Annotated in this window: 103 protein-coding genes, 2 tRNA genes, 2 rRNA genes, 1 other RNA gene, 1 riboswitch and 1 other annotated feature; of the genes, 95 read left to right on the top strand and 13 right to left on the bottom strand. The window is 37.4% G+C overall.

Features of this window, described 5'->3' with window-relative positions; translation table 11 throughout:
- Positions 1-9 precede the first annotated feature (9 nt).
- The 24 genes from rrf (at position 10) to CBF30_RS11305 (ending at position 17,981) form a co-directional block, all read left to right on the top strand.
- A 5S ribosomal RNA gene (gene rrf, locus CBF30_RS11185) occupies positions 10-125 on the top strand.
- 10 nt (positions 126-135) lie between these two features.
- Positions 136-209 (top strand) — tRNA-Asn (locus CBF30_RS11190).
- Positions 210-340: 131 nt separating this feature from the next.
- Positions 341-413: transfer RNA gene (locus tag CBF30_RS11195), tRNA-Thr, on the top strand.
- Positions 414-807: 394 nt separating this feature from the next.
- Positions 808-1,809: an acyltransferase family protein gene (locus tag CBF30_RS11200; protein ID WP_170169016.1), complete on the top strand. Its 1,002-nt coding sequence runs from the start codon at positions 808-810 to the stop codon at positions 1,807-1,809.
- Between the two features lie 104 nt (positions 1,810-1,913).
- Positions 1,914-3,245 carry a C1 family peptidase gene (locus tag CBF30_RS11205; protein WP_126826808.1) on the top strand — a complete coding sequence of 444 codons (1,332 nt, stop codon included), beginning with the start codon at positions 1,914-1,916 and terminating at the stop codon, positions 3,243-3,245.
- A gap of 73 nt (positions 3,246-3,318) precedes the next feature.
- Positions 3,319-3,570, top strand: a binding site (T-box leader).
- Between the two features lie 54 nt (positions 3,571-3,624).
- Entirely contained in the window at positions 3,625-4,806 is a 1,182-nt protein-coding gene (hisZ, locus tag CBF30_RS11210; RefSeq protein ID WP_126826811.1) for an ATP phosphoribosyltransferase regulatory subunit, read from the top strand.
- Between the two features lie 5 nt (positions 4,807-4,811).
- Positions 4,812-5,453 (top strand): ATP phosphoribosyltransferase, encoded by a 642-nt coding sequence (gene hisG, locus CBF30_RS11215; protein WP_126826814.1) that lies wholly within the window; start codon positions 4,812-4,814, stop codon positions 5,451-5,453.
- Positions 5,450-6,742, top strand: a complete 1,293-nt coding sequence (gene hisD / locus CBF30_RS11220) for a histidinol dehydrogenase (RefSeq protein WP_126826817.1) — start codon at positions 5,450-5,452, stop codon at positions 6,740-6,742. Before hisG ends, hisD begins: the two co-directional genes overlap by 4 nt.
- Positions 6,742-7,329: an imidazoleglycerol-phosphate dehydratase HisB gene (gene hisB, locus CBF30_RS11225; RefSeq protein WP_126826820.1), complete on the top strand. Its 588-nt coding sequence runs from the start codon at positions 6,742-6,744 to the stop codon at positions 7,327-7,329. The genes hisD and hisB overlap by 1 nt, the downstream gene beginning before the upstream one ends.
- Complete coding sequence (hisH, locus tag CBF30_RS11230; protein WP_126826823.1) at positions 7,326-7,952, top strand: imidazole glycerol phosphate synthase subunit HisH; 627 nt, start codon at positions 7,326-7,328, stop codon at positions 7,950-7,952. The genes hisB and hisH overlap by 4 nt, the downstream gene beginning before the upstream one ends.
- Positions 7,930-8,643 (top strand): 1-(5-phosphoribosyl)-5-[(5-phosphoribosylamino)methylideneamino]imidazole-4-carboxamide isomerase, encoded by a 714-nt coding sequence (gene hisA / locus CBF30_RS11235; protein ID WP_126826826.1) that lies wholly within the window; start codon positions 7,930-7,932, stop codon positions 8,641-8,643. The genes hisH and hisA overlap by 23 nt, the downstream gene beginning before the upstream one ends.
- Positions 8,643-9,398 (top strand): imidazole glycerol phosphate synthase subunit HisF, encoded by a 756-nt coding sequence (gene hisF / locus CBF30_RS11240; RefSeq protein WP_126826829.1) that lies wholly within the window; start codon positions 8,643-8,645, stop codon positions 9,396-9,398. The genes hisA and hisF overlap by 1 nt, the downstream gene beginning before the upstream one ends.
- Positions 9,395-9,733, top strand: coding sequence for a phosphoribosyl-AMP cyclohydrolase (gene hisI / locus CBF30_RS11245; RefSeq protein ID WP_126826832.1), 339 nt, complete (start codon positions 9,395-9,397; stop codon positions 9,731-9,733). The genes hisF and hisI overlap by 4 nt, the downstream gene beginning before the upstream one ends.
- Positions 9,730-10,041, top strand: coding sequence for a phosphoribosyl-ATP diphosphatase (gene hisE, locus CBF30_RS11250; protein ID WP_126826835.1), 312 nt, complete (start codon positions 9,730-9,732; stop codon positions 10,039-10,041). The genes hisI and hisE overlap by 4 nt, the downstream gene beginning before the upstream one ends.
- A 29-nt stretch (positions 10,042-10,070) precedes the next feature.
- On the top strand, positions 10,071-10,715 hold the full coding sequence (locus CBF30_RS11255) for an amino acid ABC transporter permease (RefSeq protein WP_126826838.1): 645 nt from the start codon (positions 10,071-10,073) through the stop codon (positions 10,713-10,715).
- 14 nt (positions 10,716-10,729) lie between these two features.
- The gene (locus CBF30_RS11260; protein WP_126826843.1) at positions 10,730-11,365 is read left to right on the top strand and encodes an amino acid ABC transporter ATP-binding protein; all 636 of its coding nucleotides are present in this window, start codon (positions 10,730-10,732) and stop codon (positions 11,363-11,365) included.
- 9 nt (positions 11,366-11,374) lie between these two features.
- Positions 11,375-12,205 (top strand): amino acid ABC transporter substrate-binding protein, encoded by an 831-nt coding sequence (locus CBF30_RS11265; RefSeq protein ID WP_126826846.1) that lies wholly within the window; start codon positions 11,375-11,377, stop codon positions 12,203-12,205.
- 391 nt (positions 12,206-12,596) lie between these two features.
- On the top strand, positions 12,597-13,712 hold the full coding sequence (gene mltG, locus CBF30_RS11275) for an endolytic transglycosylase MltG (protein WP_126826852.1): 1,116 nt from the start codon (positions 12,597-12,599) through the stop codon (positions 13,710-13,712).
- A 130-nt stretch (positions 13,713-13,842) separates the two neighbouring features.
- On the top strand, positions 13,843-14,316 hold the full coding sequence (gene greA, locus CBF30_RS11280; RefSeq protein ID WP_126826855.1) for a transcription elongation factor GreA: 474 nt from the start codon (positions 13,843-13,845) through the stop codon (positions 14,314-14,316).
- 158 nt (positions 14,317-14,474) lie between these two features.
- A complete protein-coding gene (gene liaF / locus CBF30_RS11285; RefSeq protein ID WP_126826858.1) occupies positions 14,475-15,209 on the top strand; it encodes a cell wall-active antibiotics response protein LiaF in 735 nt (244 codons plus the stop codon).
- Positions 15,206-16,279 (top strand): sensor histidine kinase, encoded by a 1,074-nt coding sequence (locus CBF30_RS11290; protein ID WP_126826861.1) that lies wholly within the window; start codon positions 15,206-15,208, stop codon positions 16,277-16,279. Before liaF ends, CBF30_RS11290 begins: the two co-directional genes overlap by 4 nt.
- A complete protein-coding gene (locus CBF30_RS11295; RefSeq protein WP_126826863.1) occupies positions 16,276-16,908 on the top strand; it encodes a response regulator transcription factor in 633 nt (210 codons plus the stop codon). The genes CBF30_RS11290 and CBF30_RS11295 overlap by 4 nt, the downstream gene beginning before the upstream one ends.
- Before the next feature lie 26 nt (positions 16,909-16,934).
- On the top strand, positions 16,935-17,603 hold the full coding sequence (locus tag CBF30_RS11300) for a potassium channel family protein (RefSeq protein WP_126826865.1): 669 nt from the start codon (positions 16,935-16,937) through the stop codon (positions 17,601-17,603).
- Positions 17,604-17,678: 75 nt separating this feature from the next.
- Positions 17,679-17,981, top strand: coding sequence for a HesB/YadR/YfhF family protein (locus tag CBF30_RS11305; RefSeq protein WP_126826867.1), 303 nt, complete (start codon positions 17,679-17,681; stop codon positions 17,979-17,981).
- A 51-nt stretch (positions 17,982-18,032) separates the two neighbouring features.
- Here the strand turns inward: CBF30_RS11305 and CBF30_RS11310 are convergent, their stop codons facing one another.
- Positions 18,033-18,992, bottom strand: coding sequence for a phosphoglycerate dehydrogenase (locus tag CBF30_RS11310; RefSeq protein WP_126826869.1), 960 nt, complete (start codon positions 18,990-18,992; stop codon positions 18,033-18,035).
- Between the two features lie 78 nt (positions 18,993-19,070).
- The gene (locus CBF30_RS11315; RefSeq protein ID WP_126826872.1) at positions 19,071-19,865 is read right to left on the bottom strand and encodes a DUF1189 family protein; all 795 of its coding nucleotides are present in this window, start codon (positions 19,863-19,865) and stop codon (positions 19,071-19,073) included.
- Positions 19,866-20,016: 151 nt separating this feature from the next.
- Here CBF30_RS11315 and CBF30_RS11320 point away from each other — a divergent pair, with 151 nt between their 5' ends.
- From CBF30_RS11320 to CBF30_RS11370, 11 genes are all read left to right on the top strand, one after another.
- Positions 20,017-20,625 carry a superoxide dismutase gene (locus tag CBF30_RS11320; RefSeq protein ID WP_126826873.1) on the top strand — a complete coding sequence of 203 codons (609 nt, stop codon included), beginning with the start codon at positions 20,017-20,019 and terminating at the stop codon, positions 20,623-20,625.
- Between the two features lie 103 nt (positions 20,626-20,728).
- Positions 20,729-21,715: a diaminopimelate epimerase gene (gene dapF / locus CBF30_RS11325; protein WP_126826875.1), complete on the top strand. Its 987-nt coding sequence runs from the start codon at positions 20,729-20,731 to the stop codon at positions 21,713-21,715.
- Between the two features lie 325 nt (positions 21,716-22,040).
- Complete coding sequence (locus CBF30_RS11330) at positions 22,041-22,325, top strand: Fpa/YlaN family protein (protein ID WP_126826877.1); 285 nt, start codon at positions 22,041-22,043, stop codon at positions 22,323-22,325.
- 39 nt (positions 22,326-22,364) lie between these two features.
- Positions 22,365-23,561 (top strand): FtsW/RodA/SpoVE family cell cycle protein, encoded by a 1,197-nt coding sequence (locus CBF30_RS11335; RefSeq protein ID WP_126826879.1) that lies wholly within the window; start codon positions 22,365-22,367, stop codon positions 23,559-23,561.
- 29 nt (positions 23,562-23,590) lie between these two features.
- A complete protein-coding gene (locus CBF30_RS11340; RefSeq protein ID WP_126826882.1) occupies positions 23,591-27,022 on the top strand; it encodes a pyruvate carboxylase in 3,432 nt (1,143 codons plus the stop codon).
- A gap of 22 nt (positions 27,023-27,044) precedes the next feature.
- A complete protein-coding gene (locus CBF30_RS11345; RefSeq protein WP_126826886.1) occupies positions 27,045-28,151 on the top strand; it encodes a CAP-associated domain-containing protein in 1,107 nt (368 codons plus the stop codon).
- Positions 28,152-28,175: 24 nt separating this feature from the next.
- On the top strand, positions 28,176-28,604 hold the full coding sequence (locus CBF30_RS11350) for a YlbF family regulator (RefSeq protein ID WP_126826889.1): 429 nt from the start codon (positions 28,176-28,178) through the stop codon (positions 28,602-28,604).
- The gene (locus CBF30_RS11355; RefSeq protein WP_126826893.1) at positions 28,594-28,938 is read left to right on the top strand and encodes a YlbG family protein; all 345 of its coding nucleotides are present in this window, start codon (positions 28,594-28,596) and stop codon (positions 28,936-28,938) included. The genes CBF30_RS11350 and CBF30_RS11355 overlap by 11 nt, the downstream gene beginning before the upstream one ends.
- Before the next feature lie 111 nt (positions 28,939-29,049).
- A complete protein-coding gene (rsmD, locus tag CBF30_RS11360; RefSeq protein WP_126826897.1) occupies positions 29,050-29,610 on the top strand; it encodes a 16S rRNA (guanine(966)-N(2))-methyltransferase RsmD in 561 nt (186 codons plus the stop codon).
- Positions 29,607-30,101, top strand: a complete 495-nt coding sequence (gene coaD / locus CBF30_RS11365; RefSeq protein WP_126826901.1) for a pantetheine-phosphate adenylyltransferase — start codon at positions 29,607-29,609, stop codon at positions 30,099-30,101. Before rsmD ends, coaD begins: the two co-directional genes overlap by 4 nt.
- Before the next feature lie 3 nt (positions 30,102-30,104).
- Positions 30,105-31,154 carry a SepM family pheromone-processing serine protease gene (locus CBF30_RS11370; RefSeq protein WP_126826905.1) on the top strand — a complete coding sequence of 350 codons (1,050 nt, stop codon included), beginning with the start codon at positions 30,105-30,107 and terminating at the stop codon, positions 31,152-31,154.
- A gap of 26 nt (positions 31,155-31,180) precedes the next feature.
- On the opposite strand, the gene rpsT is transcribed toward CBF30_RS11370, so the two are convergent.
- The 3 genes from rpsT to CBF30_RS11385 form a co-directional block, all read right to left on the bottom strand.
- On the bottom strand, positions 31,181-31,435 hold the full coding sequence (rpsT, locus tag CBF30_RS11375) for a 30S ribosomal protein S20 (RefSeq protein ID WP_126826908.1): 255 nt from the start codon (positions 31,433-31,435) through the stop codon (positions 31,181-31,183).
- Positions 31,436-31,544: 109 nt separating this feature from the next.
- Positions 31,545-33,449 carry a heavy metal translocating P-type ATPase gene (locus CBF30_RS11380; RefSeq protein ID WP_126826911.1) on the bottom strand — a complete coding sequence of 635 codons (1,905 nt, stop codon included), beginning with the start codon at positions 33,447-33,449 and terminating at the stop codon, positions 31,545-31,547.
- Positions 33,450-33,726: 277 nt separating this feature from the next.
- Positions 33,727-34,560 carry an undecaprenyl-diphosphate phosphatase gene (locus CBF30_RS11385; RefSeq protein WP_126826914.1) on the bottom strand — a complete coding sequence of 278 codons (834 nt, stop codon included), beginning with the start codon at positions 34,558-34,560 and terminating at the stop codon, positions 33,727-33,729.
- Between the two features lie 201 nt (positions 34,561-34,761).
- On the opposite strand from CBF30_RS11385, the gene CBF30_RS11390 reads away from it, so the two are divergent.
- Positions 34,762-35,256, top strand: coding sequence for a PTS sugar transporter subunit IIA (locus tag CBF30_RS11390; protein WP_126826916.1), 495 nt, complete (start codon positions 34,762-34,764; stop codon positions 35,254-35,256).
- A 59-nt stretch (positions 35,257-35,315) separates the two neighbouring features.
- Here the strand turns inward: CBF30_RS11390 and CBF30_RS11395 are convergent, their stop codons facing one another.
- Both CBF30_RS11395 and CBF30_RS11400 read right to left on the bottom strand, forming a co-directional pair.
- Positions 35,316-36,005, bottom strand: coding sequence for a histidine phosphatase family protein (locus CBF30_RS11395; RefSeq protein ID WP_126826919.1), 690 nt, complete (start codon positions 36,003-36,005; stop codon positions 35,316-35,318).
- Between the two features lie 72 nt (positions 36,006-36,077).
- Positions 36,078-36,704: an MBL fold metallo-hydrolase gene (locus CBF30_RS11400; RefSeq protein ID WP_126826922.1), complete on the bottom strand. Its 627-nt coding sequence runs from the start codon at positions 36,702-36,704 to the stop codon at positions 36,078-36,080.
- 215 nt (positions 36,705-36,919) lie between these two features.
- On the opposite strand from CBF30_RS11400, the gene CBF30_RS11405 reads away from it, so the two are divergent.
- The 4 genes from CBF30_RS11405 to nagA all read left to right on the top strand — a co-directional run bounded on the left by CBF30_RS11405 (position 36,920) and on the right by nagA (position 40,870).
- Positions 36,920-37,732: a tyrosine-protein phosphatase gene (locus tag CBF30_RS11405; protein WP_126826926.1), complete on the top strand. Its 813-nt coding sequence runs from the start codon at positions 36,920-36,922 to the stop codon at positions 37,730-37,732.
- Positions 37,733-37,838: 106 nt separating this feature from the next.
- Positions 37,839-38,206, top strand: a transfer-messenger RNA (tmRNA) gene (gene ssrA / locus CBF30_RS11410).
- Positions 38,207-38,802: 596 nt separating this feature from the next.
- The gene (locus CBF30_RS11415; RefSeq protein ID WP_126826930.1) at positions 38,803-39,627 is read left to right on the top strand and encodes a helix-turn-helix domain-containing protein; all 825 of its coding nucleotides are present in this window, start codon (positions 38,803-38,805) and stop codon (positions 39,625-39,627) included.
- Positions 39,628-39,718: 91 nt separating this feature from the next.
- A complete protein-coding gene (gene nagA / locus CBF30_RS11420) occupies positions 39,719-40,870 on the top strand; it encodes an N-acetylglucosamine-6-phosphate deacetylase (RefSeq protein ID WP_126826933.1) in 1,152 nt (383 codons plus the stop codon).
- 138 nt (positions 40,871-41,008) lie between these two features.
- On the opposite strand, the gene CBF30_RS11425 is transcribed toward nagA, so the two are convergent.
- From CBF30_RS11425 to CBF30_RS11440, 4 genes are all read right to left on the bottom strand, one after another.
- Positions 41,009-41,407 (bottom strand): hypothetical protein, encoded by a 399-nt coding sequence (locus CBF30_RS11425; protein ID WP_126826936.1) that lies wholly within the window; start codon positions 41,405-41,407, stop codon positions 41,009-41,011.
- A gap of 10 nt (positions 41,408-41,417) precedes the next feature.
- Positions 41,418-42,095, bottom strand: coding sequence for a DNA/RNA non-specific endonuclease (locus CBF30_RS11430; RefSeq protein ID WP_126826939.1), 678 nt, complete (start codon positions 42,093-42,095; stop codon positions 41,418-41,420).
- A gap of 81 nt (positions 42,096-42,176) precedes the next feature.
- On the bottom strand, positions 42,177-42,800 hold the full coding sequence (locus tag CBF30_RS11435) for an FUSC family protein (protein WP_126826942.1): 624 nt from the start codon (positions 42,798-42,800) through the stop codon (positions 42,177-42,179).
- 11 nt (positions 42,801-42,811) lie between these two features.
- Positions 42,812-43,456 carry a hypothetical protein gene (locus tag CBF30_RS11440; protein ID WP_126826945.1) on the bottom strand — a complete coding sequence of 215 codons (645 nt, stop codon included), beginning with the start codon at positions 43,454-43,456 and terminating at the stop codon, positions 42,812-42,814.
- A gap of 241 nt (positions 43,457-43,697) precedes the next feature.
- On the opposite strand from CBF30_RS11440, the gene CBF30_RS11445 reads away from it, so the two are divergent.
- The 26 genes from CBF30_RS11445 (at position 43,698) to CBF30_RS11570 (ending at position 69,276) form a co-directional block, all read left to right on the top strand.
- Positions 43,698-44,681, top strand: a complete 984-nt coding sequence (locus CBF30_RS11445; RefSeq protein ID WP_126826948.1) for an aromatic acid exporter family protein — start codon at positions 43,698-43,700, stop codon at positions 44,679-44,681.
- 32 nt (positions 44,682-44,713) lie between these two features.
- Positions 44,714-45,133 (top strand): 8-oxo-dGTP diphosphatase, encoded by a 420-nt coding sequence (locus CBF30_RS11450; RefSeq protein WP_126827129.1) that lies wholly within the window; start codon positions 44,714-44,716, stop codon positions 45,131-45,133.
- Positions 45,134-45,272: 139 nt separating this feature from the next.
- Positions 45,273-45,845: a hypothetical protein gene (locus CBF30_RS11455; RefSeq protein ID WP_126826951.1), complete on the top strand. Its 573-nt coding sequence runs from the start codon at positions 45,273-45,275 to the stop codon at positions 45,843-45,845.
- Positions 45,842-46,612: a M15 family metallopeptidase gene (locus CBF30_RS11460; RefSeq protein ID WP_126826954.1), complete on the top strand. Its 771-nt coding sequence runs from the start codon at positions 45,842-45,844 to the stop codon at positions 46,610-46,612. The genes CBF30_RS11455 and CBF30_RS11460 overlap by 4 nt, the downstream gene beginning before the upstream one ends.
- Before the next feature lie 8 nt (positions 46,613-46,620).
- Complete coding sequence (locus CBF30_RS11465) at positions 46,621-47,247, top strand: glycoside hydrolase family 73 protein (RefSeq protein WP_126826957.1); 627 nt, start codon at positions 46,621-46,623, stop codon at positions 47,245-47,247.
- 36 nt (positions 47,248-47,283) lie between these two features.
- Entirely contained in the window at positions 47,284-47,973 is a 690-nt protein-coding gene (locus CBF30_RS11470; protein ID WP_126826960.1) for a beta/alpha barrel domain-containing protein, read from the top strand.
- Between the two features lie 190 nt (positions 47,974-48,163).
- Positions 48,164-48,742, top strand: a complete 579-nt coding sequence (locus tag CBF30_RS11475) for a xanthine phosphoribosyltransferase (protein WP_126826964.1) — start codon at positions 48,164-48,166, stop codon at positions 48,740-48,742.
- A 103-nt stretch (positions 48,743-48,845) separates the two neighbouring features.
- Complete coding sequence (purE, locus tag CBF30_RS11480) at positions 48,846-49,334, top strand: 5-(carboxyamino)imidazole ribonucleotide mutase (protein ID WP_126826968.1); 489 nt, start codon at positions 48,846-48,848, stop codon at positions 49,332-49,334.
- Positions 49,327-50,451 (top strand): 5-(carboxyamino)imidazole ribonucleotide synthase, encoded by a 1,125-nt coding sequence (gene purK / locus CBF30_RS11485; RefSeq protein WP_211340509.1) that lies wholly within the window; start codon positions 49,327-49,329, stop codon positions 50,449-50,451. Before purE ends, purK begins: the two co-directional genes overlap by 8 nt.
- A gap of 16 nt (positions 50,452-50,467) precedes the next feature.
- A complete protein-coding gene (purB, locus tag CBF30_RS11490) occupies positions 50,468-51,760 on the top strand; it encodes an adenylosuccinate lyase (RefSeq protein ID WP_126826975.1) in 1,293 nt (430 codons plus the stop codon).
- Between the two features lie 188 nt (positions 51,761-51,948).
- Complete coding sequence (gene purC / locus CBF30_RS11495; protein ID WP_126826978.1) at positions 51,949-52,656, top strand: phosphoribosylaminoimidazolesuccinocarboxamide synthase; 708 nt, start codon at positions 51,949-51,951, stop codon at positions 52,654-52,656.
- A 22-nt stretch (positions 52,657-52,678) separates the two neighbouring features.
- Positions 52,679-52,927, top strand: a complete 249-nt coding sequence (gene purS, locus CBF30_RS11500) for a phosphoribosylformylglycinamidine synthase subunit PurS (protein WP_126826981.1) — start codon at positions 52,679-52,681, stop codon at positions 52,925-52,927.
- On the top strand, positions 52,928-53,608 hold the full coding sequence (gene purQ, locus CBF30_RS11505; protein WP_126826984.1) for a phosphoribosylformylglycinamidine synthase subunit PurQ: 681 nt from the start codon (positions 52,928-52,930) through the stop codon (positions 53,606-53,608).
- Complete coding sequence (gene purL / locus CBF30_RS11510) at positions 53,605-55,830, top strand: phosphoribosylformylglycinamidine synthase subunit PurL (protein WP_126826987.1); 2,226 nt, start codon at positions 53,605-53,607, stop codon at positions 55,828-55,830. Before purQ ends, purL begins: the two co-directional genes overlap by 4 nt.
- A complete protein-coding gene (gene purF / locus CBF30_RS11515; protein ID WP_126826990.1) occupies positions 55,806-57,287 on the top strand; it encodes an amidophosphoribosyltransferase in 1,482 nt (493 codons plus the stop codon). The genes purL and purF overlap by 25 nt, the downstream gene beginning before the upstream one ends.
- A complete protein-coding gene (gene purM, locus CBF30_RS11520; protein ID WP_126826993.1) occupies positions 57,287-58,336 on the top strand; it encodes a phosphoribosylformylglycinamidine cyclo-ligase in 1,050 nt (349 codons plus the stop codon). Before purF ends, purM begins: the two co-directional genes overlap by 1 nt.
- Positions 58,333-58,920, top strand: a complete 588-nt coding sequence (gene purN, locus CBF30_RS11525) for a phosphoribosylglycinamide formyltransferase (RefSeq protein WP_126827132.1) — start codon at positions 58,333-58,335, stop codon at positions 58,918-58,920. The genes purM and purN overlap by 4 nt, the downstream gene beginning before the upstream one ends.
- Positions 58,917-60,458, top strand: coding sequence for a bifunctional phosphoribosylaminoimidazolecarboxamide formyltransferase/IMP cyclohydrolase (gene purH, locus CBF30_RS11530; protein WP_126826997.1), 1,542 nt, complete (start codon positions 58,917-58,919; stop codon positions 60,456-60,458). The genes purN and purH overlap by 4 nt, the downstream gene beginning before the upstream one ends.
- 26 nt (positions 60,459-60,484) lie before the next feature.
- Positions 60,485-61,801, top strand: coding sequence for a phosphoribosylamine--glycine ligase (gene purD / locus CBF30_RS11535; RefSeq protein WP_126827000.1), 1,317 nt, complete (start codon positions 60,485-60,487; stop codon positions 61,799-61,801).
- Complete coding sequence (locus CBF30_RS11540; protein WP_126827003.1) at positions 61,773-62,420, top strand: GntR family transcriptional regulator; 648 nt, start codon at positions 61,773-61,775, stop codon at positions 62,418-62,420. The genes purD and CBF30_RS11540 overlap by 29 nt, the downstream gene beginning before the upstream one ends.
- Before the next feature lie 84 nt (positions 62,421-62,504).
- A complete protein-coding gene (locus CBF30_RS11545) occupies positions 62,505-63,380 on the top strand; it encodes an ABC transporter ATP-binding protein (RefSeq protein ID WP_126827007.1) in 876 nt (291 codons plus the stop codon).
- 13 nt (positions 63,381-63,393) lie between these two features.
- Positions 63,394-64,152: a hypothetical protein gene (locus CBF30_RS11550; RefSeq protein WP_126827011.1), complete on the top strand. Its 759-nt coding sequence runs from the start codon at positions 63,394-63,396 to the stop codon at positions 64,150-64,152.
- 216 nt (positions 64,153-64,368) lie between these two features.
- Complete coding sequence (gene guaC, locus CBF30_RS11555) at positions 64,369-65,346, top strand: GMP reductase (protein WP_126827014.1); 978 nt, start codon at positions 64,369-64,371, stop codon at positions 65,344-65,346.
- 189 nt (positions 65,347-65,535) lie between these two features.
- Positions 65,536-67,809: a 5'-nucleotidase C-terminal domain-containing protein gene (locus CBF30_RS11560; RefSeq protein WP_170169017.1), complete on the top strand. Its 2,274-nt coding sequence runs from the start codon at positions 65,536-65,538 to the stop codon at positions 67,807-67,809.
- A 191-nt stretch (positions 67,810-68,000) separates the two neighbouring features.
- A complete protein-coding gene (locus tag CBF30_RS11565) occupies positions 68,001-68,345 on the top strand; it encodes a PadR family transcriptional regulator (RefSeq protein WP_126827019.1) in 345 nt (114 codons plus the stop codon).
- A complete protein-coding gene (locus CBF30_RS11570) occupies positions 68,329-69,276 on the top strand; it encodes a permease prefix domain 1-containing protein (protein ID WP_126827024.1) in 948 nt (315 codons plus the stop codon). The genes CBF30_RS11565 and CBF30_RS11570 overlap by 17 nt, the downstream gene beginning before the upstream one ends.
- 75 nt (positions 69,277-69,351) lie before the next feature.
- Here CBF30_RS11570 and CBF30_RS11575 read toward each other — a convergent pair whose 3' ends face one another.
- Both CBF30_RS11575 and thiD read right to left on the bottom strand, forming a co-directional pair.
- Positions 69,352-69,909 carry an ECF transporter S component gene (locus CBF30_RS11575; protein ID WP_126827028.1) on the bottom strand — a complete coding sequence of 186 codons (558 nt, stop codon included), beginning with the start codon at positions 69,907-69,909 and terminating at the stop codon, positions 69,352-69,354.
- Positions 69,887-70,747, bottom strand: coding sequence for a bifunctional hydroxymethylpyrimidine kinase/phosphomethylpyrimidine kinase (thiD, locus tag CBF30_RS11580; RefSeq protein WP_126827033.1), 861 nt, complete (start codon positions 70,745-70,747; stop codon positions 69,887-69,889). The genes CBF30_RS11575 and thiD overlap by 23 nt, the downstream gene beginning before the upstream one ends.
- A gap of 119 nt (positions 70,748-70,866) precedes the next feature.
- Between thiD and CBF30_RS11585 the strand changes: the two genes are divergently transcribed.
- From CBF30_RS11585 to CBF30_RS11725, 29 genes are all read left to right on the top strand, one after another.
- On the top strand, positions 70,867-72,288 hold the full coding sequence (locus CBF30_RS11585; protein ID WP_126827036.1) for an aminotransferase-like domain-containing protein: 1,422 nt from the start codon (positions 70,867-70,869) through the stop codon (positions 72,286-72,288).
- A 69-nt stretch (positions 72,289-72,357) separates the two neighbouring features.
- Positions 72,358-72,542: riboswitch (M-box (ykoK) riboswitch) on the top strand.
- A gap of 233 nt (positions 72,543-72,775) precedes the next feature.
- Positions 72,776-75,397, top strand: a complete 2,622-nt coding sequence (mgtA, locus tag CBF30_RS11590) for a magnesium-translocating P-type ATPase (RefSeq protein WP_126827040.1) — start codon at positions 72,776-72,778, stop codon at positions 75,395-75,397.
- A gap of 456 nt (positions 75,398-75,853) precedes the next feature.
- A complete protein-coding gene (pdhA, locus tag CBF30_RS11595) occupies positions 75,854-76,966 on the top strand; it encodes a pyruvate dehydrogenase (acetyl-transferring) E1 component subunit alpha (RefSeq protein ID WP_126827045.1) in 1,113 nt (370 codons plus the stop codon).
- Positions 76,967-76,968: 2 nt separating this feature from the next.
- Positions 76,969-77,946 carry an alpha-ketoacid dehydrogenase subunit beta gene (locus tag CBF30_RS11600; protein WP_126827050.1) on the top strand — a complete coding sequence of 326 codons (978 nt, stop codon included), beginning with the start codon at positions 76,969-76,971 and terminating at the stop codon, positions 77,944-77,946.
- A gap of 41 nt (positions 77,947-77,987) precedes the next feature.
- On the top strand, positions 77,988-79,613 hold the full coding sequence (locus CBF30_RS11605) for a dihydrolipoyllysine-residue acetyltransferase (protein ID WP_126827053.1): 1,626 nt from the start codon (positions 77,988-77,990) through the stop codon (positions 79,611-79,613).
- A 7-nt stretch (positions 79,614-79,620) separates the two neighbouring features.
- Positions 79,621-81,027: a dihydrolipoyl dehydrogenase gene (lpdA, locus tag CBF30_RS11610; RefSeq protein ID WP_126827057.1), complete on the top strand. Its 1,407-nt coding sequence runs from the start codon at positions 79,621-79,623 to the stop codon at positions 81,025-81,027.
- Positions 81,028-81,299: 272 nt separating this feature from the next.
- The gene (locus tag CBF30_RS11615; protein ID WP_126827060.1) at positions 81,300-81,572 is read left to right on the top strand and encodes a UPF0223 family protein; all 273 of its coding nucleotides are present in this window, start codon (positions 81,300-81,302) and stop codon (positions 81,570-81,572) included.
- A gap of 11 nt (positions 81,573-81,583) precedes the next feature.
- Positions 81,584-82,363 (top strand): inositol monophosphatase family protein, encoded by a 780-nt coding sequence (locus CBF30_RS11620; RefSeq protein WP_126827063.1) that lies wholly within the window; start codon positions 81,584-81,586, stop codon positions 82,361-82,363.
- A gap of 124 nt (positions 82,364-82,487) precedes the next feature.
- Positions 82,488-84,326 carry a translational GTPase TypA gene (gene typA, locus CBF30_RS11625; RefSeq protein ID WP_126827067.1) on the top strand — a complete coding sequence of 613 codons (1,839 nt, stop codon included), beginning with the start codon at positions 82,488-82,490 and terminating at the stop codon, positions 84,324-84,326.
- Between the two features lie 112 nt (positions 84,327-84,438).
- Complete coding sequence (locus tag CBF30_RS11630) at positions 84,439-85,596, top strand: cation:proton antiporter (RefSeq protein ID WP_126827071.1); 1,158 nt, start codon at positions 84,439-84,441, stop codon at positions 85,594-85,596.
- A gap of 126 nt (positions 85,597-85,722) precedes the next feature.
- Positions 85,723-86,781, top strand: a complete 1,059-nt coding sequence (locus CBF30_RS11635) for a DUF871 domain-containing protein (protein WP_126827074.1) — start codon at positions 85,723-85,725, stop codon at positions 86,779-86,781.
- 4 nt (positions 86,782-86,785) lie between these two features.
- Entirely contained in the window at positions 86,786-87,670 is an 885-nt protein-coding gene (murQ, locus tag CBF30_RS11640) for an N-acetylmuramic acid 6-phosphate etherase (RefSeq protein ID WP_126827077.1), read from the top strand.
- A 14-nt stretch (positions 87,671-87,684) separates the two neighbouring features.
- Entirely contained in the window at positions 87,685-89,112 is a 1,428-nt protein-coding gene (locus CBF30_RS11645; RefSeq protein ID WP_126827081.1) for a PTS transporter subunit EIIC, read from the top strand.
- 85 nt (positions 89,113-89,197) lie between these two features.
- On the top strand, positions 89,198-90,076 hold the full coding sequence (locus CBF30_RS11650) for a MurR/RpiR family transcriptional regulator (RefSeq protein ID WP_170169018.1): 879 nt from the start codon (positions 89,198-89,200) through the stop codon (positions 90,074-90,076).
- Complete coding sequence (locus tag CBF30_RS11655; RefSeq protein ID WP_126827087.1) at positions 90,066-90,299, top strand: DUF2829 domain-containing protein; 234 nt, start codon at positions 90,066-90,068, stop codon at positions 90,297-90,299. The genes CBF30_RS11650 and CBF30_RS11655 overlap by 11 nt, the downstream gene beginning before the upstream one ends.
- A complete protein-coding gene (locus tag CBF30_RS11660; protein WP_126827090.1) occupies positions 90,299-91,054 on the top strand; it encodes a 3-oxoacyl-ACP reductase in 756 nt (251 codons plus the stop codon). The genes CBF30_RS11655 and CBF30_RS11660 overlap by 1 nt, the downstream gene beginning before the upstream one ends.
- A 166-nt stretch (positions 91,055-91,220) precedes the next feature.
- Positions 91,221-93,455: a DNA helicase PcrA gene (pcrA, locus tag CBF30_RS11665; RefSeq protein ID WP_126827093.1), complete on the top strand. Its 2,235-nt coding sequence runs from the start codon at positions 91,221-91,223 to the stop codon at positions 93,453-93,455.
- Between the two features lie 72 nt (positions 93,456-93,527).
- Positions 93,528-95,516, top strand: a complete 1,989-nt coding sequence (ligA, locus tag CBF30_RS11670; RefSeq protein ID WP_126827139.1) for an NAD-dependent DNA ligase LigA — start codon at positions 93,528-93,530, stop codon at positions 95,514-95,516.
- On the top strand, positions 95,509-96,636 hold the full coding sequence (locus tag CBF30_RS11675) for a CamS family sex pheromone protein (RefSeq protein ID WP_170169019.1): 1,128 nt from the start codon (positions 95,509-95,511) through the stop codon (positions 96,634-96,636). Before ligA ends, CBF30_RS11675 begins: the two co-directional genes overlap by 8 nt.
- An 84-nt stretch (positions 96,637-96,720) precedes the next feature.
- Complete coding sequence (gene gatC, locus CBF30_RS11680) at positions 96,721-97,026, top strand: Asp-tRNA(Asn)/Glu-tRNA(Gln) amidotransferase subunit GatC (RefSeq protein ID WP_126827099.1); 306 nt, start codon at positions 96,721-96,723, stop codon at positions 97,024-97,026.
- Complete coding sequence (gene gatA, locus CBF30_RS11685) at positions 97,026-98,492, top strand: Asp-tRNA(Asn)/Glu-tRNA(Gln) amidotransferase subunit GatA (RefSeq protein ID WP_126827102.1); 1,467 nt, start codon at positions 97,026-97,028, stop codon at positions 98,490-98,492. The genes gatC and gatA overlap by 1 nt, the downstream gene beginning before the upstream one ends.
- Positions 98,493-98,495: 3 nt before the next feature.
- Positions 98,496-99,926 (top strand): Asp-tRNA(Asn)/Glu-tRNA(Gln) amidotransferase subunit GatB, encoded by a 1,431-nt coding sequence (gene gatB, locus CBF30_RS11690; RefSeq protein ID WP_126827105.1) that lies wholly within the window; start codon positions 98,496-98,498, stop codon positions 99,924-99,926.
- A 30-nt stretch (positions 99,927-99,956) separates the two neighbouring features.
- On the top strand, positions 99,957-100,991 hold the full coding sequence (locus tag CBF30_RS11695) for a diacylglycerol kinase (RefSeq protein WP_126827109.1): 1,035 nt from the start codon (positions 99,957-99,959) through the stop codon (positions 100,989-100,991).
- Between the two features lie 92 nt (positions 100,992-101,083).
- Positions 101,084-102,463: a 23S rRNA (uracil(1939)-C(5))-methyltransferase RlmD gene (rlmD, locus tag CBF30_RS11700; RefSeq protein ID WP_126827112.1), complete on the top strand. Its 1,380-nt coding sequence runs from the start codon at positions 101,084-101,086 to the stop codon at positions 102,461-102,463.
- Positions 102,464-102,696: 233 nt separating this feature from the next.
- Positions 102,697-102,900, top strand: coding sequence for a hypothetical protein (locus CBF30_RS11705; RefSeq protein ID WP_126827115.1), 204 nt, complete (start codon positions 102,697-102,699; stop codon positions 102,898-102,900).
- A 352-nt stretch (positions 102,901-103,252) separates the two neighbouring features.
- Positions 103,253-104,113, top strand: coding sequence for a hypothetical protein (locus CBF30_RS11710; protein WP_126827118.1), 861 nt, complete (start codon positions 103,253-103,255; stop codon positions 104,111-104,113).
- The gene (locus CBF30_RS11715; RefSeq protein ID WP_126827121.1) at positions 104,106-105,602 is read left to right on the top strand and encodes a hypothetical protein; all 1,497 of its coding nucleotides are present in this window, start codon (positions 104,106-104,108) and stop codon (positions 105,600-105,602) included. Before CBF30_RS11710 ends, CBF30_RS11715 begins: the two co-directional genes overlap by 8 nt.
- 227 nt (positions 105,603-105,829) lie before the next feature.
- Entirely contained in the window at positions 105,830-106,312 is a 483-nt protein-coding gene (locus tag CBF30_RS11720) for a Fur family transcriptional regulator (protein WP_126827124.1), read from the top strand.
- Between the two features lie 586 nt (positions 106,313-106,898).
- A 16S ribosomal RNA gene (locus CBF30_RS11725) occupies positions 106,899-106,961 on the top strand; the annotation flags it as partial.

Here is a 106,961-nt window from a genome sequence, read left to right on the forward strand (position 1 = left end):
GACACGAAGTGTGGTGGCGATGGCGAGAAGGATACACCTGTTCCCATGTCGAACACAGAAGTTAAGCTTCTTAGCGCCGATGGTAGTGAAGGGTTTCCCTTTGTGAGAGTAGGACGTTGCCACGCTTTGAAACATTCCGCCATAGCTCAGTTGGTAGTAGCGCATGACTGTTAATCATGATGTCGTAGGTTCGAGTCCTACTGGCGGAGCTAGCAAAAATGGATAAATCGAAAGGTTTATTCATTTTTTGTTTTATAAATAGTTTAAAATAACAATGAGTAAAATAACATATTGACATATGTATATGCCATAGGTATAATCATAAATGTATCAATAAATTGCCGCCTTAGCTCAGCTGGTAGAGCACCACCATGGTAAGGTGGGGGTCGCCGGTTCAAACCCGGCAGGTGGCTTATTATAAAAAGTGTTAAAGTTTTGATTTATCAGAGCGATTAACGCTTTTTTTGTTTTTTGGACAAGAATTTTACGAAAGAATAAAAAAACAGATGAACATAAAATATCATAAATAAATTTTTGAGGTTTTATTATTTTTTGCGATTGTTTCATTTATGTGTATAGCGTTTGTATAATCTTTTGAGTCCTTGTGACCAAATTAGACACTGGTAGTCATTCGTGTGAGTTGAGGCCTGTTTAGCTAAAATGAGCTAGTTCAATTTAATGGGTTACGAGATATTTGTAATATTCTTATTAAACGACATCTAAATTTAATGATCTTTTCTCAATTTGAACTCATTGTTACAATAAATATCCGTTATAATGGTGGTTACAAGTAAGGGGAGGATGTCTTTGAAACAAAATATCCAACGGGATCCGTATTTTGATAATGCAAAGTTTATTTTGATTTTTTTAGTTATTTTCACACATTTTATCCAGCCTTTTGGTTCGGATAATGAAGTGGTTGAAACCCTCTATTTCTTTGTCTATACTTTCCATATGCCTGCTTTTGTTCTGATAGCTGGTTATTTTTCGAAAAAATTTTATCGAGTTGGTTATTTTAAGGATAAAGTGAATAACTTATTGAAGCTCTATCTTTTTTTCCAACTTGCTTATAGTTTGTTCTATTTTTTGATACAAGAAAAAACTAATTTTTCTTTGCAATTAATGTATCCAGAATGGTCATTATGGTTTTTACTCAGTTTATTTTTTTGGAATGTCTTACTACTCGTTTTTTCAAAGTTTCCACCATTTGCGGGGGTGCTTTTTGCTCTCGTGTTGGGGTTGATAAGTGGCTATATAGGAGGGATCGATAGTTTTATGAGTATCTCTCGCACGTTAGTTTTTTTTCCTTTTTATTTGACGGGCTACTATTTAAAACGAAATCATTTTTCGTGGATAAAGGAAAAGATCCCTAAATTCGCCAGTGTGTCTCTATTCCTATTAGTAGGATTGGGCTTTATTTGGGAGAATGATTGGTTGAATAAATATTGGTTATTTGGTTCTCAGCCGTACACACATTTTTTAGAAAATCCTGAATACGGTGCAATAGTCAGATTGCTTGTTTACGTAGTAAGTTTTGTAACCGTTACTGCTTTTTTTACTTTTGTGCCTCAGAAGCACTATTTCTTTACCAAATGGGGTAGAAATACACTATATGCGTATCTATTACATGGCTTTTTCATCAAAACATTCCGTACTTTTGACATTCAAGAATTTCCAATGACTGGGGAAATGTTTTCAGGTATTCTTTTTTTTAGCTTTCTACTCACTACTTTTCTATCCAGTGAAACTGTCTTAAAATATATGGGGGCTTTTAGGTGGTTTAGAATAAAAAGGAAAGCTTATCGATAAGTAAATAAATAAAAAAAATTTTGACAAGTTTTGTGCTGTGAGTTGCATATTTTAGTGTATCGTGTAAGATATATGGTGTAGATAGAAAGGAATGAACAATACACATGACAAAAGAGATTGGAAAAAAAATAATTCAAAAATTTGATAAAAATTTTAGTGAAGATAACAAGCACGTTGCAGTGCAACGTGCTGTAGTTAAAAATGGGATTTTAGCATCTTCTGAAAATCAACAAGCTTATGTTGACAACACTCCTGTTTTTTCTGTGGATTTAGACACTGGAAAAGTGGCGAACCAAAAACAAAGCGGACGGTGCTGGATGTTTGCTGCACTTAATACTTTCCGCCACAGAATTGCCGACAACTTCCGCCTAAAAGATTTTGAGCTATCTCAAAATTATACATTCTTTTGGGATAAGTTTGAAAAAGCTAATTATTTTTATGAAAATATTTTAAAAACGGCAAAAGATTCGTTAACAAGTCGTAAAGTAGCATTTTTACTTGCAACTCCTCAACAAGATGGGGGTCAATGGGATATGCTAGTGGCTCTTATCCAAAAATATGGAATTGTGCCAAAAGCAGTGATGCCAGAATCACAAAGTAGTTCAGCATCTAGTGAGTTAAATAATTTCCTAAATAAAAAATTGCGTAAAGATGCAGTAGTTTTGCGTAAGCTAGTTGCAGAAAATGCTTCAGAATCGGAGATTGCTACAGAAAAAGAAAAAATGTTAGAAGGAATTTATTCCATTTTGGCAACGGCATTAGGTACACCACCAGCAACTTTTGATTTTGAATATCGTGATGAAGACAAAAATTATCATTTAGAAAAAGATTTAACGCCTCAAACATTTTACGATAAGTTTGTGGGTGTGGACTTAAACGAATATGTTAGTATTATCAATGCGCCAACAGCAGACAAACCTTACAATCAATTATATACTGTAGAAATGCTCGGTAATGTTGTAGGTGGCAAAGAAGTACGTCACTTAAATGTTGAAATGTCTCTCTTTAAGAAATTGGCTATTGCTCAGATGCAAGCTGGAGAGTCTGTATGGTTTGGTTGTGATGTCGGTCAATATTCAAATCGTAAGGACGGCATTATGGCACTTGACATGTATAGTGTAGATGAAACGTTTGATGTGGACTTTAAAATGACAAAAGCGGAACGTCTAGACTATGGTGAAAGTTTAATGACACATGCGATGGTTCTGACTGGTGTAGATTTGGTTGAAGGACAATCCACAAAATGGAAAGTAGAAAATAGCTGGGGAGAAAAAGTTGGTTCAAAAGGATACTTTATCATGAGTGACGAATGGATGGATGAGTATACGTATCAAATAGTCGTTCGCAAAGAATTCTTAACGGATGAACTTAAACAAGCTTTAGCTGGAAACGTTACTGTTTTAGAACCATGGGATCCAATGGGAGCTTTGGCATAAATTATTTTTTGATGAAACTAATTATTAGTTGACGAATGTCATTTTTCGTGGTAAAGTTTATTAAAATAAAATGAGAAACACGTTGAGTAGGACAAGTAGATAAGTGATACTTTTTTAAGAGAGTCCTTGGTTGCTGAAAAAGGATAAAAGTCATGTATTGAACACACCTAGGAGTTACTTGTTTGAACAGCTACTATTACTTAGAGCTTATTAAAATATTTCGGGAAGCCCGTTATCGCTGATAGTTACGACTATCTAAGTCTTTTGTTGTGAAGCAAAAGTAAATTGGGGTGGAACCACGTTGAATAAAATTCTCGTCCTCTTGGCATTTTGCCAAGAGGATTTTTTTTATCCAAAATTATTTAAAGGATGTGACGTAATGAACTGGAAAAGAACGCTACCATCAGGTACGAAAGACAAACTATTTAACCAAGCAAGAGGCATTTTTCAAATGGAACAAGAAGTGAGTGAAGTGTTCTTTTCACGTGGGTATCAAAGAGTAGAGACTCCTAGTTTTGAATTTGAAGAGGTGTTTCAAATTCAAAACGCGAATGAACGAGCTTTGTACCGCTTTTTTGATCATAAGAACCGTTTGTTAGCACTAAGACCTGACATGACCCTTCCAATTGGCAGAGTGGTTGCGACTACGCATATAGTACCACCAGTTCATTTGTCTTATAGTGGAAAAGTTTTTCGCTCGAATGATGAGATGACTGGGGAACAAAATGAGCAAACGCAAGCCGGAATCGAAATCATCGGTTTTGATTCTTTGAAAGCAGAACTGGAATGTATCGTTTGTACAAAAGCGGTTTTAAAGAAATTGGAGATTACAGATTTTCATATTGAAATGGGCCATGCTCAAATTTATCAAGAAATTGTTCGAGAACTAAAGCTATCAGAAAAAGAGGAGGCGGAGTTCAAACAGTTTGTTCTAAATAAAAGTATTACCGATTTGAGAAACTTTGTCCGCAAACATCCAAGCTCGTTAGACGAATTTCTAATTGCATTGCCTAAACTTTTTGGTGAGGTTGAACCGATTATTGATCAGGCTAAATCAAAGGTAGACAATCCGATTATATTAGCAGCATTTGACCAATTACTAGCGTTAAACAATGATGCGAGACAATACGATGATTTGCTTTCCTTAACAGTAGATTTAGGACTTGTTCAAAGCTTTCAATATTACTCGGGCATTATTTTTAGAGGATTTGCTGATTTATTACCAGATTACTTTTTAAGTGGGGGAAGATACAACTCACTCTTAGAACAGTTCGGTAGCAATCCACTACCTGCTGTGGGTGTCGCGTTTAATTTAGATACATTAGCCGATTTGAAACAAAAATTGGGCATCTTTTATAAAGAGCAGAAGTTGAAGACGTTGATCCATTTTGACAAATCTCAAATGAAAAAAGCGGAAGAATTTCAAAAAAAGATTCCTTTCAGTAAGTTGAGTCTTTTTGACTCTCTTGAAAATAGTCGGGAGTTTGCTCAAAAATGGCAATATGATACTTTAGTAGTTGTGAAGAGCGAAACGGTCGAACAAATTATGTTAAAGGAGTAAGGAAAATGAAAACAATCACGATTGCTTTAACTAAAGGCCGTTTGGAACAATCAGCGTTGACATTGTTTTCAGCTGCTGGAATTGATTGTTCTTTTATGGCAGATAAGAAGAGAAAATTGATTTTTTTAAGTCCAGATGGGAAATATCGTTTTTTACTGGTAAAAGCTGCAGATGTGGTCACCTATGTCAAACATGGCGTAGCTGATATTGGTGTTGTGGGGAAAGATGTTTTGTTAGAGCATCCATATGGTTACTATGAAATGTTAGATTTAAAAATTGGCAAATGTCGGTTCTGCGTCGCCTCCACTATAGATTATGATCCAACTGATTACAAACGAAAAATAATTGCAACGAAATATCCGACTATTGCCTCACAACATTTTCAGGCAAAAGGAGAAGATGTTGAACTGATTAAAATTGAAGGCTCTGTTGAAATTGCTCCTGTTTTAGGGTTAGCAGATGCGATTGTTGATATTGTCGAAACCGGGACTACATTAGTCGAAAATGGGTTAAAAATCTATGAAGAAATTTGTCCAATATCGGGACGCCTAATTGTAAACAAGGCTTCGTTAAAGCGAAATAAAACATCAATTTTGGCACTAATTAAACAGTTAGAAGTAGAGATACAAAGGAGGCTGAAAAGATGAAGTGGATGATAGATGAAACTCGGATTATTCTGGAACAACTCGCAAGTGAAGCAAAAGAAAGCGGGCGAGAACAAGCGCAATATGAAACCAAAGTAAGAGAAATTTTATGGGAAATTGAAACGCGCGGTCAGGAAGCATTAAAAGAGTATTCAGAAAAGTTTGACAAATTCAAAGGAGACACATTTTTAGTCTCAAAGGAAGAGATCAAAGCTGCTACAAAAAGAGTGGAAACAGAAGTGATGGATGCGCTAAAGCAAGCCAAGCGGAATATTGTATCTTTTCATGAACAGCAAAAACAAGAAGCGTTCATCGATAGTGGTCGAGAAGGCGTACTTAGAGGTCAGTTAATATTGCCATTAGAGGCAGTTGGCGTGTACGTCCCTGGTGGAACAGCTGCTTATCCCTCCTCCGTCTTGATGAATGTCTTGCCTGCTAAAATTGCGGGTGTCAAAAAAATCGTGATGGTAACTCCTCCAAGTGAGACGGGAATTCCTGATGTAATTTTAGCAGCGGCCAATATTGCAGGAGTGGATGAAATTTACCAAGTAGGAGGCGCTCAGGCCATTGCAGCTCTAGCTTATGGTACGACTTGTGTTCCCAAGGTAGATAAAATCGTCGGACCAGGAAATATTTATGTTGCATCGGCTAAAAAATTAGTGTTTGGACACGTCGCAATTGATATGATAGCAGGTCCCTCAGAAATCGGGGTTATTGCGGATGACTCTGCCAACCCAGTCTTTATAGCGGCAGATTTATTGTCTCAGGCAGAGCATGACGAACGTGCGCGTACCTTTTTAGTGACTGATTCGATTGAACTAGCAAAAAAAGTAGAGCAAGAGGTAGAAAAACAACTCGTTACCTTACCTAGAAAAAAAATTGCTGAAAAATCTTTGGCAGATTTTGGGAAGCTAATTGTGGTTAAAAACCTTGAAGAGGCATTTAACGTGATGAATGCATTAGCACCGGAACACTTAGAGATTCAACTTCCAGAACCACTTAGTTATTTACCAAAAATAACCAATGCTGGCTCCGTCTTCCTAGGGAGTTATGCCTCAGAACCAGTGGGAGATTACATTGCTGGTGCCAATCATGTACTCCCAACGAGTGGGACTTCTCGTTTTTATTCGCCACTTGGGGTATATGATTTTATTAAACGAACACAGTTCACTTACTATTCGAAAAAAGCGCTAGAAGAAGATCGCCAAGCTATTCAGATTTTAGCAAGAAAAGAAGGATTAGAAGCACATGCACGCGCGGTAGAAGTTCGTTTTGAGGAGGATAACAAGTAATGAGAAAAGCAGAGAAGACAAGAGAAACAGCAGAAACAAACATTACCTTAAAAATTAATTTAGACCAACAAGAACCAGTGTCCGTTGAAACAGGTATTGGATTTTTTGATCATATGCTTATCTTATTAGCAAGACATGGACGCTTTTCACTTGTGGTAGCAGCAGATGGAGACATTGATGTAGACGCTCATCATACAGTAGAGGATGTGGGGATTGTGCTTGGAGAATGCTTGAGGGAAGCGTTGGGTGAGAAAGCAGGCATCAATCGATATGGGACTAGTTTTGTGCCAATGGATGAAAGCTTAGGCATGGCAGTAGTTGATTTAAGTGGACGGTCTTACTTAGTATTTGATGCGACATTTACAAATCCAAAGCTTGGTTTATTTGATACAGAACTTGCTGAAGAATTTTTCCAAGCATTAGCGTTTAATGTTAAAATGAACTTACACTTGAAAATTTTATACGGAAAAAATACTCATCACCAAATCGAAGCCCTATTTAAAGCAACCGGGAGGGCGCTTCGAGAGGCTGTATCCTATAATTCTGAAATCAAAGGCGTGAACTCTACGAAGGGGTCGTTATTATGATTGTAATTATTGACTATGATACTGGCAATACTAAGAGTGTTCAAAGAGCACTTTTAGCAGTTGGACTTTCAAGTAAAGTTTCAGCAGATCCAGATGAAATTAGAGCAGCCAAAGGACTGGTGCTACCTGGTGTGGGAGCCTATCCACAAGCTATGCAAGCACTTAAAGAGCGCAAACTAGATTTATTAATCAAAGAGGAAGTAAAAAAAGGTAAACCATTACTGGGCATTTGCTTGGGAATGCAACTCTTGCTTGAAGGAAGCATGGAATATGGCTTTTCGGAAGGATTAGGACTGATTGAAGGGATTTGTGAACCTTTGCCAAAAGAAAATAATTTTCCAGTTCCACATGTCGGTTGGAATCAGTTAACGATTACAAGTTCTAACAAGCTAGTTGTAGGCTTACAGGATCAATTTGTGTACTTTGTTCATTCCTACTATGCAGACTGTGAACCAGAGTATATCGATGCTGTGGCACAATATTCATTAAAAATACCAGCGATTATTTCTTCAGGTCATGTTTTTGGTATTCAGTTTCACCCTGAGAAGAGCGGGGAAGTTGGATTGGAGCTTTTGAAAAAGTTTAAGGAGGTCGTAGAAGATGAACATCTTACCGGCAATTGATTTACGTGATGGCAAATGTGTCCGACTTTACCAAGGGGATTTTTCAAAAGAAACAATTGTTAATGAAAACCCAGTAGTGCAAGCAAAGGAATTTGAACGAAAAGGGCTAAAGTATTTGCACGTTGTAGACTTAGATGGTGCATTAGCGGGACGAGCTGTCAATGCCCAAGTAATTAAAGACATCAAAAAGTCAACGACCCTAAAGATGGAAGTTGGTGGGGGAATTCACTCATTTGAACAGATCGAAGCATATGTTAACGCAGGGATTGACCGAGTGATTATCGGCTCTAAAGCTTTGACGGACCCGCAATTTGTCAGGCAAGCAGTTAAGCTATATGGTGATAAAATTGCGGTTGGAATTGATGCGAAAGAGGGATATGTAGCGACAAGAGGCTGGAAAGAAGTGAGCCAAGTCCACTTTTTGACATTTGCAAAAGAGGTTCAAAAAATAGGTGTCCAAACAATTATTTATACAGATATCGCCAAAGACGGGACATTATCAGGGCCTAACTTAGCAGACTACCGTACTTTGAAGCAGACTGTTAAGATGCAGATTATTGCTTCGGGTGGTGTTAGCAAATTAGCAGACTTACTAGAATTAAAAAAATTAAATCTTTATGGAGCGATTGTAGGTAAAGCTTATTATAGTGGAAATATCACGGCCAAACAGATGAAGGAGGTCGAAGTATAATGCTAGCTAAACGAGTTATTCCTTGTTTAGATGTGACGGACGGTAGAGTAGTTAAGGGGGTAAATTTTGTTGAGCTAACGGACGTGGGAGATCCTGTTGCAGTTGCTAAAGCCTATGGCGATCAAGGAGCAGATGAACTGTTTTTTTTAGATATTACGGCAACGAGTAGTAATCGAAAAACCATGATAGATGTAATAAAGCGTACGGCAAAAGAAGTGTTCATTCCTTTCACAGTTGGCGGGGGGATTCGCAGTGTTTCGGATATGAAAGACCTGCTAAGTGCAGGAGCGGATAAAATTGCGCTTAATTCTCAAGCAGTTGCAACGCCAACACTCATTTCAGAAGGTGCCAAAAAATTTGGCAATCAATGTATTGTAGTGGCCATTGATGCAAAAAAAATCGGAAGCTCTTGGCATGTTTTTGTGCATGGGGGACGAAAAGACACCGGTCTAGACGTGGTCGAATGGGCGCAAAAAGTGGTAGAGTTAGGTGCAGGAGAAATTTTACTGACGAGTATGGATGGGGACGGCACCAAAGATGGTTATGACATTGAACTGACGAAAATAGTCAGCGAAGCGGTAGGGGTTCCTGTTATTGCCTCTGGCGGTTGTGGTTCGGTTGAGGATATCGAAGAAGTATTTGTAAAAACAAGAGCAACGGCTGCCCTAGCTGCAAGTATTTTCCACTATGGAACTTTGACAATACCAGAAGTAAAAGAGCAACTGAAGCAAAAAGGAGTGTGGGTTAGAGCATGACAAATAACCAAGTAGATTTTTCAAAAGGCTTAGTTCCAGCGATACTGATTGAGGAGCAGAGTAAGGAGGTTTTGATGCTTGCTTATATGAATGAAGAGAGTTATCAGAAGACTTTGGAAACAGGTGATGCATGGTTTTATTCGCGCTCAAGAAATTCTTTATGGCATAAAGGTGCGACGAGTGGACATATTCAAAAAGTAGTAAAAATTATGACAGATTGTGATCGAGATACGCTCTTAATTACCGTACATCCATTAGGACCAGCTTGCCATACAGGAGCAAAGAGTTGTTTTTTTAATCTGATAGAAGAAAAAAATGAGGAGGAAAAAGAATGATTGAGGAACTGTATCAAGAAATAAAATCTAGAAAGCAAGTACCAAAAGAAGGATCTTATACTAATTATTTGTTTGATAAAGGACTAGACAAAATTTTAAAAAAAGTTGGGGAAGAGGCTACCGAAGTAGTAATTGCAGCAAAAAATGATAAGGCAGAGTTGATTGCTGAAATTTCAGATCTTACGTATCATATATTAGTGTTACTTGCAGAAAAAGAAATTGCTTTAGAAGAAATTCGAGAAGAATTGGGCAAAAGAGAAGGAAAAATCAGCAAAACAAAAGATCGCAAAGAAATTACCGATTTATAAAAAGAGGGTAGTATTAAGGAGAAACAAAAATGGACATAGCATGGAGAGTTCTACCAGCACTAATCGAGGCATCTGGAATCACTTTGAAATTATTTGGGATTACCTTACTTTTTTCTTTACCATTGGGACTTCTTGTTGGATTGGGTTCAACTTTGTCTTTCAAACCGTTAAAAGCAATTATTGGAGGCTATATTTGGATTATCCGTGGGACTCCCTTACTGTTACAAATGTTTTTCATATTTTATGGTTTGCCGTTATTTAGCGAGATACGCTTTGAGCGACTGGATGCTGCAATTCTGGCTTTTGTGATAAATTACACGGCCTATTATGCAGAGATATTTCGTGGCGGGATTGAAGCGATTGGAAATGGACAATATGAGGGAGCGAAAGTACTAGGCTTAACCAACTTTCAAACCATTCGAAAAATCATTATTCCTCAAGTACTTAAAATTGTGTTACCATCTGTTGGCAACGAAGTGATTACCCTCGTAAAAGATACTTCTTTAGTATATGCAGTAGGTTTGAGCGATATTATGCGAACGGGACAAATTGCGCTCCAACGGGAAGTGAGTATTATTCCACTTATAGTAGTGGCGTTGATTTACTTAGTGCTAACGGGAATTGTCACGATAATTTTGAAATTTATTGAACGGAAATATAGTTATTATAAGTAAGTGAGGACAAAGCAATGATTGAAATAAAAAATTTGAGCAAGTCGTTTGGGGACAAAAAGATTTTAAAAGATATTTCGCTTCGTTTAGAAGACAGTGAAATAGTAGCGATAGTTGGTCCTTCTGGTGGAGGAAAAACAACTTTACTTCGCTGTATTAGTGGATTAGAAACAATGGATCACGGAGAGATATTTATTGATCAAAAGCAGGTAGATCCGACCAAACACCAAAATGGTGAAAATTTAATTGGTGTAGTTTTTCAAGATTTCAATCTTTTCCCACATCTGACTGTAATTGAAAATTTATTATTAGCACCTACAATGGTATTAAAAAAGGAGAAAGAACAGCTGACAAAAGAAGCAATCGACTTGTTAACGGCTCTTTCATTAGAAGGCAAAGAAGCTCAATATCCTTTCGAACTTTCTGGTGGACAAAAGCAACGTGTAGCAATCGCTCGAGCACTACTGATGGAGCCAAAGGTACTTTGTTATGATGAACCGACAAGTGCCCTTGATCCCGATTTGCGTGATAGTGTCGCAGAAACCATTTTGAACTTAAAAAAAGAAGGCGTTACACAAATTATCGTCACTCATGATCATGAGTTTGCGAGGAAAATTGCAGATCAACTAATCGAAGTAGAACCGATTAAGTAGGAGGAAAAAATGAAAAAGAAATTATTGATTGTTTTGGTAATGATTTGTTGTATAGGAATGTTAGGAGCGTGCAGCAAGAAGAGCAGTAGTAAGAGTAGTACTCTAGGCTGGGCAGAATTGAAAAAGAAGGGGACAGTTGTGGTCGGGGTAGATGACTCCTTTGTCCCAATGGGGTTCCGTGATGATAAAAACCATTTGGTTGGGTTTGACATTGATTTGGCTAAAGCAGTTTTTAAAGAGCTAGGAGTAAAGGTAAAGTTTCAGGCAATTGAGTGGTCTATGAAGGAGACCGAGCTGAAAAATGGGTCGATCGATGTGATCTGGAATGGCTACACCATGACCAATGACCGAAAAGAAAAAGTATCTTTTACAAACCCATATTTAAAAAATGACCAAATTGTTGTGAGCCTGAAAAAAAATAACATCACAACAATTGAACAGCTAAAAAATAAAGTATTAGGGGTCCAGCAAGGCTCAAGTGGTGCGGATGCATTAAATGACTCACCAGCACAACTGTTAAATAAAATCAAAGACCAAACTCCTGTACTCTATGACACGTATGCAGAAGCATTCTTAGATTTAAAGTCGGGCAGAATTGATGGACTATTAATTGACCGCGTATTTGCAGAGTATTATATTTCTCATGAAAAATCTGAGAAAGAGTACGCAACGATGAAGACATCTTTTGCAACTGAAAATTATGCGATTGGCGTACGTAAAGGAGATTCGGCATTTGTTAAGGCGCTAAATCAAGCGCTAAAAACAAATTACGAAAACGGAAAAGCCAAAGAAATTAGTGAAAAATGGTTTGGTGAAGACAAAATTGTTCCCCAAAAGTAAAGTAGCATAAAGCATCCATTTAGAGTGAGAGGACCGCGCCACTTCTCATTTCTAAAGCGATGCTTTTTTATTTTTGATTGTTCAATTCCGTAAAAAGTAATTTTCATTTAACAATCTTTCATGTATAATGAAAAGAGTTGTAATGATTCGGTAAATGTTGTGAGGAGGTTTTGCTTTGGCTGATAATTCCAAAGATCCATTTCAAAATAGAAAAGACAATCAAGAAGACATACAAAACTTGGACAATCAAAAATCCAAAACGTTGAACGTAGATCAAGAAGAATTTCAAGAAAAAAATATAGATGAAGAACAAGTAGATAAAGACCATACTAAAGAAAAAGAAGGCGGGGAAGAGTCCATTACTCCTTCAAGAAATAAAAGAAAAGAGTCCATGGAGAAACAAGTAAAAATGAAAAATAAAGAAGACAAGATGGTCAGAAAAATAGTGACAATCGTGGTATCTGTATTGGTACTATGTATCGTAGTGGCAGGAATTTCTTTTTATTTTTATTTTAAAGCCGGTTTGGAACCGTTAAATAAAGAGAATAAATCTTTAATACAAGTCGAAATTCCCTCAGGGACTACGAGCAAAGGAATTGGCAGTATTCTTGAGGAGAAAAAAGTAATCAAGAGTGGTTTTGTATTTAGCTACTATATCAAGAAAAATAATTTGTCGGATTTTAAAGCCGGTTACTACCAGTTTTCACCGAGTATGACGCTATCTGAAATTAGTGCCTTGCTCCAAGAAGGGGGAACAGCTGATCCAGAAGCTTTGGCTGATGCAAAAATACAAATTCCAGAAGGCTATTCACTGGAACAAATTGCAACCTTGATTGGCAAGAAAACGAAATTTAGTAAAGACGATGTGCTGGCATTGTTAAAGGATGAAACGTTTTTTAATAAAATGTTGAAAAAATATCCTCAACTTTTAACAAGTACATCCGAGGTAAATAACACAAGATACAAGCTAGAAGGTTACTTATTCCCAGCAACCTATAATTATTACAAAAAAAATAGCTTAGAATCGTTGATCGAGCAGATGATTAAAGCTTCTAACAATGTAATGGAAAAATACTATGATAAAATTACTCAATCAAAAAAATCAGTCCAACAAACATTGACACTTGCCTCGTTGGTTGAAAAAGAGGGAGTTACCACAGCAGATAGACAAAAAATAGCACAAGTATTTTACAATCGGATGGACAAAGAGATGCCACTTCAATCAGATATTAGTGTTTTGTATGCATTAGGAACGCATAAAGAATTTCTCTCTAATAAGGATACACAGGTAGACTCACCTTATAATCTATATTTGAACAAAGGATATGGTCCAGGTCCTTTCAATAATCCTAGTGAAGATGCGATTATGGCTGTGTTAAACCCAGATATCAATGTATCAGATTTGTATTTCTTGGCTGACACATCGACTGGAAAAGTTTATTTTGCGAAAACTTATGAAGAGCATTTAAAATTGAAAAAACAATATATTGATGATAAAACGAAGTAGAAAACTAATAAACGTCAATTAAATATTTACTTTTTTGCTTACTCGTGGTAATCTTTTGAGTATTAAATGACGAATCTGCTTATAAGCGAATCCGTTATAGTAAAATTGTATAAATTGAGGAGCAACGAACATGGTAGAAAAAGTATATCCAATGACAATAGAAGGTAAGCAAAAGTTAGAAGAAGAATTAGAACAATTAAAAACTGAAAAAAGAAAAGAAATTGTGGAGAGAATTAAGATTGCACGCAGTTTTGGAGACCTATCTGAAAACTCAGAATATGAGTCTGCTAAAGATGAACAAGCATTTGTGGAAGGTAGAATTACAACCCTTGAAACAATGATTCGTTTTGCACAAATCATTGACAATGAAGGTGTCGATTCAGATGAAGTTTCACTTGGGAAAAAAGTTGTTTTCCAAGAGCTACCTGATGGTGATGAAGAGGAATATATCATTGTTGGGAGTGCTGAGGCAGATCCTTTTTCTGGGAAAATTTCCAATGACTCCCCAATTGCAAAAGCTTTGATTGGGAAACGTGTGGGTGACAATGTGATTATTAGTACACCTGGTGGCGACATGAATGTAAAAATCACCCAAGTATCTTAATACTAAAAAAGGAGAGTAGAGCAATCGTTCTACGCTCTTTTTTCTTTTTATCAACAAACTCAGTCTTAAGATGTAGTGGAGATTCAGACTCTGGTTCTGCACATTTTTAAGAAAAGTATTGTATAATTAGTGAAGAATTCAATATGAGGAGTATATAAATGAAAAATTCTTGGAAACTTTTTCTGATTATAGAGCTAGCCTTGCTGTTGCTTTTTCTTTGGCAGATCTTTCATGAACCGAATGTGCTATTTTGTACAGTTGTACTCGGATTTATTAGCTCAATGGAAGTAAAAAAGAAAAAACGAAGAGGGGCGTTTCATCAATTTATTTTTGTATCGAGTATTTTGTTGCTGATATTTTGCTTGTTTAGCATCCCTGCCACGTGGTTATTTTTGACTGTTACACTATTGTTTATTGTGTTAAAGGGGGCAGAGCTCTCTGGTTCTCTTTTTGGAACTCAAAATATTTGGATGAAAAAAGGTATTCATATCATACAAACAGAAGAACCTAGTGAAAAATCAGGAAAAAGAGCGAAACACAATTGGTTTGGCAATCAACACATAGGGGATCACGTATATGAATGGGATGACCTAAACTTTTTCATCTTTGCTGGAGATACGATTATTGACTTAGGAAATACGCTACTGCCTAAAACAGATAATGTCATTATGATGAGAAAAGGCTTTGGGAGAACCAGAATTCTGGTACCACAAGGGATAGCAATTTCTGTGATTGGTTCCTCTTTAAACGGGAAATTAACATTTGAAGGTCAAACATATTCTTTGTTCAATGAAACAATGAACGTATATAGTGAGGATTATGATACTAATGACCGTAGAATCAAAATTGTTTCAAGTACATTGCTAGGGGATATCGAGGTGATTCGCACATGATTGCCAAGATGTCACGGTTGACTATTTTTCTATATACTTTTTTATTGTTGTTATTGTTGCTCTTTTTTTCTGGAATTTTATTTTTTCATGGTGTTGGAGTGAAAAATTGGCTAGTAGCCTTTGTTCAAGTGAAAATTTTCTACATTCCAATCAGTGCGTATTTATTTTTCTTAGCCTTTTCGATAAGTCTTTTTATTAATATTGTATTGTATTTTATTCGTCGGACACAATATGGTAGGTTAGAAGAAAACATTCGCATCTTATCTTCTGAAAATTATGATATTCCTTTATTTGAGAAAAAGATTCCTCATGCAGAGGATGATGAATACATTCCTGAGATTGAAAAAGATTTAAAAAAAATCAAACAAAAAATGCTTTCGATGTCACAAGAATTACAGGTGCTATCTAGCAAGCCAGAACTTGTCAAAGGCGAATCTAAAGAGATGATTTTACAAGAAGAAAGGAAACGTTTAGCTAGAGAATTGCATGATTCAGTAAGCCAACAACTATTTGCTGCGACGATGATGCTTTCTGCAGTAACAGAAGAAGCGGATAAGCAAGAGATTTCTCCAAGTTTATACAAACAGTTAAAAATGGTTTCAGGGATTATTAATACCTCACAATCAGAGATGAGAGCATTGTTACTTCACCTAAGGCCAATTAATCTTGAAGGAAAAAGCTTGAAAAAAGGCATTGAACAATTATTAGTAGAGCTAAAGACAAAGATTAAAATTGATTTATTTTGGGAAATTGATGATGTAGTACTCCCTATGGGGATTGAAGACCATCTGTTTCGTATCGTTCAAGAATTGCTTTCAAATACATTGAGGCACGCTAAAGCCAGTTCACTGGATGTGTTTTTAAATCAGACGACTGAGAGTGTTTCACTGAGAGTAGTGGATGATGGGGTTGGTTTTGATGTGAATCAAAAAAAATTAGGCAGTTATGGCCTGCAAAATATTTGTGAGCGAGTGAGTGGCATGGGCGGTAGTTGTAAAATAATTAGTTTTAAAAATAAAGGAACAAGTATAGAAATTAAAATTCCGATAGCAAAGGGTGAAGTTGGATGATTCGTGTGTTATTAGTGGATGATCATGAAATGGTACGATTGGGAGTTTCTTCTTATTTGTCTATTCAAGAAGATATTCAAGTAGTAGCAGAAGCAGAAAATGGACAAATTGGGTATGAAAAGGCACTTTCACTGAAACCAGATGTTATCTTGATGGATTTAGTAATGGAAGTGATGGATGGGATAGAGTCTACTAAGAACATTTTGTCCGAATGGCCAGAAGCTAAAATTATTATTGTGACAAGTTTTATTGATGATGAGAAGGTGTATCCTGCTATTGAAGCAGGGGCAGCCGGATATTTGCTTAAAACTTCCAGTGCCAAAGAGATAGCAGATGCGATTAGGGCGACTTGTCGCGGCGAACGTGTTTTAGAACCAGAAGTAACGGGTAAAATGATGGAACGTTTAACTAAACCTAAAGTACCAATGTTGCATGAAGATTTAACCAATCGTGAACGCGAAATTTTGATGCTGATTTCAGAAGGAAAAAGCAACCAGGAAATTGCCGATGAATTATTTATTACATTAAAGACGGTTAAGACACATGTTTCTAATATTTTAGCAAAACTTGATGTAGATGATCGAACACAAGCAGCAATCTATGCGTTTAAACATAATTTGGTCGAATAACTGGCTGAGAAGTAGAGGAGTAGAACATGAAAAAAAATTTTGCGATTATCGGTTTAGGGCGTTTTGGTGGGAGTATTTGTCGCACGCTGATTGAGGCGGGACAAGAAGTTTTAGTAATGGATAAAAGCGAAGAGCGTGTCAATGAATACATGAATATTGCGACGCATGCTGTTATGGCAAATGCCCAAGATGAAGCGACTTTGAAGTCTCTGGGTATTCGCAACTTTGACCACGTCATTGTGGCGATTGGGGAAGATATTCAAGCGAGTATTTTGGTGACGTTAATGGCTAAAGAGTTGGGTGTACCCTTTATTACAGCGAAAGCACAAAATGAATATCATGCCCGTGTTCTGGAAAAAATTGGTGCAGATAAAGTAGTCCATCCAGAAAGAGATATGGGGAAAAGAATCGCACATCATTTAGTCTCAAAAAATATTTTGGATTATTTAGAACTTTCAGATGAATTTTCATTAGCAGAGATTCGAGTAACCAATAAAAAGTTCTGTCAAAAGTCGCTATTAACATTAAATTTTAGACAAAAATTCAATGTTACAGTTGTTGCGATTAGACGTGGTAAAAATGAGTTGATTGTTTCTCCCAGTGCGAGCGAAATTGTTCTAATAGAGGACTGCTTGCTAGTAGTGGGGTCAACTGACTGTGTGCGCAATCTGGATGATAAGCTTGGTTCTACCTAATGTAAGCACATTCTTTTTCCAATGATTGTGACTGTGATAAGATAAATGCAGTAGGAAATGAAGGAAGGCGATTGAATGAACTTGGTAGTATCAGAGGAAGCACATCAGTGGTTCGTAAAAGAGCTGCATCTTGAAAAACAGGATTGTGTTCGTTTTTTTGGTAAGTATGGTGGCAAGACCTCAGTCCATACTGGTTTTTCTGTAGGGTTAGAAGTTAGTGTGCCGGAACAGACTATAGCAAAGGCCGAAATAGAGGAACAAGTTTATTATATCGATGAAGCAGATGATTGGTTCTTTTCTGGGTATGATTTACTTGTATCGTATGACACAGAAAAAAAAGAACCAGCCTACCAATTTAAACAAACTACAGAGGTATAAATAAAAAATGTGAGACAACATTCTATTACGAGTTGTCCCACATTTTTTCATTTAATAGCCACGGTCTAAATCAACTTGGTTCATTGACAATTTTTGCACATTTAAGATAGACTTCAAATTGGTTTCAAATATATAGAATAGCCTTTTCTTGAAATGTTCCGCAATTCCTGAGATGTGGGGGGTAATCAGTAAATTTTCAGTTTCCCATAACTCACTAGTAGCAGGAAGTGGTTCTTGATCTAATACATCAAGTCCAGCAAAACCAATCTTACCAGACTTTAAAGCAGCAACTAAAGCAGCAGTGTGAACCGATTCACCTCTGCCAACGTTAATAAACACGACACCCTCTTTCATTTTTTCAAAGCGAGCCTCATCATAGGAATTTTCGGTTTCTTTTGTCAAAGGAAGTAAATTTACGACAATATCCATTCTATTTAAAATTTTGTCGATTTCATTTTGCGGGAATATTGCTTCAAAATCGTCTACATGGTGCCCACTACGATTGATACCAAAAACAGTAAGATTAAACGCTTTTGCTATTTTAGCCAAATGAGCGCCAATGTTTCCTGTCCCAACAATGAGCATCTTTTTATCGGAGAGTTCGCTGAGTGTTTCTGGAATTTTCCACTCTTTGTTTTCTTGAGCAGCAATTGAGGCATATAAGCCACGAGTATGACCTAGAATCATTCCCATGACAGACTCTGTAATCGGAATATTATGGATGCCACTACCATTTGAAAGTAAGACGCCTTTTTGCTGAATTTGTTTAAGATTCAAATGATTGACCCCCGCAGAGGTCGCTTGAATCCAGAATAAACGGCTTGTGGAAGAATCTAGTAGTTGAGTCCCAATTTTTTTATCCCACCCATACATGATTTCGATGTTGTCAAGCATATCATGAGTGAGTGGATCTGCAGCAAAAATGATTTTGTAATCAGGTGCTAGTTCATGGAGTTTTTCGATTTGTGCTGCTGTCAGTTCTTGGTGACAATATAAAATAGGTTGATTCATAATATAACCTCCTTGAAAAGTTGAATTTAATAGTAGTGTATCAAAGAAATAAAAAAAAGAACAAAAAAAGACTCTAGTTTAACTAGAGACTTTTTTTGTACTAAGAAAATAAAGCCATAGGGTCATCAGCATGAGCAAGATTGATCCAGGAAAATTTGGAATTAAAAAGTTGAGCAGCGTTGATAATACTGCAGGGTAAAAAGAACAGATGACTAAAAGTTTGAATGTATCACCTGTGGTAAAATTCAGTCCACGAAATTTAGAAAAAGAAGTCAAAAATAAAGTGAAAATAAAAAATTCAAAAGCCAAACTAAGAAATGTTGGAATGAGACAAACAAAAAATATAAAGCCTTTTAACATAGTAGATTTTTGTGGGAAAGTGAATAAATTTTTTAACAGTTGTCCGTTCATAGTTTGGAGTTCTGAGTGGGTATAACGAATGGAAAAGGGATTTTTAGGCAAGAGCCCACCAAGTGTTTGATCTGTTGCTGTAGCAATTACAAGGTGATCCTTCAAAAAGGCAATCCCAAGTGTGGTTCCAATCAAATCTTTTTGCACGGATTCATCTGTTCTTTTTCCTTCAGGATCAAAAGTAAAAATAATAGAGTTTGTTTGGTAGATAAAACTTTTCATATCCTCTTTTGAAGACAAAACCCCATTTTGAATGGAAAATTCGGGAACACTCTTGGCAATACTGGCACCATCTTTTGCCACTTCTTGAAGAACAGAATAAGATTGAAAAAGTAATGGAAAAGAAGCAATAAAGCTTATAAAAATCAGATACAAGAAAACTTTCCATCCAGACTTATTTTTGATCAGCAAAAGTTTACGTGGATTTTTGAAAGTGGTATGTAAAAATTGATAGAAATGCATAGGAACTCCTTTTAGAAAAATATTTTAGTACCTACATTGTAAAGCCAAATCTCTAAAAAAACAATTTTTCAAAATTCAAGCATATTTTTTGAACAAACTAACAGTTGGTGATACATTAAGAGTGTAGAAAAAATACTAGGAGGAATCATTGATGACTTATAAATTACCAGAATTACCTTACGCTTACGATGCGTTAGAACCGTATATTGATGTAGAAACGATGCACTTGCACCATGACAAACATCACAATACGTATGTGACAAATTTAAACACAGCAATTGACAAACATCCTGAGCTTTCAGAAAAAACAGTAGAAGAATTAGTAGCAGATTTGCAAAGTGTACCTGAGGACATTCGTACAGCTGTTCGAAACAATGGTGGCGGACATGCCAATCACTCATTCTTTTGGGAAAGTCTTGCACCAAATGCTGGTGGCGAACCCACTGGCTCTGTGAAAGCAGCAATTGATGCTGATTTTGGTAGCTTTGAAAAATTTAAAGAAGAATTCACAGCGGCTGCAACTGGACGTTTTGGTTCAGGTTGGGCTTGGCTAGTAGTAAATAATGGCAAACTGGAAGTGCTCTCTACTGCAAATCAAGATACACCCCTTTCAGAAGGAAAAACGCCTGTTTTAGCTTTAGATGTATGGGAACATGCTTATTATAAAAAATATAGCAATGTGCGTCCTGACTACATCAAAGCGTTTTGGAATATTGTTAACTGGGACGAAGTAAGCAAACGTTTCGACGCAGCTAAATAAAGAAAAAGAATTAGGTGAATGCCTAATTCTTTTTTTTAAAATTACAAATCTCACAGTGATTTATGGTAAGATAAAGATATCATAGTTAGGGAGTGTTTTCTTAATGGAACTCAGTTTAACAAAGGTACATGGATCTGAAAATGATTTTTTTATTTTAGATGAAACGCTTTGTCCGCGGTCACTAACCTCCGACGAAGTGCGGGCACTTAGTGAAAAAGTTTGTAGTCGGGATAATGGGTTATTATCGGGGGCAGATGGAATATTATTGATTCAAGAACCAACACATGTTGAAGCTGTGGCAAAAATGAGAGTGATTAATAACGATGGTAGCGAGGCAAGTATGTGTGGGAATGGGTTACGAACAGTCGCACGCTACTTAGCTGAAAAAAATAATCAATCTGATTTTTTTGTCGAAACAATGCATGCAGATTTAAAAGTTAGACACTCCAAAGATTTACATAAAGAGGTTGCAACATACCAAGTTGAAATTTCACCTGTTAGTTTTGACGCCGAGGCGATTCCAATGGATATTCTTGGCAAACAAACGATTATTGATAGTCAGATTCCAGAACTGTCAAAAGAACTTAACTTTTCAGTAGTAGCGGTTCCAAATCCACATTTGATTGCGTTTGTGGATCATGCAACTTTAGTCGGACCAGAGCAAGAAAGAATTGCAAAAATGGTCAATGAAGCAAATCCATGGTTTCCAGACGGAGTTAATGTTAGTTTTGTTGAAGTTCTTGCACCAGATGAGTTATTTGTAAAAACATATGAGCGTGGGGTTGGATTTACGAATGCTTGTGGAACAGCAATGTGTGCCAGTAGCCTGATGCATGTATTATTAAATGACGGTGAATTTTTTGAACCTATTACGGTTAAAAATCCAGGTGGGTTAGTAAAAACTGTAGTACACCAAGATCCAGAAGGAAATTATTGGATGGAATTGATTGGGAATGCAACAATTACTTATAAGATTCAAGGACAATTGTCTCAGCTTTTAGGACAGGAGTTTGATCAATTAGTAATTGAAGAAACCAACGAGCAACAAGCATATGATAATTTTTTAAAGGAACAAGGAATAAAGCAGTAAACAATTGGGAGCAAATAGTTTGGAACAGACGTATTTAGCTTCGAAAGACAAGTGAAAATTTACGTGTTTTTTGCTTTAGATTCTTGCATAAAGTAGGTTTTTACGAAGAATTTTATTGTTTTTTCTTCATTTATCCGGATAATATGAGCTTGGGACATAACTAAAAAGTTATGTCCCAAGCTTTTATTGTTTTTTTTAATCAGTGAGAAATGAGAGTAAAAGGCTAAAATTGAGCGTGTGATTTTACGTTTTCTTTCGTTTTTAACATAGAATAAATTCGAAGATTTGTGCTATAATAAAGAAATTAAGACAGGAGGTTCAAAACATGGCAAGTGACATTTCTAAAGAAGATGCAATCAAATTTTTATATCAAGATGCTGATAAAATAAAAAAGTTAATCAGCAATCAAAAAAATCATCTCTGTATTGCTCAATGTAAAGCATTTGAAGAAGTTGTCGATACACAAATGTATGGATTTTCAAAGCAAGTTGAGTTTGCAGTGAAACTAGACATTATGACAAATGAGGAAGGCCATCGAATCTTAGGTGAGCTAGAAAAAGAGCTTAATAATGTCTATACAGAAGTTTACGAAGAACAAAAAGAAATTTAACTCGGCAAGGAGGAATTTTGGCTTTGCCAAGAAAAGACGATGAAAAAAAGATTTTATTTAGATTATAGTATTTTGATTCCATATATTGTGATGTGTTTAATAGGAATTGTGATGGTGTATAGTGCTAGTTCCTATCAGTTATTAATCAACAAAGAAAATCCAGCAAAATACGCCATCAATCAATCCATATTTTTTGCAGCAGGGCTGTTGATAATCACTGTTATCTATAAGATGAAGACAAGGTTGTTTGCGCATAAGAATTTTGTGAATGTTGGCATGGCTTTTATTGGGACCTTACTAGTTTTGACTCGCTACACGCCACTTGGAATGACGGTTAATGGTGCACGAGGGTGGATGTCTGTACCAGGTATTGGGCAAATCCAACCAGCTGAGTTTTTAAAAGTAATGATTATATGGTACTTAGCTTCAGTATTGGCTGCAAGGCAGACTTCCATTGCCAAAGTTAGAAAGGGTCAGTGGCGCGAAATTTTTCTAAGACCTTTGCTGATCGTAGGCGTGATGATTGGGCTTGTTTTGCTCCAACCGGATACGGGGGGAGCCGCAATTTTAACATTAATTGCGGCAGTAGTAGTTTTCGCAAGTGGGATAAACTATATGTACACACTAATCATTGGTGGTGGAGTGACAGTGGTTAGTTACTTAGTTATCCATATTATTGTATGGAGTGGAGGCGCAATCTTCCCAAAAAGTTACCAATATGTATACAATCGGTTTAAAGTTTTTGCGAATCCATTTATTGATGCACAAGATTCTGGTCACCAAATGGTGAATTCTTACTACGCTTTGTATAATGGAGGATTGTTCGGACGCGGACTGGGAAACAGCATACAAAAAAAAGGATTTTTACCAGAAGCACATACTGATTTTATGTTTTCGATTGTGATGGAAGAGTTGGGCTTAATTGTTTCTCTATTCATTCTAGGGTTGCTGTTATTCTTGATTTTAAGGATTGTCTTAGTCGGGGTGCGCTCAAAAAGCCCATTCAATTCAATGATGTGTATTGGAATTGGAGGAATGTTTTTGATTCAAACCTTTATTAATATTGGTGGAATTAGCGGAATTATTCCTTTGACAGGTGTAACTTTTCCATTCATAAGCCAAGGTGGTTCAAGCTTATTGATGCTTTCAATTGCCATTGGATTGGTGTTAAATATTAGCGCAGATGAAAAAAGAAAAAAAGAGCAGTTAGGGTACAGGTATCAAAAACACGTCTAGCAAAACGTTGATAAAGGTAGGAGAAGAGAATGAAAAAAGTGTTAGTTGCAAACCGCGGAGAAATTGCCATTCGGGTATTTCGGGCCTGCACTGAATTAAATATTCAAACCGTTGCGATTTATGCAGCAGAGGATGAAAATTCTGTTCATCGTTTTAAAGCAGATGAAGCCTATTTAGTTGGTCGAGGTAAAAAACCAATTGATGCATACTTAGATATAGAAGATATTATAAGAATTGCTAAAGATTCAGGAGCAGACGCTATTCATCCAGGATATGGCTTTTTATCAGAAAATTTGACGTTTGCTACCAGATGTCATGAGGAAAATTTGATCTTTATTGGGCCTAAATTGCATCATTTAGACATTTTTGGGGATAAGATTAAAGCAAAAGAAGCAGCTTTAGAAGCTGGAATTTCTTCCATTCCGGGAACAGATGGTCCAGTTGATTCGATTGATGAGGTGTTGGAGTTTGCTAGAGATCACGCTTATCCTATTATGATAAAAGCAGCTCTTGGTGGTGGTGGACGCGGAATGCGTGTAGCACGTAACGAAGACGAGGCAAGAGATGGTTATGAGCGTGCGAAAAGCGAGGCAAAAGCAGCTTTTGGCAGTGATGAAGTCTATGTTGAAAAATATATTTCAAATCCTAAGCATATCGAGGTACAAATACTAGGAGACGAGCATGGGAATGTTTTACACCTTTTTGAGCGGGATTGCTCCGTTCAAAGACGTCACCAAAAAGTGGTAGAAGTAGCTCCGTGTGTTTCCTTAGATGATCAGTTTCGTGAAAGAATTTGCCAGGCTGCTGTTCAATTAATGCGACATGTCGGTTATGTGAATGCTGGAACTGTTGAATTCTTGGTGGAAGGAAATGAATTTTATTTCATTGAAGTTAATCCACGTGTTCAAGTTGAGCATACCATCACAGAGCTAGTGACAGATATTGATATTGTTGTTTCACAATTACTAATTGCTGATGGACAAGATTTGCACAAAGATATGCAAGTTCCTACACAAGAAAATATCCATCTAAAAGGGGCGGCGATTCAGTGTCGAATTACGACTGAGGATCCACTGAATAATTTTATGCCAGATAGCGGAAAGATTGATACTTATCGTTCAACTGGTGGCTTTGGTATTCGTTTGGACTTAGGTAATGCTTATTCAGGTGCGGTGGTGACTCCTTATTTTGATTCTCTTCTTGTAAAAATTTGTACACACGGATTTAATTTTGAAAAAGCAATTCAAAAAATGGAACGCTCTTTAAAAGAGTTCCGAATTCGTGGAGTAAAAACGAATATTCCATTCTTACAAAATGTTATTTCGCACCCCGTGTTTAAATCCGGGGAAGCACAGACAACCTTTATTGATACTACACCTGAGCTATTTGAGTTTCCACGTTTGAGGGACCGTGGCAATAAAACAATGAAATATATTGGTGAAGTTACCGTGAATGGATTTCCTAATATTGAAAAAGAAGTGAAGAAGTTTTATGCTGAGCCCCGTATGTTTAAAGGAAACCAAGTAGAAGCGCCAATAAAAGATACGGCCAAAATGATTTTAGACAAAAAGGGTGCTAATGGTGTGATTGACTGGGTCAAGGCACAAGAGGAAGTTCTTTTAACGGATACAACCTTTAGGGATGCCCATCAAAGTTTACTTGCTACCAGAATGCGTACGCAAGATATCACCAAAATTGCAGCACAAACCGGTGAAGCGTTACCGCAACTATTTTCAAGTGAAATGTGGGGCGGTGCGACATTTGATGTTGCGTATCGTTTCTTGAATGAAAATCCTTGGGAAAGACTCAGAAAATTACGTACGCTCATGCCAAATACACTTTTTCAAATGTTGTTTAGAGGGTCTAATGCGGTAGGATATCAAAATTATCCAGATAATGTTCTAGAAGAATTTATAAAAGAAGCTGCAGTACAAGGGGTTGATGTATTCCGAATCTTTGATTCTTTGAACTGGATTCCGCAAATGGAAAAAAGCATCCAAGTAGTCAGAGACGCTGGGAAAATAGCGGAGGCAACAATTTGCTATACAGGGGATATTAATGACCCAACTCGTGCAAAATATAATGTACAGTATTACAAAGAAATGGCTAAAGAGCTCCAAAACTTAGGGGCACATATTATTGCCATAAAAGATATGGCTGGTCTGCTTAAGCCGCAAGCTGCATATCGCTTGATTGCTGAACTAAAAGATACCGTAGATATTCCACTGCATTTGCATACGCACGATACTAGTGGGAATGGGATTATTACTTACTCAGCAGCAACTAAAGCAGGTGTTGATATTGTCGATGTTGCGATGAGTGCGATGAGTAGTGCAACGAGTCAGCCTAGCATGAGCAGTTTGTATTACGCACTCGTTGATGGGAAAAGAAAGCCAACTATTAATATCGACAACGTACAGCAATTAAATCATTACTGGGAAGATGTTCGTGGCTTTTATCATGCCTTCGAAAATGGGGTGAGTGCACCGCAAACCGAAGTTTACATGCACGAGATGCCAGGAGGTCAATACTCTAATTTACAACAACAGGCAAAAGCAGTTGGCTTAGGCGATAAGTGGGATCATGTAAAAGAAATGTATGCGAAAGTAAATCATTTATTTGGTGATATTGTCAAAGTGACTCCGTCTTCTAAAGTAGTGGGAGACATGGCATTATTTATGGTTCAAAATAAGCTTACGGAGGAAGATATTTATGCAAAAGGAGAAACCATTGACTTCCCTGATTCGGTAGTGAGTTTCTTCCAAGGCGATTTAGGGCAACCTACTGGTGGGTTCCCTAAAAAGTTACAACAGATTATTTTGAAAAAACGCGAAGCTATTACGGTTCGTCCAGGAAGTTTGGCAAAGCCGGTTGATTTTCAAGCGGTGAGAGGTGCACTAGCTGAAAAAATTGGCTATGAGCCAAACCAAGAAGAGGTTCTTAGTTACTTAATGTATCCTCAAGTTTTCCTAGATTATTGTAAAGTTTATAATGATTTTGGCGATGTAACGTTGCTAGATACGCCTACTTTTTTCTATGGTATGCGTCTTAACGAAAACATTGAAGTACAAATTGAAAAAGGAAAAATTTTGATTATTCGTCTGGATGAAATCGGAGAGCCTGATTTAGAAGGAAATCGCGTATTGTTCTTCACACTTAATGGACAAAGAAGAGAAGTGGTTGTTCGAGACCGTCATATTAAAACAACGGTGAAAACACGCCAAAAAGCCGAACCAACAAACAAAAAACATATTGGTGCCACCATGTCTGGTTCTGTTTTAGAAGTGTTAGTACAAAAAGGACAGACGGTTCAAAAAGGTGAGGCGATTCTGATTACAGAAGCGATGAAAATGGAAACAACCATTCAAGCACCCTTTGATGCGACCATCAAGCATATCCATGTTGCAAATGGTGAAGCCATTCAATCGGGGGATTTACTTATAGAGATTGCACCACGCTAATGATCAGCTCAAAGGAGTCAAGATGAGGCAAATAATTAAATTTTTGGTAATTTTTTTCATCGTATTAATTGGCGCGTATATGCAAGCCGTCTGGTTCCCAAAAGCCAATCCTAAAGTCGCCATTTCAAAGAGCAATAGTTATTTGGCGATGGATTCGGGAACACCGCATTCAGAGATAGATGCAAGTGGGATGGCAACTTATATTGGCAAAAGCCTAAAGGAAGTCCAAGCAAAATTTGGTGCTACGCAGTATGTTTCTGTAGCTTCAACGGGAGAAAAAGTGCTGACGTATGCAGACAAACATACAAGAAGTCATTATTTTCAAGTGTTTCTGAAAAATGACCGAGTTTCTTCTATTTTTGTACTAGGAAAAAAAGACTCAATAGCCCCATTTAAGATTGGGATGAAATTATCGGATGTTGGAGATTTTTCAACAATTAATCCAGATTTTTCCTTTCATTTAGATCAGCAGGCATATCAGTTTGAGCTTACAGAAGAAGAGATGAACTATACTCCTTTGATTGCATTTACCAACCAATCGTTTGCGCTTCTTTACTTTGGACATAGTAAAGGCGAGCTACAAGCAATTCGTTATGTAGATAAGCAATCTCTGCTAGGGATTATGCCTTACGAATTGACCAGTGGGGAAGATCAGCTGCAAATTGCTCCGCCAAAAGTGCAAACAGAAGTGATTGATAAGATTAATCTCATCCAGCTGTTTGAAACTTTGAAAGTTTTGAATCAAAGAGAAAGCCAGCGGTCTATTAAAGAAACCGCTGGATTGAGTGATCAAGCGAATCAGTTTCTTCAAGAATTTATAAAGACACCAACGGATTACTTGCATATGCCAAACGAATTAATTAGCTGGAATAAAAGGACGACAGAGACAAAATTTCTTCCTTCTTTTTGGTTAGATCTTTCAAATAGTGGTATGTTGCAAACTCAAGGACCTGTCTTTTTGAATCAAACAAAAGGGTTTATTTTTTCTGTAGTAAAAGATGTCCCGGCCACAGCCATGATGATCCATGAAATAGAGATGAGTCAGAATTTGGTCGAAAAAAATAAAGAGACAACTGTCGGAATCGCAATTGCTAATGGTACAGTCCTGATTTTATGGCAAAATAAATAAAAAGTAGGGAAAGGAGAACGAAAAATGATTTATACTTCCTCTTTTTTAGAAATTGAAGATCAAATCGACCAATTGGTTGAAACTATTCTTTACAGCAAACAGGCAGAACAATACATTAACTATGCCCAACAAATGGAGTCAAGCGCGATTGTTCAAGAAAAAGCTACTGCTTTTATAAAAGCAAAAGAAGATTTTGAAAAAATAGAATCATATGGCAAGTATGCTCCTGATTTCAATGAAAAAAGAAGAGTGTTACGTGCTGCTAAGAGAAATTTAGATGTAGATGAAATCGTGGCACAGTTTCGTTTCTTTGAAACTGCTTTTCAAGATATTCTTGATCAGACGAGCTATGCTGTTGCTCAAAATGTATCAAAAGAAATAAAAGTGGATGCAGGAAACCCCTTTTTTGAGTTTGCTAAAAAGGGATGTGGAGGGAATTGCCATGTTGGATAAAGAAATAAAATTTGAAGTAACGAGAAGAAGATCGCTTGTTATATGGGTATATAGCTTGAGACAAGTAAAAAATTTAAGACGCTTTGGCACGATACAATATGTGTCTAGAAAAATGAAATATGTAATTTTATATATGCCAGACGAAGAAATTGAGGCAACGGAGTTTAAGCTCAACAAGCTTCATTTCGTTAGACAAGTAGAACGGTCTTACCGTCCTGATGTTGAAATGAACTTTGCTGACAAAATAGGAAAAAAAGAACTATTCGAACTTGAGGAAGACGAACTTTTTGACTCTGAGCATGCAAAAAAAGAAATTGTGTTAGCCGAACAATAAGTATGAGGAGATATCTTTCTTTCAATTGAAAGAAAAATTTTCATACTTTTTTTATTTTTTATTAAGCCTCTTCTTGATATAATAGACGAGATAGAGATGGGAGTGAAAGATATGCGTGTAATCTCCGGAGAATATGGAGGTAGAAAATTAAAAGCATTAAGTGGCAATCAAACAAGGCCAACAACTGATAAAGTCAAAGAATCTATGTTTAATATGATTGGTCCATATTTTGAGGGTGGAAGAGCTCTTGATTTATTTTCTGGCAGTGGTTCCTTAGCTATTGAGGCAGTGTCCCGTGGCTTTGATCATGCGTACTGTGTAGACAAGAACTATGCTGCAGTTAAAGTGATTAAAGAAAATATTGAGATGACAAAAGAAAGTGAAAAATTCACAGTTTTGAAAATGGATGCTAACCAAGCTTTAGAAAAGTTGGCACAAGATAAGATCACATTTGATTTGATTTTTTTTGACCCACCCTATGCCAAACAGCAGATTGTCGCACAAATTGAAAAAATTATGATACTAGGACTGAGTCACAAGCATACGGTGTTGATTTGTGAAACCGATGTAAAGGTAGAGCTGCCTGAAAAAATTGCGCACTTTTCATTGCGACGTCGTCAAAAATATGGGATTACAGCTATAATGATTTATGAACAGGAGGAAGAGGAATGAGCAAGATTGCGTTGTTTCCTGGGAGCTTTGATCCTTTTACAAATGGACATTTAAATATCGTAGAACGTGCAACAAAAATTTTTGATCAAGTCATTATTGGCATTTTTACGAATACCAACAAGACAGCCCTTTTTTCATTAGAAGAAAAGCTAGAGCTGACTAAAGAGGCGACAAAACATTTAGAAAATGTGACGATTGTTGCGCAAGAAGCAGGACTGACGGTAACTATCGCGCAAAAGATGGGTGCTAATTTTCTAATTAGGGGCTTACGTAGTATTAAGGATTACGAGTATGAACGTGATATCGCCTTTATGAATCAGCACCTGAATCAAGAGGTAGAAACGGTATTTTTACTTGCGGATAACGCACATAGTAGTCTTAGTTCAAGTGTTATCAAAGAAATTGCGCAATTTAGTGGAGATGTTGCCCCTTTTTTACCACCAATTATCAACCAAGCGATGAAAGAAAAAATGAAAAGTAGAGATGAATAGAGAATGAAAAAAAGAAAAATCAATAAATCTGTGCTTGCGGTGATACTTGCTCTGATCGTTTTATTATTAGCAATCGTTCCAATCCCCTATTATATCGAAGTCCCTGGATCTGCTGAAAAATTAAACGAATTTGTCACTGTTGGCAAACAAAAAGATACACAAAGTGGTTCGTTTATGCTCACAACGGTTGGCATCAAGCGAGCAACGCCTTTGGGAGCTTTACTCGCTCATTTTTCAAGTGCTCAAACATTAGTGAGTAAAGAAGAACTTATGGGGTCAAGTAGTGACGCCACTTATCTGCAATTGCAGCAATACTATATGGAAAATTCGCAAAATACTGCAATTGAGATGGCATTGAAGTTGGCAAATAAACCTTATGATTTAGAATATAAAGGGATTTATGTCATGGATATTGTCAAAAATTCTTCGTTTGCGAATAAACTTACCATTGGAGATACTATTTATGCAATTGATGGACAAACATTTAAAAGCTCAGAAGAATTTATGAAGTATATTCAGAGTAAAAAAATTGGAGATTCCGTTTCAATTCAATTTGAACGAAACAATAAAAAGCAAACAGCCACTGGTAAACTAATTGAACTAACTGCTAATAAAGTCAAAAAACCAGGAATTGGCATTACATTAGTGGACCATACTAGCATATCATCTGATAGTGATGTGAAAATTGATGCAGGCTCAATCGGTGGTCCGTCAGCTGGATTAATGTTTACACTTGAAACGTATAGCATTTTAACGAATCAAGATTTAAGAAATGGGCAACAAATAGCGGGAACGGGAACTATTAGTAGTGATGGGACTGTTGGAAGAATTGGGGGAATTGATAAAAAAGTCATTGCCGCAGATCAGGCAGGAGCCAAAATATTCTTTGCGCCGAATGATGCAATCACTGCTGAGGAAAAAAAAGCATATCCAACGATTAAAACAAACTATGAAGAAGCTAAAGCAGCTGCAAAAAAAATCAATACCTCGATGAAAATAGTACCGGTTAAGAATGTCCGAGATGCACTCGATTATTTAAAAAAAGCAAAATAAAAAAGACTCTCATAGAGGAGTCTTTTTTATTTTACTAATTTTGCAGCTAAACGTGATTTATCACGGTTTGCTTTATTTTTATGAATTAGACCTTTACTAGCAGCCATGTCAATTGCTTTTACGGCTTCTTTATATAATTCATTTACATTATCAGCACCCTCAGCAACAGCAGTTTCAAATTTCTTAACTGTTGTACGAGCAGAACTCATTTTTGTAGAATTTAATACATTTGCTTTTTCATTAGTACGTACGCGTTTGATTGCAGATTCGATATTTGGCATTGATTTCACCTCCGATAACTGAAGTCTTATATCTAGTAAAAACTAAATATAATCAACATCCTCTATTATACAGAAACTACAAAGACTTTGCAATATTGAATGCGACTTTTTAAGGTTTGACTGTCATGTTTGAAACCAAATTAGCAGAACGGGGCTTTTGTAACATACGTAGTCCATTTAAAATAACTAAAATCGTGCTGCCTTCATGTCCAATGACACCAAAGGGTAAGTTAAGGTTTCCAAAAAAGTTTGAGGCAATTAGAAGCAAAATAACGCAAGATGAAAACAAGATATTTTGGAAAATAATTTTTTTGAGCTTTATTGCAAGTTGGTGACAGACTATCAAAGAACTTAGTTGGTTGTTGATTAATACCACATCTGCGACATCAATCGCAATATCTGTTGCATTACCCAAACTGATGCCAAGAGAAGCTTTAGCAAGGGCTGGGGCATCATTGATACCATCTCCAACCATAGCATTTGTGCCAAATTGACGTTGTTGCTCAGAGATTAGCTTGTTTTTTTCAGTGGGTAAACAATTAGCATAGATAGAATTTAAAGCGAGATGTTCTCCAACTGCATGTGCAGTCAGTGCTTGATCTCCTGTAATCATAGCGGTATGGATACCATTTTGTTGGAAATAGGCCAGACACTCAGTTGCTTCTGCTTTTGCCACGTCAAGTAGCGCAAAATAAGCGATAATTTTTTGTTGTCTTGAAAGATAAACCATTGTTTTGCCTTCTTTTTGTAAGTTCGTGGTTTGTTCAAGTAAAGTGCTGGATAAAGTCTCATTGGTTACAAAGTTTAATTTTCCAATACGCCATTCAATATCCTCTTCATATAAAGAAACTCCACTACCTGTTTCTGTTGCAATCGTAACGGTATCCTTAATAGGATAGTCCTTTTCAAAATAATGAGTAATGGCTTTAGCAAGAGGATGAGTTTGATGACTTTCAAGAGCCAGTACATAAGGAATAATGCGTTCTTGTGGATATTCTGGTAAAAAGTAGGTATTCGTCACAATAGGAGTTCCATTGGTAAGGGTACCGGTTTTATCAAATGAGATGGCTTTTAAATCAGCGAATTGCTCTAAGTATCGACCACCTTTAAAAAGAATTCCATAACGAGCTCCTGTAGAAAGTGCAGCAAGTGTAGCAGGTGTAGCAGATGCTACCAAAGCACAAGGTGATGCAACAACTAGTAGAATCATTCCACGGTAAAAACTTTCAGAAAAACTCCAGCCTAATAAAAAATGACTTCCTAAAATAAAAAGCGGAACTAAAAATAAAACGAGCTTCACATATAAGTTTTCGATTTTTTCAATAAAAGAAGCCGCTTGTGTGGGGGTATTTTGAGCTTCTTGCACTAAGTTTAAAATCTTACTAAAAACGGTTTGGTCGCTAGTAGTGGTAACGCAAAGAGTCAATTGTTCCGACAAATTGATAGTACCAGCAAATAGTGGATCCTGTTTATTTTTCGTTGCGGGCATAGATTCACCATTAATTGCAGACTCATCAATCAAACTTTCTTGACTCAGTAAATAACCATCTATAGGCATACTGTCACCTTTTGGTACAAGTACATAATCATTAACTTTAAGCTGATCCACTGGGACTTCTTTGACGGTCTGATTGTCTAAGAGTAGTTGAGCTGTTTCTGGTTGTAAGGACAAGAGCCCTTCAATTTCTTTTTTGCTTTTATTTGTTGTATATTCTTCTAAGGTGCCACTTAATGAAAAAATAAAGGTTAGCATTGTTCCTTCAAAATAGTAGTGGATCGAACAAGCACCAATTGCTGCGAGTATCATCAGTAAGTCGACATTGAATTTCTTTTCCTGGATGGTTTCCATAATTCCTTCTTTTGTTTGGAAGTAACCACCAAAAACAATTCCCATCATGAAAAAAGTAGTTGAAAAATGTGAATGAGTAGTAGAGAGAAGCCAACCGATTAATAGCGAACCTCCACAAATAATCGTAAATAATAGTTTGATATTTTTTATATATTTATGTAACATTAAAATTCCTCCTTATGTTGCTAGAATAACAAAGGAAAAATATAAATGATAATGAAATAACTTTTAATGATAATGAAAATGATTCTCTTTTGCTAAAAAAAATAAAAAAAGTTGGTAAATAAGCTTTTTTAAAAGATATAAATAACAAATGAGAGTAACTATCATTCTTATATAAATTATAATTATTATTATTTAGACAAAAAATGAGACAAAAGCAACGAACACTTTTGTCTCATATTCAATAGTTAAATAAAATCAACATCAATTTTGGTCCGAATTAGCGATTGAACGCCCAATAACCAATCAAAATGGCTCCAAGGATGATACGATACCAACCGAATGCTTTGAAATCATTTGTTTTAATATAGCCAATAAAGAATTTGATAACGACAATCGAAACAAAAAATGCGACAATACAACCAACCATTAGGATGATAAATTCTGAAAAGGTAAATGAGTTTCCGCGCATAAAAAACTTAAGCAGCTTGATGCCACTTGCACCAAACATAGCTGGAATACTTAGGAAAAAGGAGAATTCTGTGGCAACGAATCGAGAACAGCCAATTAAAATGGCACCAATGATTGTTGCTCCAGAACGAGAGGTTCCAGGCATTAGAGCAAGTACTTGGAAACAACCGATTAAAAATGCTGCTTTATAAGTAAAATGACCAAAGTCTTTACATTTAGGAACACGATTTTTATTATAATTTTCTACTATAATGAATAGTACTCCGTAAAGAATGAGCATGATGGCAATCGGTAAAAATTTATGGAAATGTTCTTCCAAGAAATCATCCAAAGGTAGCCCTAAAACCAGTGCTGGAATCGACCCGATGACAACTTTAAACCATAATGACCAGGTAGCCTCTTTTTCTTGACGATTTTTTTGAGGCGAAAACGGGTTTAATTTGTGGAAAAAAAGCACACAAACAGCTAGAATAGCACCTAGTTGAATGACGACATTAAACATTTCCTTAAAGGCTGGTGTTGCTTCTAATTTTAAAAATTCATCGACTAAGATTAAGTGTCCTGTACTACTGATAGGCAGCCATTCTGTTATTCCTTCAACAATACCTAAAATAATCGCTTTAAAGAGATTAAACCAATCCATTTCTTCAATCCTTTCTTTTTAGAACATACAGTAATAAGTATAACGATATTTGAAGAAAAAACCAATGAGTTTTTTGTTTCGAAATAAAATCTAACAATAACTTAAATTTTTTATTTAAAATCGGTACAATTGTTGAAAATTAAGGGAAGATTCATTATACTTAGGAAGTAAGTGGAAATAAAACAAAAGAGGTGCAAGCGAATGTTTGGATTTTTAAAGAAAAAAGATAAAGCAGAAAAAGACTATTTATTACACGCTGTTGCAGATGGAGAGGCTATTGAGATCACACAAGTCAATGATCCAGTATTTTCACAAAAAATGATGGGAGACGGCTATGCAGTATTGCCAACCTCTGGAGACATCTACGCACCTATTAAAGGAAAAGTCTTAAGTGTATTTCCGACAAAACATGCTGTAGGCATGAAGATGGACAATGGCTTAGAAGTCTTGTTACATATGGGGGTAGATACCGTTTCTTTAGAGGGGGCTCCTTTTGAAATTAAAGTAAAAGAAGGCCAAAGCGTTGATGAGCATACACTCATTGCCAAAGTGGACCTACAAGCGTTAAAAAAAGCAGAAAAAAACAATGATATGATTGTTATTTTGACCAACATGGACCAAGTTGCAAGCTACGAATTAAGTAAAACTGGTTCGGTTACGGCGGGCGAAGTAATTGGTGAAGTAACAGCTAAATAAAATCAAACCAAATCAAAAACGAAGCGAGTGCTTACTTTTCACTGGCTTCGTTTTTTTGATTAACTATTTTTTCCCTGTTCAATATAAGAAGTATCATTAATGCTTTTGATTGTAAATACTCCGTTTTGATACTCGACCTTAGAAACACTTGCATTACTAATCGAAGTATAAACTGGAATCGTTGGATCAATTAAATTTAAAAAGTTGGCAATCGTTAATCCATGAGATACGACCAGTAGGTTGCCTCCTTTTGCACAAGCATGCTTTTTAGCAATATCTGCAAAACCACTATGAATTCTTTGAGTAAGTGTTTCATAAGTTTCTGCCCAATTTGCTGTATCCAATTCATAAATTGCATCTGAGAAGTCTTTGAAGGTCGGATGAGTTTTAAGCAATTCTTCTGGAGTTTTACAGTCTTTGTCTCTAAGGATTAACTCGGTCAACTCAGAGTTTAAACTGCCTTCAAAGCTTCCAAAATTCCATTCGCGGATTCGCTTATCCGTATGGTGCTGGATCCGCGAGTCTTGATTTTCGTTTAAAATAATTTTGGCTGTTTCAATTGCTCGTCCACTATCGCTTGAATAAGCAGCAACGAAGGGCGTTGCCTTTAGGCCTTTACCTAAATGACTTACGACAGTTGCACCAGTAGTCGTAAGCGGGGTATCAGACCATCCTTGGACTTTATCTAAAGTGTTAAACATTGTTTTCCCATGTCTCGTTAGGTACAGGGTGATTTTTCTTTGCGTCATGGTAATGAAATTCCTCCAGTATTAATAAAAGTAAAAGAAAGAGCCATCCTGTTCGTAAGAAGGACAGCTTTTTTAGTTGAAGAACGGGTTAGTCGCTTTTTCATATCCAATCGTTGTAGGTTCTCTATGTCCAGGATAGGCAACCAGATCATCTGGTAAAATGAACAATTGTGTTTGAATACTGTGAATGAGCTGTTCATGGTTTCCTGTATATAAGTCACTACGCCCAACGCTCCCCTTAAACAAGGCATCTCCAGTTAGCACAAATGTATCAAAAATAAAACTTACACTTCCAATTGAATGCCCAGGAGTGGGGACGACACGAAAGTTCATGCCACCAAGCTGATACTCTTTCATCTCAAATTCAAATTCAGCGGGTGCAACAACAATATCTGCAATATCATCATGGCGTGACAGGCCTGACAAATTGTGAATGGGGTTCCCTAACCATTCTTGCTCTAATGGACTCACATAAACAGGGATTTGGTAAATATGACGCAATTCTTCTACTGCTCCAATATGGTCATAATGTGTATGTGTCAATAAAATAGCGACGGGGACCTTTGCTAAGTTTTTAATGGACTGAATAATGTTTAAAGAGTCTGTTCCAGGATCAATAATTAACAGGTTCTCATCATGATAGACTAAGTAACAATTTTCATCGATTGTTCCAGTAGGGATGCGTAAAATATCTGGCAAGTTGAGTCCTCCTTTTTTTATACAACCCTAGTATAGCGTAAAAAAAGCAAAATGCCAAAGAGAATGGACAGGATTGTCCGAGGTAGTTGTGTGATCGTAGGAAACTGAAATCTTGTTAAAGAATGAAGGGAAATCGCTCCTTTTAGCATAGAAAATTGAAATATGTGTTATAATAGCGTTGAGTTTTACAAACATGTAAGAGAAGGAGAGTAAGTATGACAGAAAATAATCAAACAATGAATTCCACCCAGGCTAAAGTAAATCCTCAGAATCGTTTGGTTCCAATGGAAGGTGTTGAAAATTTCCGAGATATGGGGGGGTATTTGACCAAAGATGGGAAGCAAGTAAAGTATGGTCATTTATATCGTTCCTCTGCTCTTTATTATCTAACGGAAAAAGATAAGGAATTATTTCGTGATCTGGGAATCCAAGTGATTTTTGATTATCGCGACGAGCCAGAAGTGGTTAAAGAGCCAGATCCTGTTTTGGAAAATGTCCAAAATATTCGTGTTCCAGCAAACCTTACGAATGAGGAGATTGGAAATGAGGATATCATGTCAGACGAGTATAAAAAGAATTTGAAAAAAGAAGGACTCGCTGATTTTTATAAAGAAATTGCCTTCAATAATCCTTCTTACAAGCGCCTTTTTGAAGTTGCTTTGGATGATGAGGTAGAGAGTCTTGTTCATCACTGCGCTGCTGGAAAGGACCGAACAGGAGTTGGAGCTGCCATGCTTCTTATGGCCTTAGGTGTACCAAGAGAATCAATTATGGAAGACTATTTGCTCAGTACTGAGTTTTTACCTGAATATATCGAACGTAATACAGCTCCAGCTAAGGCTCATTATTCACCAGAACAATTTGAAAATTTTCGTAACTATTTTATTGTGAAAGCTGACTACTTACAAACATTTTTTGACTCAATTGATGCGGTATATGAGGGTGATGACTGGTTATTTTTAGAAAAAGAATATCAAATTAATCAATTTTATCGTGAAAAATTACGAAAAAAATATTTGGAGTATTAAAATAGTGCAATCTAGATAAAAGTGTGACTACAACAGAGCCACACTTTTTTTTTATACAAAAATATGCTATAATATATGTGTACCATTCGTACACCCTGAATATTTTGGGGGCGTTACGGATTCGACAGGTATAGTTTGAGCTTGAATTGCGTTTCGTAGGTTACGGCTACGTAAAAACGTTACAGTTAAATATAACTGCTAAAAACGAAAACAATACTTTCGCTTTAGCTGCCTAAAAACAGCGGGTGAAGATCCTCTTGGCATCGCCCATGTGCTCAAGTAAGGGTCTCAAATTCAGTGGGATACGTTAAACTTTTCCGTCTGTAAAGTTTAAAAGAGAATACCAGACTAGCAATACAGAATGCCTGTCACTCGGCAAGCTGTAAAGCGAACCCTTAAATGAGTTGACTATAAACGTAGATATTGAAGTGGCAATATGCTTGGACGCGGGTTCGACTCCCGCCGTCTCCATAGTGAGAGAATGCTAAGAGCGTCAAAACAATGAGATAAAGCAATTTATCTGATGTTTTGAGGCTTTTTTTATATCGAAATACGATTTCGCTCTCTTTTTTCATAGTAGAATGTTCAGCAACTTTCTGAACATTTTTTCCATGTGTAATTGGATCCATTACTAAGCGCCTATAAGGCTCTAAGATAGTTTTTGGTGAAGTTGGCTATAGTCTTAGACGCTCTCTGATTTTTCTCGTGGAGCTTGTTTCTCGCTGTATGTTGGGATAAAGCAACGCTACAGAAAATTATTTTTATGATTGGAGAGAAAAAAAGCAAAAAAGTTCAATAAATGGTGAAACAGGGCAAGGTTGGTTCTGTTTTTGTGTAGATGCAAGCGCGAAACTTATAACCGTTAAATTCAATCATAATCAGCTATAATTTTAAGGAAACAAAAGTAAAAAAAGGATTCTTGCATTAAGTAGCTAATGTCTTAACATTTAAAAATTTCATAGAATGTAAAACGTTTCCTTTTTTATTTTCAAAATAGATACGTAATATTGAAAAACGGTGTCGGTTCGGTTAGAATAGAGAAAGAAAATGAATAAAAAGGGGTCTTTTAAATGTACACATTTGGAAATATCATTCGTCAACTAAGAAAAAAACAACATTTGACACAGTATGATTTAGCCAAAGGAATTTGTTCACAAAGTATGCTCAGTCGAATTGAAAATAACGAACAAATCCCTAATATTGTTATCCTTCAACAAGTTTGTGAGAAACTTGATATAGAAGTCCAACAACTGATAAACGAAGAACGCTATATAAGAGACGATTCATTTTCATTTATTTGTAAATTAAAAACTCTTTTTTTTTCGCGAAAGTATCAAGAATTACTTAATTTGATTGAAACTTGCCCTATTAATCAGAACAAACTAGAAGATCAGGAAAAGCAAATGCTTTATTACTTATATGCTCAGTCTTTGTATTATTTAGGAGAAGATAATTTTAAAATTTTAGAAATATTAAAACAGGCAGAAAGTTATCGCAAATATGGAAGGGCAGCCTCCTTACTGACGATTCAAATTTTGAGTTTTAAAGGGAAAGTAAATGTGAGTGCTGATAATAACAAAGCAGTCAAAATGATCTTAAAAGAAGTCTTAGCAATGATTCAGGAATATGCGCACCAATCGAGTAATCGAATTTGGGTTCAGCTATACTATGAAATTTCAAATATGTACTTGTATTTGAATGATACAGAAAAAGCACTTCACTATAGCAAATCCGGTATTAATCTATCGTTAGAAAATGGAACGTTTTATTATTTGAATGATTTATTACTATTACAAGGAATTATCTTAAGTGACCTGGGCAATCTAGATGTTGCGACTGATATTATAGCGATAACAGAAAGTTTAAAAAGAATCTCTTTGTATGAAGAAAAATAAATTTATTTCAAAAATGGTCTAATCCAATCTTGACTTATTCTGTGAATAGAGGTAATTTTAATTTATAGAGAACGAAGAAAGAAGGATAAAGATGAAAACATATATTTATGCAGATAAATTCTTTTTGAAAAGTGGCACATCTGGACCTGGTTTTTTGGAAATAGAAAAGGGAGTTTTTGGAAAGTATACGAAAGAAATGACAGATAATAAGGCAAAAGTTATTGACTACTCAGGGAAGTGGATTGCTCCTGGATTAGTGGACACACATATTCATGGATATAAAAATCATGATGTGATGGACAATGATTTTGAGGGAATCAAAGTGATGTCAGAGTCCTTACTTGCTTGTGGGGTTACGTCTTTTTTACCAACAACGTTAACTTCTAGTAAAGAACGATTGAAAGCAGTGGCTAAAACAATTGGAGACCATTACAAAGAAGTGGATGGAGCAAAAATTCAAGGGATTTATTTTGAAGGACCTTTCTTTACAGAGGAACATAAGGGAGCACAAAACCCAATTTATTTTTCAGATCCAAATTTAGAAGTCTTCCATGAATGGCAGGAGGCTGCTGGGGGGTTAATTAAAAAAATTGCGCTTGCGCCTGAAAGAACACATGTAACGAAATTTATCGAAACCATTACAGCAGAAGGAGTCGTTGTGTCTCTAGGCCATAGTGATGCAACTCTGGAACAGGCAAGAGAGGCTGTTGAAGCCGGGGCAAGTGTTTTTGTTCATGCTTTTAATGGCATGAGAGGATTTAATCATAGAGAGCCAGGTATGGCTGGAGCGGCTCTAACTTTAAAAGAAGTCTTTTCTGAATTGATTTGTGATGGACATCATGTTCATCCTAGCGCTTGTAAAGCCTTAATTGAAGCCACAGGTCATGATCATGTCGCGCTAATCACGGATTGTATGATGGCTGGTGGAATGCCCGATGGAGATTACGTATTGGGAGAATTTCCTGTTGTGGTGAAAGATGGCACGGCTCGTTTGAAAACAGGGAATTTAGCTGGAAGTATCTTAAAATTAAAAGAAGCCATTAAAAATGTGGTCGACTGGGGCTTAGCGACACCAGCAGAAGCTGTCATGATGGCTAGTTTAATTCCTGCAATTAGTTGCAATATTGCAGATAAGTGTGGGAGCATTGCAAAAGGCCGAGCAGCAGATTTCATTGTTTTAACGCCAAATATGGAATTAGAAGCAACTTATTTAGATGGGGAATGTCGCTATCAAAAAGTGTGATAGACGAACAGAGAGGAAAATAGGACTATTGCATCTTAAAGTGGGGCTGTAGCTCCCTTTGTTTATAAGGATTCTAAGTAAGCGGGACACGACTCAAAGAGTTATGTCCCGCTTACTTTTTTAGCCCTATGCGAAGCTTTAATAATTTTTTGGCAATATTTTGGAAGAAAGGCTGCCGTCCTCATACTTTAAAAAGAAAGGTACAATTGACAGAGCGTAACGCTCAATATCAGTTTTATTTAATGAACTTGGTACGACCAAGACTTGTTCTGATGTTGCCAGTAGATAGTCTCCATCAATCGTCTGACAAATATAGTGAAAGCTTGGTTGAGCTTTAAGGCTGCCGAGATCTTCTTGAGAGAGTGTCGCGTTCGAATGTAAAAAATCAATGGCTTCAATAAATTGTTTATAACCATCTGAACCGGAAAAAATAAAAAAATCATCAAGACTTTCTAGTGATTGAGCTGAAAGAAAATCTAGAAATTCCGCGGGAGAACTATCATCCCTTAGTGGTTGTAACTGTTTTGAAATTGACATATTTCTTCACCTATATTTCGTTTAAGATTACAATATTAAAGTTGAGGGTTCCATTCTGAGACACGCTCTTTGCTTCGATTTGAAGCTCTTGGCAAAGCAGTGCATCCTCTTGATAACGTACGGTTACTCGGTAGCGAATGGTTTCTCCGGTTTCAAGTGCCTGTCTAACCATATTTTCGTACTTTGTCATATAGGGAGTGTTGACTGGATTTTGATAGAGTGTGACTAAGTTTTCCGGTTTATCTCCACTACCTCCAAGCTGTCTCCCAATGAGATGGCCTCTAGAGTGATAGTAAGGAGAAAGGCCTGAAATGAAGCCAGTAGGACGAATATCTTTACTAGCGGTAGTTCCGCTATTTATCATTTCCTTTGTTAAAAGGGCATCTGCACTGGTTGCTCGCCCTAAAGAGTCTAAAGCATGGTAGACAATCCAACCGTGCTTTTGAATTTTTAAGTCATTTTGGGTGAAGGTCGCTTCCCCTTTTTCAATTGGTCCGGGATTTTTTCCACTTGTTGGCGAACTGGAAGAAGTTTTTTGGATAGTGGTAGGCGCCAAGCTTACACCAAATAAATCTTGCACAACACTAGGTACTTGAATCCCAAACAAAGCCAAACATAAAAGGACGAACAGAGCAATTAGCATTACAGAAGGACTAAAAATAGGTTGTTGTTTTTTTTTCTTGGCCATAGCAGACTCCTTTTCTAAACACTAGGGATACGATACGAAACAGTAGCTTAGGGGCTAAATCATATAAAAAGAATCTGAAAATCACTTTTCAGATTCTTTTTGCCGGTCACGTTCTTCATAATATTTCAGTTTTTCTTTTAGTTCAGCCAGTTCCGACTCATGTTTTTGAAGTTCTAAGACTTTTGTATCAATTTCTTCAATTTCTTCCCGTTTGTGTGGTTTGATAACACCGTTAACGATAAAGGCGACAAAAGTCCCAATAAAAGTATCTAAAACTCTTGAAACAGTATAGGCTACACTACTGCTATTGGGAATGGTTAAACTAATAATTAATAAAGCAGAGATGCCACCGATGATTCCAGCATTATTGTTGATACCATCAGAAACAACGATAAATAGTAGGACAAAAAGTGGAATACAAAAAACTTCTACAAACAAAGAGTGGGGGAATTTGTTGTGAATTAAAGTGTAGCAAAGGGCAAACAAACCACCAAGACTGTTTCCAATGATGCGCGAGCGACCAAATTTTAGAGTGGTTGAAATATCTTCACGCATTGAAAATACTGCTGAAAGAGAAGAAATCATTGCAGAAATGGTATAAGTATCGCTATCTTTCATAAACAAACGAAAAATAAGCAAACAACACATCACCGCAATTGCCGTTTTAACTGTACGCAATCCTAAACGAAAATTTCCGATTTTCAACGAATATCCCTTCATTTCTTTTGACTTGATGTGGTAGCAGTTGATTTTTGAAAAGTATCAATCAAGTTTAGCGTGTAGCTAATATTTGCTTCAGATTCCTCAGTAACCAAAGAAACAGAGCCATAAGTTCGTTTTATAATAGAACGCTGCACTTCTAAATCATCTACTGGATAATTGTCATATAGTCTGGTCTCTTGTTCATTTGCTGTTTTGATAAAAGCTTCGTAAGCAGAAAAATTACTCTCCATAATTTCTAAACTCTCCGCAATATGCTTCAAATCATTATTGGGGACATCTACACTTTTTTGTTGAACAATTTTTTCGAGTTGCTTACGTGTGTTTTGAATGTCAGTATTGACTTTTTCCATGCTTTGTAGTAATTGTTCTCGTTTTTTATAATTTTTATAAAGTGAACCTTCTTGCTCAGTAAAAGGCAATTTTCCATCAGTAGCAGCTTCTTGATCATCTTTAAAAACTGTATCAATCGTATCAACGAGTATTTGATAGTTTCGATAGTTTTTTTCTTGCTTCTGTAAGTTTTGCTTAAGATGAGCAACTGTTTCCTTGGATTGATCTAATTCCTCGGTGATACCACAAGCAGAAAAAATAAGCACGCATGTAGCCAGTAGAATACCTGTAACAATTCCTTTTTTCATCAAAAAACCCTTTCTAATTTAGTAACTCTATCATATACGAAAATAGCGTATTCGGCTACTATTTTGAAAATAAAAGCCGAACTTCTAAGAATATAAGGGTGAAAGCGTATGACTTATTACTTAAGTCTTTTCAGATGTTTGAAGTCACGCAACTAATAGTTTGTCTTCATTTATGAATGTGATAAAATAACCAGTAGAACTAATAATTGTTATATTTTTATGAAAGAAGAGGGAGGAAACAATGAAAATAGGTTTAAGAACCGTAAAAACTGCAGTATGTGCAACGCTAGCTATTTTGATCGCAAGTAGTTTAGGCCTGTTCTACCCAACATCAGCAGGAATTATTGCGATACTGAGTGTGACCAACACCAAAAGATCATCATTTCAAGTTGGATTTTATCGGATTTGTTCATTGGTTTTAGCCACTTGTATCGCATGGATTTGCTTTAAAACATTTGGCTACACACCTTTTGCCTTTGGTACTTTTTTAGTTTTATTTATTCCAATTGCAGCAGCTTGGAAAATGTCAGAAGGAATTGCGGTAAGTTCCGTTTTAGTGACGCAATTTTTAGTGGAGCAAACAATGGATTTTTGGATAATAAAGAATGCTTTCTTCCTCATGTTTATTGGACTGGGATTGTCATTACTAGCAAACTTATATATGCCAAATATTGAAAAAAAACTGAAATCCGATCAAGTGAAGATTGAAGAAAAATTGCGTATCTTATTATATGAGATGGCCCAATTATTTGATCAAAAATCTCCAGAACTAAATACTTGTGACACATTGGTCGTAGAAGTCGAAGAAGCCTTAAAGCAAGGAGAAATTTGGGCGATTCAACATGCAGAAAATCAATTGTTGACACAAAATAGCTATTACATTCATTATTTGGATATGCGTCATGTCCAAGTACAGTTATTAAAATCAATGAATGTTTTACTTCATGATATTCATTTTGATATGGTAGCAGGAAAAGATATTAAGCAATTATTTGAAAGTACTGCGGAAACTCTTTCTGAAATGAATGATGGGCAAAAGATTGCCAAAAAAGTCCAAGATGTTTACCAAATTTATCGAGAGATGCCTTTGCCACAATCACGCAAAGAATTTGAAAACCGGGCGAAATTGTATCAGTTGCTTACACAGTTTGAAACCTTTATTAAAATCAAGATTGAGTTTGTTGAGCAACAGGAATTGTGGAAACAAGGGAAAAAGGAAGTGTAAAACAAGTGATAGAAAAGGCTATTTTTACGAATATGTGCATGGTTTACAATGGCGGTAAAGTACTAGTTCAAGATCGAGTAAAACCAGACTGGTCAGGTATCACGTTTCCTGGTGGGCATGTTGAATTAGAAGAATCCTTTATTCAATCAACCATTCGTGAAGTAAAAGAAGAAACGGGACTGGAAATATGGAATTTGGAGTTGTGTGGGATAAAGCAATTTTTCTTAGAAGACGGGACTAGATATGTCGTATTTCTATATAAAACGAATTGTTACAAAGGAACGTTGCAGTCTTCGCGTGAGGGTGAAGTATTCTGGACAGATGTTGCAACCCTAGTTTCAAAGCAATTAGCGCCTAGTTTCGAACAAATGCTAGAAGTATTTTTAGACGATAAGAAAAGTGAATGTGTTCATGAATTACGCAATGGACAATGGGAAATCTGTAACTATTAATATAAAAAAAGGAAGCGGAGCAATGGAAGTTGTCCACTTCCTTTTTTATATTTTTTTAAATGCTATAGCTAAAAGGTGAAATTTCTGTTTATAAAGGTTAGAATAAAGGAAATATACAGTAAATAGGGAGAGAAAACGTATGCATAAAGCGCTGGTTTTAATTATTACTGATCAAATTTTGACACAGTATGCTTCGGAACAAAGTTTCTGTCAAAACTATTTAGACGTCACTTTGCATGAGTGGCAGCAATGGAAAAAAGGAAATAGTGGACTCAATGCTGAAAAAATGCAAAAAATTAAAAATTTATTTTCCGATTATGAATGGATGCTGGTACAAAAAACGGTTCAGCGTACGGCCTTACTCCCAGAAAAACGAAACTACGTTGTGCTAGAGTACAAGCACCTAAAAACATTAATTGCCAAAAAATGGTTGGACACAGGTGCGGCTGAAGTAGAGTTGATTACCCAAAAAAGTTCGTTTCAAAAAGCCACCAAGGAAAATCTATATAATAAAACGATTCAGTTGCGTGTTGTGATGGATTACGGGGTGTGGGGATATGAGGATATTTTAGAATTTTACCTGCCAGCCATTGTCCAAAATCAAATTGAAGAGTCCCAAGTGAATTTGCTCGAATGGGTAAATGATCAATTGACTGAGACCTATGTTAAAAAGTTGCCAAATTCAGAAATTATAGAGGATGAAAATGAGTGAAGAAAAAAATTGCGTTATTTTTAATTGGGCTTCTTTTTTTAAGCGGAATTTTTTTAGGGATAGAAAAGGCTGGCGAAAAGTCTAAACACTCTACGATAACAACCACAACAAGCACAACAAGCACAACAACGCAAACGAACAAGCAAAAAAAGAAAAATGCGGTAAAATCAGAGTTGCCCGATGTTTCAGTAAAAGACTGGAATCTTTTATTAGTAAATGCTCATAATACCGTGAAGGACCGTCAACCAAATCTCACAAGCTTAGCAAACGGGCAACAATTAGATGAAAAGGTCTATCCTTATTATGTCCAGCTTAGCGAGGCTGCAAGACAAGCTGGTTATACGTTACTTGCCATTTCTGGTTACCGGTCGGTTGCTTACCAACAGCAGCTTTTAAACAATGATATTCAATCTTATCTCAATCAAGGTTATTCTCAAGAAGCGGCTAAGAAAAAAGCGCTTGAGTACATGACGGAGCCAGGAACGAGCGAACATCATACAGGTCTGGCAATTGATGTTTTAGAACAAACTTGGTATGAAAAAGGCAATGCTTTAGAGACCAGTTTTGGAGAAACAAAAGCTGGAGAATGGTTAGCTCAAAATGCCGCAACTTATGGTTTTATCATTCGCTACCCTAAAGGAAAAGAAGACATTACTGGGATTCAGTATGAACCTTGGCATTTACGGTTCGTTGGCAAAGAAAATGCTCTATATATGGCTAAACATCAACTGGTTTTAGAAGAATATCTCGCATTATTAAAGGATTAGGAGACTAGATGAGCAAATTAAAAAGAAAACGTCAAAAAAAAATTAAGCAAGTCAGCAAGTCAGTTGCAAAAATAGTTAGTCTATTTTTGATCTTAGGAATGCTATTTATAGTTGTTTTACAGCATTTATCAACAAGTGTACAACAGACAAACGACTCTAGTGACACTCAAGAGCAAACCCAACAGACTTTTATAGCAGAGCTCCTGCCACATGCTAAAGAGTTGCAGAAACAATATGGCATACTTCCTAGTATCATACTGGGACAGGCTATTTTAGAATCTGATTGGGGAAAAAGCCAGTTAGGCAAAGACTATCACAATTTATTTGGGATTAAAGCGGGAGATGCGGAAGATAAGGTTGAATTAAAAACAAAAGAATACGAAGATGGCAAATGGAAAGAAATTACGGCTGCTTTTAAAGTTTACCCCAATTGGCAAGCTTCAATGACCGATCACACTTTGCTTTTTGTCAATGGCGTTTCATGGAATACGACAATATATCAAAATGTTTTGAAAGCAACGAATTATAAAGTGGCAGCACAAGCTTTACAAGATGCGGGATATGCAACAGATCCAGATTATGCCAGTAAAATCACCTCGGTAATTGAAACCTATCAGTTAAACCAATACGATTAAATAAACGAACGAACAAATTCAAGGAGTGAATCTAAAATGTCTGAAAAGAAAAAAGAGATACCTGAGATTATGACCGAACTAAGGAAAGATATTGTAAAAGTTCCGAAAGTCATACGTGAGTGTAGTGGAATTAGAATTTTTGGGAAACGAATTAAATCAATTATTTACACAACAGATATTGCGATTATAAGAAATACGGATGCAGATGCGGTTATTGCGGTGTATCCTTTCACTCCGCATCCAACAATTATTAAAAGTATCACAGAAGCAGCGGATATTCCAGTTTTTTCAGGTGTGGGGGGAGGCTTGACGCAAGGACAACGTTCGGTTTATATGAGTATTTTTGCCGAGGCGCAGGGTTCGATTGGGGTAGTAGTAAATGCTCCAACACCGATTGAAACCATCAAAAATGTGAAAGAGGCAGTTGATGTGCCGATTATTGGAACAATCACTTCGATTTACACGCCGATTCGGGAAAAGATTGAAGCTGGGGTTTCTATTTTAAACGTTAGTGGTGGGAGGCATACAGCAGCTATTGTTCGCAAAATTAGAAAAGAGTTTGGCGAAATTCCAATTATAGCTACTGGTGGACCAACAGATGAGTCCAACCTAGAAACCATCAAAGCTGGAGCTAACGCTTTAACGTACACACCTCCAACAAATGGAGAACTATTTAGTAAAAAAATGGAGTTATATAGAAAAACAGAAAAAACGAATTATGAATGATGATGTATGCAAAATGTTCGCTTTTTTTCAATAAAAAACTTGCGCTTTCTTTTATTTTAATAGATAATGACTATGAGTAGATCAATATTTTTATCTGAGTAGATGTAAAAGCAATCCGCTTTAAACGGGATTGTTTATAAAAAATTGAAGTGTTGAAAAAGAGTTGCTTATTATTAAGGAGGATAATGGTTTGAATTTTTTAGAAAAGCGAATTCAGCAAGAAGGTTCGGTATTAGATGGGAATGTGTTAAAAGTTGACCAGTTTTTGACACACCAAGTTGACGCGCAATTAATGCAGAAAATTGGCGAAGAGTTTGCAGCAAAGTTTCAAGCGAAAAACATTACGAAAGTCATCACTATTGAAGCGTCCGGAATTGCGCCTGCTGTTTTTACTGGTCTTTCTTTGGGTGTTCCAGTTATTTTTGCAAGAAAACAAAAAAGTGTCACAATGGAAGATGAATTGTTATGTACAGAGGTTTACTCGTACACTAAAAAGGTTACTAGTACAGTCTCTATTTCAAGTAAATTTTTAACACCGACTGACAATGTCCTGGTTATTGATGATTTTTTAGCAAATGGACAGGCAGCATTGGGGCTTTCGGAGTTGTGTCAAAAAGCTGGTGCGACGGTTACAGGGATTGGAATCGTCATTGAAAAGTCGTTTCAATCGGGCAGAGAACTGCTTGAAAAAGCTGGTTTCGATGTTTATTCGTTGGCACGTATTGCTTCGCTAGAAAATCAGCAAGTCCAATTTTTAACAGAGAAATAATCTCAAGTATGAGAACAATACTTTATAAAAAAAGTGTTGTTTTTCTTTTTCGATTGTATATATAGCATAAGATGAAAGATGAAAAAGAGAGGAGAAATTTTGTATGTGTCCAAAGGTATCTGTTATAATGGGGAGTGTGTCTGACTGGGAAACGATGAAAGAAACCGTAAATATGCTAGCTCAATTCGGCATTGATTATGAAAAAAAAGTGGTTTCAGCGCATCGTATGCCACAGGAGATGCTTGCTCATGCAAAAGAAGCTCAAAGTTCTGGCGTTCAAGTAATCATCGCAGGTGCAGGAGGAGCGGCCCATTTACCTGGGATGGTTGCTGCAAATACGGTATTACCTGTTATTGGAGTACCAATCCAAACGAGTACTTTAAATGGAGTCGATTCATTACTCTCAATTGTGCAGATGCCTGCTGGAATTCCAGTTGCAACTACTGCTATAGGGCGTGCAGGCGCAAAGAATGCTGCTTTATTAGCAGTTCAAATCTTAGCGATAAACAATGAGCAATTAAAAAAAAAATTAGAGGACTATCGAAGTGAAATGAACAAAAATGCAATAGAAAGTAGTGATAAGCTTGTCTGAAATGATACTTCCAGGTCAAACAATAGGAATTATAGGTGGGGGTCAGCTTGGGAAAATGCTTTGTCTTTCCGCAAAAAAAATGGGGTTTGAAGTAGGAGTACTGGATCCTTTGGAAAGTTGTCCAGCAGCGCAAGTCGCGGATTGGCAAATTGTCGGGGGGTACAGCGATGAGTTTGCTTTAGAAAAAATGGCACAACGTTGTGATGTGTTGACCTATGAATTCGAAAATGTAGATGCTGAGGTTCTAAAACTTGCTGAAAAAGCGGTACCCATCCCTCAAGGAAGTAAGCTTTTAGAAATTACACAAGATCGTTTGCTCGAAAAAGCTTTTTTAGATGTAAACAACATCAACATTGCTCCGTATGCAACGATTGTTAAGTTATCTGATATTGAGGAAAGTATAGATAGTATAGGATTTCCTTGTGTATTAAAAACCACCCGGGGAGGATATGACGGCAAAGGACAACATGTGATGAATAGCATGTCGGATATCCAAGGATGTATACCACTGACTAAAAGTGGGACCTGTGTGTTGGAAGCTTGGATTCCATTTGAAAAAGAGCTTTCTATTCTGATTGCAGCGAATAGTCGAGCAGAAACGATGGTTTTTCCAGTCGTGGAAAATACCCATAGAAATAATATTTTGCACCAAACGATTGCGCCTGCCAAGATTCCAGATGAAGTAATTGAAGAAGTTGAACGAATTGGCAAAGCAATTGCTGAAAGTATAGAGTTAAGAGGTGTGATGGCAGTGGAGTTATTTCTCGCAAAAAATGGCAGTATCTATGTCAATGAGTTAGCGCCACGTCCGCATAATTCAGGGCATTATTCCATTGAAGCTTGTGAAGTTTCACAATTTGATGCCCATATCCGAGGCATCTGTAACTGGCCACTGCCTCAGACCCCTAATTTACTTTCTCCGGCGATGATGGTAAATATTTTAGGCCAACATTTTGCGGAGGCTATTACTGAAATTGAAGCAAAGCCCGAATGGAATTTTCACTTTTATGGAAAAAAACAAGCGAAATATAATCGTAAAATGGGGCATATCACAATTTTGACTAAAAATATTGACGAAACCAAACAAGAAATTAAAGAGACGAATATCTGGGATTAATAAAGGAGATAAAGAGATGATTGAAAGATATAGTCGACCAGAAATGAGTCGAATATGGACCGATACAAATCGCTATCAAGCGTGGTTAGAAGTTGAAATTTTGGCAGATGAAGCTTGGGCTGAATTGGGAGAGATTCCAAGAGAAGATGTGAAGAAAATCCGAACACATGCCACGTTTGATGTTGAGAGGATTTTGGAAATTGAAGCTAGCACACGTCATGATGTCGTCGCTTTTACAAGAGCTGTATCTGAGTCTTTGGGTGAAGAAAGAAAGTGGATTCACTATGGACTGACAAGTACGGATGTAGTTGATACTGCGTACGGTTATTTATTGAAGCAAGCCAATGATATTTTGCGTAAAGATTTAGAACGCTTCCTTAAAATTATCGGTGAGAAAGCGCAACAATATAAAGAGACAGTATGTATGGGACGAACACACGGAGTACATGCAGAACCAACGACTTTTGGCTTAAAACTAGCGATGTGGTATTCGGAGATGAAGCGGAACATTGAACGTTTCGATCGTGCGGCTAAAGGAGTAGAAGCTGGTAAAATTAGTGGAGCTGTAGGGACATTTGCAAACATTCCAACTTTTGTTGAAAGTTATGTCTGTGAAAAGCTGGGCATTCGTGCACAGGAAATCTCGACGCAAGTTTTACCACGTGATTTGCATGCCGATTATGTTGCCGCAATGGCCTTAATTGCAACCAGTATCGAAAAATTTGCGACAGAGATCCGTGGACTGCAAAAATCTGAAACACGTGAGGTAGAGGAATTTTTTGCTAAAGGACAAAAAGGTTCTTCCGCAATGCCGCATAAACGTAATCCAATTGGTTCTGAAAATATGTGCGGACTAGCACGGGTAGTCCGAGGGCATATGGTCACTGCCTATGAAGACGTGACGCTGTGGCATGAGCGCGACATCTCGCATTCATCTGCAGAGCGCATTATCATACCCGATACAACTATTTTATTAAACTATATGTTGAATCGTTTTGGGAATATTGTTAAAAATTTGACTGTTTTCCCAGAAAATATGAAACGCAACATGGAGGCGACTTTTGGTTTGATTTATAGTCAACGCGTGCTACTAAAATTAATTGATAAAGGATTAAGTAGAGAAGACGCGTATGACTTGGTGCAACCTAAAACAGCCTATGCATGGGACCATCAAACAGCGTTTCGCCCACTTTTAGAGCAAGATGAAAAAATTATGTCAATTTTAACGACCAAAGATATTGCCGATGCGTTTGACTATCGCTATCATCTGAAAAATGTGGATGAAATCTTTAATCGAGTTGGCTTGTAATCGTGTAAAAAAGAGTATCGTTTTTCTTATTCAAAAACGATACTCTTTTTTTAAATAGATAAAACACGAACGATTTTAATGTTTTTTAAACAAATGTACATAAATATGTTTGTTTTTTTTGTTTTTATTGGTATTATTTAATTATAAATGAAAATAACACGAACAAATCTAAGAGGGAGTTTTGCGTTTTGAAGAAAAAGGAACTTATCTACCAAGGAAAAGCGAAAAATCTTTATGCTACGGATAGGAAAAATGTACTTCTTGCTGAATATTTAGATCAAGCTACAGCCTTAAATGGAAAAAGAAAAGATCAGATTGTCGGGAAAGGAACCCTAAATAATCAAATTACTTGTCTTATTTTCGACTATTTAGCCGAGCAAGGAATAAAAACTCATTTGATTTCTAACTATTCACAAACAGAGCAATTACTCCATAAAGTCGAGATTATTCCCTTAGAAGTAGTCCTTAGAAACGTCGCTGCAGGAAGCTTTTCTAAAAAATTTGGTTTAGCTGAGGGTGTGGTACTTCAGGCGCCTATTATTGAATTTTATTACAAAAATGATTCACTAGATGATCCGTTTATGAATGAAGCTCATATCTACGAGTTTCAGCTAGCGACAAAGAGTCAAATTGAGTATATCAAAAGTCAAACTTACGAAATTAATCAAAAGTTGCAACAGTTGTTTGAAGCTAAAGGGATACAGCTTATTGATTTTAAATTAGAATTCGGTCTGTTAGCTGATGGAAGTCTAGTGTTAGCTGATGAAATTTCTCCTGACACTTGCCGCTTATGGGACACACAAACAAAGGAAAAACTAGATAAAGATAACTATCGAAAGCAATTAGGTGATTTAGTTCCTATATACCAAGAAGTTTTGAGTCGTTTGAAGAAATAAAAATAGAAAAGGAGTCAAGGAAATGTATCTAGTAAAAGTGTATGTGATGTATAAGGATTCGATTTTGGATCCTCAAGGTGAAGCGGTTAAAGGCGCTATTCATCGTCTCGGCTATCTAGCAGTTGAAGAAGTACGGATTGGCAAGTATTTTGAAATGAAACTGTCAAAAAGTGATGCGGATATTGAGAAACAGGTCAATGAAATTTGTGATAAATTGTTAGCAAATGTCAATATGGAAAGCTATCGTTACGAAATTGTGGAGGAAAAATAAATGAAATTTGCTGTCATTGTTTTCCCAGGATCTAATTGTGATGCAGACTTGCTCTGGGCTTTAAAAAATGTTTTGGGCCAAGAGGCTGAGTACGTTCGCCACGATGCAACGAGTCTAACGGGATATGCAGGAGTCTTTTTGCCAGGTGGTTTTTCGTATGGAGATTACCTTAGGTGTGGAGCAATTGCACGCTTTTCAAAAATCATGCCGGAGGTCATTCGCTTCGCTAAAGAAGGCAAACCAGTTTTTGGAACGTGTAATGGTTTTCAAATTTTAATTGAAGCAGGATTACTTCCAGGTGCGCTGATTCGAAATGATTCGTTAAAGTTCATTTGTAAGTCAGTCAAATTGAGGGTTCAAAATAACCAGACAGTGTTTACTCGTGAATACTTGGAACAAGAAGAAATCTTACTTCCAATTGCGCATGGTGAGGGGAATTATAAGTGTGATGCACAAACTTTAGTCAAACTAAAAGAGAATCATCAGATTGTATTTACCTATTCTGATGAAAATCCTAACGGTAGTATTGAGCAAATTGCAGGCATCACGAATAAACGTGGCAATGTCTTAGGGATGATGCCTCACCCAGAAAGAGCAATGGAGCAATTGCTTGGATCAGATGATGGTTTGCGCTTGTTTCAATCCGTAATTAATCATACTAGGAAGAAGGCGAAACAATGACTCAAGTCGAACCTACACCACAAGAAATCAAGGAAAAACAATTATATAAACAATGGGGATTAAGCACATTAGAATACCAACTGATTCAAAAAATAATAGAGCGCTTGCCTAACTATACGGAAACAGGTTTGTTTTCTGTTATGTGGAGTGAGCATTGCTCCTATAAAAATTCAAAGCCAATACTGAAAAAGTTCCCAACAAATGGACCACAAGTTTTGCAAGGGCCAGGCGAAGGAGCGGGGATTGTAGACATAGGAGATGATTTGGCGGTTGTTTTTAAAGCTGAAAGTCACAATCATCCTTCTGCAGTTGAACCGTATGAAGGTGCGGCAACAGGTGTTGGTGGGATTATTCGAGACATATTTAGTATGGGTGCGCGTCCCATTGCCTTATTAGATTCTTTGCGCTTTGGCGAATTAACCACTGCTAGAACTAAGTACTTACTCGAAGAGATTGTGGCAGGGATTAGTGGTTATGGCAATTGTATTGGCATCCCAACTGTAGGAGGAGAAGTTGCTTTTGATGCTTGTTATGAAGGAAATCCACTTGTGAATGCGATGTGTGTGGGCTTAATCGAACACAAAAATATTCAAAAGGGACAAGCTAAAGGTGTGGGAAATCATATTATGTATGTTGGAGCAAAAACGGGACGTGATGGAATCCACGGGGCAACATTCGCTTCAGAGGAATTTGATACGGAGGAAGAGCAAAAGCGCTCAGCGGTGCAGGTCGGGGATCCCTTTATGGAAAAATTATTACTCGAGGCTTGTTTGGAATTGATTGAAAAATATTCAGATGTGCTAGTGGGAATACAGGATATGGGCGCAGCAGGACTGGTGTCTTCTAGCGCTGAGATGGCATCAAAAGCCGGAAGCGGGTTGATTTTAAATTTGGATCACGTTCCTCAACGAGAGACAAATATGACACCTTATGAGATGATGCTATCTGAATCGCAAGAAAGAATGTTGATTTGTGTGAAACGAGGTTGTGAAGAGCGGGTCATTTCATTGTTCAAAAAGTATGAACTCGATGCAGTAACAATCGGAGAAGTAACAGATGATGGGCTGTATAGGTTGTATCACCAACAAAAAGAAGTTGCGAAGTTACCCGTAGATGCACTTGCGGAAGAGGCTCCCGTTTATTACAAAGAAAGTAAAGAACCAAAAAGAATCAAAGAATTTGCAGCGATGCCTCCATTTTATCCACAAATAACAGAGGCTACGACTATATTTTGTCAGTTGTTAGAACAACCTACCATCGCCTCGAAACGCTCAATATTTGAAACATATGATAGTCAAGTTTTGACGAATACTGTTGTTGGACCGGGAAGTGATGCTGCTGTGATTAGAATCAAAGACACTGAAAAATCTTTAGCAATAACCACAGATTGTAACGGTCGCTACTTATATTTGAATCCTAAAATTGGTGGTGGAATAGCTGTTTGTGAAGCGGCAAGAAATATCGTGGCAAGCGGAGGACAGCCACTTGCGATTACGGATTGTTTGAATTTTGGATCGCCGGACAAACCAGAAGGATTTTGGGAATTATCTGAGGCTGCAACGGGAATTGCTCAAGCATGTGAACTGCTGGAAACCCCAGTTATTTCTGGAAACGTTTCGCTTTACAATGAAACAAATGGGCAAGCTATTTATCCAACTCCGGTAATCGGAATGGTTGGACTCATCGAAAAGACAAGCGACATTACCACACAAGAGTTTAAACATACAGGAGATTATCTCTATCTTTTAGGCGAAACGTATGCTGATTTTAGTGGTTCAGAGCTTCAAAAACTTTTACAAGGCACTATCTCTGGAACGCTAGAGCACGTAGATTTCAGCATAGAAAAGAAAAATCAAGAGTTGTGTTTACAAGCGATTCAATCAGGACTTGTTCAAAGCTGTCATGATTTATCAGAAGGAGGGTTAGCAATTGCGCTTGCTGAAGCAGCATTTCCTAATGAATATGGTGTCGAGATAACAGTTGATTTTCCTTGTAGTTACCTTTTTTCTGAAACTCAGTCACGCTTTTTATTTTCAATCGCTCCTGATAAAAAAGCAGCATTTGAAAGAGTCCTTGAAAATAAAGCGGTTTTCTTAGGAAAAGTGACCGATAATCAAATCTTGCATATGCAGGCTACAGATGGAGAAATCTGTGCCGAAACAGGAACGTGCAAGAAATTATGGGAGGAAGCTATCACATGTCTTATGAAGTCAAAAGCCTAAATGAAGAATGTGGCGTATTTGGGGTATATGGTCATAAAGAGGCGGCACAAGTAACTTATTATGGGTTACACAGCTTGCAACATAGAGGCCAAGAAGGGGCTGGAATTGTATCATGTCATCAAGGAAAACTACTAGGACATCGAGATTTGGGCTTGCTTTCAGAAGTATTTAAAGAGGAAAAAAAGCTACAAAGATTGCAAGGGAGCGCTGCTATTGGTCACGTGAGGTATGCAACTGCAGGAAATGGCAGTGTCGATAATATTCAGCCTTTTCTATTTAAATTTTATGATACAGAAGTTGCGCTAGCCCATAATGGCAATTTGACGAATGCCAAAACTTTGAGGGGGGAATTAGAAAAATCCGGGGCTATTTTCCATTCAAATTCAGACACAGAAATTTTGATGCATTTAATCCGAAAAAGTCAGAAAGAAGATGTTGTTGATAAAGTCAAAGAAAGCTTACAACAAATTGAGGGTGGCTTTGCTTATTTGCTTTTAGATAAAAATCAGATGATTGCAGCCCTTGACCCGTATGCTTTTCGGCCACTATCGATTGGACAAATGAAGAATGGTGCGACTGTGATTGCCAGCGAAACTTGTGCATTGGATGTCGTTGGGGCAACGTTTATAAGAGATGTTAAACCAGGTGAGTTAGTCATTGTAAATGATGAAGGATATCATATTGAAAAGTATACGGAACAAACTACTCCGGCTATCTGTGCAATGGAATATATTTACTTCGCCCGTCCCGATTCTAATATTGCAGGGGTCAATGTCCATCGAGCACGAAAAACAATGGGAAAAAAATTAGCATTGGAATGTCCTGTTGAGGCAGATATGGTAGTTGGAGTCCCGAACTCTTCGTTGTCAGCAGCAAGTGGTTACGCAGAGCAAAGTGGAATTCCTTACGAGATGGGGCTGGTAAAAAATCAGTATATTGCTAGAACCTTTATCCAGCCCACTCAAGAGTTAAGAGAACAGGGCGTACGCATGAAACTCTCCGCCGTACGCGGCGTTGTCGAGGGCAAAAAAGTAATTATGGTGGATGATTCTATCGTCCGTGGAACGACGAGCAAGCGGATTGTCCGCTTATTAAGAGAAGCAGGGGCAAAAGAAGTCCATGTTCGTATTTCCTCGCCTCCACTAAAATACCCTTGTTTTTACGGAATTGATATTCAAACTAGAGAAGAACTGATTGCATCTCGGCAGACAGTTTCACAGATGTGTGAGACGATTGAGGCGGACTCTTTAGGTTTTTTAAGCGAGGATGGACTAATTGAAGCGATTGGCTTGAAGTTTGATGCCCCTTATACAGGCTTATGCATGGCTTACTTTAATGGGGACTATCCGACACCATTATTTGACTACGAAAAAGAGTATGTTGCTTCTTTGAAAGCCTATCCTGATGTAATAAACACTAACGGATTAATAGCAACTTATAAAGGAGAGCGAAGCTAATGGAAAATGCGTATACCAAAGCTGGGGTTGATGTAAAGGCTGGATACGAGGTTGTATCACGGATTAAAAAGCATGTACAAAAAACTCAACGATTGGGAACGATGGGCACACTTGGTGGCTTTGGTGGATGTTTTGACTTGAGCCAGCTTCATCTAAAAGAACCGGTGTTGGTTTCGGGGACAGATGGTGTGGGAACCAAGTTATTACTTGCCATGAAAGCCAAAAAGCACGATACAATTGGGATTGATTGTGTGGCAATGTGTGTCAATGATATCGTCGCTCAAGGAGCACTTCCGTTGTATTTTTTGGATTATATTGCTACGGGGAAAAATGATCCCGTATTGCTTGAACAAGTAGTTGCTGGAGTTGCCAAGGGATGTATGGCCTCTGATGCCGCGTTAATCGGAGGAGAAACAGCAGAAATGCCTGGTCTATATCAAGGAAACGAATATGATCTGGCAGGTTTTGCAGTAGGGGCTGCTGAAAAAAAAGACTTAGTGACGGGAGAAACAATCGCAAGTGGGGATTGTTTAATTGGTTTACCGTCCAGTGGTATCCATTCAAATGGGTATTCACTAGTCCGAAAGATCTTTTTTGAGGAGCAAGGTTTTTCAGGAGCGGAAACATTCGAGAAACTTGCAAACAAACCGCTAATGGAAGAACTCTTAACTCCAACTAAAATTTATGTTTCCGCTTTGAAACCTTTACTAGAGAAACACTTAATTAAAGGAATGGCACACATAACGGGTGGTGGATTTGTTGAGAATATTCCACGGATGTTACCTGAAGGTCTGATAACAGAGCTAGTCCCTAATAGTTGGCCAATTTTACCTATTTTTGAGTTGCTTCAAACGTATGGACATCTTGAAGCAAAAGAGATGTATGAAATTTTTAATATGGGAATCGGTATGGTGTTAGCTGTAGCACCAGATCATGTACAACTTGTGCAAGAGATACTGGAATGTTGTCATGAAGAGAGCTACCTTATCGGAAAGGTACGAGCTGGCGAAGGAGATCGGGTGAATTGGAAAATGAAAGAGCATGCATAAAGGTGGCCGTCTTTGCGTCAGGCAATGGCGGAAATTTTGAACAACTAGTCCTAAAAGTACATCATAATCCCCAAGTTGCTGCGAAAATTTGTTTTGTCCTTACAGATCAAGCCGATGCTTTTGTACTTGAGAGGGCCAAAAGACAGGGGATAACGGGCATCTTTTGTGAACCAAAAGCTTTTCAAAGCAAAGCACTGTATGAAGCAGAGATTTTATCCTATTTAAAAAAATACGGAGTAGAATTAATTTTACTAGCAGGCTATATGAGAATCATTGGACCTACTCTCTTACAAGAGTATCAAGGGAAAATTTTAAACATTCATCCTTCACTACTGCCACAGTTTCCCGGTAAACAGGGGGTTAAGGATGCTTTTGAAGCTGGTGTTTGTCAAACCGGTGTTACCGTTCATTTAGTGGACGAAGGAGTGGATACAGGTCCTATTTTAGCGCAGGAATCTGTTTCGATTGTACCAGGTGAATCCATTGAGAAACTGGAACAAAAGATTCATCAAGTAGAGCATGAGCTTTACCCTAAAACTGTGCTAGAATTAATAACAAAAATGAAAGGAAACAATCCAAAATGACAAAGAGAAAAGCATTGATTAGTGTTTCAGATAAAACGGGATTAATCGAATTTGCCAAGACTTTATGCGAGTTAGATATTGAAATTGTTTCAACAGGAGGCACTAAGCAGTATTTAGAAGAATCGGGAATTAAAACGACTGCGGTTGAGTCTATTACAGGTTTTTCTGAAATGATGGACGGCAGAGTTAAAACGCTGCATCCAGCTATCCACGGTGCGTTATTAGCTAGAAGAGACAAGGCAGCGCATCTCAACGATTTGCAAGCGCATAATATTCAATTGATTGATTTTGTCTGTGTCAATCTTTACCCCTTTAAGCAGACAATTTTAAAAGAAGGAGTTGGCTTAGAAGAGGCCATTGAAAATATTGATATTGGTGGACCTAGTATGTTGCGTAGCGCAGCTAAAAATTATGCTTCTGTTACAGTAATTGTCGATCCCAATGATTATCCTATTGTAGCGAAAGAGCTTTTAGAGAATCAGCAAACCACACTCGAAACTCGAGCAAAACTTGGGGCAAAAGTTTTTCGCCATACAGCAGCATATGATGCGGTTATTGCGAATTACTTAACTCATAACGTAGCAGAAAAAAATCCAGAGCTGCTAGTACTTCCGTATGAACGTAAACAGGTGTTAAGATACGGAGAAAATAGCCATCAACAAGCAACTTTTTATAAAAATGTGTTACCAGATAGTTACTCAATTGCTTGCTGTAAACAGTTACATGGAAAGGAATTATCTTACAATAATATCCGTGACGCGGACGCAGCAATTCGCATTGTCAGAGAATTTGTAGAGCCAACAGTTGTGGCACTTAAACATATGAATCCTTGTGGAATTGGAACAGGAGCAACCATTTTCGAGGCCTATATACAGGCGTATACCGCCGATCCAGTTTCCATTTTTGGTGGAATTGTTGTGTGCAATCGGACCGTTGACTTGCCAACTGCAAAAAAAATGCACGCGTTGTTTTTGGAGATTATTATCGCACCAGATTACACAGCTGAAGCATTGGCTTGTTTAGAGCAGAAAAAAAATGTTCGGATACTCAAGTTAGATTTTTCCCAGGACAAACAAGCAATCGAAACGGAAAAAACAGGGGTTCTAGGTGGCATGTTGGTGCAAGAACAAGACAGCTTGGTGGAAGAGGTAGATCAGTGGGTCTGCGTAACCAAAAGGAAGCCGACTAAAGAAGAACAACAAGCACTTGTATTTGCCTATAAAGCAGTAAAATATGTTAAAAGCAATGCTATTGTTGTCACAAATGCTACGCAAACACTGGGGATAGGGGCAGGTCAAATGAACCGAGTTGGATCAGTCAAAATTGCACTCGAGCAAGCAAAAGATAACTTGATAGGGGCGGTCCTTGCAAGTGATGCTTTTTTTCCGATGAGTGATAGTGTGGAGTATGCAGCTTTAAAAGGAATTCGAGCGATTATTCAACCAGGTGGCAGTATTCGTGATCAAGAATCAATTGAGATGGCAGATAAATATGGTGTCACAATGCTATTTACTAATGTACGACATTTTAGACACTAAGAATTTTTAAGTGAGGAGAAAGTAAAATGAAGATACTAGTCATTGGTAGTGGTGGCAGAGAACATGTTCTTGCAAAGAAATTTTTAGAAAGTCCCCGTGTGGCAAAAGTATATTGTGCGCCGGGAAATCCTGGTATGGTAAGAGACGGAATTCAACTAGTTGATATAAATGAAAGTCAGCAAGAGTTGTTGGTTGAATTTGCGAAAAAAGAAAAACTTGATTTTACTTTTGTGGGTCCCGAGCTGCCTTTATTTGAAGGAATTGTCGATGTTTTTCAGCAAGCTGGTTTAAAAGTGTATGGGCCTAACAAGGCAGCGGCAATCATTGAAGGATCGAAAATTTTCAGTAAGTACTTGTTAAAAAAATATGCAATCCCTACAGCAGACTACTGGGCCTTCTCTGATTTTGAAGAGGCAGTTTCCTTTATTGGCCAGAAAAATCAGTTTCCTATTGTCATCAAGGCTGATGGTTTAGCAGCAGGCAAAGGGGTTGTTATTGCTGAAAGCTATGAAGAGGCGTGCTTTGCCTTAAAAGAGATGTTGATCGATGAAAAGTTTGGAAAAAGCGGGATGAAAGTGGTCATAGAGGAATTTTTAGTTGGCGAAGAATTTTCTTTACTTGCATTTGTTCGAGGCGAAGAAGTATATCCGATGGTGATTGCTCAAGACCATAAACGTGCTTATGAAGGAGACAAGGGACCCAATACAGGAGGAATGGGCGCCTACTCGCCTGTACCCCACATCAAAAAACAAGTCATAGAAGAGGCCGTGGAGCACATTGTGAAGCCTACTGCCCGTGCAATGGTTCGTGAAGGTCGCAGTTTTTCTGGAATTTTATATGCGGGATTAATCTTGACGAGTAATGGACCTAAAGTGATTGAATTTAACGCACGGTTTGGAGACCCTGAGACGCAGGTGATTTTACCACGGTTAAAAAGCGACTTTGCCACCGTGATCTATGAACTGCTCACAGATCAACAACCCATTATTGAATGGGAGCAAGAGCGATTTCACATAGGAGTAGTGGTAGCGGCTAAAGGCTATCCTCAGAGATATGAGAAAGATTTTTTAATTCCTGAGTTGGAGTGGCAGCCAGATGAGAATGTCTATTATGCAGGGGTTAGTAGTGATACGTTGGGCTTAGTAGCAAATGGCGGCAGATTATTCTTAGTGGAAGTTTCCGGAAAAACATTGAAAGAAGCACAAACTCGTGTATATAATAGTCTCACAAAGCTTGATCATAAGTTTATGTTTTACCGAACTGATATCGGGGACAGAGCATTGAGCTACTATAAACATACAGGTTGTGATAAAGATGGTAAGGAAAAATACAGCGGAAATTAAAGCTTATGACTATATTCGAGATAAGATTATTTCTGGTGAATGGCCTCCTATGAAAAAGATAGTCGAACAAGAAATTTCTGATACGCTTAAGATTAGTCGCTCTCCTATACGCAGTGCAATCCATCAGCTAGTGGACGAAAAGTATTTGAAAAATGTTCCCTACAAAGGAGCGCTTGTTGCACAGAGAAAACTGACCAAGAAAGAGTATGTGGACCGGTTACAAGTAGTGGAGCTCCTGATTGGCAATTATATTTTTCAAGTGGAATCCAAGTATTATGTATTGCCTTATGACTATTTATATGACATCGTTGCTCAATTAGAACAAGAATGGCAGACGACAAGAAACAATGACATGCTGGTACGCTTAGAAAAGTTATTTGCCAAATATTTTTTTAAGAGTAATCCGAATCACTATTATTATACGTTAGCGTTACAGCTAGTATCGGAAGTACTAGAGATTGAGTTCAGAGATAAGTTTGGAGAAATTTTCTTTCATAAGATTTTGATTTCTAGTCTGAGAAGTGTCCTTACTTTTTGTAAAAAGCAAGAATATGCCGAGGCCAGAAAAGAAGTAAGAATTATGATGAACAATATTATGCTTGAGATTGTAGAGTATTGACAAGGAGTAATAATTTATACTCCTTTTTTTGTTTTTATCATGTATAATGAAAGAGAAGTTAGATTAAATTGAAGGAGTCTATTAATGGAAGCGAAAATTAAAGTTGAACACTTGAATATGAAGTACAAGCAACAAGAAGTTTTAGCAATTGACGAGTTATCATTTGATTCAGGAATTTCATATGGAATTGTGGGGCATAATGGTGCAGGGAAAACGACCTTATTTAAATGTATGACCAACATTATTCCAACCTATACTGGAACGATTACCCTGGAAGGGCAAAACATTAGAGAACATAATGAAATGTTACTTAAAGTCGGCATCGTTTTAGATGGTATGTCTGTTTATAAAAATCGTACTGGATGGTTTAATATCCAATACTTTTCAGGTTTAAGAGGCAATGTTGATGAGAAAAAAGCAGAGAAATTAGCACAAGATTTAGAGCTCGAAGGAGTACTTGATAAAAAAGTATCGACTTATTCTTACGGTATGCAAAAGAAATTGATTCTCTTGATTGCGTTGATGCATACACCTGAGATTTTAATTTTAGATGAACCGTTTAGAGGGCTAGATATTGATAGTGTCAGTTGGTTCAAAAAATATTTGAAATCTTTGATTAAGAATGGCTTAACGCTAATTATATCTAGTCATGTTCAAAATGACCTTGAAACTTTATGTGACGAAGTATATGTGATTGATCAAGGAAAACTTATCAATCATATCAATCTTAACGAAGAAAAGCAAAAAATGGTACGTGTGATTAGTACTTCGAACAATGCTCGTTTGGCAGAATTATTAGACCAAGCAAATTATTACTATAGTGAGACTGATGAGGATGACTCATTAAAAATTGATATTTCTGATGAGCGCTGGACTGCAATCCGTGAAGCGTTACAAGAAGAAAAAATTGAAATTTATGAACTATCAAAAGTAAAAGTTTTAGAAGATAAGTTAAATTAGAAGGAGTAAAAAAATGACAGGAAAACAAATTTTTAAAATGGAAATGTTTAAATTTATGAAAGAAAAAAGTTATATGATTACTGCGGCAATTCTAGCTGTTCTAAACATTATTGTAACGTTATTCATCATGTACATAGTCAATGGTTTTACAACGGATACAAATGGTATCCCAAGCGCATTTGCTTCAATGATGGTATTTGTAACGATTTTTGTGCTTTTTGCGAACTGGTTATTTTTGTTTCTTTATCCATTTCACATCATATCTGTGGATTATAAAAATAATGTCATGGCGATGTTGGTTGCCTCAGGTGTGAATCGGACAAAACTATTCTTTTCAAAGATTGGGGCAGTGATTATCTGTACAGTATTGTTAAGTATTGCCATTACGATTATTCCTGTACTCATTATTTTTATCGATATCACAACAAAAGTGGGCGTTCAGCAGTTTATTGATGGAGTATCTTCGATTTTCTCTGGGCTGCAATCAATTGATGGCTTTTCTTTGATTGTTATGATGATCTTTTCTTATTTAGCAAGCCTTATGACTATTACGGCATCTGCTATTTTGGTTAAAGGGAGTAATAAAACTGTTTCGCTGTTTATTGGATTTTCGATTTTGATTAGTTTGGTCTCAGGTGTTTTAAATCAAGTTATTAATACGAATGCTATGGATAATGCAAGTAGACTGTTTGTTCAAAGTCTTTATTCAGTTATAACGATCCTTATTTTTGGATTTATTGGTGTTAAAACATTACAAAAACAAATTCTGTAATGTTGATAAAAAATTAAAAAATAGACAAAGAGAGTTGTGGGCTGCTTCATCCCGCAGCTCTTTTTTATTGTTCTTATTTATTTAACTTTGAACTTGATTTATTCGGATTTATAGTGTAAATTATTCTTTGGAACGAAACAAATAATGGTTTTGAAGACCTTAATGTTCGTTTTTATCTTTGAGATGGATTGGGAAATCCTTACAGGAGGAACTTTTATGAAAGTTTTTGATTATGAAGATGTTCAACTTATTCCAAACAAGTGTATTGTTTCGAGTCGTTCGGAGTGCGATACGACAGTCAGCTTAGGCGGGCATGAGTTCAGATTGCCAGTGGTTCCAGCGAATATGCAAACAATTATTGATGAAACAATTGCGGAAAAATTAGCAAGTAATGGTTATTTCTATATTATGCATCGGTTTAAAGAAGCTGAACGCATAGGCTTTATAAAAAATATGCAAAGTAAAGGACTAATAGCTTCTATTAGTGTTGGGGTAAAGCCATTAGAATATAGTTTTATTGAAGAACTTGCGGCAAAAAAAATAACACCAGAGTTTATTACAATAGATATTGCACACGGACATTCAAATGCTGTGATTCAAATGATTCAACATATCAAGTGCTATCTGCCAGATTCTTTTGTGATTGCAGGAAATGTAGGAACTCCAGAGGCAGTACGTGAGTTAGAAAATGCGGGAGCCGATGCGACCAAAGTTGGGATTGGGCCTGGGAAAGTTTGTATTACAAAAATTAAAACAGGATTTGGTACTGGTGGCTGGCAATTGGCGGCACTTAGATGGTGTGCAAAAGCTGCGCGCAAACCGATTATTGCCGATGGAGGAATCCGTACAAACGGTGATGTTGCCAAGTCTATTCGCTTTGGAGGTACAATGGTGATGATTGGTTCTTTATTTGCAGGACATGAAGAATCTCCAGGTGAAACCAAAGAAGAAAATGGTATTTTGTATAAAGAATACTTTGGGAGTGCTTCCGAGTATCAAAAAGGTGAAAAGAAAAATGTAGAAGGCAAAAAAATATGGCTCGAGCATAAAGGGAAATTTGCAGATACATTGATTGAAATGCAACAAGATCTCCAATCTTCTATTTCTTATGCGGGTGGCAAAGATTTAGAAGCGATACGAAAAGTCGATTACGTTATTGTTAAAAATTCTATTTTTAACGGAGATACAATTTAAGTTTTAAAAAAAGACAGAACGAAACTTCATTTGGTTTCGTTCTATCTTTTTTTGTTCGCTTTATAAGGTTTCTATTCTTTTTTTAAAATAAAATAACAAAAAAAAAGAATAAATGACGAATGATGTTGAAAGTTTTAGGTTGAAATGTTAGACTTTTTGTATATCGTATAGAGGGAGTTGGGGAGAACATTGAAAAAGAGAAGTGAATGGTGGATTGGTTTAGTAAAATGGGGTGTGATCGCGGGGATAATGCTTGGGGGAGCGACGACCACCTTTGCGACGACAACAGATACAACAGATACAGCACAAAAAGCTGAAAAAGAAATCATTCCTGTCCAATTTTTGGGGATTAATGACTTTCATGGAGCGCTAAGTACGACTGGTTCTGCTTATATTGAAGGGAAAAAGTATAGCAATGCTGGAACTGCTGCACTATTAGCAGGCTATTTAAATCAGGCAGAGAATTCGTTTAAGCAAACCAATACTAGTGGTCAAACCTTTCGTGTTCAAGCAGGTGATATGGTCGGAGCGAGCCCAGCTAACTCAGGATTATTACAAGATGAACCAACAATCAAAATTATGAACCAAATGAAAATAGATGTGGGAACCCTTGGAAACCATGAATTTGATGAAGGACTGGATGAATTTTCGCGAATATTAAAAGCAGAGGCACCGTCTGCTGGAAAATTCAATCAAATTACGCAAGACTATCCTCAGGAAGCGGCAAAACAAGAAATTGTCATTGCGAATGTTGAAAATAAATCAGACGGAAAAGTTCCAAATGGCTGGCAGCCTTATACCATTAAAGAAGTGAGTAAAAATGGTCAAACTGTTAAAGTAGGCTTTATTGGAGTTGTGACAACAGATGTTCCAAATTTAGTTTTAAAAAAATATCACGAAGCGTACAATTTTTTGGATGAAGCAGAGACCGTCGTTCGTTATGAAAAAGAGTTGCGAACACAAGGGGTTCAAGCAATCGTCGTGTTAGCACATGATCCTTCTAAAAGTAGTAACGGTGTGGTAAGTGAAAAAGCTGCCACAATTATGGAAAAAGTAAATACGAGTGATCCAGAAAATAGTGTGGACATTTTCTTTGCAGGACACAATCATGAATATACCAATGGAATAGTAGGCAATACGCGCATTGTTCAAAGTACTTCGCAAGGAAAAGCCTATATCGATGTAACCGGCGAGCTAGATAGTTCAACCAAAGATTTTGTTAAAGTGCCACAAGCGAATGTGACTCCGGTACTTGCTAATGGAAGCGTCCAACCTGATGCCGATGTTCAAGCGATTGTCACTGACGCTTCGGCACGAGTCCAAACTGTCACAGAAGAAAAAATAGGCACAGCTGAAACGGCAGAATCAGTTAGTCGAGAAGTAAATGCTGATAAAGAATCTGCATTGGGAAATTTAGTTACTGATGCCCAAGTTGCAATGGCCAGAGCAGCAGGGTTTAACGCTGACTTTGCACTAACAAATAATGGAGGGATTCGTTCTGATTTAGCAGTTAGAGCAGACAAAGGAATCACATGGGGTGCAGCTCAAAATGTCCAGCCTTTTGGCAATATTTTACAAGTAGTAGAAATGACCGGTACCCAAATCAAACAGGTGTTGGCGCAACAATTTGAGCTTAATGAAACGTACTTTTTGCAGATGTCTGGTTTGAAGATGAGTTATACGGATGGTGATTCTTCGGCAAATGCACATCAATTATTCACTGTAACGAAAGCAGATGGTACGCCCCTTTCTGACACACAAACCTATCAAGTAGTCATCAATGATTTTCTGTATGGGGGAGGCGATGGGTTTAGTGGCTTTACCCAAGCCAAGCTTATTGGAGCAATTGATTCAGATACGGAAACGTTTGTTCAATATATAAAAAAAGTAGAGTCTGAGAAAAAAACGGTGGATGCCAAAATTGAAGGACGCAAAACGTATCTTTCCAAAGCAGATATCGCTGCTGCAAATCAAGCTGCGATTGAAATGATCCAAAATAAAACAACCATTAATCCACTGTACGCAGGGGCTCCGGATTTAAGTGGAAAAACAGTTGCGGGTGCGTCAGTAACGGCTACCTTGAAAGGAATTAGTACAACGGCTGTTGCCAATGAAAATGGAGAATTTACAGTTCCGCTTAGTCAAGAGCAAGTAATTGTTGGTGCAGAAGTAACATTGAAAGTTACGGATCTAAAAGGCAATAGTTGGCAAACAAAACAAATTGTCCAACCCGTTTTGACAGCTAGTTCAGCGACTAGTGCACCCGTGGGTTCTGCTTCACTTTCTACCACAAATTCATCGAGCAAGATTAATTCAAACATGCCAACGAAAAATACGACATCAGGCAAACTACCTCAGACGGGGGAAAAAGAGTCTACAATGTTGGGTGCTTGGGGAGCGTTAAGTTTGATAGCTTTCACAGTGGTTACGCTCAAGAGGAAAAAGACACTTGAGAATAACTGATTTTTCTTGTAACGAGTTGTAGAATAAAGGGATAAGTTGGTACAAACACGTCACTTTTGGAGAATGTGTATGAGGAATAATTGTTCCTTTATACACGTTCTTTTTTTTATTACTTGATTCATCGTAGTAATTGTGGTAATTTAGTACTACGATAGACGTAGTACATATGTCGTAGTAAAAGAGGTGTCAGGATGATAAGTAGTGATGTGATACGTGGCTATAATGATATGATGATCCTTTTTACCTTAACGGAGGGAGATTCTTATGGTTATGAGATTTCAAAAAAAATTCATGAACGCTCGAATAAACTCTATACAATTAAAGAGACAACGTTGTATTCGGCTTTTTCTAGATTACAAAAAAATGGTTATATTAGCGCTTACCCTGGAAAAGAAACACATGGGAAAAAAAGGACATATTATAAATTAACTGCCAAAGGGCTCCAATATTATTTAGATAAATGTGAAGAATGGCTATTAACCAAAACTGTGGTAGATCAATTTAGAGGGGGAATTTGTGATGAAAACGTTAAATGAGTACATTGAAACATTGTTTATTAACTTACCAAAAACACTTGAAATGGAGAAAATAAAAGAGGATCTTCAAGCGAATATGGAAGATAAATATCATGATTTAAGAGCAGAGGGAAAGAGTGAAAATGAGGCGATTGGACAAGTTATTGCGGAGTTCGGCAATATTGATGAATTATTAGAAGAAATGGATGATTCAGTTGCAGAAACACCAATCAAACAAAAAGGGATGCTTCCTGTGTTAGCAGATACGTTTGTTACTAGATATTTAGAAATGCGTAAGCGCTTGGGCTTTGGTGTCGGTATGGGTGTGGTGTGCTGTATAATTGGAGTAGCAATGTTACTTTTAATAATGAGCCTTTTTGGAGAAGGAGAGGCTGTTGTGTTGAGCGGTACGATCCCAATGTTTCTCTTTGTTGCAGTAGGTGTAGGCTGTTTCATTTGGTTTGGGATGCAGATGAGAGACTTTGATGTTGTCGAGCACGAGTTTGTTTGTTCCTATGACACAATAGAAGAGGTCGAGTACAGCAAACAAGCTTATGAAAAATCTTACAAATTCAGCCTGACATTTGGTGTTGGATTGTGTATCTTGTCAGTGGTTCCGCTTCTTGCCTTTTTAGCTTTAGGTTTGGATAATGATAGACAAGTTCTTTTCGCCACTAGTCTGTTATTAGTGATTAATTCAGCTGCAATTTTTTTATTTATCTATGTTGGTAACGTTATGGGAAGCTTTACTCTTATTTTAGAAAATGCAAGAGTTAGTGAGTCAACACAAAATGAACAACATCAAAAGAAAAGCCAGTACTATTGGAGTGGCTCTTATTGGTCATTAGTGCTTGTTCTTTATTTTTTAACTAGTTTTCTTTTTCATTCGTGGGCATACAGTTGGCTGATTTTTATTCTTGCTTCGGCAATTGGGAATATGATAAAAAAATAGAGCTTAGGGCACAACTCGCAAGTTGTGTCCTAGGCTTTTATTAGCAAAAAAACGGTGAGATTAGGAGTAAATGTTTTATAAAGATTTTTGCAGGGTGAAACGTTCCATGATTTTCTTTAAAGGCCTATAAGCAATTGTGACTACGATAATAGTGGTTAAGCAGTTGATGACCGTGGCAAATAATGAACTACTAGAAGCAAGTAGTGCGGGATACAAAGAGACACCTGTAAGCATCACCATAACGATACCCTTAAGGAACGTCATGATTAACTTTGCTAAGCTAGCAAAAAGAGCCACAATGAGGATTTGAGTAGAGGTTGTTTTTTGAGAGGTTATCCGGTGCAAAACCAACGAAGCAACTCCCCCAACAACAAAAGCCTCCAAGAGAAAATAGGGAGCTTCAAGTGCAAAACCATTTAAAATATCAAAAATAGCAAAGCCTAAACCGCCTGCCAGAGCTCCTTTTTTATAGCCGATAAGGAGGACAGCAAGTAAAAGGACAGAGTTGCCCAAATGAACGAAAGGATTACCAATTGCGGCAGGCATTGGAATTCTAATACTGGTACCGATGACGGTCAGAGCGGCAAACAGTGCGACGAAGACAAGGTCTTTAGTTGTTGTCTGTTGCTTCATAGTCAGTCCCCCTTAAATTATTTGGCAGAATCCGATGTTCTGCTTTTGAGTAGGACCCGTGCCAAACATGACCTAAATAAGGATTGATTTGTACTCCATTTTCAATTGCAGCAAATACAAATTCTTTTGCCAAAAGGACCGCTGCTTTAGGAACAAGCCCTTTCGCAAGTCCTGCTGTAATAGCTGCAGCGAAAGTACAGCCAGCACCGTGATTGTAAGCAGTCTCTATTTGTGGGCTTTCTAAGATGGTAAAAGTTTCCCCATCATAAAAAACATCTACAGCATTTTTAGTTTTTAAACGACGCCCTCCTTTGACCACAACATATTTAGGACCCAACGCGTAAATGATTTTAGCAGCTTCTTTCATGTCTTCCACACTAGTTAGTTCGCCTAAACCTGATAAGATTCCAGCCTCAACTAAATTTGGAGTGGTAATCGTGGCTAAGGGAAGCAAATAGGTTTTTAGTGCATCAACATTTTCGGGTTGCAACAATTCATTTGTCCCTTTGCAGGCAATGACAGGATCAATCACGATAAAAGGAACTTTTTCATTTAGAAGTGTTTGGTGAATCTGCTTAATCATTGCTACACTGCCAAGCATCCCTGTTTTCACTGCATCTATAGAAGTACTGAAAATGGTGTCTAATTGCTTCTCAAGCAAAGTCTCATCCAAAGGAGTAACTGTATGTGACCAATCGTTTTCAGGATCCATGGTTACAATACTTGTAATCGCACAAAAGCCAAAGACGCCAAATTCTTCAAAGGTTTTTAAATCAGCTTGCAATCCAGCACCGCCACTTGAGTCAGAGCCAGCAATTGTTAGTGTTTTTCTTATCATACGTATACCCTCGATTCTATCTTAATTAATTTATTCTTATAATATGACAAATTATTTTTGACAAAAAGAGCCAATTGGTATATTTTTAACTCATCCAATTTTCGTGAAAGGAAAAAGCTATGTGGGAAATAAAAAAAGAAAAAGGGATTCCTTTATATCGAAGTATTGCTGACTTGATCATGCAAAAAATCAAAGATGGACAGCTCCTACCGGGAGAACGGTTGCCGTCTGAACGTAAATTAGCGGAAGAATTAAAAATCAATCGCTCAACAGTGGTTCATGCGTTAGATGAGCTTGTATCAATCGGTGTGATTGTTAGAAAAAGAGGAAGTGGCACACTGGTCAATGATGGAAAGTGGGGGATTTTTACTGGAACTCAAGTGGATTGGCGTCAATATCTCTCTTTTGACAACTTTGATAATTCTACAAATGAGTTGGAAAAAATCAAAAAAAAATTACAAACAAAATCTTCAAATTTAATTGATGCGTATACCGGAGAACTGCCATTTGATTTAGTTCCTTCGATTGATTTACCATCTATATCGTGGAAGGAATTTTTAAAGGAAGAAGAGTACCAAGATGATTTAGGCTACCGACCTTTGAGAAAAAAAATCGCTTGGAAAATTCAGAAGGAACAAGAGCTACCACTTACCTCAGAGCAGTTACTGCTTACTTCTGGGGCGCAACAAGCTCTTTACTTAATTACTCAAGTTTTGTTAAAGCCAGGGGATGCTGTCGCAATTGAAGATCCTTCCTTTTTTTATGGATTGCCACTATTTCAAGCGGCAGGTATTCGCCTATACGGAATAGAGATGGACGCAGAGGGAATGATAGTCGAAAAATTAGAACAGGTTATTATGCGAAAAAAAATCAAAATGATTTTTGTTAATCCGACCTTTCAAAATCCAACTGGACGAGTGATGAGCTTAGCTAGGAGAAAAGCATTGGTAAAAATTTGCCAACATTATCAACTTCCAATTGTAGAAGATGATGTTTTTGGAGAGCTTTCTTTTCCAGCTACCCCTAAGATACCCACAATAAAAAAATTAGATCCTGAGAATGTGGTTTACATTGGTTCGCTATCCAAAGAATTAGGCTCCACTACCAAAATTGGCTGGGTCAGTGCACCAGCAAAAGTGTTAGATCAGCTGGCTAAAGCACGTAAGGAAATGGATTTTTCTTTGAGCATATTTCCTCAAGTCTTGGCTTTAAATGCCTTAGAGAGTCAAGCATACCCCCAAAAAATAATAAATTTGAGAGAAGAGTTAGACATTAGATGTCAAGCTTTGATGAGTGAGATTGACAGAAAGTTAGGCAAAAGTTGGAACTATGTAAGACCACAAGGGGGCTATTACCTGTGGTTAGAAAATCAAGACCAAAATCTCGATTCCAAAAAATTACGACAACTAACAGACCAAAATCTTTTAGTCCTAACAGCGGGGATGGTTGGCTCAAAAAGTGTAGCAATCCGGCTAAATTTTGCTCGTATTCCGGCAGAACAAGCTCAGGTAGTTGTTGAAGTCATACGAAGACTCGAATAAAAAATGTATACTAATTAGAACTTTTCTTGACAATTTTCATAAATGGATTTAAACTATAAACGAATCGAATAACTTATCTGTTAGGTGAGGCTCCTATATGGAAATACGCTACTGCCCTACAACTATCGAGAGACAGTTGTACATGTATCAAGTGATACTGGGTTAGCAGGAATCGTCGGATTAAGGCTTTTCTTAATGTAGCTGAAGAATTTTCTACGCCATATAGTGCTAAAACTCAACGTGGGGATACTCTGTATTGGCTATTATGACTAATATTTAGCACTCTCTTTGTTGAGGGTGCTTTTTTATTCGAAATTTTTTGAAGAAAGGGTGAGGAAAATGGGGAAAATGATGAAAGATGCTGCTGAAACTGGTGACCCCGGAAGTTACCATAGGCGAAGGAAAATGGACGCTATTTTCCCACCAGTTTCACGAAAATAGTTGTTATTTTTTTTCGCACATGAATTGAAAGCGAGGAAAGATAAAAATGAAAAAGAAAATGAATGTTGTACAACCAAAAAATGCTGGAAAAAAAGAACAAGCATTAAAAAAATTAGCCTTACTCAGTGAGCGCGAATTGATGATGGAATTACGTACCTCAGATCAAGGCTTGACCAATGAGGATGCACGGACAAGATTTGAAGAATTTGGACCAAATGAAGTCAGCACGCAAAAGCCAACGCCAGCTTGGTTATTGTTTGTAAAATCATTTGAGGATACCTTTGTGTATGTGTTGGCACTTTTAATGTTTGTTTCGATTGTAACAAAAGACTTTTCAGCCGCTTGCGTTATGGGAATAATGATTTTATTTAGTGTGATTATTCGTTTTGTACAAGAATATCGTTCACAAAAGGCAAGTCTTGCTTTAAAAGAAATGATTGAAAATACTTGTGCCGTAACCAGAGAAGGTCAGACAGTTGAAATACCAATGGATGAAGTTGTACCAGGAGATATAGTGACATTATCTACAGGTGATATGATTCCAGCAGATGCTGTTTTGATTTGGACCAAAGATTTATTTGTGAATCAAGCTTCTTTAACAGGGGAATCCATGCCAGTTGAAAAGTTTGTGCATACAAGTGCGGATACTTCAAAGGATGAAGCGAGTACAGCTATTGAACAACAAAATTTAGTTTTTATGGGGACAGATGTGCTCAGTGGACAAGGAAAGGCTATTATTCTAAAAACAGGACAACAAACATTCTTTGGAGACATTGCCAAAACAGCTACCCAAAAAAGAGGACATACAGCTTTTGATGTCGGAATGAATCAAGTGAGCAAGGTTTTATTACGCATGGTTTTAGTCTTGTTTCCGGTTGTTTTTTTACTAAACGGTATTACAAAAGGGGATTGGATGGAGGCTTTCTTCTTTGCAATCGCTGTTGCAGTGGGACTAACACCTGAAATGCTGCCGATGATTGTGACAAGCAATATGGCAAAAGGAGCCATTTCTTTGGCAAAAAAAGACGTAATCGTGAAAGAATTAAGTGCTATTCAAAACTTAGGTGGGATGGATATTCTTTGTACGGATAAAACAGGTACCATCACCGAAGATCGTGTGGTACTTGTAGAACATGTCAACCCATTAGGTGAAGATAATAAACGTGTTCTGGAAATGGCTTATTTAAATTCTAACTATCAAACAGGTTGGAAGAATCTAATGGATCATGCAGTGCTGAACTTTTTTAATAAAAATGAACATCAAAAGCCTTTTGATTCAGTGGAAAAAGTAGATGAGATTCCTTTTGATTTTTCTAGAAGAAGGCTGACAGTTGTCTTAAAAGCAGATGGGCATCAATTAATGATCACTAAAGGCGCAGTGGAAGAGATGGAAAAAGTTTGCCATTATGCCGAAATTAACGGAGAGAAAGTTCCGTTGACGGACGAGCTTCGAAACGAAATGCGTGAGGTAAATATAAAAATGAACCAAGCTGGAATGCGTGTAATCGCAGTTGCATACAAACAAGATGCAAGAATGGATGCCAACTATTCGGTTAGCGATGAATCTCAGATGGTCTTGCTCGGCTTTGTTGGGTTCTTAGATCCCGCAAAACAATCTGCCAAAACGGCGATTGCTTCTTTGCACCAACACGGTGTAAAGGTTAAAGTTTTAACAGGTGATAATGAAATAGTTTCACGCAAGGTTTGTGCAGATGTTGGAATTGAAGTGGATGAAGTTCTAACAGGAGTACAAATTGCCGAAATGACAGATGAAGAGTTAACTAAAAAAATTGAAGACGTTAATTTGTTTGCAAAGCTAGATCCCATGCAAAAATCACGTATTATCGAGCTCCTGCAAAAAAATGGTCATAGTGTAGGCTTTATGGGAGATGGAATAAATGATGCCCCTGCGCTTAGAAAAGCAGATGTGGGTATCTCAGTTGATACAGCAGCAGACATTACAAAAGATGCAAGCTCAATTATCTTGCTACAAAAGAGTTTGAATGTTTTAGAAGATGGTATTATCGAAGGGCGTAAAGTTTTTAGTAATATGATGAAATACATCAAAATTACTATTAGCTCTAATTTTGGTAATGTATTTTCAGTTCTTATTGCGAGTGCCTTTTTACCCTTTTTGCCAATGCTTTCCATCCAATTACTTATTCAAAATTTAATTTATGATATGGCACAATTGACGATACCTTGGGACAATGTGGATGAAGAAGAAACCAGATTACCGGTAAAATGGGCTACTAAAGGCTTAGTCAAGTTTACGCTATGTTTAGGTCCTGTAAGTAGTATTTTTGATGTGATAACGTTCCTTGTATTATGGTTTGTTTTCCATGCCAATACGTTAGCAAGCTCCAGTTTATTTCAAACGGGTTGGTTTTTAGTTGGCTTGATTAGCCAAACGCTTATTGTACACATTGTACGTACGAGAAAATTACCATTTATTCAAAGTCGTGCAAGCTTACCAGTGGTACTTTCTACACTTGGAGCAATTTGTACAGGAATTTTAATTGTAGCGACCCCGCTTAGAAACTTATTTGAATTTCAAAGTGTTCCGAAAAATTACTGGTTTTGGTTAGTCGGAATTGTAGCGACATATGTAGTTGTTTTAGAAGGAGTTAAACATCTTTATATCCGTCTGAATCGTGAGTGGTTGTAAAAACTTTGTGAAAAATTTCTACTGCTGAAATGAATAATAGAAGAAAAACAGAATTCGCTAAAATCCAGTAAGGATTGTCGCGAGTTCTGTTTTTTTTGTGAGGCAAGAGATCAAAGGAAATTTTGTACTGATATCATAGTAAAAGTGAATTTTAAAAAATATGAATGATTTCAAAAGTATTATACAACAGATCAAATTTAAAAATGTAACAGATGCGTCATTTTCATGAAATGAAATGAAAGGAATGATAACGTAAAAATTAGTGAAAAAATTCACTTTTAAAGTCTAATAAAATAGAGAATAGCTTGGTAATAACACTTGAAGCATTGTGAGCCGGAATACTTGCAATCCAAATGAAAGCGTGATAATTTATAGGAGTAGAATAAAAATAAAGTAATACAGTTTTTTGTTCTGTTTGTAATACAAGCATATTTTTAATAGAGAGGATGCATATAAATGGCCAAGAAAAAAATAAATCCATTTGATTTTGAAGCATTAACAAGCGATATTCAGGATGATTTTAAAACCGTACAAATCTTAGATGAAGATGGAAAAATCGTAAATGAAGACTTACTCCCAGATTTAACTGACGAGGAATTAATAGAGCTAATGTCAAGAATGGTTTGGGCGCGAACTTTAGATCAGCGTTCAACTGCATTAAACAGACAAGGACGACTTGGATTTTATGCACCGACTGCTGGACAAGAGGCTAGTCAGTTGGCCAGTCAATTTGTAATGGAAAAAGAAGACTATGTTCTTCCTGGTTACCGTGATGTTCCACAATTGATTCAACAGGGCTTACCTCTAAAAGAAGCATTTTTATGGTCAAGAGGGCATGTTGCAGGGAATCATTATCCAGAATCACTTAAAGCATTACCACCTCAAATTATCATCGGGGCACAGTATGTTCAAGCTGCTGGTGTTGCATTAGGCTTGAAAAAGCGTGGCAAGAAAAATGTTGTCTTCACTTATACAGGTGATGGCGGTTCTTCACAAGGAGATTTCTATGAAGGAATCAACTTTGCAGGAGCCTATAAAGCGAACGCAGTATTTTTCATTCAAAACAATGGATTTGCGATTTCAACTCCGCGTTCTGTTCAAACATCAGCCTCAACTTTAGCGCAAAAAGCTGTTGCTGCTGGGATTCCTGGAATCCAAGTTGATGGCATGGATCCACTTGCAGTTTATGCAGCAACCAAAAAGGCAAGAGAATATGCAGCAAATGGAAATGGTCCAGTACTCATTGAAACGGTGACGTTCCGCTATGGTCCACACACCCTATCAGGCGATGATCCAAAACGTTATCGTACAAGTGACGAAGAAGAAATTTGGATTAAAAGAGATCCACTTACACGTTTTAGAAAATATCTAACAGATAAAGGACTTTGGTCTGAGGAAAAAGAAGCAGCAGTGATTGAGGCAACAAAAGAAGAAATCGCACAAGCAATTAAAGCAGCAGATCAAGAACCAAAGCAAAAAGTTTCAGATTTCTTAAAAAATATGTACGAAGTTCAGCCTCAAAATATTAAAGAACAAATTGCAATTTATGAAGCGAAGGAGTCGAAATAATCATGGCACAAAAAACAATGATTCAAGCAATTACAGATGCACTAGCTTCTGAACTAAAGGCAGATGAAAATGTCCTTGTTTTTGGTGAAGATGTTGGAAATAATGGTGGAGTTTTCCGAGCAACAGAAGGGTTACAAAAAGAATTCGGAGAAGATCGTGTTTTTGATACCCCACTTGCTGAATCTGGTATTGGAGGACTTGCTTTTGGACTTGCTCTAGAAGGATTTAGACCCGTTCCTGAAATTCAATTTTTTGGATTTGTTTTTGAAGTAATGGATGAAGTTGTAGGGCAAATGGCACGTACCCGTTATCGTATGGGAGGGACAAGAAATTTACCCATTACCATTCGTGCACCCTTTGGTGGCGGCGTCCATACTCCTGAGCTTCACTCAGATAACTTAGAAGGATTAATCGCTCAATCGCCAGGTCTTCGTGTTGTAATTCCAAGTAATCCATATGATGCTAAAGGACTGCTAATTTCTGCGATTCGCAATAATGATCCAGTTGTTTACTTAGAGCACATGAAACTGTATCGTTCTTTCCGCGAAGAGGTTCCAGATGAGGCTTATGAAGTGCCACTTGATAAAGCGGCTGTTACAAAAGAAGGAACGGATGTTACGATTGTTACTTATGGTGCAATGGTCCGAGAAGCGATTAAGGTTGCAGACAACTTAGAAAAAGAAAACATTTCTGTTGAAATCATTGATTTAAGAACTGTTGCACCGCTTGATGTTGAAACAATCATTCAATCTGTTAAAAAAACAGGTCGTGTAGTTGTCGTGCAAGAAGCGCAAAAACAAGCAGGAGTGGGGGCACAAGTTGTTTCTGAAATTTCTGAAAGAGCGATTCTGTCTTTAGAAGCGCCAATTGGAAGAGTTTCAGCTCCGGATACAGTATTTCCATTTGGACAGGCTGAAAATAGTTGGTTACCAAACGCAACTGACATTGCAGCAAAAGTCAAAGAAATTTACGAATTTTAGTCGAATAACACGAAAAAAAGTGGAAAGAAGGAGACACAAACATGGCATTTCAATTTAAATTACCAGACATTGGTGAAGGAATTGCAGAAGGAGAAATCGTCAAGTGGTTTGTAAAAACGGGCGATACCATCCAAGAAGATGACACATTACTTGAAGTTCAAAATGATAAATCAGTAGAAGAAATCCCATCACCTGTAACAGGGACCGTAAAAAATATTGTGGTACCAGAAGGCACGGTTGCGCAAGTTGGGGATGTCTTGATTGAAATTGAGGCAAACGGTCATGAAGATGCTGAACAAGAAGCACCAAAAAGTACACCAACGGAAAAACCGAGTACGGGTGGAGCAGCCTTTCAATTTAAATTACCAGACATTGGTGAAGGAATTGCAGAAGGAGAAATCGTCAAGTGGTTTGTAAAAACGGGCGATACCATCCAAGAAGATGACACATTACTTGAAGTTCAGAACGATAAATCAGTAGAAGAAATCCCATCACCTGTAACAGGAACCGTAAAAAATATTGTGGTACCAGAAGGCACGGTTGCGCAAGTTGGGGATGTCTTGATTGAAATTGATGCACCTGGTCACAATGATACAGAAGGTGTAGCAGCTGAAGAACAAACACCTGAGGCACCAGCGGCACTTACTGTGGCTGCAGATCCAGCGGCAGGGGTTTCTAAAACGAACGATACCCAAAATAATGCGACAAGCAATCAAGCAAAGCGTGTCCTAGCACTGCCGTCTGTTCGTCAATATGCTCGTGAAAAAGGAGTAGACATTCAGGCTGTTGTTCCAACCGGAAAAGGCGGGCGCGTGACGCGTGCAGATATTGATGGATTTAGTTCTGATGGGCAACAACCAGCAGTTAAGCAAGACGCACCAGTCGCACAAACAGAAACAGGCGCACCAGCTGAGGCAGCACCAACAGCACCTGCTCCACAACCAGTTGCTTCTTCACAAGCACAAAGTGAAACAAGAGAAAAACTTACGCCGATGCGTAAGGCAATTTCTAAAGCGATGGTCAATAGTAAACATACAGCACCTCATGTAACGTTGCATGATGAAGTAGAAGTTTCAAAACTTTGGGATCATCGTAAAAAATTCAAAGATATCGCAGCTGAAAATGGGACGAAATTAACGTTCTTACCTTATGTTGTAAAAGCTTTAACTGCTACAGTGCGTAAATTCCCAGTATTAAATGCTTCAATTGATGACACAGCGCAAGAAATTGTGTACAAACATTACTATAATATTGGCATTGCTACCGACACGGATCAAGGATTATACGTTCCAAACGTTAAAAATGCAGAAACAAAAAGTATGTTTGCGATTGCGGATGAAATCAATGAAAAAGCCGCTCTTGCACACGAAGGAAAACTTAGTGCAGCAGATATGAAAAATGGCACCATTACAATTAGTAATATCGGTTCTGTAGGCGGATCTTGGTTTACACCAATCATTAATTATCCAGAAGTAGCCATTCTTGGTGTGGGAACAATTGCACAACAACCAGTGGTAAATACTGAAGGTGAAATTGTAGTTGGTCGTATGATGAAATTATCCTTTAGTTTTGATCATCGAATTGTGGACGGAGCAACTGCTCAAAAAGCAATGAACAACTTGAAACGTTTATTAGCAGACCCAGAACTATTATTAATGGAAGGATGATAAAAACATGGTTGTAGGAGATTTTGCCATTGAGCTTGATACAGTTGTAATCGGAGCAGGTCCTGGCGGGTATGTTGCAGCGATTCGTGCAGCACAGCTTGGACAAAAAGTCGCGATTATTGAACGTGAGTATATCGGAGGCGTATGTTTAAATGTTGGATGTATTCCTTCAAAAGCCTTAATTAGTGCAGGACATCATTATCAAGAGTCCTTACATTCTGAAGTTTTTGGGGTCACTGCTGACAATGTTCAATTAGATTTTACTAAAACACAAGAGTGGAAAGACAATCAAGTCGTTAATAAATTAACAAGTGGAATTAAGTTTTTATTGAAAAAGAATAAAGTAGAGATAATTGAAGGGGAAGCATTTTTTGTGGATGAGCATACTTTGCGTGTGATTCATCCTGAAAATGCTCAAACATATTCCTTTAATAATGCGATTGTAGCAACGGGTAGTCGTCCAATTGAAATCAAAGGGTTTAAATTTGGCGGACGTGTACTTGATTCAACTGGAGGATTAAATCTTGCAGAAGTTCCGAAAAAATTTGTGATTATTGGCGGTGGTGTTATTGGCGCTGAGCTTGGTGGAGCATATGCGAACTTGGGCTCCGAAGTGACGATTTTAGAAGGTTCTCCACAAATATTGCCAACTTTTGAAAAAGATATGGTCAAATTAGTTGAAAAATCCTTCCAAGATAACGGCGTCACAGTCATCACGAACGCAATGGCGAAAGAAGCCGTTGAAAGTGGGGATCATGTTACGGTTAAATATGAAGTGGATGGCAAAGAGCAAACCGTTGATGCGGATTACGTAATGGTGACCGTTGGGCGTCGTCCAAACACAGATGACTTAGGGCTAGATGTTGCAGGAGTTGAAATGAGTGATCGTGGACTTGTAAAAGTGGACAAACAAGGACGTACGAATGTACCGAGTATTTATGCAATTGGCGATATCACGCCAGGAGCTGCACTGGCTCATAAAGCTAGCTATGAAGCAAAAATTGCTGCTGAAGCGATTTCAGGTAAAGCAGTAGCCATTGATTATGTCGCGATGCCTGCTGTTGCCTTTACGGACCCAGAGCTTGCAACTGTTGGTTTGACAGAAGCACAAGCAAAAGAGCAAGGTCTTAGTGTCAAAGCTTCTAAGTTTACCTTGGCGGGAAATGGACGTGCGTTATCATTAGATCAAGCAGAAGGCTTCGTTCGTTTGGTGACTACTAAAGAAGACAATGTGATTGTTGGGGCGCAAATTGCAGGTGTTAGTGCGAGCGATATGATTGCTGAGTTGGGCTTAGCAATTGAGTCGGGAATGAATGCAGAAGATATTTCTTTAACCATTCACTCTCATCCATCTCTTTCAGAAGCCGTAATGGATACAGCTGAGTTAGCTCTTGGTATGCCTATTCATATGTAATAGCAGAGTAATCCTAGAAATAGCCATATTTTTAGGATTATTTTTTTATTTCTCTAGCGAAATGACTAGATAAGTAAACAGATATGGCAGCATTGAACTAGAGATTAAAACTTTAGGGAAAGTGTATAATGAGTCAAACAAGCAAGGAGCTTTGCTTCTTTCACAAGTTGTGGGGCTATTTTTAAAAGATTGTTGTGCTATACGCCACAATCTTTTTTTGATACAATAAAAAAAGACAATAAATACTGAAAATAAAGGTGAAAACAAACTAGATGAAAGAAAATTACAGTTATCCGTTAGACTATAATTGGTCAAAAGAAGAGATCGTGATTGTCATGGAGTTGTGGCAAGCACTTGAGAAAGTTTACGAGAGTACTATGGAGGTGGAAGATTTTAAACATTCTTACCAAAAATTCAAAAAAGTGGTTCCAAGTATTGGGGAAGAAAAAAAATTGGGGAAAGAATTTGAAGAAATAGCCGGCTATTCTTTATATCGTGTGGTACAAAAGGCCAAATCACTGACTTCGGGCCGCTTAAAAATGTAAGGAGAGTAAACATGAAAGTTGAGGAAATCAGTAGCTTGGTTAAAAGCTGGCTCATAGAAGCTGGTACAAGGGTACAAAATAGCATTCATCATCCCTTAGTGATTGAAACAAAGACCAGTCGTACAGATTTAGTAACTAATGTGGATCGTAAGGTTGAACAATTTCTAGTCGAAAAGATTAAGGCCTATTTTCCTTCTGATCAAGTCATCGGAGAGGAAGGTTTTGGCGATAATGTGATGTCTGCTAAGGGGAATATCTGGGTGATTGATCCAATTGATGGGACGTTAAACTTTGTAAAACAGCAAGAAAATTTTTGCATTATGTTAGCTTACTATCAAGACGGGGTTGGGAAACTTGGTTTTATCTATGATGTCATGAAGAACTCTTTGTACTGGGGCGGAGCAGAGATTGGTGTTTTTTGCAATGATCAAGCTTTGCCTAAAATAAAAAATCAAAGTTTGGAAGATGGATTAGTTGGGATGAATTCCTACATGTTTCAAACCAATCAGCAAAATGGACAGGAGATTATTCGGCAAAGCTCAGGTGTCAGAATGCTTGGGTGTGCTGGAATCGAATTTATCCAAATTTTGCTAGGTAAACAAGTGGCCTATTTATCTAGTATCGCGCCTTGGGACTACGCAGCAGGGAGCGTGCTCGTTTGCACCTTAGGGGGGATTGTGAGCAATTTAGATGGGACACCACTCAATATTCTAAATACGAAGAGAGTTCCTGTGGTATGCGCTACAAAACGTGCTCACGAGCAGATTATTGAGTATGCAAATAAAGTTTAAAAATAAAAAAATGCTTTTCTGAAAAAAATTTACTGTTTTTCACAGCGAAAGTCTGTTATAATAAACAGTCGAGTAAAATGAATGGCGAAAGTAAACCTGATAGATAGAGTGAGGAGAAAATAATTTGAATTTAAGAAATGATATTCGTAATGTTGCTATTATTGCCCACGTTGACCACGGTAAAACAACGTTAGTAGATGAACTATTGAAACAATCTGATACTTTAGATGGACATACACAATTACAAGAGCGTGCAATGGATTCTAATGATTTAGAAAAAGAACGTGGGATCACGATTCTTGCAAAAAATACAGCGGTAAGCTATAAAAACACACGTATCAACATCATGGACACACCAGGACATGCCGATTTCGGTGGTGAAGTGGAACGTATCATGAAAATGGTAGATGGGGTTGTTCTTGTAGTAGATGCTTACGAAGGAACTATGCCACAAACACGTTTTGTACTTAAAAAAGCGTTGGAACAAAAATTAACGCCAATCGTTGTTGTCAATAAAATTGACAAACCATCTGCGCGACCAGCTGAGGTAGTAGATGAAGTTTTAGAATTGTTTATCGAACTTGGTGCAGACGAAGATCAATTAGAATTCCCAGTTATTTATGCTTCTGCTGTTAATGGAACTTCAAGTTTATCTGATAACCCTGCTGATCAAGAGCCTACAATGAACCCAGTATTTGATACAATTGTGGAGCACATTCCTGCTCCTGTTGATAATAGTGATGAACCTCTTCAATTCCAAGTTTCACTATTGGACTATAGTGATTACGTTGGTCGTATTGGGATAGGTCGTGTGTTCCGTGGACGTATCAAAGTTGGAGACCAAGTGGCACTTATGAAATTAGATGGAACTGCTAAAAAATTCCGTGTGACTAAAATCTTTGGTTTCTTTGGACTGCAACGTGTAGAAATCGATGAAGCAAAAGCAGGGGACTTAATTGCCGTATCTGGTATGGAAGACATTTTCGTTGGGGAAACAGTGACACCATTTGATCATCAAGATGCGCTTCCAATCTTGCATATTGATGAGCCAACACTACAAATGACATTTGTAGTAAATAACTCACCATTTGCCGGAAAAGAAGGAAAATATGTTACCTCTCGTAAAATTGAAGAACGTTTGATGACCCAACTACAAACAGATGTTTCATTGCGCGTAGATCCAACGGAATCACCTGATGCATGGGTTGTTTCTGGACGTGGAGAACTTCACTTATCAATCTTGATTGAAAATATGCGTCGTGAAGGCTTTGAACTTCAAGTATCACGTCCGCAAGTAATTGAAAAAGAAGTAGATGGGACTAAATGTGAGCCTTTTGAACGTGTTCAAATTGATACTCCTGAAGAATACATGGGTGGAGTCATTGAATCACTTAGCCAACGTAAAGGCGAAATGCAAGATATGGTCAATACAGGAAATGGTCAAATTCGTTTGACATTCTTAGCTCCAGCTCGTGGGTTGATTGGTTACTCAACAGAATTTATGGCAGCAACACGTGGATACGGAATTATGAACCATACTTTCGATCAATATCTACCAGTTGTAAAAGGCTATGTAGGGGGCCGTCGTAACGGTGCGCTAGTATCAATCGATACAGGTAAAGCAACCACATATAGTATCATGAGTATTGAAGAACGTGGAACAGTTTTTGTAGAACCAACTACAGAAGTTTACGAAGGAATGATCATCGGTGAAAATAGCCGTGAAAATGATCTAACCGTAAATATTACAAAAGCAAAACAAATGACAAACGTTCGTTCGGCTAATAAAGACCAAACTAGCGTAATCAAAAAACCAAAAACACTTTCACTTGAAGAATCTTTAGAATTCTTAAATGACGATGAATTTTGTGAAGTAACACCAGAAAGTATTCGTCTTAGAAAGAAAATCTTGAATAAGAGTGAACGTGAGAAAGCTTCTAAAAAGAAAAAGACAGAAATTTAAGTTTTAATTATAAATCGGTTGAGCGTATGCTTCAAGGCGTTTTCCTTCAGGGGGGGAGGAGTCTTGTTTGCATATGCTTTTTTGTGTTTTAAAAATCAAGGAGGATTGTTGAATGGAATCATTTATTATCATGACCTTAATTATTTTAATAGGAACAAAATTTAGTGAGTGGGTCTGCCAAAAGCTAGCGTTACCAACGGTTATTGGGGCATTGGTAATGGGTGTAATACTAGGACCAGCGGTGTTGAGCTGGCTTAAACCAGATACAATGATTGACGCTGTGGCTAAAATCGGTGTGTTACTGTTGATGTTTATTGCAGGACTAGAGAGCGATTTAACTCTTCTAAAAAAATATTTTCGACCAGCGGTGACTGTAGCATTTTTTGGGGTCTTATTTCCAATCGTATTTTTTTTCTTTTTAGGTGAATGGCTGAATCTTTCTTTTCAAGCGGTCTTATTTTTAGGTTTAATTTTTAGCGCAACATCCGTCAGCATTTCTGTTCAAGTGTTGAGAGAATATAAAAAGTTGGATAGTGAGGAAGGAGCTATTACACTCGGAGCAGCAGTGGTGGATGATATTTTAGTCATTATTTTGCTTAGCTTGTTCACAAGTTTTGTATCAAGTAAAGAGTCTGCAGTCTCACTAGTTAGTATTTGCTTACTGGTTCTTCCAAAACTAGCATTTTTTGGTTTATTATATGTGTTTGGTAAGTATTTGTTACCTTTTGTGGATAAGTGGATTCAAAAAAGAAAAAATTTCCAATCAGTTGCTGCTTTAGGCTTTTGCTTGTGTTTGATCAGTGGGGTATTGGCAGAATTTGTTGGGATGAGTGATGTATTAGGTGCTTTTTTTATGGGGTTATGCTTTGCTAGGACTTCAATGGTAAAAGAGGTAGATCATCATATGCAAGCTATTGGTTCACTTTTTTTTATGCCATTCTTTTTTGTTTCAATTGGTTTAAGTGTCCAATTTGATGTTGTAAAAAATAATTTTTGGCTGATTGGTGTAGTCGCAATTTTGGCGATTCTCTCTAAACAGCTGGGAGGCTATCTAGGAGCGAAAATTTGGAAAGTCAAGCACCAAGTTGCCATGGTCGTTGGTGCGGGAATGGTTTCTAGAGGCGAAATGGCGTTAATCTTGGTTCAAATTGGCTATAAGCACAAGTTGATTACGTCCACTATGTATTCAGTTTGTATCGTAGCTGCGATTGTCACCACCCTCGTTTCACCATTTTTAATGAAAAAAATGATTTCAAAGCAAAAAAATTAGGAATTCTTTCCTAATTTTTTTATTTACAGAAACTTTATTACTTAATTTTAAAAATTAAGATATTATTGTTGAAATTTTATTTCTTAAATTGTATAATGAAAGCGGTTAATAAGGAGAGTGGAAAATATGCTTGGTTGTTCCGTTTTTTTAGCAAATGAAATAGATGAAAAAGTAGAAGTAAATTTGAAGGAAATGTCACAGCATGGTTTTAAGGGAGTCTTCACTTCTTTGCACATTCCAGAAGATGATAAAAGCAGCTATGTAGCACGCTTGAAAAAGTTAGGAGAGCTTGCGCAAAAGTTAAAGATGAATGTGATGGTGGATATTTCTGAAAAAGCATTAGAAGAAATTGGTTTTTCTTTGGACAATCCTCAGGAATTAAAAGAAATTGGAATTACAGGGATTCGAATGGACTATGGTATTGAGCCAGAGAAAATTGCAGAGGTATCAAAAACGATGACGGTTGGGCTAAATGCGAGCACATTATCAGAAGAATTTGTAAAACAGCTTGATGAGTATGATGCCAACAAGAAAAATATGGAATTATGGCACAATTACTATCCTCGAATGGAAACTGGCCTTGATCGTAAGTGGTTCGCACAAAAGAATCATTGGTTACATGAATTAAATATGAAAGTAATTGCGTTTGCACCAGGTGACAATCAGCTCAGAGGTCCTTTATACGATACCCTACCAACGTTAGAGGATCATCGACAGAAACATCCGCTAGCAGTAGCGGTTGATTTGCTTCAAAATTTAGAGGTAGATGAGGTTTATATCGGAGATAGTAGCATTCATACTTTCACGATGAAACAGTTTTCGGATTACTTTGCAAAAGATCTCGTTACCTTACGTGCAAGAACTTATCAGCCAGCATATCAACAGTTGATTATCGGAGCGCATAGCAACCGGATGGACGATGCCAGAGATGTGATTCGCAGTGCAGAAGCAAGATTTAAAAAAATTCCACAAATTATTCCTGAAAACACCAAAGAAAGACCAACAGGAAGTTTGACATTAGATAATGAGCAGTATGGTAGATATATGGGGGAAATGCAGATTACAAAGAGAAATTTGCCGGCAGATTTACGAGTAAATGTAGTAGGAAATTTAATTTCAAAAGATTGTGAGTTGCTTCCATTAATTGAAGCAGGAAAAAAATATCAAATTATAGAAAGTGAGTAATAAAATGAACTTAGAGGCATTAGCAACTGAAACGAGAAACCAAAAAACAATGAACTTGGATACGATGAGTGTAAGGGATATACTTAAAACAATGAATGAAGAAGATACGCGTGTTCCTTTAGCCGTTCAAAAGGCTTTGCCTACAATTGAAAAAGCAGTCAAAGAAATTACACATTCCTTTGAAAAAGGTGGGCGCCTAATCTACATGGGGGCAGGAACAAGCGGACGTTTAGGGGTTTTAGATGCTGCGGAGTGTGTGCCAACTTTTGGAACAGAGCCAGAACAAGTACAAGGCATTATTGCTGGAGGCATGGAAGCAATGACAGTGGCTGTAGAAGGGGCAGAAGACTCCGAAACACTTGCAAAAGAGGACCTACAGACTTTGCATTTAACTGATAAGGATACAGTTGTTGGAATTGCTGCAAGTGGTCGTACACCTTACGTGATTGGTGCTCTTCAATTTGCAAAGGGAGTTGGAGCACCCACAGTGACAATCGCTTGTAATCAAGGAGCTAAAATCAGTCAGTATGCTGATTATGCAATTGAGGTTGAAGTTGGACCAGAAATCTTAACGGGTTCGACACGACTTAAGGCAGGGACTGCACAAAAACTTGTGCTAAACATGCTTTCAACTGCTTCGATGATAGGAATCGGAAAAGTGTATAAAAACTTGATGGTAGATGTGAAACCAACAAATGAAAAATTAGTAGAGCGTGCGCACCGCATTATTATGGAAGCAACGGATTGTACGCGTGACATCGCTCATAAGGCATTTGTAGAGTCAAACGAAGAAGTCAAATTAGCCATCATGATGATTTTGTCTGATTGTACGCTTGAGACTGCAAAAGAGCGTTTGAAACAAAATAAAGGGTTCATTCGAAACAACTAAAGGGGGAAAGAAAAATGGCAGAAAAAAAAGAAGAGCGTTTAGCTCGCGAGATATACGAACAAGTAGGCGGGATGGGCAATGTGAATAAAATTGTCCATTGTATGACACGGGTCAGAATGGGCATCAATGATGATGGCAAAGTGAATCTAGCTGGATTAAAAGCGATTGATGGAGTAATGGGCGTGGTGGAAGATGACACGCTTCAAGTCGTGATTGGACCTGGTCTTGTAAATAAAGTGGCACAAAAAATGGCAGATGAAGCAGGTGTGAAACTTGGAGATCCCATTGAGACTCAATTCAATATGAGTGATAAAGAACGGGTAGAGGCCAAAGCGGCGCAGATGAAAGCAGAAGTGAAAAAGAAAAATCAAAAACCTTGGTCAAAAGCGCTTAAGTCCATTTCTAATATTTTTGTCCCGTTAATTCCAGCATTTGTGGGTGCAGGAATTATTGGTGGGATTGCCTCAGTTTTAGGGAATATGCTTCTAGCTGGAGATATTTCTGGTGCATCATGGGAAAATATTATTACAGTGATGAACATTATTAAGAATGGAGTATTTGCTTATCTAGTCATTTATGTGGGAATTAACAGTGCCACCGAATTTGGTGGTAACCCAAGCCTTGGTGGTGTACTCGGCGGAGTGACGTTGTTAACTGGAATGAATATTGAAAAACCATTACCAAATATTTTTACCGGGGGAAATCTTTCAGCAGGTCAGGGTGGCATTATCGGTGTAATTATTGCGGTTTTTCTAATGTCACTTTTAGAAAAAAGATTGCATAAAATTGTTCCTGATTCATTGGACATTATTATTACCCCGACGATTACGTTACTTATTATGAGTTTGATCACTATTTTTCTACTAATGCCAATCGCGGGTGCTATTTCGAATAGCTTAGTAGGAGTTTTGAACGCTATTTTAAATATTGGAGGGGCATTCTCTGGATTTGTACTGGGTGCTACCTTCTTACCCATGGTAATGTTTGGCTTGCATCAAATTCTAACTCCTATTCATTTGGAAATGATTAGTCAAACTGGAAAAACGTTGTTATTACCAATCTTAGCCATGGCAGGAGCTGGGCAAGTGGGTGCGGCATGTGCGCTTTGGATTCGTTGTCATAAAGACAAAGAGTTGGTAGAACTGATCAAAGGTGCACTGCCAGTTGGTGTTTTGGGAATTGGTGAACCCTTAATTTACGGAGTGACGTTACCGTTAGGCAAACCATTTGTTACAGCTTGCTTGGGTGGTGGTATTGGTGGTGCCGTTTTAGGGTTACTTGGAAATATTGGGGCTACCTCTATTGGTCCTAGTGGTGTAGCCTTGATTCCCCTAATTGCTGGTGGTAGATGGTGGGGGTATGTCTTGGGTCTATTAGCCGGATATCTTGGTGGTTTTGTCATCACGTTCTTCTTTGGTATTCCACAAAAATATAAAAAATAAAGACTATGAAAAGGCAGCTGATAACAAAAAGTTATTGGTTGTCTTTTCTATTTTTGGTATGATAATCATGAGAGTAGGTGACCGTATGCAAAAAAACATTATTTTAAGTATTCAAGAACATTTGGGAGAGCTGAAAAAGTCAGAAGCGACCCTAGCCACTTGGGTCTTAAAAAATTTAAGTCGAGTCGTTCATATGAGTGTGCAAGAAGTTTCAAAGGAAGCTCGGACAAGCCCTGCGACCATTATTCGTTTGTGTAAGTCTTTGGGACTTGAAGGCTTTACGGATTTAAAATTACGACTTTCCGCTCAGTTGCCACAACTTGAAGAAGAAATCTACACAGAGATTGTCAAAGATGAAAAAATTAGCCAAATCAAAAAAAAATTAAATGTAAAAGTAGCTTATGCTTTTGAAGAAACCAATGAATTGTTAGAAAATCAGATGATTGAAAAAGCGGTAGCAGCGATTGATCAAGCAGAGTTGATTTATTGTGCGGGTGTAGGAGCCTCTAGTTTGGTAGCAGAAGATATTTATCAAAAATTAACACGCATCGGGAAAATGGTTTATCACACCATGGACTTTCATTTAATGGCAACTTCTTTTGTAGCAAAAGTACCGAAAAAAGTGTTGATTTTAGTGTCGAATTCTGGTGAAACCTCAGAGCTTTGTGCGCTAGCACAAGTGGCCAAAGAATCAGCGACAACGATTATAGTCATAACAAAGAATAAAGAATCGACATTGGCACAGCAATCAGATGTCTTGTTGCTTACGGCAAGTGGTGAAGAAGCGTCTTTGAGAAGTGCGGCGACTAGTTCGTTACTGGTTCAACTTTATACAGTAGATATTTTGTTTACTGCCTATGCTTCTAAAAACTACGCTGCAACGATTGAACAGTTAGAAAAAACAAAAAAATCAGTCCAAAAATGGAAAGAATATAAAATAGAGGGGAAAAAATATGACATTTGAAGAGATTTTACCAGAAATTAAAAAAGGAAAAAAAGCGGTTCGAAGCAACTGGGAAGGCACGGAGTTATTTGTTTTAAAGGTTGACCAAACGAGCTTTATGGAGGATGTTTTGAACCCATACTTCTTGATTAAAACAGAGGATGAAGCCTATAGTATGTGGACGCCCAATGTATGTGATGTTCTTGCTGAGGACTGGGTTCTAGTAGAGGATCAGGAACATTGATGGAACTTAGTGAAGAAACAAGTTGGCAAGGAAAGGTTGTATTTGTGACTGGTGCAGCTTCTGGTATTGGGAAAGCGCAGTGCAAGACCTTCTTATCTGTGGGTGCAACGGTTTTTGGTGTGGATGTTGCGGAGATGGAGCAGTGTTTAACAAAACACGCCAATTTTTACTTTGCTCAAGCAGATGTGGGAAATAAGTTCGAAGTTGACCAAGCAGTTGCGCGATGTTTGGAGAAGACGAAACAAATTGATGTCTTAATCAATACAGCGGGGATACTTGATGCCTATAAACCAACGTTGGAGACTGACGAACAGTTGTGGGATCAAGTGATGCGGGTCAACGTAAAGGGAACCTATTTAGTGACGAATGCAGTCTTGCCAAGTATGTTGAAGCGAAAAAAAGGAAAAATTGTGAACATGGCGTCTATTGCTGGGCTGATTACTGGTGGTGGTGGTGCAGCCTATACTGCTTCTAAACACGCGATTATTGGCTATACAAAGCAACTGGTTCATGACTATGCAGCGCTAGGTATTCGGGCTAATGCATTAGCTCCAGGAGCCATAAAAACACCAATGAATGCTGCCGATTTTTCGGGTTCAGGTGAGATGGCACAGTGGGTTGCAAATGAAACTCCCGCAAGACGTTGGGCTAACCCAGAAGAGGTCGCAAAACTGACGCTATTTATAGCAAGTGAAGCGGCAGATTATATTCATGGTGCCGTTATCCCGATTGATGGTGGTTGGTTGTGCAAATAACAGGAAAAGTAAAAGAAGGGACTCCAGTAAGCGATTACGGTCCGTTCTTTTTATATTTTGTCCATAAAGAATTACGTGAAAATCCAATAAACTTACAGTTTTTTTAAAGAAAGTTCGCCTAATATTTGGTATAATGAAAAAGATTGAAAAAGAGAGGAAGTTCGATATGGCCAATAAAAATTCCTTACTAAACGGTATGAATCCAAGACAAAAAGAGGCTGTCTTACAGACAGATGGACCCTTACTCATAATGGCTGGTGCTGGTAGTGGGAAAACCCGAGTACTAACCCATAGAATTGCATACTTAATCGAAGAAAAAGAGGTTAATCCTTGGAATATTCTTGCGATTACGTTTACCAATAAAGCAGCAAAAGAGATGAAAGAACGTGTAGCACGTTTGATGGAATACGGAGCAGAGGATGTCTGGGTTTCTACTTTCCACTCTATGTGTGTGCGGATTTTGCGAAGAGATGTTGACCAGATTGGGTATAACCGGAACTTCACGATTATTGATGGGTCCGAACAACTCACATTGATGAAAAGAATTGTCAAAGAGCAAAATATTGATCCTAAAAAATATGATCCTAGAAGTTTTTTGAGTGCGGTAAGTAATGCCAAAAATGCGCTGCAGACACCTGAGAAATATGCAGAACTTCAAGGTGACTTTTTTGAGCAGATGGTTGGAAAATGCTATGCTGCTTATCAAAAGGAGTTGCGTTACAACCAATGTATGGACTTTGATGATTTAATTATGAATACAATTCGTTTATTTAATGAGAAACCGGATACGCTTAATTATTATCAAAATAAATTCCATTACATCCATGTGGACGAATATCAAGATACCAACCATGCACAATATACGCTAGTTAATCTTCTAGCGCACCGCTTTAAGAATCTTTGTGTTGTAGGAGATGCAGATCAAAGTATTTACGGTTGGCGTGGGGCGGATATGCAGAATATATTGGATTTTGAAAAAGATTATCCAGAAGCTAAAGTGGTGATTCTTGAGCAGAATTATCGTTCAACCAAAACCATCCTAGCAGCAGCCAATGCGGTGATTAATCATAATACATACCGCAAGAAAAAAGAATTATGGACAGAAAATACTCAAGGTGAAAAAATTATCTACTATCGAGGAGAGTCCGAGCGTACGGAGGCGCAGTATGTCGTTTCAAGTATCCAAGAAGAACTAAAAGATTCTGGTAAAAACTACGGTGATTTCGCCATTTTGTATCGAACCAATGCCCAGTCGCGGGTAATGGAAGAAATGCTCCTAAAATCAAACATTCCATACAAAATGATTGGGGGACACAAATTCTATGATCGTAAAGAAATCAAAGATATTTTAGCTTACTTATCCTTACTTGCAAATCCGATGGACTCTCTTAGCTTTGCTCGAGTCGTCAATGAACCTAAAAGAGGAATTGGACAAGCTTCTATTGAAAAGTTACGGAGTTTTGCAACGATGCACAACTGGTCGCTGCTTGAAGCAGCGGTGAATGTTGATTTGGCGAATATTTCCGGAAAAGCTGGGAAAGAGTTGGCAAACTTTGGCTTAATGATTCAAGACTTACAAAAAATGGTTGAGTTTTTATCGATTACAGAGCTTGTGAAAGAAGTGTTGGATAAAACAGGTTATGAAGAAGAACTAAAACGACAAAATACTTTGGAGTCACAAAATCGTTTGGAAAACTTGGAAGAATTTCTCAGTGTAACGCATGCTTTTGATGCTCAATATGCAAAGGAAGATCATGAGATAGAAGAGGACCAGGAAAAATTGTCGATTTTCTTGAATGATTTAGCACTTGTTTCAGATATTGATAATCTTGAAGAAGATGCAGCACAAGTCACCCTAATGACGCTTCATGCTGCGAAGGGCTTGGAATTTCCTGTTGTATTTTTAATGGGAATGGAAGAAGGCGTCTTTCCCTTGTCGCGTGCGCTATTAGAAGAACAAGAATTAGAAGAAGAACGTAGACTTGCTTACGTAGGGATTACACGAGCAGAAGAAAAATTATTTTTGACAAATGCGTTTTCCAGAACGCTTTATGGCAGAACGCAGTACAATCGACCATCAAGATTTTTAGATGAAATGGATCAAGAGTTATTGATCCATGCAGGCTCAGGCAGTGGGGGTGCCGCAGCGCGAATTCCTTCCAGTGCACCAAAAAAATCTTTTTATCAACAACCCCAACAGACGACGGTCTCAAGTAAAGTATCTACTGGAGGCGAACAAGATAGCTGGGTTGTAGGAGCGAAAGTAAAGCATAAAAAATGGGGTGTAGGGACAGTTGTAAAAGTCAGTGGACAAGCAAAGGACTTGGAGCTTGATGTAGCATTTCCAGCACAGGGAATTAAACGTTTGCTGGCTGCCTTTGCCCCAATCGAAAAAGTTTAATCGAACAGAAAGGAGCCAATACTTGTGACAGATGCCAAAGATACAAGGCAAAATGCTTTGAAAAAAATTGAAATGTTACGTGATGAATTAGATCAATTTGCTTATGAGTATTACGTAAAAGATGCCCCTTCTGTAGAAGATGCTCTTTACGATCAAAAATATAAAGAGTTAGTCACGCTTGAAGCAGAGTATCCAGAATTTAGCTCTGCCGATTCGATTACTCAAAGAGTAGGCGGCGTAGTACTAGAAGGTTTCAAAAAAGTGACGCATACAATTCCAATGCTCAGCTTAGGAAATGCTTTCTCAAAAGGGGATTTGGAAGATTTTGATCAGCGATTGCGCAAATTAACACAAGAGCCAGTTTCCTACATATGTGAACTCAAGATTGACGGTTTGGCTATCTCGTTGACTTATGAAAACGGAAAGTTTGTCAGAGGAGCGACAAGAGGAAACGGTGTGATTGGAGAAGAAATCACTGAGAATCTAAAGACGGTTCGCTCGATTCCACTCAAACTAAAACGTCCTTTAAATATCGAAGTACGTGGCGAGTGTTATATGCCTAAAAAATCATTTGTTGCGCTTAATACCGAGCGTGAAGAACAAGGAAAAGAAGTCTTTGCCAACCCTAGAAATGCTGCTGCGGGAAGCTTAAGACAATTAGATAGCAAGGTTGCGGCTAAACGAAATTTAAGTACATTTTTATATACAATCGCTGACTTTGGCGAGTTGCGTGCTACTACGCAAAGTCAAGCACTTGATCAATTGGATCAAGAAGGATTACGGACCAATCAAGAACGCCGCATCTGTTCCTCTATTGAAGAAGTATGGGCGTATATTCAAGAATTTCAAGAAAAACGTTCACAATTAGACTACGAAATTGACGGAATCGTGATTAAGGTAGATGGTTTTAAAGCGCAAGAAGAGATTGGCTTCACAGTAAAAGCACCTAAGTGGGCGATTGCTTACAAGTTTCCGGCCGAAGAAGCACAAACAATCATTCGGGCAATCGAATGGACAGTTGGGCGCACAGGCGTGGTTACACCAACTGCGGTAATGGATTCTGTTCGTTTGGCAGGAACGTCTGTATCACGAGCAAGCTTACACAATGCAGATTTGATTCAAGCAAAAGATATTCGTTTGAACGATACAGTGATGATTCATAAAGCTGGAGATATTATTCCAGAAGTAACACGTGTGTTAACAGAGTTTAGAAAGTCAGATAGTGTCCCCTGTGTAATTCCTACTTATTGTCCTGTTTGTCAAAGTGAACTGGTTCATTTAGATGAGGAAGTAGCGCTTCGATGTATCAATCCGATGTGTCCAGCTCAAATGAAAGAAGGTCTCAACCATTTTGTTTCAAGAAACGCAATGAACATTGAAGGATTAGGGCCACGAGTGCTTGAGCAAATGTTTGAAAAAGAACTTGTAAAAGATGTCGCGGATTTATACAAACTAAACGAAGAAGAGCTATTAACTCTAGAAAAAATTAAAGAAAAATCGGCTAATAATTTATTAAGTGCGATTGCGGCAAGCAAAACGAATTCTTTAGAACGCTTGGTATTTGGTTTAGGTATTCGTCATGTGGGGGCAAAAGTGGCTAAGACGCTTGCAGAGCATTTTGGAACAATTGACAAGCTTAGCCAAGCAACAAACGAAGAAATCGCTGAGATTGATAGCATGGGGATGGTTATTGCGGATAGTGTTGCAACTTATTTTGCTAAAAATGAAGTTCAACTGCTAATTTCTGAGTTAAAACAAGTTGGGGTAAATGTCCGCTATCTTGGTAAAACTTCTGCTGATATAGCGAAAGTTGAGAGCCCATTTAAGGAAAAAGTACTGGTGCTAACAGGAAAATTGACCCATTTTACTCGAGAAGAGGCCAAAGACAGAATCGAATCTCTGGGTGGAAAGGTAACAGGGAGTGTTTCAAAAAAAACCGATATTGTCGTTGCTGGAGAAGAAGCTGGGAGTAAGCTTAGTAAAGCGGAAAGCTTGGGAATTGAAGTTTGGGATGAACAACAGATGGTACAGGCAATTGAGAGGAGCCAGACACATGAATAAAAAAATTCAAAAGATCAGCCTGACGCTTATTTGTTCTAGCGCACTGCTAGCTGGATGTGGGAACTTACAAAATGCAAAGACAGAATCCAGTTCTAACACCAGTACAAATAATGCTACGATCACCACTGGTCGTGTAAACAGTAATGTTTATCAAGCTTTAATGGAAAACGGAAAATATCAGACAAGTGCAGCTCGGGGAATGTCTGCTAGTCGCTTGAATAGCAATTATAACTTAGCTAATTTTCAAAAAGGTCTGCTAAATGTGTCGCAAGATTCGTTCTCAGTAAATAATTATTATTACCGAGAAGGTCAATTGATTACTGCTGAAACATTAAAAAAATGGCTGGGAAGAAAAAGTTCAGAAAATCCAGAAGGTCTCAATCCGCAAATTTCAAGTCAAACGGAAGAACAAGAAAAGGCTAATCCAATTATTTTTCAACAAGTAGAAGAAGCAGACTTTATTAATAAAGATACTCAAAAACTCGAAGGAATCACCCTTGGAATTGCATTAAATAAGGTGTATTATACGACGGAATCTGCTACTACTATTGATGAGGCGACAATGATTGAAAAAGGCAAAGAGGCAGCCAATCAACTTTTAGAAAAAGTTAGAGATTTGAAAGGGGCAGAATCAATTCCAATTACCATTGCGTTGTTCGAACAAGCACCAGAAGATGATATCGCTGGTGGGCATTATTTTGCCCAAGCAACTAGTAAAAATGGGGCAACCAAGGTTTCAAAATGGGCAGATATCAATGAAAGTTACGTATCTTTGCCTGTAATTAACAATGACAGTAATTTAGCTACAAAGGATGGCCTAAACAGTAAATTTAATTCATTTAAAAATGATATTCAAGGATTTTTTCCAAATCTTAGTGGCGTTACAGGTGTTGCTTATTACAAGGATAATGAGTTAAATAAACTAACGGTAACTATACAGACGAAATATTATAGTAAAACAGAAATCACAAGTTTCACCCAATATGTTGGGAAAAAAGCCGAATCAACCTTTACTGAGAAGACTGATTTAGAAATTCAAATCAGCTCTCAAGAAGGGCCACAAGCATATTTATCCAAGTCAAGTGACGCACAGAGTATCAGCGCACATATATTTAATTAAGAAAAAATAACGAGGAGCTTTTTATCTTTTGCTTCTTTGTGATAGAATAGTTGAGTAGAAATAGTTAGGAAAGAAGGGGTAAGTATGGCAATTCATGAAGAAGAGGTAAAACATGTAGCAAAACTAGCAAAACTATCTTTTCCTGATGAAGAGGTTCATCAATTTACGGAACAATTAGGAAAAATTATTGAGATGGTAGAGCTTTTAGAAGAAGTCGATACTACAGGTGTACCAATCACTACAAGCGTGACACCAAGTATTAATGTGATGCGTGAAGATGTTGCTACAACGGGTACGAGTCGTGATGAACTGTTGAAAAATGTACCAGAGTCAGAAAACGGCTATATTAAAGTACCAGCAATAATGGATAATGGGGAGGCTGGTGCATAATGGCGAAATTGAACGAACTGAATTTAACAGAGTTACATGATTTACTTGTATCAAAAGAAATTACAGCAACTGATTTGACGGAAGAAACCTTTGCTCAAATCAAGGAAAAAGATCCTAAGATTGAGGCTTTTTTAGCACTAAATGAAGAAAAAGCGCTCGAAATGGCAAAAGCAATTGATCTTAAAGGCATTACAACTGAAAATCCATTAGCGGGTATTCCAATCGGCATCAAAGACAACATTGTCACAAAGGATTTACGTACAACAGCTGCTAGTAAAATTCTCTACAATTTTGATCCGGTTTATGACGCAACAGTAATGGAAAAGTTGTATCAATCTGACATGATTCCAGTCGGCAAACTGAATATGGACGAGTTTGCTATGGGCGGAAGTACGGAAACTTCTTATTTTAAAAAGACTAAAAATGCTTGGGATCAAACGAAAGTACCAGGAGGGTCCTCTGGCGGCTCAGCAGCAGCAGTTGCTTCAGGTCAAATTCCAGTGTCACTGGGTAGCGATACTGGGGGCAGTATTCGTCAGCCCGCTGCGTTTAACGGAATTGTGGGCTTAAAACCAACTTATGGACGTGTTTCACGGTTTGGATTAATCGCCTTTTCTTCAAGCTTAGATCAAATTGGACCGTTGACACGAAATGTTAAAGACAATGCGCTCGTTTTAAACGCGATTAGTGGGTTAGATGAGCGTGACGGGACTAGTGCTGGTGTTTCTGTACCTGACTTTACCGCAGGGCTTACAGGAGATATTAAGGGCATGAAAATCGGGATTCCAAAAGAGTATATGGGAGAAGGCGTACAACCAGAAGTACGAAAAGCAATCGAAAAAGCAGTTGCCACCTTCAAAGAACTAGGGGCAACAGTGGATGAAGTAAGCTTACCACACTCAAAATACGGGGTGGCAGTTTATTATATTATTGCCTCATCAGAAGCGTCGTCAAACTTACAACGTTTTGATGGGATTCGTTATGGATACCGCTCAAAAAATGTTCAAAACTTGGAAGATGTTTATATAAACTCTCGTTCTGAAGGCTTTGGTTTAGAAGTGAAGCGTCGGATCATGTTAGGAACATTCTCGTTAAGTTCAGGATACTATGATGCGTACTTTAAAAAAGCTGGACAAGTTAGAACCTTAATCAAACAAGATTTTGAACAAGTGTTTAATGATTATGATTTGATTATCGGTCCTGCAACACCATCTGTTGCATTTGGATTGGGTGAGATTAGTGATCCAGTTACAATGTACATGAATGATATTCTAACGATTCCAGTCAACTTAGCAGGAGTACCAGGAATGTCGATTCCTTGTGGATTTGGTAAGGATCATTTGCCTGTAGGGTTACAGATCATCGGAAAACCTTTTGACGAAGCCACCATGTATAAAGCAGCCTATGCGTTTGAACAAGCAACTGATTATCATAAAGAAAAACCAGCAATTTTAGGGGGGAAATAAGCAATGAATTTTGAAACAGTTATTGGGCTAGAAATCCATGTAGAATTAAATACAAATTCGAAAATTTTTTCCCCAACACCAGCTCACTTTGGAGCAGAACCAAATAGCAATACGAATGTGATTGATTGGAGTTATCCAGGTGTCTTGCCTGTAATGAACAAACAAGCACTTGAATACGGGATGAAAGCAGCTTTGGCACTCAACTGCGAAATATCTCAACAGACACATTTCGACCGCAAAAACTATTTTTATCCAGACAATCCAAAAGCGTATCAAATTTCACAGTTTGATGAACCGATTGGACATGATGGCTGGATTGAAATTGAGGTAGAAGGTAAAAAGAAAAAGATTAGAATCGAACGTGTTCATTTAGAAGAAGATGCCGGAAAGAATATCCATGGATCAGATGGCTATTCTTACGTTGACTTAAACCGCCAAGGAACTCCTTTGATTGAGATTGTTTCAGAAGCAGACATGCGGTCACCAGAGGAAGCTTATGCTTATTTGGAGGCTGTAAGATCGGTCATTCAATTTACTGGGGTTAGTGATGTGAAAATGGAAGAAGGCTCTATGCGTTGTGACGCAAATATCTCACTTCGACCTTATGGACAAGAAGAATTTGGGACAAAGGCTGAGCTGAAAAACTTAAACTCGATGACCTTTGTTAAAAAAGGTCTTGCTTTCGAAGAAAAACGTCAAGCACGTGTTCTTCTTTCTGGTGGAGTGATTGAGCAGGAAACTCGCCGCTATGACGAATCCACAGGAGAAACGTTGCTTATGCGTGTCAAGGAAGGGTCAAGTGACTACCGTTATTTCCCAGAACCAGATATTCCACGCTTTGAGATTTCAGATGACTGGGTTGAAAAAATTCGTCTTAGCTTGCCAGAGCTTCCAAAATCTAGACGCGAACGTTACATCAAGGCATTAGGTCTTCCTGAATATGATGCACAGGTTCTTACTGCAACCAAAGAAATGTCTGACTTTTTTGAGGAAACCCTCAAAAACGGTGCAGATGCCAAACAAGCATCAAATTGGTTGATGGGAGAAGTATCTGCTTATTTAAATAGTGAAAAACTAGAGCTTGTAGGCACGAAACTTACCCCTGAAAACTTGGCTGGAATGATTCAATTGATTGCAGATGGAACAATTAGTTCTAAAATTGCTAAAAAAGTCTTCAAAGAGTTGATTGAAAATGGTGGCAATGCAAAAGAAGTTGTAGAAGCAAAAGGGCTCGTTCAATTATCTGATCCAGCGCAATTATTGCCGATTATTTCAGAAATTTTGGACAATAACCAACAGTCTATTGAAGATTTCAAAAATGGAAAAGACCGTGCTGTAGGATTCTTAGTTGGGCAAATTATGAAAGCAACAAAAGGAAAAGCAAATCCAGGAGTTGTGAATAAATTACTTCAAGAAGAATTGGCAAAAAAATAACTGGATTGGCAAATAGCTAAGGAGATTCATATGAGAGCAAGAATCATATATAACCCAACCTCTGGTAAAGAAGTTATCAAAAAAAAACTAGTTGAAATTTTAAACATATTAGAGCGAGCTGGCTATGAAACAAGTGCTTTTGCAACAACACCTGAAGAAAATTCAGCAAAAAATGAAGCATGTCGAGCTGCCAAAGCTGGTTTTGATTTGATTGTTGCAGCAGGAGGCGATGGCACGATTAACGAAGTTGTTAATGGGATTGCCCCACTTAAAAATCGGCCTAAGATGGCGATTATTCCTGCAGGTACGACGAATGACTACGCACGTGCACTTAAAATCCCTCGTGACAATGTGGTAAAAGCAGCAGAGGTCATTTTGAAACGTCAGACAATACTGATGGATATTGGAAAAGCAGATGAAACGTATTTTATTAATATCGGAGCAGCCGGACATTTAACTGAGTTGACCTATGAGGTTCCCTCGCAACTAAAAAGTGTATTTGGCTATCTCGCTTACCTTGTAAAAGGAGCAGAAATGTTACCTAGAGTCAAACCAATTAATATGCGTCTTGTCTATGATGACGGTGAGTTTGTAGGGAAAGCATCAATGTTTTTTTTAGGGCTAACCAATTCTATTGGAGGCTTTGAACAAATTGCCCCAGATGCGCAGCTAGATGATGGGAAATTTTCACTTATCATTGTTAAGACAGCCAATATTGTCGAAATTTTACACTTAGTCGCACTTATGCTTAATGGTGGAAAGCACATCAAAGATCCGCGTGTCATTTATACCAAAACAACGAAACTATACGCGGAGCCTTTGGACAAAGGGGTTAATATGATGATTAATCTTGACGGAGAATATGGTGGCGATGCTCCTATGGCTTTTACCAATTTGCATAAGCATATTGAAATGTATGCGGATTTAGATGCGATTCCAAATAAAGCTGTAAAAGGTGAAATTGAGATGTATAAAGCCAAGACAGCCTTTGTCAAAGAAGTTGAAGATTTGACAGACAGTGATTTAGACGGAGACGGCAAAATAAACGAAAGAGAAATCAAATAAGTCAGTTTGGTTTCTCTTTTTTCATGTTTTACTTGCAGTTTTGTATAACCTTGATACAATGAAGAAGAAATCTATATAGAAAAGAGAAAAAAATGAAAACAACCAAATTGTGTCCTGTTCAAAAGAATGAAAAATATGTTGTGACAATCGAAGACTTAACTTATGAAGGTTTTGGCGTGGCCAAAGTAGAAGGGTATCCTATTTTTATCGAGAATGCTTTGCCTGGTGAAGAAGTGGAAACTTTAGTGTTAAAAGTTGGGAAACAGTTTGCTTTTGGGAAGGTACTTCAATTCCTAGAAAAAAGTGAACACCGTGTTGATGATGAAAACATGCAATGGATTCGTACAGGGATCGCCCCACTTCATCATTTGGCGTACCCAGAACAGTTGAAATTTAAGCAAAGTCAAGTTGAGAATGTCTTCACACGTATTGCCAAAATGCCAGAAGTCTCCGTTTTACCAACGATTGGGATGGAAGAGCCAAGGGCTTACCGCAATAAGGCACAAATTCCAGTAAGAAGTTTGGAAGGAAAGCTTGAGACTGGTTTTTTCCGCAAGAACAGCCATGATCTTGTCCCACTCGAAGACTACTACATTCAAGATAAAGAAATAGATCGTGCCATTACTGTTGTAAGAGAAATCATGAGAAAATTTCAAGTGAAAGCCTATAACGAGCAAGAAAATACAGGGAATCTCCGTCATATTATTGTTCGGCGAGGGCACTATACTCATCAAATGATGATTGTTCTTGTCACTCGAACACCAAAGCTTTTTCAATATGAAAAAATGGTGAAAGAGATAGTTGCTTCTTTACCAGAAGTAACCTCAATCATCCAAAATATTCATCCAGAGAGAACGAATGTTATTTTAGGTAAAGAAGAGAAAGTGTTATACGGCGAGCCTTACATCACAGATACTTTATTTGGCAAAGTATACCATATCTCTGCACAATCATTCTATCAAGTCAATACAAGCCAAACGGAAAAGCTTTATCAAACCGCTATTGAGTTTGCGAAATTAACTCCAGAAGATGTGGTCATCGATGCATACTGCGGAATCGGGACCATTGGACTTTCGCTAGCAGAAAAAGTCAAACAAGTATACGGAGTAGAAATGGCCAAGTCTGCCATTCGTGATGCAAAGCTTAATGCAATGGCCAATGAAATTGAGAATATTTCTTTTGAAACTGGAAAAGCAGAATATGTGATGAAAAAATGGCAAGAAGAAGCGATTTCTGTAGATGTTGTATTTGTGGATCCACCTAGAAAAGGCTTGGACCCTCATTTCATTGAAGCAACTGTTGAGATGAAACCGAAAAAGCTTATCTACATTTCGTGTAACCCAGCAACCCTCGCACGAGATGCCAAAATTTTGGCAGAAAAAGGCTATAAGCTTGAAAAAGTTCAACCAGTCGATATGTTCCCACAAACAGCACATGTAGAAAGTGTGACACTGTTTACACGGAAGAAGTAAAAAAAATGTATTAAAGGAATTGTAAAATTGAGAGATTTTTAGATTTTGGTCTAGAGTCTCTTTTTTTTTATTTATCGGAAAAATTAACTTGAGATTTTTAATTGGATTGGCATTATAAGAAAGATAACAGACACATAAAATGGGGGGACCAAGTATCAGCTAATTAGCCCGAACTGAGGATGGCTATTAATACGGGATTAATTACTTATAATATAAATTAATGGATACTCACTTTGTCAAAAAAATCTTTAAAAGATAATGAAACATTTGATGAGACTTTCAAAAATAAAGCTAATATGTATTTATTTGACGATGCGGCAAAGCAAAAACGTCCTCAATTATTTTCAGGAGTAGAAAATCTTAGAAGTTTTGAACTTCACTCGGGTATTTATGAAGCTTACGATGAATGGGGATTTTCTCTGGAGCAATTAGAGTAAAATTTGATAACTAAATCGAGGTAGATATTGATTTTAAGGAGGTACAAATAAAAATTTATCTCTTTTTTCTATGTGAACAAAAGAGATATAATCAAAATGAACTTGTTAGAATTTTTGGAGTGACTGAGATTGAGATGGTTGGTTGAATGAGTAGAAATAGTTGATGAGTACTTGTTTATCAAGTTTAAATCAGGGATTGAAATAGAGGTATAAAGTTAAGGGCATTCTGTTGATTAAGCATGTTCTTTTTGTGTTAACGATTGTTAAAGTCTGTCATATCAATGTTCTGACTATTATTTCAAAAACAAAAATAGTATAATTGATAGGACGGAAAAACCTAGGAGGTAATGGTATGTTTAATGCAAAACTCAGAAAAAATGCCATTGATAATTACAATGCAACAGTTGAACGCTATGAAGAAACAGCAAGTGCTTTAGGTGACAACACAAACACTCTTTATGAAGAACGTGAAAAAGCGGTAAAATTAGTAAAATTAGTCGAAGAGCGTATCAATCAATTAGCTAATAAACCAAAAGAATTTAAGATTACGCTAAAAAAAATAGAATTTGAAATTGAAAACTTCAAAATTAAACAAAGTGAAATCAAAAAAGCAGAAGTTGAAGCAAAACTAGCAGCTGGAGGTTCAGGAACTAGTACAATATTGAGTGCACTTGGAGTGGCAGTTGCTGCAATGGGACCTACAGCTGCAATGGGAGTGGCTACAACATTTGGGGTTGCGTCAACTGGAACAGCAATTTCAACCTTGTCGGGTGCAACTGCAACAAATGCTGCTTTGGCATGGTTAGGTGGTGGAGCACTTGCTGCTGGAGGTGGCGGTATGACTGCTGGAGGAGCACTACTTGCTTTAGCAGGTCCAGTTGGATGGACGATTGCTAGTGTCATGTTTGCAGGTTCGGTAGGATCTGGGGTATTTGCAAGCCATAAAAATAAGGAAATAGCAGATAAAGTAATTGCTGAAAGAGAAAATTTCGAAAAAATAATTAGGAAATTTAATAATATGAATGTCAAAGTTGAAGCATTGATTGAAATAACGGATACTCAAATTAAAGGAGTATTAAAGACATATGTAGCGTTAGATGGAACTGATTATAGTTTATTTTCTAAAAAGGAAAAAATACAGGCTGGGTTGCTTGTGAATTCTTCTTTAACATTGGCACAACTTATTAATAAGGAGCTTAAATTAGATGCTTAATGAACAATATCTTGATAATAGTGTAGAACAGGGTATTGCATCGTATGTTGATTACCTTAACAATATTAGGCTATCGGATTTATTAAAGTCTTTAGATGAAATCCTTTCGACTGAAACAGATAAACTATCGGATTTAGCTACTAGGTCAGCTAATGCATTATCAAATCTTGATTTAGCAAATTTAGAAATTGAAAATTTGATAAATACTAATCGTGGTGGAAAAACTGGAGTGCATGGATTCATAGCAGAATTTGCTGAAACTGGAATTAGGAATGCAAGAGATGCTTTTCAAGGGCTGAAAAAAAGTGTGGTTTTACTGAATGATAATGGACTAGCAGATATATTACTTCAAAGTAAAGAAGTTCAGATGAAATTTTACGCAAATATCCTAGAAGAAATAAGACAGGCTTCTATTTATTATAAAATGAGCATGATGTTTCCAAAGGATCATGTAAAAGTTATTGAAAAAATCATGAGTGGTGCTAAAATAGTTGAACATAAAGGGAATAAGCTATCGATTTCCAAAATCAATAATATTAGAAAAGCAATTGAAGATGAAAGTGCAGTGCGCGGAGTTTCATACGATGAATGGCTGAAATCATCTGTGCTAAAATATCACGAGGTCCAAAAAGCAACGATTGACCAAACTTTATCAGGGGAAGTCAATGATATAAATAGGCAAACGTCCGAGCAACAAGCTGATATTAAAAAACAAGCAAAAAATGATAGATTAGTTGCTAATCAAAAAGCACAACCAAATTTCGGTGAAGCATCAAAAGTTGCTGGAATTGGAACTGCGGTTCAAGGTGGATTGAATCTAGGAATATTTGTTTATGACAAGCATAAAAATGGAAAAGAAGTCTGGAATTTTGATTCTGACGATTGGAAACAGTGTGGGGTTACTACTGCAAACGGAGCTATTAAAGGTGGAATTTCTGGCTATGCTATTTATGGCTTAACGAACGTGTGTCATTTAGCGGCACCAAGTGCGGGAGCAATTACATCTGGAACATTTGGATTAAGCAGTGCGATAGTAAAGTATCGAAGAGGTGATGTTGATACGGATGGGTTTATTGACTTAGTGATTTTAAATGCTGTTGATGCAACCGGTGCTGCAATCGGAGCAGCAATTGGTCAAACGATAATTCCTATTCCAGTTGTAGGCGCTTTAGTTGGTTCAATAGTTACTGCTACTGCTCTCAATTTAGGGAAAGGAATTCTCAACAAACATGAGATTGAAGTTATCAATCGATATCAAGAAAAAATCAAGGCGTATGTTAGTAAGCTAGATAAAGAATACCAAATAAAATTAAATGAACTGATGAGGAAATATCGTAAACTTGGAGAACTTCAAAAATATTCGTTTAACCTTGATATCAACATCCAGTTGAGTTTTGCTTCTTCTATTGATATAGCAAGGTTGGTAGGAGTATCAGAGAAAGAAATTCTCAAAAATCAAGATGAGATTGATAATTATTTTATTAGTTGATGTGTTCCCAAAAACAATACATGTAGAAAGTGTGACACTGATTACACGGAAATAGAAAAAAGAACTTGGAAAAACATTCGTATTTTTCAAGTTCTTTTTGTTTAGAATGAGATAAATAAATAATTTTATTGTTAATTTTACTTAAATCAGGAATTCGATAATTGATTAATTACTGTAGAAATAGTATGATACTAAGAGAAACTTTAGATTAGAAAGGAGTGAGAACTGTGGCAAATCCAATCGTATTAGATGCAATAGATAAAATGAAGCACGCTGATATTCGTATTACCCCTCAACGATATGCGATACTAGAATATCTTATCGAAAGCCATAGCCATCCAACTGCGGATGAAATATACAAAGCACTCAATAAAAGATTTCCTAACATGAGCGTAGCCACAGTATACAATAATTTAAAACTATTCACTCAAATAGGCTTTGTTCAAGAAATGGTATACGGTGACTCTTCAAGTCGATTTGATTTTAGTTCAACCAGACACTATCATGCCATCTGTAAGGTTTGTGGGAAAATTGTTGATATTGTGTATCCCGGTCTAGAAGATGTCGAATCTGCTACCGAAAAGTTGACAGGTTTTGACATTGACGAACACCGTATGGAGCTTTACGGTACATGTCCAGAGTGTTTGGCCAAAGAAAAAAATCAAGGTAAGACCGATCAAACAAAAGAATTAGAGCTAAAAGGAATATAAGGTAAAAAAGTCCACTGTGGATAAAAGAAAAGTGTTTGTTGAGAATTGTTAGCTCAACAAACACTTTTTTAGCGAATATTTTTAAAAATAAGTGAAGAGTTTGGTTGAATACATAACAAAATGCGAATAAATAGAAACATTTTAATAAAAAAGTTCGATGTAATATTTTTTTGAAATTTATACTTGCATTTTAGAGGAACTCTTGGTATATTAATACATGTCGCTAAGACAGCTAAACCTTTTTAAATCAACGAAAAAAACTTTTTTAGAAAAGTATTGACAAGAACATTCTTGTTATGTTATTCTACTAAAGTTGAAAGAAACAACTCGTGCAAACGACTGATTTCATTCAAAAAGATTTAAAAAAATATCAAAAAAGAGGTTGACAAATATTTCACTTCTTGTTATGATATATGAGTTGCTAAAACGCAACGAAGTAGACCTTTGAAAACTGAACAAAGTAAGACAAACCAAATGTGTAGGGCGTTTTTACATCTTGTAAAAACAACAAACATTTTTAATTTTAGTGAAGTCAATTCGCTAGCAAACAACAATGAGCTAAATGTCGCAAGACATTATCATAACTTTTAATGAGAGTTTGATCCTGGCTCAGGACGAACGCTGGCGGCGTGCCTAATACATGCAAGTC

Origin of the sequence: Vagococcus entomophilus (assembly GCF_003987595.1) — a bacterium.
Taxonomy (GTDB): domain Bacteria; phylum Bacillota; class Bacilli; order Lactobacillales; family Vagococcaceae; genus Vagococcus_E; species Vagococcus_E entomophilus.

Excerpts from the sequence above, each read along its gene's own strand:
- gatA (WP_126827102.1), top strand. The coding sequence starts at position 97,026 with ATGGCGAAATTGAACGAACTGAATTTAACAGAGTTACATGATTTACTT.
- hisH (WP_126826823.1), top strand. The coding sequence starts at position 7,326 with ATGATTGTAATTATTGACTATGATACTGGCAATACTAAGAGTGTTCAA.
- CBF30_RS11675 (WP_170169019.1), top strand. The coding sequence starts at position 95,509 with ATGAATAAAAAAATTCAAAAGATCAGCCTGACGCTTATTTGTTCTAGC.
- purD (WP_126827000.1), top strand. The coding sequence starts at position 60,485 with ATGAAGATACTAGTCATTGGTAGTGGTGGCAGAGAACATGTTCTTGCA.
- CBF30_RS11635 (WP_126827074.1), top strand. The coding sequence starts at position 85,723 with ATGCTTGGTTGTTCCGTTTTTTTAGCAAATGAAATAGATGAAAAAGTA.
- CBF30_RS11415 (WP_126826930.1), top strand. The coding sequence starts at position 38,803 with ATGTACACATTTGGAAATATCATTCGTCAACTAAGAAAAAAACAACAT.
- lpdA (WP_126827057.1), top strand. The coding sequence starts at position 79,621 with ATGGTTGTAGGAGATTTTGCCATTGAGCTTGATACAGTTGTAATCGGA.
- purQ (WP_126826984.1), top strand. The coding sequence starts at position 52,928 with ATGAAATTTGCTGTCATTGTTTTCCCAGGATCTAATTGTGATGCAGAC.
- hisD (WP_126826817.1), top strand. The coding sequence starts at position 5,450 with ATGAAGTGGATGATAGATGAAACTCGGATTATTCTGGAACAACTCGCA.
- CBF30_RS11295 (WP_126826863.1), top strand. The coding sequence starts at position 16,276 with ATGATTCGTGTGTTATTAGTGGATGATCATGAAATGGTACGATTGGGA.
- purS (WP_126826981.1), top strand. The coding sequence starts at position 52,679 with ATGTATCTAGTAAAAGTGTATGTGATGTATAAGGATTCGATTTTGGAT.
- CBF30_RS11565 (WP_126827019.1), top strand. The coding sequence starts at position 68,001 with ATGATAAGTAGTGATGTGATACGTGGCTATAATGATATGATGATCCTT.
- rlmD (WP_126827112.1), top strand. The coding sequence starts at position 101,084 with ATGAAAACAACCAAATTGTGTCCTGTTCAAAAGAATGAAAAATATGTT.
- CBF30_RS11695 (WP_126827109.1), top strand. The coding sequence starts at position 99,957 with ATGAGAGCAAGAATCATATATAACCCAACCTCTGGTAAAGAAGTTATC.
- CBF30_RS11570 (WP_126827024.1), top strand. The coding sequence starts at position 68,329 with ATGAAAACGTTAAATGAGTACATTGAAACATTGTTTATTAACTTACCA.
- CBF30_RS11370 (WP_126826905.1), top strand. The coding sequence starts at position 30,105 with ATGAAAAAAAGAAAAATCAATAAATCTGTGCTTGCGGTGATACTTGCT.
- CBF30_RS11620 (WP_126827063.1), top strand. The coding sequence starts at position 81,584 with ATGAAAGTTGAGGAAATCAGTAGCTTGGTTAAAAGCTGGCTCATAGAA.
- coaD (WP_126826901.1), top strand. The coding sequence starts at position 29,607 with ATGAGCAAGATTGCGTTGTTTCCTGGGAGCTTTGATCCTTTTACAAAT.
- CBF30_RS11390 (WP_126826916.1), top strand. The coding sequence starts at position 34,762 with ATGTTTGGATTTTTAAAGAAAAAAGATAAAGCAGAAAAAGACTATTTA.
- purM (WP_126826993.1), top strand. The coding sequence starts at position 57,287 with ATGGAAAATGCGTATACCAAAGCTGGGGTTGATGTAAAGGCTGGATAC.
- CBF30_RS11600 (WP_126827050.1), top strand. The coding sequence starts at position 76,969 with ATGGCACAAAAAACAATGATTCAAGCAATTACAGATGCACTAGCTTCT.
- purE (WP_126826968.1), top strand. The coding sequence starts at position 48,846 with ATGTGTCCAAAGGTATCTGTTATAATGGGGAGTGTGTCTGACTGGGAA.
- mgtA (WP_126827040.1), top strand. The coding sequence starts at position 72,776 with ATGAAAAAGAAAATGAATGTTGTACAACCAAAAAATGCTGGAAAAAAA.
- murQ (WP_126827077.1), top strand. The coding sequence starts at position 86,786 with ATGAACTTAGAGGCATTAGCAACTGAAACGAGAAACCAAAAAACAATG.
- CBF30_RS11320 (WP_126826873.1), top strand. The coding sequence starts at position 20,017 with ATGACTTATAAATTACCAGAATTACCTTACGCTTACGATGCGTTAGAA.
- CBF30_RS11430 (WP_126826939.1), bottom strand. The coding sequence starts at position 42,095 with ATGGCCAAGAAAAAAAAACAACAACCTATTTTTAGTCCTTCTGTAATG.
- CBF30_RS11585 (WP_126827036.1), top strand. The coding sequence starts at position 70,867 with ATGTGGGAAATAAAAAAAGAAAAAGGGATTCCTTTATATCGAAGTATT.
- CBF30_RS11455 (WP_126826951.1), top strand. The coding sequence starts at position 45,273 with ATGCATAAAGCGCTGGTTTTAATTATTACTGATCAAATTTTGACACAG.
- hisB (WP_126826820.1), top strand. The coding sequence starts at position 6,742 with ATGAGAAAAGCAGAGAAGACAAGAGAAACAGCAGAAACAAACATTACC.
- CBF30_RS11575 (WP_126827028.1), bottom strand. The coding sequence starts at position 69,909 with ATGAAGCAACAGACAACAACTAAAGACCTTGTCTTCGTCGCACTGTTT.
- hisE (WP_126826835.1), top strand. The coding sequence starts at position 9,730 with ATGATTGAGGAACTGTATCAAGAAATAAAATCTAGAAAGCAAGTACCA.
- CBF30_RS11335 (WP_126826879.1), top strand. The coding sequence starts at position 22,365 with ATGAAAAAAAGATTTTATTTAGATTATAGTATTTTGATTCCATATATT.
- CBF30_RS11255 (WP_126826838.1), top strand. The coding sequence starts at position 10,071 with ATGGACATAGCATGGAGAGTTCTACCAGCACTAATCGAGGCATCTGGA.
- CBF30_RS11265 (WP_126826846.1), top strand. The coding sequence starts at position 11,375 with ATGAAAAAGAAATTATTGATTGTTTTGGTAATGATTTGTTGTATAGGA.
- hisZ (WP_126826811.1), top strand. The coding sequence starts at position 3,625 with ATGAACTGGAAAAGAACGCTACCATCAGGTACGAAAGACAAACTATTT.
- CBF30_RS11355 (WP_126826893.1), top strand. The coding sequence starts at position 28,594 with ATGTTGGATAAAGAAATAAAATTTGAAGTAACGAGAAGAAGATCGCTT.
- CBF30_RS11345 (WP_126826886.1), top strand. The coding sequence starts at position 27,045 with ATGAGGCAAATAATTAAATTTTTGGTAATTTTTTTCATCGTATTAATT.
- CBF30_RS11550 (WP_126827011.1), top strand. The coding sequence starts at position 63,394 with ATGACAGGAAAACAAATTTTTAAAATGGAAATGTTTAAATTTATGAAA.
- hisG (WP_126826814.1), top strand. The coding sequence starts at position 4,812 with ATGAAAACAATCACGATTGCTTTAACTAAAGGCCGTTTGGAACAATCA.
- purB (WP_126826975.1), top strand. The coding sequence starts at position 50,468 with ATGATTGAAAGATATAGTCGACCAGAAATGAGTCGAATATGGACCGAT.
- CBF30_RS11710 (WP_126827118.1), top strand. The coding sequence starts at position 103,253 with ATGTTTAATGCAAAACTCAGAAAAAATGCCATTGATAATTACAATGCA.
- CBF30_RS11450 (WP_126827129.1), top strand. The coding sequence starts at position 44,714 with ATGTGCATGGTTTACAATGGCGGTAAAGTACTAGTTCAAGATCGAGTA.
- CBF30_RS11440 (WP_126826945.1), bottom strand. The coding sequence starts at position 43,456 with ATGAAAAAAGGAATTGTTACAGGTATTCTACTGGCTACATGCGTGCTT.
- CBF30_RS11380 (WP_126826911.1), bottom strand. The coding sequence starts at position 33,449 with ATGTTACATAAATATATAAAAAATATCAAACTATTATTTACGATTATT.
- CBF30_RS11300 (WP_126826865.1), top strand. The coding sequence starts at position 16,935 with ATGAAAAAAAATTTTGCGATTATCGGTTTAGGGCGTTTTGGTGGGAGT.
- CBF30_RS11470 (WP_126826960.1), top strand. The coding sequence starts at position 47,284 with ATGTCTGAAAAGAAAAAAGAGATACCTGAGATTATGACCGAACTAAGG.
- CBF30_RS11615 (WP_126827060.1), top strand. The coding sequence starts at position 81,300 with ATGAAAGAAAATTACAGTTATCCGTTAGACTATAATTGGTCAAAAGAA.
- CBF30_RS11660 (WP_126827090.1), top strand. The coding sequence starts at position 90,299 with ATGGAACTTAGTGAAGAAACAAGTTGGCAAGGAAAGGTTGTATTTGTG.
- thiD (WP_126827033.1), bottom strand. The coding sequence starts at position 70,747 with ATGATAAGAAAAACACTAACAATTGCTGGCTCTGACTCAAGTGGCGGT.
- gatC (WP_126827099.1), top strand. The coding sequence starts at position 96,721 with ATGGCAATTCATGAAGAAGAGGTAAAACATGTAGCAAAACTAGCAAAA.
- rpsT (WP_126826908.1), bottom strand. The coding sequence starts at position 31,435 with ATGCCAAATATCGAATCTGCAATCAAACGCGTACGTACTAATGAAAAA.
- CBF30_RS11205 (WP_126826808.1), top strand. The coding sequence starts at position 1,914 with ATGACAAAAGAGATTGGAAAAAAAATAATTCAAAAATTTGATAAAAAT.
- ligA (WP_126827139.1), top strand. The coding sequence starts at position 93,528 with ATGTTACGTGATGAATTAGATCAATTTGCTTATGAGTATTACGTAAAA.
- CBF30_RS11385 (WP_126826914.1), bottom strand. The coding sequence starts at position 34,560 with ATGGATTGGTTTAATCTCTTTAAAGCGATTATTTTAGGTATTGTTGAA.
- CBF30_RS11655 (WP_126827087.1), top strand. The coding sequence starts at position 90,066 with ATGACATTTGAAGAGATTTTACCAGAAATTAAAAAAGGAAAAAAAGCG.
- hisF (WP_126826829.1), top strand. The coding sequence starts at position 8,643 with ATGCTAGCTAAACGAGTTATTCCTTGTTTAGATGTGACGGACGGTAGA.
- pdhA (WP_126827045.1), top strand. The coding sequence starts at position 75,854 with ATGGCCAAGAAAAAAATAAATCCATTTGATTTTGAAGCATTAACAAGC.
- CBF30_RS11305 (WP_126826867.1), top strand. The coding sequence starts at position 17,679 with ATGAACTTGGTAGTATCAGAGGAAGCACATCAGTGGTTCGTAAAAGAG.
- CBF30_RS11405 (WP_126826926.1), top strand. The coding sequence starts at position 36,920 with ATGACAGAAAATAATCAAACAATGAATTCCACCCAGGCTAAAGTAAAT.
- dapF (WP_126826875.1), top strand. The coding sequence starts at position 20,729 with ATGGAACTCAGTTTAACAAAGGTACATGGATCTGAAAATGATTTTTTT.
- CBF30_RS11425 (WP_126826936.1), bottom strand. The coding sequence starts at position 41,407 with ATGTCAATTTCAAAACAGTTACAACCACTAAGGGATGATAGTTCTCCC.
- CBF30_RS11545 (WP_126827007.1), top strand. The coding sequence starts at position 62,505 with ATGGAAGCGAAAATTAAAGTTGAACACTTGAATATGAAGTACAAGCAA.
- CBF30_RS11465 (WP_126826957.1), top strand. The coding sequence starts at position 46,621 with ATGAGCAAATTAAAAAGAAAACGTCAAAAAAAAATTAAGCAAGTCAGC.
- CBF30_RS11445 (WP_126826948.1), top strand. The coding sequence starts at position 43,698 with ATGAAAATAGGTTTAAGAACCGTAAAAACTGCAGTATGTGCAACGCTA.
- rsmD (WP_126826897.1), top strand. The coding sequence starts at position 29,050 with ATGCGTGTAATCTCCGGAGAATATGGAGGTAGAAAATTAAAAGCATTA.
- CBF30_RS11650 (WP_170169018.1), top strand. The coding sequence starts at position 89,198 with ATGCAAAAAAACATTATTTTAAGTATTCAAGAACATTTGGGAGAGCTG.
- greA (WP_126826855.1), top strand. The coding sequence starts at position 13,843 with ATGGTAGAAAAAGTATATCCAATGACAATAGAAGGTAAGCAAAAGTTA.
- purL (WP_126826987.1), top strand. The coding sequence starts at position 53,605 with ATGACTCAAGTCGAACCTACACCACAAGAAATCAAGGAAAAACAATTA.
- CBF30_RS11645 (WP_126827081.1), top strand. The coding sequence starts at position 87,685 with ATGGCAGAAAAAAAAGAAGAGCGTTTAGCTCGCGAGATATACGAACAA.
- purH (WP_126826997.1), top strand. The coding sequence starts at position 58,917 with ATGACAAAGAGAAAAGCATTGATTAGTGTTTCAGATAAAACGGGATTA.
- CBF30_RS11715 (WP_126827121.1), top strand. The coding sequence starts at position 104,106 with ATGCTTAATGAACAATATCTTGATAATAGTGTAGAACAGGGTATTGCA.
- CBF30_RS11630 (WP_126827071.1), top strand. The coding sequence starts at position 84,439 with ATGGAATCATTTATTATCATGACCTTAATTATTTTAATAGGAACAAAA.
- CBF30_RS11350 (WP_126826889.1), top strand. The coding sequence starts at position 28,176 with ATGATTTATACTTCCTCTTTTTTAGAAATTGAAGATCAAATCGACCAA.
- CBF30_RS11605 (WP_126827053.1), top strand. The coding sequence starts at position 77,988 with ATGGCATTTCAATTTAAATTACCAGACATTGGTGAAGGAATTGCAGAA.
- mltG (WP_126826852.1), top strand. The coding sequence starts at position 12,597 with ATGGAGAAACAAGTAAAAATGAAAAATAAAGAAGACAAGATGGTCAGA.
- purF (WP_126826990.1), top strand. The coding sequence starts at position 55,806 with ATGTCTTATGAAGTCAAAAGCCTAAATGAAGAATGTGGCGTATTTGGG.
- CBF30_RS11315 (WP_126826872.1), bottom strand. The coding sequence starts at position 19,865 with ATGCATTTCTATCAATTTTTACATACCACTTTCAAAAATCCACGTAAA.
- CBF30_RS11310 (WP_126826869.1), bottom strand. The coding sequence starts at position 18,992 with ATGAATCAACCTATTTTATATTGTCACCAAGAACTGACAGCAGCACAA.
- hisA (WP_126826826.1), top strand. The coding sequence starts at position 7,930 with ATGAACATCTTACCGGCAATTGATTTACGTGATGGCAAATGTGTCCGA.
- CBF30_RS11290 (WP_126826861.1), top strand. The coding sequence starts at position 15,206 with ATGATTGCCAAGATGTCACGGTTGACTATTTTTCTATATACTTTTTTA.
- pcrA (WP_126827093.1), top strand. The coding sequence starts at position 91,221 with ATGGCCAATAAAAATTCCTTACTAAACGGTATGAATCCAAGACAAAAA.
- CBF30_RS11395 (WP_126826919.1), bottom strand. The coding sequence starts at position 36,005 with ATGACGCAAAGAAAAATCACCCTGTACCTAACGAGACATGGGAAAACA.
- guaC (WP_126827014.1), top strand. The coding sequence starts at position 64,369 with ATGAAAGTTTTTGATTATGAAGATGTTCAACTTATTCCAAACAAGTGT.
- CBF30_RS11340 (WP_126826882.1), top strand. The coding sequence starts at position 23,591 with ATGAAAAAAGTGTTAGTTGCAAACCGCGGAGAAATTGCCATTCGGGTA.
- nagA (WP_126826933.1), top strand. The coding sequence starts at position 39,719 with ATGAAAACATATATTTATGCAGATAAATTCTTTTTGAAAAGTGGCACA.
- liaF (WP_126826858.1), top strand. The coding sequence starts at position 14,475 with ATGAAAAATTCTTGGAAACTTTTTCTGATTATAGAGCTAGCCTTGCTG.
- gatB (WP_126827105.1), top strand. The coding sequence starts at position 98,496 with ATGAATTTTGAAACAGTTATTGGGCTAGAAATCCATGTAGAATTAAAT.
- hisI (WP_126826832.1), top strand. The coding sequence starts at position 9,395 with ATGACAAATAACCAAGTAGATTTTTCAAAAGGCTTAGTTCCAGCGATA.
- CBF30_RS11330 (WP_126826877.1), top strand. The coding sequence starts at position 22,041 with ATGGCAAGTGACATTTCTAAAGAAGATGCAATCAAATTTTTATATCAA.
- CBF30_RS11260 (WP_126826843.1), top strand. The coding sequence starts at position 10,730 with ATGATTGAAATAAAAAATTTGAGCAAGTCGTTTGGGGACAAAAAGATT.
- CBF30_RS11540 (WP_126827003.1), top strand. The coding sequence starts at position 61,773 with ATGGTAAGGAAAAATACAGCGGAAATTAAAGCTTATGACTATATTCGA.